This is a genomic window from Pectobacterium parmentieri, assembly GCF_001742145.1.
Taxonomy (GTDB): domain Bacteria; phylum Pseudomonadota; class Gammaproteobacteria; order Enterobacterales; family Enterobacteriaceae; genus Pectobacterium; species Pectobacterium parmentieri.
This window is the reverse complement of the sequence record NZ_CP015749.1, coordinates 2,822,873-2,938,215: the sequence shown is the minus strand read 5'-3', so window position 1 is coordinate 2,938,215 and position 115,343 is coordinate 2,822,873. Positions and strand designations below refer to the sequence as shown.

Annotated in this window: 95 protein-coding genes, 10 tRNA genes, 3 rRNA genes, 1 other RNA gene and 1 other annotated feature (2 of these 110 running past the window's edge); of the genes, 61 read left to right on the top strand and 48 right to left on the bottom strand. The window is 51.3% G+C overall.

Features of this window, described 5'->3' with window-relative positions; genetic code table 11:
- Both gshA and luxS read left to right on the top strand, forming a co-directional pair.
- Nucleotides 1–830 carry the 3' portion of a glutamate--cysteine ligase gene (gene gshA, locus A8F97_RS13335; protein ID WP_012822827.1) on the top strand. 724 nt of this gene lie to the left of the window's left edge, so the window shows 830 of its 1,554 coding nt (coding positions 725–1,554); its start codon lies beyond the left edge, outside the window; the stop codon is at nt 828–830.
- A 153-nt stretch (nt 831–983) separates the two neighbouring features.
- Nucleotides 984–1,499 (top strand): S-ribosylhomocysteine lyase, encoded by a 516-nt coding sequence (luxS, locus tag A8F97_RS13330; RefSeq protein ID WP_012822828.1) that lies wholly within the window; start codon nt 984–986, stop codon nt 1,497–1,499.
- A 70-nt stretch (nt 1,500–1,569) separates the two neighbouring features.
- Here luxS and A8F97_RS13325 read toward each other — a convergent pair whose 3' ends face one another.
- The gene (locus A8F97_RS13325; RefSeq protein WP_012822829.1) at nt 1,570–2,364 is read right to left on the bottom strand and encodes a cytochrome C assembly family protein; all 795 of its coding nucleotides are present in this window, start codon (nt 2,362–2,364) and stop codon (nt 1,570–1,572) included.
- A 168-nt stretch (nt 2,365–2,532) separates the two neighbouring features.
- On the opposite strand from A8F97_RS13325, the gene ffh reads away from it, so the two are divergent.
- From ffh to rplS, 5 genes are all read left to right on the top strand, one after another.
- Nucleotides 2,533–3,894, top strand: a complete 1,362-nt coding sequence (ffh, locus tag A8F97_RS13320) for a signal recognition particle protein (RefSeq protein WP_012822830.1) — start codon at nt 2,533–2,535, stop codon at nt 3,892–3,894.
- A 157-nt stretch (nt 3,895–4,051) separates the two neighbouring features.
- Nucleotides 4,052–4,300 (top strand): 30S ribosomal protein S16, encoded by a 249-nt coding sequence (gene rpsP / locus A8F97_RS13315; protein WP_005970362.1) that lies wholly within the window; start codon nt 4,052–4,054, stop codon nt 4,298–4,300.
- A gap of 18 nt (nt 4,301–4,318) precedes the next feature.
- The gene (gene rimM, locus A8F97_RS13310) at nt 4,319–4,867 is read left to right on the top strand and encodes a ribosome maturation factor RimM (protein ID WP_012822831.1); all 549 of its coding nucleotides are present in this window, start codon (nt 4,319–4,321) and stop codon (nt 4,865–4,867) included.
- A 38-nt stretch (nt 4,868–4,905) separates the two neighbouring features.
- Complete coding sequence (trmD, locus tag A8F97_RS13305; protein WP_012822832.1) at nt 4,906–5,661, top strand: tRNA (guanosine(37)-N1)-methyltransferase TrmD; 756 nt, start codon at nt 4,906–4,908, stop codon at nt 5,659–5,661.
- Between the two features lie 62 nt (nt 5,662–5,723).
- Nucleotides 5,724–6,071 carry a 50S ribosomal protein L19 gene (gene rplS / locus A8F97_RS13300; RefSeq protein ID WP_005970359.1) on the top strand — a complete coding sequence of 116 codons (348 nt, stop codon included), beginning with the start codon at nt 5,724–5,726 and terminating at the stop codon, nt 6,069–6,071.
- 363 nt (nt 6,072–6,434) lie between these two features.
- Here rplS and A8F97_RS13295 read toward each other — a convergent pair whose 3' ends face one another.
- From A8F97_RS13295 to btsR, 3 genes are all read right to left on the bottom strand, one after another.
- Nucleotides 6,435–7,373 (bottom strand): class I SAM-dependent methyltransferase, encoded by a 939-nt coding sequence (locus A8F97_RS13295; protein WP_033071000.1) that lies wholly within the window; start codon nt 7,371–7,373, stop codon nt 6,435–6,437.
- Between the two features lie 259 nt (nt 7,374–7,632).
- Entirely contained in the window at nt 7,633–7,980 is a 348-nt protein-coding gene (locus A8F97_RS13290; protein WP_033071953.1) for a DUF2799 domain-containing protein, read from the bottom strand.
- 47 nt (nt 7,981–8,027) lie between these two features.
- Nucleotides 8,028–8,744, bottom strand: coding sequence for a two-component system response regulator BtsR (btsR, locus tag A8F97_RS13285; RefSeq protein WP_012822835.1), 717 nt, complete (start codon nt 8,742–8,744; stop codon nt 8,028–8,030).
- A gap of 229 nt (nt 8,745–8,973) precedes the next feature.
- On the opposite strand from btsR, the gene A8F97_RS13280 reads away from it, so the two are divergent.
- Together A8F97_RS13280 and tyrA are read left to right on the top strand one after the other, a co-directional pair.
- Complete coding sequence (locus A8F97_RS13280; RefSeq protein WP_033071001.1) at nt 8,974–10,047, top strand: 3-deoxy-7-phosphoheptulonate synthase; 1,074 nt, start codon at nt 8,974–8,976, stop codon at nt 10,045–10,047.
- A 6-nt stretch (nt 10,048–10,053) separates the two neighbouring features.
- Nucleotides 10,054–11,175 carry a bifunctional chorismate mutase/prephenate dehydrogenase gene (tyrA, locus tag A8F97_RS13275; RefSeq protein WP_012822837.1) on the top strand — a complete coding sequence of 374 codons (1,122 nt, stop codon included), beginning with the start codon at nt 10,054–10,056 and terminating at the stop codon, nt 11,173–11,175.
- Nucleotides 11,176–11,260: 85 nt separating this feature from the next.
- On the opposite strand, the gene pheA is transcribed toward tyrA, so the two are convergent.
- From pheA to bamD, 3 genes are all read right to left on the bottom strand, one after another.
- Nucleotides 11,261–12,421 carry a bifunctional chorismate mutase/prephenate dehydratase gene (gene pheA, locus A8F97_RS13270; RefSeq protein WP_012822838.1) on the bottom strand — a complete coding sequence of 387 codons (1,161 nt, stop codon included), beginning with the start codon at nt 12,419–12,421 and terminating at the stop codon, nt 11,261–11,263.
- A gap of 29 nt (nt 12,422–12,450) precedes the next feature.
- Nucleotides 12,451–12,576: a sequence feature (Phe leader region), on the bottom strand.
- A gap of 196 nt (nt 12,577–12,772) precedes the next feature.
- Nucleotides 12,773–13,111 (bottom strand): ribosome-associated translation inhibitor RaiA, encoded by a 339-nt coding sequence (raiA, locus tag A8F97_RS13265; RefSeq protein ID WP_005970349.1) that lies wholly within the window; start codon nt 13,109–13,111, stop codon nt 12,773–12,775.
- Between the two features lie 323 nt (nt 13,112–13,434).
- Nucleotides 13,435–14,169: an outer membrane protein assembly factor BamD gene (gene bamD / locus A8F97_RS13260; protein ID WP_005970348.1), complete on the bottom strand. Its 735-nt coding sequence runs from the start codon at nt 14,167–14,169 to the stop codon at nt 13,435–13,437.
- Between the two features lie 134 nt (nt 14,170–14,303).
- Here bamD and rluD point away from each other — a divergent pair, with 134 nt between their 5' ends.
- The 10 genes from rluD to A8F97_RS13210 all read left to right on the top strand — a co-directional run bounded on the left by rluD (nt 14,304) and on the right by A8F97_RS13210 (nt 25,588).
- The gene (gene rluD, locus A8F97_RS13255; RefSeq protein ID WP_012822839.1) at nt 14,304–15,281 is read left to right on the top strand and encodes a 23S rRNA pseudouridine(1911/1915/1917) synthase RluD; all 978 of its coding nucleotides are present in this window, start codon (nt 14,304–14,306) and stop codon (nt 15,279–15,281) included.
- 43 nt (nt 15,282–15,324) lie between these two features.
- A complete protein-coding gene (gene yfiH, locus A8F97_RS13250) occupies nt 15,325–16,050 on the top strand; it encodes a purine nucleoside phosphorylase YfiH (protein ID WP_033071002.1) in 726 nt (241 codons plus the stop codon).
- A gap of 133 nt (nt 16,051–16,183) precedes the next feature.
- A complete protein-coding gene (gene clpB, locus A8F97_RS13245; protein ID WP_014698889.1) occupies nt 16,184–18,760 on the top strand; it encodes an ATP-dependent chaperone ClpB in 2,577 nt (858 codons plus the stop codon).
- A 486-nt stretch (nt 18,761–19,246) separates the two neighbouring features.
- Nucleotides 19,247–20,789 (top strand): 16S ribosomal RNA (locus A8F97_RS13240).
- A 73-nt stretch (nt 20,790–20,862) separates the two neighbouring features.
- Nucleotides 20,863–20,939, top strand: a tRNA-Ile gene (locus A8F97_RS13235).
- A 42-nt stretch (nt 20,940–20,981) separates the two neighbouring features.
- Nucleotides 20,982–21,057, top strand: a tRNA-Ala gene (locus A8F97_RS13230).
- 222 nt (nt 21,058–21,279) lie between these two features.
- Nucleotides 21,280–24,187 (top strand): 23S ribosomal RNA (locus A8F97_RS13225).
- A 140-nt stretch (nt 24,188–24,327) separates the two neighbouring features.
- Nucleotides 24,328–24,443, top strand: a 5S ribosomal RNA gene (rrf, locus tag A8F97_RS13220).
- The 16S, 23S and 5S rRNA genes sit together here with 3 tRNA genes alongside, the layout of an rRNA operon.
- Before the next feature lie 52 nt (nt 24,444–24,495).
- Nucleotides 24,496–24,572: transfer RNA gene (locus A8F97_RS13215), tRNA-Asp, on the top strand.
- A gap of 230 nt (nt 24,573–24,802) precedes the next feature.
- Nucleotides 24,803–25,588 carry an endonuclease/exonuclease/phosphatase family protein gene (locus tag A8F97_RS13210; protein ID WP_012822842.1) on the top strand — a complete coding sequence of 262 codons (786 nt, stop codon included), beginning with the start codon at nt 24,803–24,805 and terminating at the stop codon, nt 25,586–25,588.
- Between the two features lie 69 nt (nt 25,589–25,657).
- Here A8F97_RS13210 and mltD read toward each other — a convergent pair whose 3' ends face one another.
- The gene (gene mltD, locus A8F97_RS13205) at nt 25,658–27,031 is read right to left on the bottom strand and encodes a murein transglycosylase D (RefSeq protein WP_012822843.1); all 1,374 of its coding nucleotides are present in this window, start codon (nt 27,029–27,031) and stop codon (nt 25,658–25,660) included.
- A 70-nt stretch (nt 27,032–27,101) separates the two neighbouring features.
- On the bottom strand, nt 27,102–27,857 hold the full coding sequence (gene gloB / locus A8F97_RS13200; protein WP_033071004.1) for a hydroxyacylglutathione hydrolase: 756 nt from the start codon (nt 27,855–27,857) through the stop codon (nt 27,102–27,104).
- Nucleotides 27,858–27,899: 42 nt separating this feature from the next.
- Between gloB and A8F97_RS13195 the strand changes: the two genes are divergently transcribed.
- Nucleotides 27,900–28,610, top strand: coding sequence for a class I SAM-dependent methyltransferase (locus A8F97_RS13195; RefSeq protein ID WP_033071005.1), 711 nt, complete (start codon nt 27,900–27,902; stop codon nt 28,608–28,610).
- A gap of 19 nt (nt 28,611–28,629) precedes the next feature.
- Here A8F97_RS13195 and rnhA read toward each other — a convergent pair whose 3' ends face one another.
- Nucleotides 28,630–29,196 carry a ribonuclease HI gene (rnhA, locus tag A8F97_RS13190; RefSeq protein WP_161786650.1) on the bottom strand — a complete coding sequence of 189 codons (567 nt, stop codon included), beginning with the start codon at nt 29,194–29,196 and terminating at the stop codon, nt 28,630–28,632.
- Here rnhA and dnaQ point away from each other — a divergent pair.
- Together dnaQ and A8F97_RS13180 are read left to right on the top strand one after the other, a co-directional pair.
- A complete protein-coding gene (gene dnaQ, locus A8F97_RS13185) occupies nt 29,150–29,887 on the top strand; it encodes a DNA polymerase III subunit epsilon (RefSeq protein ID WP_012822847.1) in 738 nt (245 codons plus the stop codon). The genes rnhA and dnaQ overlap by 47 nt on opposite strands.
- 171 nt (nt 29,888–30,058) lie before the next feature.
- Nucleotides 30,059–30,135: transfer RNA gene (locus A8F97_RS13180), tRNA-Asp, on the top strand.
- Nucleotides 30,136–30,243: 108 nt separating this feature from the next.
- Here A8F97_RS13180 and nrdF read toward each other — a convergent pair.
- The 5 genes from nrdF to A8F97_RS13155 form a co-directional block, all read right to left on the bottom strand.
- Nucleotides 30,244–31,206, bottom strand: coding sequence for a class 1b ribonucleoside-diphosphate reductase subunit beta (nrdF, locus tag A8F97_RS13175; protein ID WP_012822848.1), 963 nt, complete (start codon nt 31,204–31,206; stop codon nt 30,244–30,246).
- A 24-nt stretch (nt 31,207–31,230) separates the two neighbouring features.
- Nucleotides 31,231–33,396 (bottom strand): class 1b ribonucleoside-diphosphate reductase subunit alpha, encoded by a 2,166-nt coding sequence (nrdE, locus tag A8F97_RS13170; protein ID WP_012822849.1) that lies wholly within the window; start codon nt 33,394–33,396, stop codon nt 31,231–31,233.
- Entirely contained in the window at nt 33,375–33,782 is a 408-nt protein-coding gene (gene nrdI, locus A8F97_RS13165; RefSeq protein WP_005968995.1) for a class Ib ribonucleoside-diphosphate reductase assembly flavoprotein NrdI, read from the bottom strand. The genes nrdE and nrdI overlap by 22 nt, the downstream gene beginning before the upstream one ends.
- Nucleotides 33,783–33,792: 10 nt before the next feature.
- Nucleotides 33,793–34,032, bottom strand: a complete 240-nt coding sequence (gene nrdH / locus A8F97_RS13160) for a glutaredoxin-like protein NrdH (protein ID WP_005968997.1) — start codon at nt 34,030–34,032, stop codon at nt 33,793–33,795.
- A gap of 468 nt (nt 34,033–34,500) precedes the next feature.
- Nucleotides 34,501–34,848, bottom strand: coding sequence for a YacC family pilotin-like protein (locus A8F97_RS13155; RefSeq protein ID WP_012822851.1), 348 nt, complete (start codon nt 34,846–34,848; stop codon nt 34,501–34,503).
- 352 nt (nt 34,849–35,200) lie between these two features.
- Here A8F97_RS13155 and A8F97_RS13150 point away from each other — a divergent pair, with 352 nt between their 5' ends.
- Complete coding sequence (locus tag A8F97_RS13150; RefSeq protein WP_050512618.1) at nt 35,201–36,886, top strand: ABC transporter permease; 1,686 nt, start codon at nt 35,201–35,203, stop codon at nt 36,884–36,886.
- Nucleotides 36,887–36,890: 4 nt separating this feature from the next.
- Nucleotides 36,891–37,976, top strand: coding sequence for an ABC transporter ATP-binding protein (locus A8F97_RS13145; protein ID WP_012822853.1), 1,086 nt, complete (start codon nt 36,891–36,893; stop codon nt 37,974–37,976).
- Here the strand turns inward: A8F97_RS13145 and A8F97_RS13140 are convergent, their stop codons facing one another.
- Complete coding sequence (locus A8F97_RS13140) at nt 37,977–38,411, bottom strand: GNAT family N-acetyltransferase (RefSeq protein ID WP_033071955.1); 435 nt, start codon at nt 38,409–38,411, stop codon at nt 37,977–37,979.
- 147 nt (nt 38,412–38,558) lie between these two features.
- On the opposite strand from A8F97_RS13140, the gene hpt reads away from it, so the two are divergent.
- Complete coding sequence (gene hpt, locus A8F97_RS13135) at nt 38,559–39,095, top strand: hypoxanthine phosphoribosyltransferase (RefSeq protein WP_012822855.1); 537 nt, start codon at nt 38,559–38,561, stop codon at nt 39,093–39,095.
- 59 nt (nt 39,096–39,154) lie between these two features.
- Here the strand turns inward: hpt and can are convergent, their stop codons facing one another.
- Nucleotides 39,155–39,796 carry a carbonate dehydratase gene (can, locus tag A8F97_RS13130; RefSeq protein ID WP_005969011.1) on the bottom strand — a complete coding sequence of 214 codons (642 nt, stop codon included), beginning with the start codon at nt 39,794–39,796 and terminating at the stop codon, nt 39,155–39,157.
- Between the two features lie 138 nt (nt 39,797–39,934).
- On the opposite strand from can, the gene A8F97_RS13125 reads away from it, so the two are divergent.
- Both A8F97_RS13125 and A8F97_RS13120 read left to right on the top strand, forming a co-directional pair.
- A complete protein-coding gene (locus A8F97_RS13125; RefSeq protein ID WP_033071006.1) occupies nt 39,935–40,873 on the top strand; it encodes an ABC transporter ATP-binding protein in 939 nt (312 codons plus the stop codon).
- Nucleotides 40,870–41,640, top strand: coding sequence for an ABC transporter permease (locus tag A8F97_RS13120; RefSeq protein ID WP_012822857.1), 771 nt, complete (start codon nt 40,870–40,872; stop codon nt 41,638–41,640). The genes A8F97_RS13125 and A8F97_RS13120 overlap by 4 nt, the downstream gene beginning before the upstream one ends.
- 55 nt (nt 41,641–41,695) lie before the next feature.
- On the opposite strand, the gene panD is transcribed toward A8F97_RS13120, so the two are convergent.
- The 9 genes from panD to thpR form a co-directional block, all read right to left on the bottom strand.
- Complete coding sequence (panD, locus tag A8F97_RS13115) at nt 41,696–42,076, bottom strand: aspartate 1-decarboxylase (protein ID WP_012822858.1); 381 nt, start codon at nt 42,074–42,076, stop codon at nt 41,696–41,698.
- Between the two features lie 17 nt (nt 42,077–42,093).
- Nucleotides 42,094–42,948, bottom strand: coding sequence for a pantoate--beta-alanine ligase (panC, locus tag A8F97_RS13110; protein WP_012822859.1), 855 nt, complete (start codon nt 42,946–42,948; stop codon nt 42,094–42,096).
- Between the two features lie 187 nt (nt 42,949–43,135).
- Nucleotides 43,136–43,930 carry a 3-methyl-2-oxobutanoate hydroxymethyltransferase gene (panB, locus tag A8F97_RS13105; RefSeq protein WP_012822860.1) on the bottom strand — a complete coding sequence of 265 codons (795 nt, stop codon included), beginning with the start codon at nt 43,928–43,930 and terminating at the stop codon, nt 43,136–43,138.
- Nucleotides 43,931–44,046: 116 nt separating this feature from the next.
- Entirely contained in the window at nt 44,047–44,544 is a 498-nt protein-coding gene (folK, locus tag A8F97_RS13100; RefSeq protein WP_012822861.1) for a 2-amino-4-hydroxy-6-hydroxymethyldihydropteridine diphosphokinase, read from the bottom strand.
- Complete coding sequence (pcnB, locus tag A8F97_RS13095) at nt 44,544–45,956, bottom strand: polynucleotide adenylyltransferase PcnB (RefSeq protein ID WP_102990936.1); 1,413 nt, start codon at nt 45,954–45,956, stop codon at nt 44,544–44,546. The genes folK and pcnB overlap by 1 nt, the downstream gene beginning before the upstream one ends.
- Before the next feature lie 106 nt (nt 45,957–46,062).
- Entirely contained in the window at nt 46,063–47,031 is a 969-nt protein-coding gene (gene gluQRS / locus A8F97_RS13090) for a tRNA glutamyl-Q(34) synthetase GluQRS (protein WP_025920212.1), read from the bottom strand.
- 128 nt (nt 47,032–47,159) lie between these two features.
- Nucleotides 47,160–47,615, bottom strand: a complete 456-nt coding sequence (gene dksA / locus A8F97_RS13085; RefSeq protein WP_005969032.1) for an RNA polymerase-binding protein DksA — start codon at nt 47,613–47,615, stop codon at nt 47,160–47,162.
- 392 nt (nt 47,616–48,007) lie between these two features.
- Nucleotides 48,008–48,712 carry a DNA/RNA nuclease SfsA gene (gene sfsA / locus A8F97_RS13080; RefSeq protein ID WP_033071007.1) on the bottom strand — a complete coding sequence of 235 codons (705 nt, stop codon included), beginning with the start codon at nt 48,710–48,712 and terminating at the stop codon, nt 48,008–48,010.
- 170 nt (nt 48,713–48,882) lie between these two features.
- Complete coding sequence (thpR, locus tag A8F97_RS13075; protein WP_033071008.1) at nt 48,883–49,413, bottom strand: RNA 2',3'-cyclic phosphodiesterase; 531 nt, start codon at nt 49,411–49,413, stop codon at nt 48,883–48,885.
- A gap of 93 nt (nt 49,414–49,506) precedes the next feature.
- Here thpR and hrpB point away from each other — a divergent pair, with 93 nt between their 5' ends.
- The 5 genes from hrpB (at nt 49,507) to fhuB (ending at nt 58,821) form a co-directional block, all read left to right on the top strand.
- Nucleotides 49,507–51,951, top strand: a complete 2,445-nt coding sequence (gene hrpB / locus A8F97_RS13070; protein WP_033071958.1) for an ATP-dependent helicase HrpB — start codon at nt 49,507–49,509, stop codon at nt 51,949–51,951.
- 102 nt (nt 51,952–52,053) lie between these two features.
- Nucleotides 52,054–54,534 carry a bifunctional glycosyl transferase/transpeptidase gene (gene mrcB, locus A8F97_RS13065; RefSeq protein ID WP_012822867.1) on the top strand — a complete coding sequence of 827 codons (2,481 nt, stop codon included), beginning with the start codon at nt 52,054–52,056 and terminating at the stop codon, nt 54,532–54,534.
- 535 nt (nt 54,535–55,069) lie between these two features.
- Nucleotides 55,070–55,867 (top strand): Fe3+-hydroxamate ABC transporter ATP-binding protein FhuC, encoded by a 798-nt coding sequence (fhuC, locus tag A8F97_RS13060; protein WP_025920215.1) that lies wholly within the window; start codon nt 55,070–55,072, stop codon nt 55,865–55,867.
- Between the two features lie 16 nt (nt 55,868–55,883).
- Entirely contained in the window at nt 55,884–56,810 is a 927-nt protein-coding gene (fhuD, locus tag A8F97_RS13055; RefSeq protein WP_033071009.1) for a Fe(3+)-hydroxamate ABC transporter substrate-binding protein FhuD, read from the top strand.
- The gene (fhuB, locus tag A8F97_RS13050; protein WP_050512620.1) at nt 56,803–58,821 is read left to right on the top strand and encodes a Fe(3+)-hydroxamate ABC transporter permease FhuB; all 2,019 of its coding nucleotides are present in this window, start codon (nt 56,803–56,805) and stop codon (nt 58,819–58,821) included. The genes fhuD and fhuB overlap by 8 nt, the downstream gene beginning before the upstream one ends.
- Before the next feature lie 42 nt (nt 58,822–58,863).
- On the opposite strand, the gene A8F97_RS13045 is transcribed toward fhuB, so the two are convergent.
- The gene (locus tag A8F97_RS13045; protein ID WP_012822871.1) at nt 58,864–59,454 is read right to left on the bottom strand and encodes a LysE family translocator; all 591 of its coding nucleotides are present in this window, start codon (nt 59,452–59,454) and stop codon (nt 58,864–58,866) included.
- Nucleotides 59,455–59,589: 135 nt separating this feature from the next.
- Between A8F97_RS13045 and A8F97_RS13040 the strand changes: the two genes are divergently transcribed.
- Nucleotides 59,590–61,050 (top strand): aminotransferase-like domain-containing protein, encoded by a 1,461-nt coding sequence (locus A8F97_RS13040; RefSeq protein ID WP_012822872.1) that lies wholly within the window; start codon nt 59,590–59,592, stop codon nt 61,048–61,050.
- A gap of 2 nt (nt 61,051–61,052) precedes the next feature.
- Here the strand turns inward: A8F97_RS13040 and A8F97_RS13035 are convergent, their stop codons facing one another.
- Together A8F97_RS13035 and hemL are read right to left on the bottom strand one after the other, a co-directional pair.
- Nucleotides 61,053–61,676, bottom strand: coding sequence for a glutathione S-transferase family protein (locus A8F97_RS13035; RefSeq protein WP_033071010.1), 624 nt, complete (start codon nt 61,674–61,676; stop codon nt 61,053–61,055).
- A 162-nt stretch (nt 61,677–61,838) separates the two neighbouring features.
- Nucleotides 61,839–63,119 carry a glutamate-1-semialdehyde 2,1-aminomutase gene (hemL, locus tag A8F97_RS13030; RefSeq protein ID WP_025920220.1) on the bottom strand — a complete coding sequence of 427 codons (1,281 nt, stop codon included), beginning with the start codon at nt 63,117–63,119 and terminating at the stop codon, nt 61,839–61,841.
- Between the two features lie 269 nt (nt 63,120–63,388).
- Between hemL and erpA the strand changes: the two genes are divergently transcribed.
- Entirely contained in the window at nt 63,389–63,736 is a 348-nt protein-coding gene (gene erpA / locus A8F97_RS13025; protein WP_005969047.1) for an iron-sulfur cluster insertion protein ErpA, read from the top strand.
- 128 nt (nt 63,737–63,864) lie between these two features.
- Here erpA and A8F97_RS13020 read toward each other — a convergent pair whose 3' ends face one another.
- The 3 genes from A8F97_RS13020 to mtnN form a co-directional block, all read right to left on the bottom strand.
- The gene (locus A8F97_RS13020; RefSeq protein WP_033071011.1) at nt 63,865–64,143 is read right to left on the bottom strand and encodes a hypothetical protein; all 279 of its coding nucleotides are present in this window, start codon (nt 64,141–64,143) and stop codon (nt 63,865–63,867) included.
- A gap of 211 nt (nt 64,144–64,354) precedes the next feature.
- Complete coding sequence (btuF, locus tag A8F97_RS13015) at nt 64,355–65,182, bottom strand: vitamin B12 ABC transporter substrate-binding protein BtuF (protein WP_033071012.1); 828 nt, start codon at nt 65,180–65,182, stop codon at nt 64,355–64,357.
- Nucleotides 65,183–65,185: 3 nt separating this feature from the next.
- Nucleotides 65,186–65,884 (bottom strand): 5'-methylthioadenosine/S-adenosylhomocysteine nucleosidase, encoded by a 699-nt coding sequence (gene mtnN / locus A8F97_RS13010; protein ID WP_014698907.1) that lies wholly within the window; start codon nt 65,882–65,884, stop codon nt 65,186–65,188.
- 190 nt (nt 65,885–66,074) lie between these two features.
- On the opposite strand from mtnN, the gene dgt reads away from it, so the two are divergent.
- The 7 genes from dgt to A8F97_RS12975 all read left to right on the top strand — a co-directional run bounded on the left by dgt (nt 66,075) and on the right by A8F97_RS12975 (nt 74,873).
- Entirely contained in the window at nt 66,075–67,586 is a 1,512-nt protein-coding gene (dgt, locus tag A8F97_RS13005) for a dGTPase (protein ID WP_033071013.1), read from the top strand.
- A gap of 189 nt (nt 67,587–67,775) precedes the next feature.
- Entirely contained in the window at nt 67,776–69,239 is a 1,464-nt protein-coding gene (gene degP, locus A8F97_RS13000; RefSeq protein ID WP_033071014.1) for a serine endoprotease DegP, read from the top strand.
- A 232-nt stretch (nt 69,240–69,471) separates the two neighbouring features.
- The gene (locus A8F97_RS12995; protein WP_010280713.1) at nt 69,472–70,629 is read left to right on the top strand and encodes a CdaR family transcriptional regulator; all 1,158 of its coding nucleotides are present in this window, start codon (nt 69,472–69,474) and stop codon (nt 70,627–70,629) included.
- Nucleotides 70,630–71,024: 395 nt separating this feature from the next.
- A complete protein-coding gene (locus tag A8F97_RS12990) occupies nt 71,025–72,029 on the top strand; it encodes a sulfate ABC transporter substrate-binding protein (protein ID WP_375154064.1) in 1,005 nt (334 codons plus the stop codon).
- A 155-nt stretch (nt 72,030–72,184) separates the two neighbouring features.
- On the top strand, nt 72,185–72,997 hold the full coding sequence (gene cysT, locus A8F97_RS12985) for a sulfate ABC transporter permease subunit CysT (protein WP_033071016.1): 813 nt from the start codon (nt 72,185–72,187) through the stop codon (nt 72,995–72,997).
- 12 nt (nt 72,998–73,009) lie between these two features.
- Nucleotides 73,010–73,891 carry a sulfate ABC transporter permease subunit CysW gene (gene cysW, locus A8F97_RS12980; RefSeq protein WP_010280501.1) on the top strand — a complete coding sequence of 294 codons (882 nt, stop codon included), beginning with the start codon at nt 73,010–73,012 and terminating at the stop codon, nt 73,889–73,891.
- Nucleotides 73,881–74,873 (top strand): sulfate/molybdate ABC transporter ATP-binding protein, encoded by a 993-nt coding sequence (locus A8F97_RS12975; protein ID WP_033071017.1) that lies wholly within the window; start codon nt 73,881–73,883, stop codon nt 74,871–74,873. The genes cysW and A8F97_RS12975 overlap by 11 nt, the downstream gene beginning before the upstream one ends.
- A gap of 84 nt (nt 74,874–74,957) precedes the next feature.
- Here A8F97_RS12975 and A8F97_RS12970 read toward each other — a convergent pair whose 3' ends face one another.
- The 3 genes from A8F97_RS12970 to A8F97_RS12960 form a co-directional block, all read right to left on the bottom strand.
- On the bottom strand, nt 74,958–75,392 hold the full coding sequence (locus A8F97_RS12970) for a DoxX family protein (RefSeq protein WP_012822882.1): 435 nt from the start codon (nt 75,390–75,392) through the stop codon (nt 74,958–74,960).
- 321 nt (nt 75,393–75,713) lie between these two features.
- Nucleotides 75,714–76,295, bottom strand: coding sequence for a TetR/AcrR family transcriptional regulator (locus A8F97_RS12965; RefSeq protein WP_014698909.1), 582 nt, complete (start codon nt 76,293–76,295; stop codon nt 75,714–75,716).
- A gap of 84 nt (nt 76,296–76,379) precedes the next feature.
- Nucleotides 76,380–77,429: an aldo/keto reductase gene (locus A8F97_RS12960; protein WP_033071018.1), complete on the bottom strand. Its 1,050-nt coding sequence runs from the start codon at nt 77,427–77,429 to the stop codon at nt 76,380–76,382.
- A 186-nt stretch (nt 77,430–77,615) separates the two neighbouring features.
- Here A8F97_RS12960 and A8F97_RS12955 point away from each other — a divergent pair, with 186 nt between their 5' ends.
- Nucleotides 77,616–78,722, top strand: coding sequence for an NADH:flavin oxidoreductase (locus tag A8F97_RS12955; RefSeq protein ID WP_033071019.1), 1,107 nt, complete (start codon nt 77,616–77,618; stop codon nt 78,720–78,722).
- A 216-nt stretch (nt 78,723–78,938) separates the two neighbouring features.
- Here A8F97_RS12955 and A8F97_RS12950 read toward each other — a convergent pair.
- The 5 genes from A8F97_RS12950 to A8F97_RS12930 all read right to left on the bottom strand — a co-directional run bounded on the left by A8F97_RS12950 (nt 78,939) and on the right by A8F97_RS12930 (nt 79,546).
- Nucleotides 78,939–79,066: non-coding RNA, RtT sRNA (locus A8F97_RS12950), on the bottom strand.
- Nucleotides 79,067–79,112: 46 nt separating this feature from the next.
- A tRNA-Lys gene (locus A8F97_RS12945) sits at nt 79,113–79,188 on the bottom strand.
- 7 nt (nt 79,189–79,195) lie between these two features.
- A tRNA-Val gene (locus tag A8F97_RS12940) sits at nt 79,196–79,271 on the bottom strand.
- A gap of 66 nt (nt 79,272–79,337) precedes the next feature.
- Nucleotides 79,338–79,413: transfer RNA gene (locus A8F97_RS12935), tRNA-Val, on the bottom strand.
- 57 nt (nt 79,414–79,470) lie between these two features.
- Nucleotides 79,471–79,546, bottom strand: a tRNA-Val gene (locus A8F97_RS12930).
- A 291-nt stretch (nt 79,547–79,837) separates the two neighbouring features.
- Between A8F97_RS12930 and gltX the strand changes: the two genes are divergently transcribed.
- Nucleotides 79,838–81,253: a glutamate--tRNA ligase gene (gltX, locus tag A8F97_RS12925; protein WP_012822886.1), complete on the top strand. Its 1,416-nt coding sequence runs from the start codon at nt 79,838–79,840 to the stop codon at nt 81,251–81,253.
- Between the two features lie 115 nt (nt 81,254–81,368).
- On the opposite strand, the gene A8F97_RS12920 is transcribed toward gltX, so the two are convergent.
- Entirely contained in the window at nt 81,369–82,241 is an 873-nt protein-coding gene (locus A8F97_RS12920) for an alpha/beta hydrolase (RefSeq protein ID WP_227001552.1), read from the bottom strand.
- Between the two features lie 266 nt (nt 82,242–82,507).
- On the opposite strand from A8F97_RS12920, the gene A8F97_RS12915 reads away from it, so the two are divergent.
- Together A8F97_RS12915 and A8F97_RS12910 are read left to right on the top strand one after the other, a co-directional pair.
- Nucleotides 82,508–82,583, top strand: a tRNA-Ala gene (locus A8F97_RS12915).
- Nucleotides 82,584–82,630: 47 nt separating this feature from the next.
- Nucleotides 82,631–82,706, top strand: a tRNA-Ala gene (locus tag A8F97_RS12910).
- Nucleotides 82,707–82,878: 172 nt separating this feature from the next.
- On the opposite strand, the gene ung is transcribed toward A8F97_RS12910, so the two are convergent.
- Nucleotides 82,879–83,565, bottom strand: coding sequence for a uracil-DNA glycosylase (ung, locus tag A8F97_RS12905; RefSeq protein ID WP_012822888.1), 687 nt, complete (start codon nt 83,563–83,565; stop codon nt 82,879–82,881).
- A 407-nt stretch (nt 83,566–83,972) separates the two neighbouring features.
- Between ung and grcA the strand changes: the two genes are divergently transcribed.
- The gene (gene grcA, locus A8F97_RS12900) at nt 83,973–84,356 is read left to right on the top strand and encodes an autonomous glycyl radical cofactor GrcA (RefSeq protein ID WP_005973551.1); all 384 of its coding nucleotides are present in this window, start codon (nt 83,973–83,975) and stop codon (nt 84,354–84,356) included.
- Between the two features lie 72 nt (nt 84,357–84,428).
- Here the strand turns inward: grcA and srmB are convergent, their stop codons facing one another.
- Nucleotides 84,429–85,754 carry an ATP-dependent RNA helicase SrmB gene (gene srmB / locus A8F97_RS12895; protein ID WP_012822889.1) on the bottom strand — a complete coding sequence of 442 codons (1,326 nt, stop codon included), beginning with the start codon at nt 85,752–85,754 and terminating at the stop codon, nt 84,429–84,431.
- A gap of 134 nt (nt 85,755–85,888) precedes the next feature.
- Between srmB and trmN the strand changes: the two genes are divergently transcribed.
- Entirely contained in the window at nt 85,889–86,635 is a 747-nt protein-coding gene (trmN, locus tag A8F97_RS12890; protein ID WP_025920226.1) for a tRNA(1)(Val) (adenine(37)-N(6))-methyltransferase TrmN, read from the top strand.
- A gap of 88 nt (nt 86,636–86,723) precedes the next feature.
- Here trmN and nadB read toward each other — a convergent pair whose 3' ends face one another.
- Complete coding sequence (nadB, locus tag A8F97_RS12885) at nt 86,724–88,325, bottom strand: L-aspartate oxidase (RefSeq protein ID WP_014698913.1); 1,602 nt, start codon at nt 88,323–88,325, stop codon at nt 86,724–86,726.
- Nucleotides 88,326–88,705: 380 nt separating this feature from the next.
- Here nadB and rpoE point away from each other — a divergent pair, with 380 nt between their 5' ends.
- The 11 genes from rpoE (at nt 88,706) to acpS (ending at nt 98,272) form a co-directional block, all read left to right on the top strand.
- Nucleotides 88,706–89,281, top strand: a complete 576-nt coding sequence (rpoE, locus tag A8F97_RS12880; RefSeq protein ID WP_005973561.1) for an RNA polymerase sigma factor RpoE — start codon at nt 88,706–88,708, stop codon at nt 89,279–89,281.
- Nucleotides 89,282–89,340: 59 nt separating this feature from the next.
- The gene (gene rseA, locus A8F97_RS12875; protein ID WP_012822892.1) at nt 89,341–89,988 is read left to right on the top strand and encodes an anti-sigma-E factor RseA; all 648 of its coding nucleotides are present in this window, start codon (nt 89,341–89,343) and stop codon (nt 89,986–89,988) included.
- Nucleotides 89,988–90,950: a sigma-E factor regulatory protein RseB gene (rseB, locus tag A8F97_RS12870; RefSeq protein ID WP_012822893.1), complete on the top strand. Its 963-nt coding sequence runs from the start codon at nt 89,988–89,990 to the stop codon at nt 90,948–90,950. The genes rseA and rseB overlap by 1 nt, the downstream gene beginning before the upstream one ends.
- Nucleotides 90,947–91,399: a SoxR-reducing system protein RseC gene (gene rseC, locus A8F97_RS12865; RefSeq protein ID WP_012822894.1), complete on the top strand. Its 453-nt coding sequence runs from the start codon at nt 90,947–90,949 to the stop codon at nt 91,397–91,399. Before rseB ends, rseC begins: the two co-directional genes overlap by 4 nt.
- A 295-nt stretch (nt 91,400–91,694) precedes the next feature.
- Nucleotides 91,695–93,494: a translation elongation factor 4 gene (gene lepA, locus A8F97_RS12860; RefSeq protein WP_025920228.1), complete on the top strand. Its 1,800-nt coding sequence runs from the start codon at nt 91,695–91,697 to the stop codon at nt 93,492–93,494.
- A 16-nt stretch (nt 93,495–93,510) separates the two neighbouring features.
- The gene (lepB, locus tag A8F97_RS12855) at nt 93,511–94,476 is read left to right on the top strand and encodes a signal peptidase I (protein ID WP_012822896.1); all 966 of its coding nucleotides are present in this window, start codon (nt 93,511–93,513) and stop codon (nt 94,474–94,476) included.
- Between the two features lie 272 nt (nt 94,477–94,748).
- The gene (gene rnc / locus A8F97_RS12850; RefSeq protein WP_012822897.1) at nt 94,749–95,429 is read left to right on the top strand and encodes a ribonuclease III; all 681 of its coding nucleotides are present in this window, start codon (nt 94,749–94,751) and stop codon (nt 95,427–95,429) included.
- The gene (gene era, locus A8F97_RS12845; RefSeq protein ID WP_033071020.1) at nt 95,426–96,331 is read left to right on the top strand and encodes a GTPase Era; all 906 of its coding nucleotides are present in this window, start codon (nt 95,426–95,428) and stop codon (nt 96,329–96,331) included. The genes rnc and era overlap by 4 nt, the downstream gene beginning before the upstream one ends.
- A gap of 11 nt (nt 96,332–96,342) precedes the next feature.
- Nucleotides 96,343–97,080, top strand: a complete 738-nt coding sequence (recO, locus tag A8F97_RS12840; protein ID WP_012822899.1) for a DNA repair protein RecO — start codon at nt 96,343–96,345, stop codon at nt 97,078–97,080.
- 80 nt (nt 97,081–97,160) lie between these two features.
- Nucleotides 97,161–97,892, top strand: a complete 732-nt coding sequence (gene pdxJ, locus A8F97_RS12835; protein WP_012822900.1) for a pyridoxine 5'-phosphate synthase — start codon at nt 97,161–97,163, stop codon at nt 97,890–97,892.
- Nucleotides 97,892–98,272 carry a holo-ACP synthase gene (acpS, locus tag A8F97_RS12830; RefSeq protein WP_014698916.1) on the top strand — a complete coding sequence of 127 codons (381 nt, stop codon included), beginning with the start codon at nt 97,892–97,894 and terminating at the stop codon, nt 98,270–98,272. Before pdxJ ends, acpS begins: the two co-directional genes overlap by 1 nt.
- Nucleotides 98,273–98,289: 17 nt before the next feature.
- Here the strand turns inward: acpS and A8F97_RS12825 are convergent, their stop codons facing one another.
- Nucleotides 98,290–98,550 carry a YfhL family 4Fe-4S dicluster ferredoxin gene (locus A8F97_RS12825; RefSeq protein WP_033071021.1) on the bottom strand — a complete coding sequence of 87 codons (261 nt, stop codon included), beginning with the start codon at nt 98,548–98,550 and terminating at the stop codon, nt 98,290–98,292.
- 471 nt (nt 98,551–99,021) lie between these two features.
- Between A8F97_RS12825 and pdeH the strand changes: the two genes are divergently transcribed.
- A complete protein-coding gene (gene pdeH, locus A8F97_RS12820) occupies nt 99,022–99,813 on the top strand; it encodes a cyclic-guanylate-specific phosphodiesterase (RefSeq protein WP_025920230.1) in 792 nt (263 codons plus the stop codon).
- A gap of 787 nt (nt 99,814–100,600) precedes the next feature.
- The gene (locus A8F97_RS12810) at nt 100,601–102,115 is read left to right on the top strand and encodes a sensor domain-containing protein (RefSeq protein WP_014698918.1); all 1,515 of its coding nucleotides are present in this window, start codon (nt 100,601–100,603) and stop codon (nt 102,113–102,115) included.
- Nucleotides 102,116–102,159: 44 nt separating this feature from the next.
- Here the strand turns inward: A8F97_RS12810 and A8F97_RS12805 are convergent, their stop codons facing one another.
- The 3 genes from A8F97_RS12805 to A8F97_RS12795 all read right to left on the bottom strand — a co-directional run bounded on the left by A8F97_RS12805 (nt 102,160) and on the right by A8F97_RS12795 (nt 107,156).
- Entirely contained in the window at nt 102,160–103,521 is a 1,362-nt protein-coding gene (locus tag A8F97_RS12805) for an HlyD family type I secretion periplasmic adaptor subunit (RefSeq protein ID WP_014698919.1), read from the bottom strand.
- Nucleotides 103,508–105,724, bottom strand: coding sequence for a type I secretion system permease/ATPase (locus A8F97_RS12800; RefSeq protein WP_014698920.1), 2,217 nt, complete (start codon nt 105,722–105,724; stop codon nt 103,508–103,510). Before A8F97_RS12800 ends, A8F97_RS12805 begins: the two co-directional genes overlap by 14 nt.
- A 79-nt stretch (nt 105,725–105,803) precedes the next feature.
- The gene (locus tag A8F97_RS12795) at nt 105,804–107,156 is read right to left on the bottom strand and encodes a TolC family outer membrane protein (RefSeq protein WP_014698921.1); all 1,353 of its coding nucleotides are present in this window, start codon (nt 107,154–107,156) and stop codon (nt 105,804–105,806) included.
- A gap of 384 nt (nt 107,157–107,540) precedes the next feature.
- Here A8F97_RS12795 and A8F97_RS12790 point away from each other — a divergent pair, with 384 nt between their 5' ends.
- On the top strand, nt 107,541–115,343 hold the 5' portion of the coding sequence (locus tag A8F97_RS12790; protein WP_418303278.1) for a retention module-containing protein. Its footprint extends 5,001 nt past the window's final position; only the first 7,803 of its 12,804 coding nucleotides appear in the window; the start codon lies at nt 107,541–107,543; its stop codon lies off the right edge, out of view.

The window sequence follows — 115,343 nt, the reverse complement described above, 5'->3', positions numbered from 1 at the left end:
CCAATAAATCACAGAGCAATCTGGGGATTACGTTTAACGATCTGGATACCTACGTCGCTGCATTAAAACGTGCGATAAAAACGCCGTCTGAGGAATATGCTCAGGTTGGTATGAAGAAGGATGGTCGTTATCTACAATTGAATACGAACGTCTTGCAGATTGAGAACGAACTCTATGCGCCGATTCGTCCGAAGCGTGTGACGCGTGCGGACGAAACGCCATCTGATGCTTTGCTGCGTGGCGGAATTGAATATATCGAAGTGCGCTCGCTAGATATCAATCCGTTCTCTCCTACTGGGGTGAGTGAAAGTCAGGTGCGTTTCCTGGATTTATTCCTGATCTGGTGTGCGTTAGCGGATGCGCCGGAAATGAGCGCAGATGAACTATTGTGTACGCGTAAAAACTGGAACCGAGTGATCCTTGAAGGTCGTAAACCAGGGCAGACGGTGGGAATGCGGTGTGAAACCATCCAGCAGCCGATTGCCGAGGTTGGGAAATCCCTGTTTGCAGATTTACGTCGTGTTGCGGAAGTACTGGATGCTGAAAACGATCGGCCGCATTATCAGCAGGTATGCGATGAGCTGCTTGTTGGTTTTGACGATCCAGAAACGACGTTCTCTGGCAGGCTGTTAACGTTGATGAAGCAAGAAGGCAATGGTAGCGTGGGGCTGAATTTAGCGGAGGAATACCGCAAGATGCTGAGCAATGAGCCGTTGCAGGTGTTGACTGAAGAGCAATTAGCGACTGCAAGCGAACGTTCCTGGCAGCGCCAACGTCAGATTGAGTCTGAAGATACGATGAGTTTTGACGATTATCTGGCGGCGAATTAAAAAGAAAAGGCCACAGAAACTGTGGCCAAATAAACATCTCTAATAGGGATGATGATAATAAATGCGCGTCTTTCAGTAAGTCAGACTCGCATAAAAAGGAAAAGTTTCCCGGAAACGAGAAAAAATAAATTTTTTCTATGAGGAGGTGGCATTATGCCGTTACTAGATAGCTTTACTGTTGACCATACTCGTATGGCCGCACCCGCCGTTCGGGTCGCTAAAACCATGAAAACCCCTCATGGCGACAATATCACTGTATTTGATCTGCGTTTCTGTCGTCCGAACATCGAGGTCATGCCAGAGCGTGGAATTCATACGCTAGAGCACCTATTTGCTGGCTTTATGCGGGATCATTTAAACGGTGATGGCGTTGAAATTATCGATATTTCTCCGATGGGATGCCGTACTGGTTTCTACATGAGCCTGATTGGCACGCCGAATGAGCAACGTGTTGCCGACTCTTGGAAAGCGGCAATGGCGGACGTTCTGAAAGTGACCGATCAGCGTAAAATCCCTGAGCTGAATGAATACCAGTGCGGCACCTATGATATGCATTCACTGGAAGAAGCGCAGGAAATCGCTCAGCATATTTTGGATCACGATATTGGCATTAACCAAAATGACGATCTGGCGTTGCCGAAAGACAAGTTAGCTGAGCTGCATATCTAGTTTGTTGGGTCGGCGCAGATAAAAAAAGAGAGCCGAAAGTGGGCTCTCTTTTTTCTGCGCGTGAACGATGTCAGACCGCGAGAAAGTGCTGTATAACCCGGCTGCCAAAGTAGGAAAGCGTCAGCATCAGTGCACCTAGCAGGCTGAACCAGACGACACGCCGACCCCGCCATCCCTCATGGTAATGTCCCCAGAGCAACAGAATATAGATGAACCAGGCAAACAGTGAGAACACCGCCTTATGCAGGTTCTCTTTATTGTCGATCAGGTCGTCCATATAGAACAAGCCGGTACAAAGCGTCAGCGTGAGCAGGATGACGCCAATCTGCGTGATGTGAAACATCTTCCGTTCAATGCTCATCAACGGCGGCATATCAGCGGCAAACCCTAGCTTCTTGTTCTTGAGCAGATAATCAAGCCAGGCAAGCTGGAGCGCATAAAGTGCCGCAATCAGCAAGGTTGCATAGGAAAAAAGCGCCAGGCCGATATGGATCATCAAGCCCGGTGATGCTTCCAGATGCGTAATAAATTCACTCGGCATGAAGCTGGCAAAGGCCAGATTGATCAGCGCAAAGGTGTAGACGATGGGGAGAATAAACCAGCCGCGATCGCGCGCGGCGACAATCGTCATAACGGTACAGATGATGAGGCTGACCAGCGAACCGATATTCAGCAGGCTAAGATTTTGTCCCACCTGAACATCAAAAATGCGTTGATAGAGCGCCACCGCATGGCAGATTAGCGCAGCGCTGGCCGAGAGCATTGCCAGCCGACGATATGCACTGTTCTTGCGCAGCAGACTGGGGATAATCAGTCCGAGGCTGAGTGTGTAGGCGACAAGCGCCACAATAGCGAAAACAGACATACAAATAGGTTATTAAATATCAACTAGGTAAAATAGAGAATCAGTATAGCGTTAGTCGCCGTGGGCACCAACAGTTCTCCGTCAGCAGCGCTGAGATCGTTCCTACTTTTGTGTATAATCCCTTCTATTCGTGTCGCGCTGCGGCCTGTCTTACGTTGAGCATGAGATATGTTTGAAAATTTAACCGATCGACTCTCGCGCACATTGCGCAATATCAGCGGCCGCGGGCGGTTGACTGAAGAAAACATTAAAGAAACGCTGCGTGAAGTACGTATGGCATTGCTGGAAGCTGACGTAGCGTTACCCGTGGTGCGTGATTTTATCAATCGTGTAAAAGAACGCGCTGTTGGGCATGAGGTCAACAAAAGTCTGACGCCGGGGCAAGAGTTCGTCAAGATTGTTAAAAATGAACTTGTCAGCGCAATGGGCGAAATTAACGCCGAACTAAATCTCGCTGCTCAGCCGCCTGCGGTGGTCCTGATGGCCGGCCTGCAAGGTGCGGGTAAAACGACCAGCGTGGGCAAGTTGGGTAAATTCTTGCGCGAAAAGCAAAAGAAAAAAGTGCTCGTGGTGTCTGCCGACGTTTATCGCCCTGCGGCGATTAAACAGTTGGAAACGCTGGCACAGCAGGTGGGCGTCGATTTCTTCCCGTCTGATGCGCAAGAGAAGCCGCTTGCTATCGTAGAACGTGCGTTACAACACGCTAAGTTGAAATTCTACGATGTCCTGTTGGTCGATACCGCTGGTCGTCTTCACGTCGATGACGCGATGATGGACGAAATCAAACAGGTTCATGCGGCAATTAAGCCGGTTGAAACGCTGTTTGTGGTTGATGCCATGACGGGGCAGGATGCGGCGAATACGGCAAAAGCCTTTAATGAAGCGTTGCCGCTGACTGGGGTTATCCTCACCAAAATTGATGGCGATGCCCGAGGCGGTGCGGCGTTGTCTATCCGCCATATTACTGGCAAGCCTATTAAATTCCTCGGCGTCGGTGAAAAAACCGAAGCGTTGGAACCGTTCTACCCCGATCGCGTTGCATCACGCATTCTCGGTATGGGCGATGTGCTTTCGCTGATTGAAGATATTGAAAGCAAGGTTGACCGTACACAGGCAGAGAAGCTGGCGAAGAAACTGAAGAAGGGCGACGGTTTCGATTTGACCGATTTCCTGGATCAGCTTAAGCAGATGCGCAACATGGGCGGCATGGCGAGCATGATGAGTAAAATGCCTGGCATGGGTCAACTACCTGATAACGTTAAGTCACAAATGGATGACAAGGTGTTGGTGCGTATGGAGGCGATTATTAATTCGATGACGTTTCAAGAGCGTGCCAAGCCAGAGATTATCAAAGGCTCACGTAAGCGCCGTATCGCGCAGGGTTCAGGTATGCAGGTGCAGGACGTTAACCGTCTTCTGAAACAATTCGATGATATGCAACGAATGATGAAGAAAATGAAAAACGGCGGCCTGGCGAAAATGATGCGCGGTATGAAAGGGATGATGCCACCTGGATTTCCGGGGCGTTAACCACAGAAACTGATGGTGTAGATAAACTCTTGGCGAGATTATACGCTTTAGATTGCTTTTTGCGCCAAAATGAGTAAAATTTTCGGGCTTTTTATATGACATACTGGGCTCCGTTCCTCGATGGAGCCCAGTTGTTTTATTCACTAAAGAGGATGTTATGGTAACAATTCGTTTGGCACGTGGCGGCGCGAAAAAACGCCCTTTCTATCAAGTAGTCGTGACCGACAGCCGCAATGCGCGTGATGGTCGTTTCATCGAGCGCGTGGGTTTCTTTAACCCAATCGCGTCTGGTCAAGCAGAAGCCCTGCGTCTGGATCTGGACCGTATCGAGCATTGGGTTGGTCTGGGTGCAACTGTGTCTGATCGCGTATCTTCGCTGATCAAAGACGCTAAAAAAGCAGCATAATCTGTTGCGGTGGTGATAATGAGCAATCAACTTAGCCCAAAACCTCCCGTTAACCCGATTGTGATGGGGAAAATTGGGTCGGCGTATGGCATCCGAGGTTGGCTCAGAGTGTTTTCATCCACCGAAGATGCCGATAGCATTTTTGATTATCAACCTTGGTTTATCCAGAGTAAAAGCGGTTGGCAGCTTGTCGAGATTGAAGGCTGGAAGTATCACAATCAGGATCTGATCATCAAAGTGAAAGGTGCTGATGACCGTGATGCGGCTAATTTACTGACCAATTGTGAAATTGTCGTAGATTCGTCACAACTGCCCGATCTGGGCGAAGGTGATTATTACTGGAAGGATCTTATTGGCTGTCAGGTCGTGACCGTAACGGGTTATGAGTTGGGTAAAATCATCGATATGATGGAAACTGGCTCGAACGATGTGATGGTGATAAAAGCCAACTTGAAAGATGCCTTCGGGGTCAAGGAACGACTGGTTCCGTTCCTCACCGAACAGGTTGTTAAGCGTGTTGACCTTTCTGCTCAAACTATTGAAGTAGATTGGGATCCTGGTTTTTGAACTCTGAATCGACCAGTAGTACCCAGCGGAACGAGACTATGTGGATTGGGGTGATTAGCCTGTTTCCAGAGATGTTCCGGGCAATTACTGATTACGGAGTCACTGGCCGGGCAGTTAAAAATGGCCTGCTGAACGTACAGTATTGGAGTCCTCGCGACTTCACTTACGATCGGCATCGCACCGTGGATGACCGGCCTTATGGCGGTGGTCCCGGAATGCTGATGATGGTGCAACCTTTACGGGATGCGATCCACGCAGCAAAAGCAGCGGCAGGTGAAGGCGTGAGAGTGATTTATCTATCACCTCAGGGCCGTAAATTAGATCAGCAAGGCGTGCGTCAACTTGCTACAAACCAGAAGATGATTCTAGTTTGTGGACGGTACGAAGGGATTGATGAGCGCGTAATTAAAACCGAGATCGATGAAGAATGGTCGATAGGGGATTACGTACTCAGCGGTGGGGAACTGCCAGCGATGACCCTGATTGACTCCGTTGCCCGTTTTATACCGGGCGTTCTGGGGCATCAGGCTTCAGCAGAAGAAGATTCTTTTGCCGATGGATTGCTGGACTGTCCTCATTTCACTCGCCCTGAAATACTGGAAAGCATGGAGGTTCCGGCAGTATTACTGTCTGGTAACCATGCGGAAATACGTCGCTGGCGATTGAAGCAGTCGCTGGGCCGAACCTGGCTTAGAAGACCTGAACTTCTGAAAAGCCTAGCTCTGACTGACGAGCAAATAAGGTTGCTGGCTGAATTTCAACGTGAACATCAGTCTGAGCAACGAGAGTATTAGGTGGTTACGCCGGTTTACCGTGCGAACCCAACTATCAGTTTACCTAGGGTAAGAGACATATTATGAGCAACATTATTAAGCAAATCGAAGACGAACAAATGAAGCAGGACGTACCTGCATTTCGTCCGGGTGATTCCGTAGAAGTGAAGGTATGGGTTGTTGAAGGCAGCAAAAAACGTCTGCAGGCATTCGAGGGCGTGGTTATCGCTATTCGTAACCGCGGTCTGCATTCTGCATTCACTGTTCGCAAAATTTCTAACGGCGAAGGCGTGGAGCGTGTATTCCAGACTCACTCTCCAGTAATTGACAGCATCTCTGTTAAACGTCGTGGTGCCGTGCGTAAAGCCAAACTGTACTACCTGCGTGAGCGTACTGGTAAGTCTGCTCGTATCAAAGAGCGTCTTAACTAAGATAGCGCTTTCGCAACATCCGAAAGTTGTTATTTTTCAAATGCCTAGCGAATTCGCTAGGCTTTTTTTTTGTCTTGATGTCCACAAAGAGGCAGCAGAGAATGGCATAGAAGCATCACTTTCTGCTGAGATATGTACGCTGTGATTTTAAGGTTCATTCTTCAAATATCGACTACCCTGGTAGCAGAAAGCCCACCAAACTTGGTGGGCTTAGTTTTCCCTGGTGCCATCATTATTGTTTGAATTTCAGTACTATGATGACATTAGGCATGGTTATTTTATAAACGTTTATACAGATCAATTTTCTAATATTGATCGGTTATGGCGATCAAATGTCGCATTGGTGCCATTTTCTCACCCTATTCATAACGGTTTGTTAGCGATGACCGTTGGGTACATGTGCATATGGTCGTTAATAAACTGAATATCTGTAAATCCGGCCCGCTCTAATTGTGACTGTGTTTGTTTGTGGGTGCGAAATGCTGTCCATGTTGCGCCAATAATTCGTGAAAAAAGTACATATTGGAGCGCTAGCAATTTCGGATCGGCATTTACCCATGGGGAGTCTTGCGATTGCGTAGGAGGCGGTGTCATAAAGCTGGTTATTAGTGTTCCTCCTGGCTTCAGCCCAGAATAGAACACGCGGTAAAGTTCAGTGACTTTGTCATCATCTGGCTCATAGACATTGAGTCCGTTGCTGGTAATCACATCTGCTTGTTCTGCTAAATCAATAGTCCAGGCATCAGCAAGAACCAACGATATCTGGCTTTCCAGCCCTTGCTGACTGGCAAGTTTGTAAGCCTCTTCCAGCGCCTGTTTATCCAGGTCGATGCCGATTAATTTCACATCTCGATGCCGCGTATAGTCTAGCAGCAATAAATCGGCCATGACGCCACAGGGAACGGATACCATGACGGCGTTGGGGCGCAAGAGTTCTTGAAGCAGGCGTTGGAATATACTGAATCGTTCACGTGTCGCTAAAACGTTGGGTAACCGTGTGTAGATGGTTTCTTCGAGCGGATTGGCATAGTGAGCTGGCTGATGTGTTATCACATTATGCGTCCAGTATGCATTTAACCCATGGTGTTGTAGTAAAAATTGGCCTAACTCAAGATGGGAGAAGTCATCCAGGAGTGCCAGTTGCTCCTCTACGGAAATACCGGGATGATCGCCGGACTCAATAATGTTGTTTTTTACCGCAGCAACCCGTTCATCATGGCTTTTCCTTGATGAGGGATCGTGTGATAAGAGTCTTGGGCTATTATTCGGCGACAGGCTATGAGTCTTGTTTGGACCGGACATGTGAGTACTCCATAATATCAATCGCTATCAGAAATAATGGGATTCACTATCAGTGAGCTATGATTTTTTGTTATCCCAGCATCAGGTGTTTAATAACTTAAAGTGATTATTTTATGGCGATAATAGTGGTGAGATATGTCTGGCGTATTTCTGGGAGAGTAAAAAAGTGAGTGGAATTGTTACCAGATGCGATGAACCCTAGCTTTTTGCCAGCTACGCCGCATATTCGTGTGGGTTATCACCAGTATTCAGGAGGATGTTAAGGCAGGTTTTGTTGCCAGCGAGTTCGCAGTGTCTCTGCTGATTCTACGCCATCGCAACTGGCGGGGAAATTTTTCCCTGCTTTTCCCCATTCTTCCATGTTACCTGCACGGCAAAAAGCTGACTGTCCGGCCTGATAACCGCGTAGGTAGGTTTCACGCTCGATCTGTGGATTACCAAACCATTCTTGTAAGGTACTATCGTCTTTCACAACCACGCCAGAGATTGCATCCTGGTAGCCAGTTTCATACCAGAACCCAGACTCACTTTTAGTCGGTAGCGACGGTACGTTGCTTTGGCACGCTGTCATTAAAAGAATTACAGCCAAGACATAACTGTATTTCATCATCGAACCTTTAATATTTGCGGCCATCGGCCTGAATGAACACTCTATTAGAGAATGCCTAGCTTTTCTTTCAGTAACTTGAGATAGCGGCGACTGACGGGAATGTGTTTTCCCGTATGCGTCAGCACTTCTGCCGCGCCATTCTCCATTAACTGGATTTCTTTCAGTTGCTCTGTGTTAACCATATATTGACGATGGCAGCGGACGAAAGGTGTTTTCTCTTCCAGGGTTTTCAGCGAAAGTTGGGTATAGCCCGATTGGCTGACGCCCACCACATGTACGCCGCTGAGTTCCGAACAAAGATACTCGACTTCCTCAATCTTGAGCAAAAAAATACGATTGTGTCCGTTGCAGGGAATATGGCGCAGCAAAGGTTCTGAAATTATCTGTACACTTTTATTTACGATCGCGCCGCGGCGTAAACGATTTAGCGTTTTACTCAGCCGCTGTGCATCCAGTGGTTTTAGTAAATAGTCAAAAGCATGCTCTTCGAATGCCCTCACCGCGTACTCATCATAGGCTGTCACGAAGACGACGTAAGGCATATTTTCTGGATCCAACATGGCAACCAGCTCTAATCCGCTGACCTTTGGCATCTGTATATCCAGGAAAATCACATCCGGCTGCAGTCGGTGAATGGCCGGTATTGCCTCCAGCGCATTGCTACACTGCGCAATGATGGTGATATCAGATTCATTTTCCAGTAGCAGGCTGAGCTCTTCGCGTGCCAACTGTTCGTCATCGATGATTATGGCTTTCAGCATCCTTCCCCCTTATTGGGGTGATTCTATCATTATTCACGCTGGAGATAGGTATGGTTGCATTGGGAAGTGATAGAGCATGCAGATATCTTTTTTCTGACCATATTTAGGATGGTAATTTTTTATTTACACTAAGTGGATTGAAATCTTTACGGTTCATGTTATGGTGTAAACATCATATGTAGGTTGTCCACACAATCGCGAACAGATCGAACTTTTCAGGAATGAGATCATGCAAAAAGATTCACTTAACAATATTAATATCAGTGCAGAACAGGTTCTGATTACTCCTGATGAATTGAAAGCCAAGTTTCCACTTAACGATGCGGAACAACACGATATTGCGCAAGCGAGATCAACCATTGCGGATATCATTCATGGTCGTGATGATCGGTTGCTGATCGTCTGCGGGCCTTGCTCTATTCATGACACGGATGCTGCGCTGGAATATGCCCGCCGCTTGCAGTCGCTTGCTGCGGAATTAAGCGATCGCCTTTACATCGTGATGCGTGTTTATTTTGAAAAACCCCGCACAACCGTGGGTTGGAAAGGGCTTATTAACGATCCGTTCATGGATGGCTCATTTGATGTGGAAGCTGGGCTGCACATCGCGCGCGGGTTGCTGTTGGAACTGGTGAATATGGGATTGCCGCTGGCGACAGAAGCGCTTGACCCGAACAGCCCGCAGTACTTGGGCGATCTATTTAGCTGGTCAGCGATCGGCGCACGCACGACTGAATCTCAAACGCACCGCGAGATGGCTTCCGGCTTGTCGATGCCTGTCGGGTTCAAAAACGGAACGGATGGCAGTTTGGGAACGGCGATCAACGCGATGAGGGCCGCTGCAATGCCGCATCGTTTTGTCGGTATTAATCAAACTGGGCAAGTTTGTTTGCTGCAGACGCAGGGGAACGTCGATGGTCATGTGATTCTGCGCGGTGGTAAAAAACCAAACTACAGCGCGCAGGATGTTGCCGAATGTGAAAAACAGATGCAGGAAGCAGGACTGAGACCTGCGCTGATGATAGATTGTAGCCACGGCAACTCGAACAAAGACTACCGCCGTCAGCCACTTGTTGTTGAATCTGCGATTGAACAAATCAAGGCAGGAAACCGTTCTATTATAGGATTGATGCTGGAAAGCCACCTTAACGAGGGTAGCCAGTCTTCAGAACAACCGCGTTCAGATATGCGTTACGGTGTATCGGTCACGGATGCCTGCATCAGTTGGGAAAGTACAGAAGCGTTGCTGCGTTCCGTTCATCAAGATCTGAGTGCCGCACGTGTGAAACATTCAGGAGAGTAACAAGATATGGTAGCTGAACTGACCGCATTACGTGATCAGATAGATGAGGTAGATAAGGAGCTTGTCGCGCTGTTATCACGTCGGTTGCGTTTGGTGGCGGAAGTGGGTGAAGTGAAAAGCCGCTATGGTTTGCCTATTTATGCGCCCGATCGTGAGGCGGCCATGCTCAGCTCACGTCGCAAAGAGGCGGCGTCGATGGGGGTTCCGCCGGATCTCATTGAAGATATCCTGCGGCGCACTATGCGCGAATCCTATTCCAGCGAGAACGACAAAGGTTTTAAAACATTGTGTCCACAACTGCGTCCGGTTGTCATCATTGGTGGCCGTGGTCAAATGGGCAATTTATTCGAGAAAATGCTGACGCTGTCGGGATATCAGGTGAGGATTCTGGAGCAAGATGACTGGCCGCGCGCTGATGAGCTGTTGTCTGATGCGGGTATGGTGATTGTCAGCGTGCCGATTCACGTTACTGAACAGGTTATTGCCCGTCTGCCAGCCTTGCCAGATGATTGTATTTTGGTTGATCTGGCGTCGGTAAAAAATGGCCCTCTTCAGGCAATGTTGGCGGCACATAGCGGCCCGGTACTCGGTTTGCACCCGATGTTTGGGCCAGACAGTGGTAGCCTTGCCAAACAGGTTGTCGTTTATTGCGATGGCCGGCAACCGGAAGCCTACCAGTGGTTACTGGAACAGATTCAGGTGTGGGGCGCACGTCTGCATCGTATTAGCGCGGTCGAACACGATCAGAACATGATGTTTATTCAAGCGCTGCGTCACTTCGCGACATTTGCCTATGGGCTGCATTTAGCAGAGGAGAATGTGCAGCTTGAACAGCTATTAGCGCTGTCATCGCCGATCTATCGTCTGGAATTGATTATGGTCGGGCGGCTGTTTGCACAGGATCCGCAACTGTATGCCGACATTATTATGTCTTCAGAGGATAACCTGGCGCTGATTAAGCGTTACTACAAACGTTTTGGCGAAGCGATTGAGTTACTGGAACAGACAGATAAAGCGGAATTTATCAGTAGCTTCAAAAAAGTCGAACACTGGTTTGGCGACTATGCCAAACGTTTTCAGGCTGAGAGCCGGGTGCTTTTGCGCCAGGCAAACGATATTCGCCAATAGCTCGATTTGAATCTTTTGAATGTGTTGGAACGTTGAATTCTGTTTGGAAAGCCATCCGGGCGAATACCCGGATGGCTTTTTTCAATTATTCGTTCACATCGACCGGTACGACGTTTTCACTCGGGTAGCAGCCCAATACTTTTAGTGAGCGGGTAATGGGGGATAATCCTTTTAGCGCTTTCTGCATGGCATCGCTGCGCAAATTAGCCTGCACATCAAGATAGAACATCTCTTCCCACGGGTTGCCGTTGATTGGTCTGGACTCCAGCTTGGTCATCACAATACCGTTATCACGCAGTACTAGCAGTGCTTCTACCAATGCGCCTGACTGTTGACCCGTAGCCATAATCAGTGTGGTTTTCGCAGGCACTTGCTCAGTCACATCAATCGGTTTACGTGCTAATACAATGAAGCGAGTGATGTTTTGCGATTGGTTTGCCAGATTATGTTCCAGTACTTGTAGCTGATATAGCTGACCACCGGCTTCGCTGCCGAGTGCTGCTGCTTTTGGGGAATTAAGCGCCGCGACTTTTTCCATCGCCGCAGCGGTACTCTCACAATATTCAATTTTCCAATGCGGAAAACGATTGATGAAGTGGCTGCACTGCTGGAACGGCTGAGGATGGCTATAAACCGTTTCGATTTGTTCCAGAGACGTATCGGTAGCGACCAAAACGCAGTGATTTATCGGGTTGGTTAATTCGCCGACGATGGATAGCCCCGTATGTTGCAGTAGGTCGTAAACGTCGTTGATCGAACCGGAGCTGGTGTTTTCAATCGGCAGAACAGCATAGTCGGCTTGCCCTGTTTCCACCATGTTGAAGATGTCTTGAAATTTCTGGCAACCACACTCAACCAATTGCTCGAAGTGTCGGGCGGCGTATTGGCGTGCAGCGAGATGAGAATAAGACCCCTTCGGACCGAGAAAGGCGACGCGGGCAGAGTGTGACGTTGTTTGGTTGAGGTGGTGCTGTAAGAGCGCCTGCTGCGTCAGTACCGAATCTTCAATGACGAGTTGGAATAAACGAGTAATATAATGGCCATCAAGATGATGCTTTTTCCCCGCCTCTGTCAGTTTGTCCAGTAAATCGCGTTCACGCTCTTTATCACGGATTGGGCGATGCGAGTGTAACTTGCTGCGGGCAACGTCCAGCGCCAGTTCTCGTCTTTGTGCCAACAATTCAATTAATTGCAAATCCAATGCGCTGATGCGTTCTCGCAGTGCCAGTAATGGGTTGTCTGTCATGATGCCGGTTACCTGTCTTATGTTCTTATATAAAAAAAGCCTCCTGGTCAGGAGGCTTTTTTGTTCGTCTTCGTATTCTTGCTCTTACGACGAATCGCCTCCCAAATCAGGGGAAGGTGAAAAAGAATACGAAGAAGAACAGCTTATTGATCATGTTTTCTCGGTTGGTCAGGAAAATATTCAGTTTCTGAACAGGTAAGGTAACTGTTGGCTTTTCATCCTGTCAATACAAAATCGCCGAGCGCAATTTCAAACCCTGTATGCCATGGGGCTTTAGGCCGCCGCGTTATGGTCCGTAGTATGCAAAAACGCGCCCTTAGGCGCGTTATATTGAGGTAAAGAGAATGGAACTCACTCTTCTTGAGTTGGCTGTAAATTGGCTTCTTTGACGCCTGCTACCGCACGTCTGGCTTCACCTTTATGTTGGAGTTTGTCCAACTGACGTTCAAGCTTGGTAATCAACTCATTGATAGCGGCATACATGTCATCATGTTTGGCGCTGGCAACCAGCGGGCCATTCGGCGTACTGATAGTGGCATCGGCCACAAAACCCTGCGGTTCTTTTGACAGAATAATATGCGGGTTGATCAACTGGGTTTGCCACTTGTCCAGCTTAGAAAGACGGTCTTCGACATGTTGACGAATTGCGGGGGTGATATCCATTTGCTTACTGGTAATATTAATAGTCATATAAACTTACCTCTCTGCCTATGTCCGTCTTGGATAATTTCAGCATACCGCGAGTTGTGGCAAAAAGCGTGATATTGATCAGTTTTTTTCGTCACTTTTTGTCAAGAAAACGCGATTTGTGAAGCACCATTGGGAATAGAAGGGAAGTACTTGAGAGGGCATCTGGCCTATGCCATGATTGATAGGATGTATTGAGGTTACCGCGCTGCTGTTAATTCCCGCCAACCCTGTTTTTTCTGCTCATCGACGTATAACGAACTGATCGAACCCATAAAAAAACGGCAACCGAAGCTGCCGTCTCATCATTGGGGGGCACCGATTGTTTATGCCGGGTTAGCGGCAATCACTTTTGCGACTTTGTCTGCCTGTGCGGCCAGTTGCAGTTCACGGTAGGCGCTTTCCATCAACGGCAGGGCATTTTTTGTCGCCTGGGTATCAGGGTAATCACGCAGCATTTGCTCAACGCGATTAACTACTGCCACATAAGCGCCGCGTTTCGTGTAGTATTGCGCGACAGAAAGTTCATACTTGGCCAGACGCTCTTTGAGGTAAACCAAACGCTTGTTTGCGTCGGTGGCGTATTGGCTGTTCGGGTATCCCTGAATGAGCTTGCTGAAATCCCGGAATGCGGTACGGGCATACTGCGGGTCGCGATCGGAACGATCGACCCCGAAGAAGCCTTGTAACGCACTATCATCCAGCGCCATGTCGGTCAGACCGCGCATGTAAAGGACATAATCCACGTTTGGATGGGTCGGGTTGAGCCGTAGGAAGCGGTCAATAGAAGCTTGGGCCAATGGCAGTTCTGCGGATTTGTAGTAGGCGTAGATCAAATCCAACTGTACTTGCTGTGAATAGGGGCCAAAGGGATATCGGTTATCCAGTGCTTCCAACTGCGTGATGGCTGCTTTAAAGTTGCCGTCCTGCAGTTTTTGTTGAGCATTGGCATAGATTTCAGATGGCGGACTATCAGGAACCGCATCTTTGGAATTGCCGGAGCAACCAGCCAGCGCCAGGCTCAACGTGGCGGCAGCCACCAGATATTTCATACGCGTCATGACGTTTTGATTATCCTCAGAATGTTATTCCGGGAGGCTGTCCGTGAAGCTCCCGATTTAGACCAGCTACAATAGTACATTATTTTAAACGGCGTCGCCGTCAAAACCCAACGTTAACGAAGAAGCTGCATAATATGGCACAACAAGTACAACTCACCGCAACGGTGGCCGAATCTCAACTCGGACAACGTTTAGATCAGGCTTTGGCCGAATTGTTCCCTGATTATTCTCGATCCCGTATAAAAGAGTGGATTCTTGAGAATCGGGTACAGATTAACGGCAATGTCATCAATAAGCCAAAAGAGAAAGTACTTGGCGGCGAATCGGTAGCCATTGATGCATTGATTGAAGAAGAAGCACGCTGGGAAGCACAGGATATCAAGTTGGATATCGTGTACGAAGATCAGGATATTCTGGTTATTAACAAATCCAGAGATCTGGTGGTTCACCCTGGTGCGGGTAATCCAGATGGCACGGTATTGAATGCTTTGTTACATCATTATCCTGAGATTGTCGATGTGCCCCGCGCTGGGATTGTGCATCGGCTTGATAAAGATACGACAGGGCTCATGGTTGTCGCGAAAACCGTGCCGGCACAGACTCGTCTCGTTGAGGCGTTGCAGGCACGCGAAATCACTCGTGAGTATGAGGCTGTCGCGATTGGTTCTATGACGGCAGGCGGTATGGTCGAGCAACCTATCGCCCGTCACGCAACTAAGCGTACTCACATGGCTGTACACCCGATGGGCAAGCCGGCAGTCACGCATTACCGCATCATGGAACATTTCCGTGCGCATACCCGCTTGCGATTGCGGTTGGAAACGGGACGCACCCACCAGATTCGTGTGCATATGTCACACATTAACCATCCACTGGTTGGCGATCAGTTATACGGCGGTCGCCCTCGTCCGCCAAAAGGTGCGTCGGATGATTTCATTGAGACGCTGCGTGGGTTCGATCGTCAGGCTCTGCACGCTACCATGCTACGCTTCTACCATCCTATTACCGGAATCCAAATGGAATGGCATGCGGCATTACCGCAGGATATGGTCGATCTGATTGAGGCGCTGAAAGCCGATACTGAAGCGTTTAAGGATCAACTCGACTGGTAATACATTCAATTTGATCAATGCTGATTTATGGAGGTGACGGACTATGCTGATATACCCCGACTGGCCTTTGCCAGAAAGTGTGAAATCTTGTAGTACGACGCGTGTTGGCGGACGTAGTGCGGCACCTTATGATTCGCTGAATTTGGGGAATCATGTGGGTGATGAACCCGCATACGTCACTGAAAATCGGCAAACGCTGGTGGCGCTGGCAGATCTTCCTGCCATGCCGCATTGGTTGGAACAGGTTCATGGTACTGATGTGATTCGTATTGGTGAGGTTGTACCATCGGCTGTTTGCGGTGATGCTGCTTATACGGATAAGAAAGGTCAAGTTTGTGCAGTGATGACGGCTGACTGTTTACCTGTGCTTTTTTGTGCAGTCAATGGCGACGAAGTGGCTGCTGCACATGCTGGTTGGCGGGGATTGCACGCGGGTGTGCTGGAAGAAACGTTAGCCTGTTTCCGAGCCAAACCCGCGCAAATTATGGCGTGGTTGGGACCCGCTATCGGGCCTAACGCCTTTGAGGTCGGCCCAGAAGTTAGAGACGCGTTTATTCAGCATGATGCGGCAGCGGCCTCTGCATTTAGGCCTGAAGGAAACAAATTTTTTGCCGATATCTATCAACTGGCAAGTTTGCGTTTACGCGCTGCAGGGATAACGCAAGTTTTTGGTGGAAACTCCTGTACTGTGAGCGAGCCTCACAAATTTTTCTCTTATCGGCGCGATGGCGTGACTGGCCGTATGGCAAGTTTAATCTGGCTGATATAACCTATTGAATTAAGGCGATCCAAGACAAGTAACGTTTAAATCCCGTCACGACTGGCAAAATAACCTTGAAATTTTTGAGGGATGACCTCATTTAATCTCCAGTAGCAATTTTGACCAGTGTACGGGAGGTGTTATGCGTCTGGATCGTCTTACCAACAAATTCCAACTTGCTCTTGCCGATGCCCAATCTCTTGCCCTTGGGCGCGATCACCAGTTTATTGAATCACTTCATTTGATGAGCGCTTTGCTTCATCAGGGCGGAGGAACTGTTGGTCCACTTCTGACTGTCGCAGGAGCTAATCTTAATTACCTGAAAGCCGAAATCGACCAGGCAATCGCGCGTTTGCCGCAGGTTGAAGGTACGGATGGTGATGTCCAACCTTCGAACGAATTAGTTCGCGCATTGAATATGTGCGACAAACTCGCGCAAAAGCGTGGCGATACCTTTATTTCCTCGGAACTTTTTGTGCTTGCAGCTTTGGAGTCTCGCGGCACATTGGTGGATATATTGAAAAAGGCGGGTGTCACGCAGCAAAATGTAACAAACGCGATTGATCAAGTGAGAGGAGGGGAGCAAGTGAACGATCAGGGGGCTGAAGATCAGCGCCAGGCATTAAAAAAATTCACGATTGATCTCACGGAACGTGCAGAACAAGGCAAGCTCGATCCGGTTATCGGACGTGATGAAGAGATTCGCCGTACTATTCAGGTTTTACAACGTCGAACCAAAAATAACCCAGTATTAATCGGTGAGCCAGGCGTGGGTAAAACCGCGATAGTCGAAGGGTTAGCTCAGCGTATCGTTAATGGCGAAGTACCTGAAGGCTTGAAAAACAAGCGCGTACTTTCTCTGGATATGGGCGCGCTGGTGGCTGGTGCGAAATATCGCGGTGAGTTTGAAGAACGCTTGAAAGGTGTACTCAACGATCTGTCCAAACAGGAAGGCAATGTCATTCTGTTTATTGATGAGCTGCATACGATGGTGGGTGCAGGTAAAGCCGATGGCGCGATGGATGCCGGCAATATGCTAAAACCCGCGCTGGCTCGCGGTGAACTGCATTGCGTTGGCGCGACGACGCTGGATGAATATCGTCAATATATTGAAAAGGACGCCGCTCTTGAGCGTCGTTTCCAAAAGGTGTTTGTCGCGGAACCTACTGTTGAAGACACCATTGCAATTCTGCGCGGGCTGAAAGAGCGCTATGAATTGCACCATCATGTACAAATCACCGATCCGGCGATTGTTGCGGCGGCAATGCTATCCCATCGCTATATCGCGGATCGTCAGTTGCCGGATAAAGCCATTGACCTGATTGATGAAGCGGCATCCAGCATTCGTATTCAGATTGATTCAAAACCAGAACCCCTTGATCGGCTTGAGCGTCGAATCATCCAGTTAAAGCTGGAGCAACAGGCGCTGAAAAAAGAATCTGATGAAGCTAGTCAGAAGCGGCTTGAATTGCTGAGTGCGGAGCTTGACCAAAAAGAGCGTGAATATTCCCAACAGGATGAAGAGTGGAAAGCAGAAAAAGCGTCACTCACGGGAACGCAGAATGTTAAGGCTTCTTTAGAGCAAGCGAAAATTGCGTTGGAACAGGCTCGACGCCAGGGAGACCTGGGGAGAATGTCTGAACTGCAATACGGCAAAATTCCTGAGCTGGAAAAACAGCTAGCTGCAGCAACGCAGCAAGAAGGAAAAACGGTTCATTTACTGCGTAATCGGGTCACTGATGCTGAAATCGCTGATGTGCTGGCGCGTTGGACTGGAATTCCCGTTTCTCGCATGTTGGAAAGCGAGAAAGAAAAATTATTGCGAATGGAAGATGAACTACACCAGCGAGTGATCGGGCAGAACGAAGCCGTAGAAGCGGTTGCGAATTCTATCCGCCGTAGTCGGGCGGGGTTATCTGACCCTAATCGTCCGATTGGATCGTTCCTATTCCTTGGACCGACAGGCGTTGGGAAAACGGAACTTTGCAAAACGCTGGCGACTTTCCTCTTCGACAGTGATGATGCGATGGTTCGTATCGATATGTCTGAGTTTATGGAGAAACACTCTGTTTCACGTTTGGTCGGTGCGCCTCCTGGATATGTCGGTTACGAAGAAGGAGGATATCTGACGGAAGCGGTACGTCGTCGTCCTTATTCGGTCATCTTGCTCGATGAGATCGAAAAGGCACACCCTGATGTGTTCAATATCTTGCTTCAAGTATTGGATGATGGCCGCCTTACTGATGGTCAGGGTCGAACGGTCGATTTTCGTAATACTGTGGTTATCATGACGTCAAATTTAGGCTCTGACCTTATTCAGGAACGTTTTGGTGAACGCAGCTATACCGAAATGAGAGATATGGTTCTTGACGTCGTTAGCCACAGCTTCCGGCCTGAGTTTATTAACCGTATCGATGAAGTCGTCGTATTCCATCCGCTGGGAAGGGGGCATATTACGTCGATCGCACAAATTCAGCTCCAGAGACTGTACAAGCGCCTCGAGGAGCGGGGATATAGCGTCACGATAACGAATGCTGCTTTAGATATGCTAGGAGAAGTCGGTTTTGACCCTGTCTATGGCGCACGTCCGCTTAAAAGAGCGATACAGCAACTGATAGAGAACCCACTCGCCCAGCAGATACTGGGGGGGAAATTGATACCCGGGAAACCGATCATATTAGATGTTGAAGGCGAACAGATAGTCGCACAACAAGAATAATGTGAAATAGTAAGTCATCAACGGGGGGCATTTGCTAATGAATGTCCCCCATTTTTATATCTCAAGCTCATATTGTATTCATATTCTGTATGGGGAATATGCTAAACGCTCTTTTTTGTCTTGTTTTTGAACGCTTGGGAAAAAATTTGCATTTAGCGCTTGTCAGCCGCCGAGAAGTCCCTATAATGCGCCTCCATCGACACGGCGCTGTGACTCACAACCGGGTCGATAAAGAAAGAGAAAACGCTTTAAAATAAACGTTGACTCTAAAGGTGATAAGCGTAACATACGCCACCTCGCGAAGCGGATAAGACCGCAACGCACTGCTCTTTAACAATATAATCAGACAATCTGTGTGGGCACTCACAAGACCGTATCTTAACGATATAAAAAGTCTTGAAGAGTGAACAACAGTAAATTCATTACGAATAAACAGTTTTAATTCTTTGAGCATCGCTGACGAGTTCAGCAAATCAAACAAATCTTAAATTGAAGAGTTTGATCATGGCTCAGATTGAACGCTGGCGGCAGGCCTAACACATGCAAGTCGAGCGGTAGCACAGAAGAGCTTGCTCTTCGGGTGACGAGCGGCGGACGGGTGAGTAATGTCTGGGAAACTGCCTGATGGAGGGGGATAACTACTGGAAACGGTAGCTAATACCGCATAACGTCTTCGGACCAAAGAGGGGGACCTTCGGGCCTCTTGCCATCGGATGTGCCCAGATGGGATTAGCTAGTAGGTGAGGTAATGGCTCACCTAGGCGACGATCCCTAGCTGGTCTGAGAGGATGACCAGCCACACTGGAACTGAGACACGGTCCAGACTCCTACGGGAGGCAGCAGTGGGGAATATTGCACAATGGGCGCAAGCCTGATGCAGCCATGCCGCGTGTGTGAAGAAGGCCTTCGGGTTGTAAAGCACTTTCAGCGGGGAGGAAGGCGATAAGGTTAATAACCTTGTCGATTGACGTTACCCGCAGAAGAAGCACCGGCTAACTCCGTGCCAGCAGCCGCGGTAATACGGAGGGTGCAAGCGTTAATCGGAATGACTGGGCGTAAAGCGCACGCAGGCGGTCTGTTAAGTTGGATGTGAAATCCCCGGGCTTAACCTGGGAACTGCATTCAAAACTGACAGGCTAGAGTCTTGTAGAGGGGGGTAGAATTCCAGGTGTAGCGGTGAAATGCGTAGAGATCTGGAGGAATACCGGTGGCGAAGGCGGCCCCCTGGACAAAGACTGACGCTCAGGTGCGAAAGCGTGGGGAGCAAACAGGATTAGATACCCTGGTAGTCCACGCTGTAAACGATGTCGACTTGGAGGTTGTGCCCTTGAGGCGTGGCTTCCGGAGCTAACGCGTTAAGTCGACCGCCTGGGGAGTACGGCCGCAAGGTTAAAACTCAAATGAATTGACGGGGGCCCGCACAAGCGGTGGAGCATGTGGTTTAATTCGATGCAACGCGAAGAACCTTACCTACTCTTGACATCCACAGAATTCGGTAGAGATACCTTAGTGCCTTCGGGAACTGTGAGACAGGTGCTGCATGGCTGTCGTCAGCTCGTGTTGTGAAATGTTGGGTTAAGTCCCGCAACGAGCGCAACCCTTATCCTTTGTTGCCAGCACGTAATGGTGGGAACTCAAAGGAGACTGCCGGTGATAAACCGGAGGAAGGTGGGGATGACGTCAAGTCATCATGGCCCTTACGAGTAGGGCTACACACGTGCTACAATGGCGTATACAAAGAGAAGCGACCTCGCGAGAGCAAGCGGACCTCATAAAGTACGTCGTAGTCCGGATTGGAGTCTGCAACTCGACTCCATGAAGTCGGAATCGCTAGTAATCGTAGATCAGAATGCTACGGTGAATACGTTCCCGGGCCTTGTACACACCGCCCGTCACACCATGGGAGTGGGTTGCAAAAGAAGTAGGTAGCTTAACCTTCGGGAGGGCGCTTACCACTTTGTGATTCATGACTGGGGTGAAGTCGTAACAAGGTAACCGTAGGGGAACCTGCGGTTGGATCACCTCCTTACCAAAAAGATGTGTGTTAAGTGAAGTGCTCACACAGATTGTCTGATGAAAATAACGAGCAGAAATACCTTAATAGGCTTGTAGCTCAGGTGGTTAGAGCGCACCCCTGATAAGGGTGAGGTCGGTGGTTCAAGTCCACTCAGGCCTACCAACTCTTCCATGAGTGGTATCTAAGGTAACTGTAAGTAGAGACGGGGTTATAGCTCAGCTGGGAGAGCGCCTGCCTTGCACGCAGGAGGTCTGCGGTTCGATCCCGCATAGCTCCACCATCACTACTCGCTATGATAAAAAACATCAGAGTGTACCTGTTTGGGTGCACTGCGATGTTTTGCTCTTTAACAATCTGGAACAAGCTGAAAATTGAAACATGACGGCTGACAAAACACGATGACCTTCGGGTGCATCGTGATGCATCAGTCTGTCAATGAGTCTCTCAAATAATCGCAGCGCGAACGTGACCTTGATTTATTCAAGACACCTTCGGGTTGTGAGGTTAAGCGACTAAGCGTACACGGTGGATGCCTAGGCAGTCAGAGGCGATGAAGGGCGTGCTAATCTGCGATAAGCGTCGGTAAGCTGATATGAAGCGTTATACCCGACGATACCCGAATGGGGAAACCCAGTGTGTTTCGACACACTATCATTATGTGAATACATAGCGTAATGAGGCGAACCGGGGGAACTGAAACATCTCAGTACCCCGAGGAAAAGAAATCAACCGAGATTCCCCTAGTAGCGGCGAGCGAACGGGGAGGAGCCCAGAGCCTGAATCAGTTTGTGTGTTAGTGGAAGCGTCTGGAAAGTCGCACAGTAAAGGGTGATAGTCCCGTACACAAAAATGCACAAGTTGTGAGTTCGATGAGTAGGGCGGGACACGTGACATCCTGTCTGAATATGGGGGGACCATCCTCCAAGGCTAAATACTCCTGACTGACCGATAGTGAACCAGTACCGTGAGGGAAAGGCGAAAAGAACCCCGGCGAGGGGAGTGAAATAGAACCTGAAACCGTGTACGTACAAGCAGTGGGAGCCTACTTGTTAGGTGACTGCGTACCTTTTGTATAATGGGTCAGCGACTTATATTCTGTAGCAAGGTTAACCGAATAGGGGAGCCGCAGGGAAACCGAGTCTTAACTGGGCGTTAAGTTGCAGGGTATAGACCCGAAACCCGGTGATCTAGCCATGGGCAGGTTGAAGGTTGGGTAACACTAACTGGAGGACCGAACCGACTAATGTTGAAAAATTAGCGGATGACTTGTGGCTGGGGGTGAAAGGCCAATCAAACCGGGAGATAGCTGGTTCTCCCCGAAAGCTATTTAGGTAGCGCCTCGTGAACTCATCTTCGGGGGTAGAGCACTGTTTCGGCTAGGGGGTCATCCCGACTTACCAACCCGATGCAAACTACGAATACCGAAGAATGTTATCACGGGAGACACACGGCGGGTGCTAACGTTCGTCGTGAAGAGGGAAACAACCCAGACCGCCAGCTAAGGTCCCAAAGTCATGGTTAAGTGGGAAACGATGTGGGAAGGCACAGACAGCCAGGATGTTGGCTTAGAAGCAGCCATCATTTAAAGAAAGCGTAATAGCTCACTGGTCGAGTCGGCCTGCGCGGAAGATGTAACGGGGCTAAACCATGCACCGAAGCTGCGGCAGCGACGCTTAGGCGTTGTTGGGTAGGGGAGCGTTCTGTAAGCCGTTGAAGGTGGCCTGTGAGGGTTGCTGGAGGTATCAGAAGTGCGAATGCTGACATAAGTAACGATAATGCGGGTGAAAAACCCGCACGCCGGAAGACCAAGGGTTCCTGTCCAACGTTAATCGGGGCAGGGTGAGTCGACCCCTAAGGCGAGGCTGAAAAGCGTAGTCGATGGGAAACAGGTTAATATTCCTGTACTCGGTGTTACTGCGAAGGGGGGACGGAGAAAGCTAGGTTATCCGGGCGACGGTTGTCCCGGTTTAAGCGTGAAGGTGGATGACTTAGGTAAATCCGGGTCATCGTTAACACTGAGGCGTGATGACGAGTCACTACGGTGATGAAGTAACCAATGCTACGCTTCCAGGAAAAGCCTCTAAGCTCCAGGTAACATCAAATCGTACCCCAAACCGACACAGGTGGTCAGGTAGAGAATACTCAGGCGCTTGAGAGAACTCGGGTGAAGGAACTAGGCAAAATGGTGCCGTAACTTCGGGAGAAGGCACGCTGGCGCGTAGGTGAAGTCCCTTGCGGATGGAGCTGAAGCCAGTCGCAGATACCAGCTGGCTGCAACTGTTTAATAAAAACACAGCACTGTGCAAACACGAAAGTGGACGTATACGGTGTGACGCCTGCCCGGTGCCGGAAGGTTAATTGATGGGGTCAGCCGCAAGGCGAAGCTCTTGATCGAAGCCCCGGTAAACGGCGGCCGTAACTATAACGGTCCTAAGGTAGCGAAATTCCTTGTCGGGTAAGTTCCGACCTGCACGAATGGCGTAATGATGGCCAGGCTGTCTCCACCCGAGACTCAGTGAAATTGAACTCGCTGTGAAGATGCAGTGTACCCGCGGCAAGACGGAAAGACCCCGTGAACCTTTACTATAGCTTGACACTGAACCTTGAGCCTTGATGTGTAGGATAGGTGGGAGGCTTTGAAGTGTGGACGCCAGTCTGCATGGAGCCAACCTTGAAATACCACCCTTTAATGTTTGATGTTCTAACGTAGGCCCGTAATCCGGGTTGCGGACAGTGTCTGGTGGGTAGTTTGACTGGGGCGGTCTCCTCCCAAAGCGTAACGGAGGAGCACGAAGGTTAGCTAATCCTGGTCGGACATCAGGAGGTTAGTGCAAAGGCATAAGCTAGCTTGACTGCGAGAGTGACAGCTCGAGCAGGTGCGAAAGCAGGTCTTAGTGATCCGGTGGTTCTGAATGGAAGGGCCATCGCTCAACGGATAAAAGGTACTCCGGGGATAACAGGCTGATACCGCCCAAGAGTTCATATCGACGGCGGTGTTTGGCACCTCGATGTCGGCTCATCACATCCTGGGGCTGAAGTAGGTCCCAAGGGTATGGCTGTTCGCCATTTAAAGTGGTACGCGAGCTGGGTTTAGAACGTCGTGAGACAGTTCGGTCCCTATCTGCCGTGGGCGTTGGAAGATTGAGAGGGGTTGCTCCTAGTACGAGAGGACCGGAGTGAACGCACCACTGGTGTACGGGTTGTGATGCCAATTGCATTGCCCGGTAGCTAAGTGCGGAAGAGATAACCGCTGAAAGCATCTAAGCGGGAAACTTGCCTCGAGATGAGTCTTCCCTGGGCACTAGATGCCCCTGAAGGGCCGTTGAAGACGACGACGTAGATAGGCTGGGTGTGTAAGCGTAGCGATACGTTGAGCTAACCAGTACTAATGACCCGAGAGGCTTAACCTTACAACACCGAAGGTGTTTTGTGGGTGATGAAAGACTCATAGATTTTGATGTTCAGCTTGTTCAAAGATTGGTTCTGATGGTTACGGAGATGACAAAGAAAAAAGTCATGTTAAGTAACGGTTGGAATGAAACAGAATTTGCCTGGCGGCGATAGCGCGGTGGTCCCACCTGACCCCATGCCGAACTCAGAAGTGAAACGCCGTAGCGCCGATGGTAGTGTGGGGCTTCCCCATGTGAGAGTAGGGAACTGCCAGGCATCAAATTAAGCAGTAAGCCGGAGCAATCTGGTGGTTGTAGAGAAATTCGGTGGAGCGGTAGTTCAGTTGGTTAGAATACCTGCCTGTCACGCAGGGGGTCGCGGGTTCGAGCCCCGTCCGTTCCGCCACTTATTATGAAAAAGCCCTAAGTTAACGCTTAGGGCTTTTTCATTCTAAAAAATTAGAATGTTTAGATAATTCCCTCTTTTTCTCTTACGCCTTCTTTTTACCAAATATGTCATCTTTTCCTCTCCTATCGCACGGCATACATTACAAGTCTGCGATAAAATTCTTATAACAGAAGGGGGCTCTTTTTTGATAGGGTATTTGGTGTATTGAAACTGATAGTGGATTAGGCGTGCGGAAAAAAACCTATGCAATGAGGTATGTTGCTGGCCAACCAGTTGAACGTATCTTCCCTCCCGGGGAAATGCATTATCCGGGGCAAGCGCTACCGACAGGCCCATTGTTGCTGGAGGGCGATGTTTTACGCGTAATGGTGTGGAACATTTTTAAGCAACAAAGAATGAACTGGCTTTCTGTATTACAGAATTTCGGTAAAGATACCCAGTTAGTTCTATTACAGGAAGCACAAAGTACGCCGGACCTTATCCGTTTTGCAACCACTCACTACCTTTCTGCCGATCAGGTTCCTGCCATTATCCTCCCACACCCGTCCGGTGTGATGACGCTATCAGCAGCCCAGCCAGTATATTGTTGTCCTTTACGTGAACGGGAGCCTTTACTGCGTTTGGCTAAGTCCTCTTTGGTGACGGTTTATGCGCTTCAGAATGGGCAGAGGCTGATGGTTATCAATATCCATGCGGTTAATTTTAGTTTTGGTGTAGAAGTCTATACCAAACAACTGGCAGCAATTGGGGAGCAACTCGTACATCATCAAGGGCCGGCTATTATGGCCGGAGATTTCAATGCATGGAGCCAGCAACGTATCAGTGCGCTTAATCGGTTTGCGGCGGGGATGCGGTTGCAGGAAGTCTGTTTTGTTGATGACCAGCGACGTAAGGCGTTTGGCCGGCCGTTGGATTTTGTTTTTTACCGTGAGCTGATCGTCAACCAGTCGTCTGTATTGGTGACTACGGCTTCAGATCATAATCCACTACTCGTTGAGTTTAGCCTGATTTAATGCCATAAAAAAACAGCCCTCTACATTTCTATAGGAGGGCTGAATCTCGTTGCTGATTCTGATATGACGTTAAGAATCAGGTTTTATGTTGCTGCTAACATAAAGCGTCAGACGATCGCCTGGCTGGATGTTGGCATTCTTATTGATAACCGTATTCCAGCGCATCACATCAGCGATATTTACGCCGTGGCGTTTAGCAATGCTTGCCAGTGAATCACCCTTCCTAACTTGGTAGGTGATAGAACTGCTATTACCTGATGCTTTGGCAACTTGCAATGTTTGACCAATCTTGAGCGCACCAGCACTACGTAGATTGTTCCAGCTCTGCAAATCTTTCGTGCTGACATTAAGCCGCGCTGCGATTGCCGATAAGGTATCACCTGAGCGCACCTTATACTGCTGTGATGCTGGCGTTGACTGTGTTTGTGCTAAGCGTGTTGGTTGAATCGCCGCGATGTCACCATCAGCGAGTGAGTCTTTCAACTGCTCAACATGAGCTTTAGGAACCATAATGTAATGTGGCCCATTGGGTGCGGTTACATTACGCTTATAGCCCGAGTTATAGCTCTTTAGCTTATTCAACGACAGGCCAGCCATCTCGGCGGCTTGAGTCAATTCTATCTGCTGCCCCAGTTCAACTTTGGCTAATGCCCTGCTTTCGTTGGGCTGTGGCAAACTCACGCCATACTTCTTGCTGTTTTTAAGAATATCGCTCAAGGCCAACATCTTAGGAACGTAAATGGACGTTTCACGCGGTAACGCCAATGCCCAAAAGCTGGTTGATTTCCCTTTTGCTTTATTTGCTTTCATCGCCTGCATGATTCGGCCTTCACCACTGTTGTATGCAGCAACCGTCAATAACCAGTCACCATCAAACATCGTGTTGAGCCGTTGCATCATATCCAGTGCAGCAGTCGTTGACGCAATTACGTCGCGACGCCCATCGTACCACTGGTTTTGTTTCAAGCCATAATTACGTCCTGTACCAGGGATAATCTGCCATAGCCCAGCGGCATTGGCGGATGATGTGGCACTTGGATCAAAAGCGCTCTCCACTATGGGTAGCAGTACCAGTTCCATCGGCATCTTACGTTGCTTAATCTGCTCGACTATCCAGTACATGTACGGCTCTGCCCGTAATGTTACATCGTGGAGATAGCTCTTATTTTTCAAATAACGCATTTTTTGCTCGCGGACCCGGGCGTTATCCGGAACCTCCATCTTCAGCTCGTCGCCAATGAAGTTCCACAGATCTCGTTGCGCGAGGCTATCGTCATCTAACCATCGCGCGGAGGCCTCTCGGCTATCTGTGTACTTTCCTGCTTCACTTTGACTTGCCGAAGACAAACTCTGTGCATGCTGTTTCGGTTGCGAGGTGTCATGTGGCGATACCTGACAACCGACTAGCAAGACTGAGGCGATGATTATCGCTTTAGCCTTCATATGTTGGTCAATAGTTGCTTAAAAGACGAGCAAGGATACGTTGATTAGAGGAATAGCACAACCTAAACCTTCAGAAGCTGTCTTTCTTGCTGCGTAGCAGTTCAAAAACTTGCCAATTCTCTATATTTTCAGGTTCTATTGATAATTTTCTTTTTAAATCAATTTCATGACAACGTAGAAAAAGATTAATTCTTCTCTCCAGCCCTAATGTTGTTGGCAAGCTAGACTGCGATTTTTCACGTATCTGGCTGATTTTATGGAGATAAGCTTCAATATTTGGATCTTCAGGCCACATAGTATTAGAAAACGTTAAGTTTGATAACGTATATTCATGAGCACAGCACACCACGGTATCATCAGGGAAATTCGATATTTTTTTAATTGATTCATACATTTGCATGGGATTTCCTTCAAGAATCCGGCCGCATCCTGCTGAAAATAGGGTATCACCGCAGAACAAAAATGGCGCATTATAGTAGGCAATATGACCTAATGTATGTCCTGGCACTTCAATTACAGAAAATTCCGAATTTAACAATGAGACGGTATTTCCCTCCTCGACGAGGTAGGTTGCGCCACATTTAGCGGTTTCTTTTGGCCCAAAAACGGGCAGATTAGGGTAATGTTTGAGGAGTTCGCTAACGCCTCCAACATGGTCGTTATGGTGGTGAGTGAGCAAGATTGCTTCGGGAAAAAGTGAGTGTTGATCGAGAGTATTAAGCACTGGGGTCGCTTCACCTGGATCGACGATCACACAGCGGTTTTCTTTATTACTCAATAACCAAATGTAGTTGTCCTTAAGTGCGGGGATACTGATAAGATTCATTCATCACCTCTTTTTCTAGTAGCCTGGGGACGAGAACAGAAGATGAAATCGGCACGAATTCCTCAGACCATTGTTGCTCCTGATTCATGGGATGATATCACCTGCGGGCAGTTTTATCGCGAGTCACTTGAGCTGGCTTTGTTGCCATGGTGGCCAAAACTCTTTGGTTTTCACCTTATCAAGATAGGGGCGCTGAGTGCAGAAATCCATGTAACAGAGTGCGCAATCGCGCATCAGGTTAACGTTGCCCCACACGGTGATAACCTTCACGTTGCGGCTGATGCCCATCAACTGCCTTTCTCTGAAAAGTCGATCGATGCCTGCTTACTTGCTCAAACGCTCTCTTATTCGTCAGACCCGCATCGTATTCTGCGGGAGGTTGATCGCGTCTTGGTCGATGACGGCTGGTTAATCCTGAGCACATTTAATCCCATCAGCTTGGTTGGCCTTGGCAAACTGATCCCTAGGCTCAATAAAAAGCATCCCTATTGCAGTCGCATGTTTACTCAAATGCGTATCACTGACTGGCTGGGGTTATTGAACTATGAGGTTATCCATCAGACTCATTTCCAGGTTACGCCATGGCGAAAAAATGAAGGGAAGTTGAATAAACATATTCCGATGCTGGGATGCCTGACGCTAATTATTGCCCGAAAGCGAACTATTCCACTAATGCTTACGCCGATGAGAGCGCGGTTGCGGAAAGCATCTGTGCGCCGCACTGTGGGCGCAACAAAGATATGTCGGAGATGAGGCAGACGCCTACGACGATTTACTCAGCCTGATAACCCGTGTCATCAAGCGTTGGTGCACTGGCGGCGGCGCGTGCGAGTTCGTCACAGCGCTCGTTTTCTGGGTGCCCTGCGTGCCCTTTTACCCATTCCCAACGCACGGAATGACGTTGAATCGCGGTATCCAACCTTTTCCAGAGATCGACATTTTTGACGGGCTTTTTGTCGGCGGTTTTCCAACCACGCTTTTTCCAGTTATGAATCCAACTGGTGATCCCTTGACGAACATATTGGCTATCTGTGCTGAGTACGACATCACAGTCAGTGGTCAGTGTTTCAAGTGCGGCAATCGCGGCCATTAACTCCATTCTGTTATTCGTCGTAAGACGATAGCCAGCACTTAACGCCTTTTCGTGCTGCTTGTAGCGCAAGAGGGCGCCATAACCGCCAGGGCCGGGATTACCGAGGCAAGATCCGTCGGTGAAAATTTCTACCTGTTTACGCATCTCTGGTAGACTCTCCCTTATGATAAAAACGGCAAGTCTGACATAAACGAAAACGATGAGCACTGAAATTACGCGACAAATCGTCCTGGATACAGAAACCACTGGTATGAATAAGCTGGGGGTTCACTACGAAGGACATAAAATTATCGAGATCGGTGCGGTCGAAGTGATTAACCGCCGACTGACTGGCCGTCATTTTCACGTCTACATCAAACCCGATCGTCTAGTGGATCCAGAGGCCTATAACATCCATGGTATCAGCGATGAGTTCCTTGCTGATAAACCGACGTATGCTGATATTGCAGATGATTTTCTCGATTTTATCCGTGGTGCGGAGTTGGTCATTCATAACGCGACGTTTGATATCGGCTTTATGGATTATGAGTTTCGATTGCTGAATCGGGATCTTCCCAAGACGGAGACGTTCTGTAAGATCACCGATAGCCTGTTTATGGCTCGAAAGATCTTCCCTGGTAAACGTAACAGCTTGGATGCGCTCTGCGATCGCTATTTGATAGACAACAGCAAGCGTACGTTGCACGGCGCATTGCTCGATGCCGAGATTCTGGCAGAAGTTTATCTGGCGATGACCGGCGGTCAAACGTCTCTGACTTTTTCGATGGACGGTGAAACACAGCAGCAGAATGAGAATAGTGAAACGATCCAAAGAATTGTCCGCCCACAATCGGCGCTAACGGTGCTTTATGCAGACGAGGTCGAGCTGCTAGCGCATGAACAACGCTTGGATCTGATTGCTAAAAAAGGGGGCAGTTGTCTGTGGCGGGCAGAATAACATTGCTGAAGTATCGCCCCTTGCATAGCAAAATAAGTAGGCTGGTGACGTCATGGGTGAGAGAATCGTCACTAAGCTGAAATTATAAGCAAACAGAAGCAGTTAGTTATAAAAAACATTGACGTAATAGTGTCATCATCTTAGTATTCATCCCGCTCAGTGAGCATGAGTGGAGCGGTAGTTCAGTTGGTTAGAATACCTGCCTGTCACGCAGGGGGTCGCGGGTTCGAGCCCCGTCCGTTCCGCCACTTATATGAAGGCCCTGAATCAGCAATGATTCAGGGTTTTTTCATTTCTGGCTCTTATAGAAAAAGAGCTGTAGAAAAATGGCCACCCAAAATGCGATGGCCGTTTTTTTAAAAATCCCAATCTTCGTCTTCGGTGTTGACGGCTTTACCGATCACGTAAGATGAACCAGAGCCAGAAAAGAAGTCGTGGTTCTCATCGGCATTTGGCGAGAGCGCCGAGAGGATTGCGGGATTTACATCCGTCATACTCGCGGGGAACAACGCTTCATAGCCTAGATTCATCAGCGCTTTGTTCGCGTTGTAATGAAGGAATTTCTTCACATCTTCCGTCCAACCTACGCCGTCATAGAGTTCTTGCGTATACAGTACTTCGTTATCGTATAAATCTTGTAGCAGGTCGTAAGCGAAGTTTTTCACCTGCTGCTGACGAGCGGGATCGGCCTTCGCGAGTCCTCTCTGGAATTTGTAGCCAATATAGTAGCCGTGTACCGCTTCGTCGCGGATGATGAGCCGGATCAAATCCGCCGTGTTGGTCAGCTTGGCGCGACTTGACCAGTACATCGGCAGGTAGAATCCAGAGTAAAACAGGAACGACTCCAGAAACACGCTGGCGACTTTTTTCATCAGCGGATCGTCACTACGGTAGTGCGACAGAATAATGTCGGACTTTTTCTGTAGTGCCGGGTTCTCTTCACTCCAGCGATAAGCATCATCCACTTCGCTAGTCAGACACAGCGTCGAAAAAATAGAGCTGTACGAGCGAGCGTGCACAGCTTCCATAAAGCTGATGTTAGACAGCACGGCTTCTTCATGCGGCGTCACCGCATCGGGCATTAACGTCGGCGCGCCCAGCGTATTTTGGATAGTATCCAGCAGCGTCAGACCGGTGAAAACACGGATCGTCAACTGACGCTCGCGGGGATTTAGCGTGCCCCACGATGGGATATCGTTAGAAAGCGGCACTTTTTCCGGTAGCCAGAAGTTAGACGTTAGCCGGTTCCAAACTTCCAGATCCTTGTCGTCTTCAATTTTGTTCCAGTTAATCGCCTGGACGCGAGTGAGTGCGGTCATGTTTCGATTTCCTTCCGCGATGGCTTATAGCGCACAGGACACACAGCCCTGAACTTCGGTGCCTTCCAGCGCCATCTGCCGTATGCGAATGTAATAAATAGTTTTAATGCCCTTGGTCCAGGCGTAGATCTGCGCTTTATTGATGTCACGCGTGGTGGCGGTATCGCGGAAAAACAGCGTCAGCGACAGCCCCTGATCGACGTGTTGCGTGGCAGCGGCGTAGGTATCGATGATCTTCTGTGGCCCGATCTCATAGGCATCCTGGTAATACTCCAGGTTGTCGTTATTCATGTAAGGAGCAGGGTAGTAGACGCGGCCAATCTTGCCCTCTTTACGAATTTCGATGCGTGACACAATCGGGTGGATGCTGGATGTCGAGTGATTGATATATGAAATCGAACCAGTCGGCGGAACGGCCTGCAAGTTCTGGTTATAAATACCGTGTGCAATGACGGATTCGCGTAGCGCCGCCCAGTCCTGCTGAGTAGGAATGTGGATGCCTGCCTGTTCAAACAGTTCACGTGCGCGAGTTGTTGTCGGTTCCCACTGCTGTTCGATGTATTTATCAAAATACTCGCCAGTGGCATATTTTGAGAGTTCAAAACCGGAGAAGCGCTGGTTACGCTCTATCGCTAGCGCATTCGATGCCCGAATCGCGTGGAAAGCAACGGTGTAGAAATAGATATTGGTGAAATCGACAGCTTCTTCTGTGCCGTAAAAGATACGCTCCTTCGCCAGGTAGCCATGCAGATTCATCTGGCCTAAACCAATGGCGTGCGATTCGTCGTTGCCTTTTTCGATAGATGGTACAGAACTGATGTGGCTCATATCGGAAACGGCGGTCAATGCCCGGATCGCCATTTCAACCGTCTGGCCGAAATCGGGTGAGGCCATCGCGTTGGCGATATTCATTGAACCGAGATTACAGGAGATGTCTTTGCCAATATGACGATAGCCGAGATCGTCGTCGTACAGGCTGGCGTCATTGACCTGCAAAATCTCAGAGCACAGGTTACTCATATTAATACGACCGTGAATCGGATTCGCGCGATTCACCGTATCCTCAAACATCATATAGGGATAACCCGATTCGAATTGGATCTCGGCGAGGATCTGGAAGAATTCGCGCGCCTTGATTTGGGATTTACGAATGCGCTTGTCGTTGACCATCTCGTGGTATTTTTCGGTCACGCTAATTTCCGAAAGCGGCATGCCATAAACCTGTTCGACATCATAGGGCGAGAACAGGTACATCACCTGGTTATTCTTCGCTAACTGGAACGTAATATCGGGAATGACCACGCCCAAAGACAGCGTTTTGATGCGGATTTTTTCATCGGCATTTTCCCGCTTAGTATCCAGAAAACGCAGAATATCTGGGTGGTGTGCATTGAGGTACACCGCGCCAGCGCCCTGACGTGCGCCTAGCTGGTTGGCATAGGAGAAAGCATCCTCCAACATTTTCATGATAGGAATAATGCCAGATGACTGATTCTCGATACGCTTGATTGGCGCACCGGTTTCACGGATGTTGCTGAGCATGAAGGCCACGCCACCGCCGCGTTTTGAAAGCTGAAGCGCGGAGTTAATCGCTCGACCAATTGACTCCATATTGTCTTCGATACGCAGCAGAAAACAGGAGACCAGTTCGCCGCGCTGTTTTTTACCACAGTTGAGGAACGTGGGCGTGGCGGGCTGGAAACGTCCGCTGATAATCTCGTCAACCAGCGCGCTAGCCAGCGCAGTGTCCCCTTTGGCGAGCGCTAGCGCCACGAGGCAGACGCGATCTTCGTAGCGCTCCAGATAGCGTTTGCCATCAAAGGTTTTCAGCGTATAGCCGGTGTAGTATTTGAACGCACCCAGAAAGGTTTGAAAGCGGAATTTGTGAGCGTAGGCCTGCTGGAAAAGGCTCTTGATGAAATCGAAGCTGTATTGATCCAACACGTCCGCTTCGTAGTAACCTTCTTCGACCAAATAACGCAGCTTTTCTTCCAGGTTGTGGAAGAACACGGTGTTCTGGTTCACATGCTGTAGGAAATAACGGCGCGCCGCGAGTTTATCCATCTCGAACTGGATATTTCCCTCGGCGTCGTAGAGGTTCAGCATGGCGTTCAGCGCATGGTAATCGAGCGAGTGGGCATCTGCGTCGGTCTTGGTTGCCTTTGCACTCACGTGGTCTGTTGTTGCCAAAATTCAGTTACTCCCTTACGCACATTTGCAACGTCTTCTGGCGTGCCGAGTAATTCAAAGCGATACAGGTAGGGCACCTGACATTTCTGCGCAATGATGTCACCGGCGATACAGTACGCTGCACCGAAATTGGTATTGCCTGCGGCAATCACGCCGCGCAGATAAGCGCGATTGTGCGGATCGTTGAGAAAGATGATGACCTGACGCGGCACAGCCCCTTTCGTGCTGCCTCCGCCGTAGCTAGGGACAACCAGAATATAGGGGCGATCAACTTTCAATGCAGGCTGTTCTGTCGCTATCGGAATTCTCAGGGCTGGTAAACCAACCCTGGAAATGAAGCGATGCGTGTTTTCCGACTGGCTGGAGAAATAGACCAGCGGGTTCATATTGCCTCCCTTACTGCAATGGCAGGGCGGCGTTCAGAGTACTGATCTTATCTGGGCGGAAGCCGCTCCAATGGTCATTGGCCGTCATCACGACAGGCACCTGCTGATAGCCCAACGCTCTTACCTGCTGTAACGCCTGTTCATCTTCAGTTAAGTCCACCAGTTGATAGTTAATTCCTTGCTTATCCAGCGCGCGGCATGTGGCGTTGCATTGAACACAATCTGGCTTAGTGAAAATAGTAATACGCATGATTCGTATTTACCCTTTGGCGTGAAAGAAGTATGTCGGAGCGGCTATCTTCAGGGTATGTGCACCCTAACCGATCCACTGGGTAGCAACCTGTTATGCGATAGCTACAGAAAGAATACTAGATGTAGGTATTTAAAATTTCAACCACACAAGATATATGATTTTTTGTTAGCCTTATACAAATTGCAGCCAACCCAGATGTGGCAAGGCTGTTGGAGAATGCAAGTAAAAAATGCAGAAAGAAATAAATGTGATGCGCATCATTTTTGACGAAATAGTGTGCGAAAAAAATGAAAAAAGCAGCGCCGCTACCTATGACTGTCGATTACAGGACGGGGAAATGTCTTTCTGGGACATGTTAGGGCCTCCTTCACGATAACCGCCATGAAAATTGGCACGCTACCATAGCCGACCCTTTTGTTGCTTGCGTGGTCAAATTTCAGTCAGTGCGGTAGCGGCGGAGGAGAATTACTGCGCGTAGGAGAGCAAACCGAGCGAGTTACGTGCCAGAGACTGACATTTTTTCGGGGTCGGGATTGCGATTTTACTGAGGTCGCGATAGCTGTCTTCACCCATCGCTGTCATGTCATAGGCGTTATAATTGCTGAGATCCCAGCGATTCTGCTGAGCAAATGCGACCAACGTTCGACGAACCTGTTCATTTGGCAGGTCTTGGTAGCCACAGTGGTTTTTCAGATAAACAAAGATCGCAGTCAGATCGGCCAGATCTTCCGCTTCAAATTCATTCAGCGCCTTGCTGGCGGAAGAGAAGCTCATCAGGCTTAGCAGGAGCAGAGCCAGCGCAGAGTTTTTCATGGTTGAACCTGTTCCAAATGTTGTCGGGTGACGTTATCACAGATATTACAGGGTTTTCCAAGCTTTCTTACGGGAAACATCTGATAGCCCCGTCATCCTTCAAGCTGCATGTAGGCTGGTTTTTCTTAAGTACGCATTCGCGGGTCAACGCGTTGTGTTGTTCAAAACGGTAACCTCTTGTCTTGCAACTCGAATTATTTCGGGGGGTGCAATAAAAAAGAGATCCGCGATGAGGGAAGTGTGGTTTTAATAACTAACTGAAACATATCATTTTTATTCAATTTTATTTCGATGGAAAAAGCCGTATCAGGTTAATCGCAGGATTAGAGCCTATTTATCGCTGTTTGATACGATGACGCCGCTGTCAGGCTCTGTTATTAATAACAGCGATCTTATCCAATACAGTTTTTATTCTATGATCTCCGGTGTCTGGCGCGTCAGTAGTTGGTTGTTGGCGGGACTGTTGCTGCTTCCTTTAGCGACGGTTTTTTATCAGGTTTTTTTTGCCGGCGGGATGGGGTTTGCTCAACTGTGGCAAATCGGGTTACCTACCTACCTGATGCATTCTGCGGTCATCGTGATTGGCACGCTTTTTTTCAGCTTGCTGTTTGGGTTGCCTTCAGCCTGGTTCATCGCCATGTACCGCTTTCCTGGCCACCGGGTGTTGCAATGGGCGCTTTGCCTGCCGCTCGCGATGCCTGCGTTCCTGCTTGCTTACCTTTATACCGATGCGTTACGGCATCTTTCCTCGCTGTTGCGGGAGGGTGGGCTACAGATAGCATCGTTGTGGGGAGAATCACACGCCGTTGAGCTATCTATTTCACTGGGCTGCGTGAGTCTGACGCTGGCGCTGGTGTTATACCCCTACATTTACCTGTTGGTGCGCGAAGCGCTGGTGAAACAGCCCGCCAGCCTTATCCATTCGGCTCGTTTACTGAACCAAACGCGTTCGCAGGTATTCCGCCGCTTATGTTTGCCGATTGCGCTACCCGCGATTGCCTGCGGTGGCGCGTTAGTGTTGGTCGAGACACTGGGCGATTATGGCGCGGCGTCTTATCTTGGTATTCCAACCATAACAACACAGGTGCTGGATATTTGGCAGGGGCAGGGAGATTTGGGGGCGGCCGCGCGTTTTGGTGTGTTGCTTCTGCCCGTGATCTTTCTCTTGATGTTTCTGATTAATCTCTGGCGTCGGAAGCAGAAAATTTATCAAGCTCAAGCAAATTCTTCTCTGATGGTTCCACCGGTGCTGGGTGGGTGGCGCAGCAAGGTAGCTCGCGGCTACTGCTGGGGAATTGTCTGTTTGTCATTCTTGTTTCCGCTGTTGTACCTCCTCTTTTTAGCTCTCCGACATATGATGTCGGTATGGGATATGGCATTTCTTCACGCGGCGACGAATAGCCTATTGGCGTCTTCCTCCGCGACCGTCATCATTACGCTAATGGCGCTGTCGTTTATCTTCTACACTCGCACGGCTGGCGTGTTTGCCAATCAGACGCCGGTGCGGCTGGTGAGCCTGAGTTTTGCCTTACCTGGCGCGGTACTGGCCGTCGGGTTGTTTACCTTGCTGTCGTTGGTGGATAGCGGGATTAATCGATTTGCCAGCGCTGTCGGGCTACTCACGGCAGATACCTGGCTGGCTGGCTCGTTGTTTAGCCTCGTTCTTGCGTATAGCGTTAAATTTGGGCGTTTGATGTTAGACAGTCTTGAGCGCAGCATGGACGCTATTCCGCGGTCACTGGACAGCGCGAGCCTCGTGCTGGGCGCTTCCCCTCTCAGCCGTTGGTCACGTGTTCATATACCGTTATTGCGCCGCAGCATGTTCATCGGTGCCTTGCTGATCTTCACGGAAAGTATGAAAGAGTTGAATGTTTCGCTGCTGCTGCGTCCTTTCGGGATTGATACGCTGGCAACCTATGTTTTTCGCTTTACGGCGAGTGAGCAGGTAGCGTCATTTGCCTTTCCTGCGCTGGTGTTGGTGGCGGTAGGGCTGATACCGGTTTTCTGGCTGAATCGCGCACTGAATATAAAAGGATAATCATATGGCCGCGTCGATAGATATTCTGAGCGTTCAGTCGGTAAGTTGTTCGTTGCAGCAGTCTCCTGTTTTGGAGAACATCTCATTTGCCGTGCGCGACGATGAAACGATCTGTCTGCTAGGCAGGAATAACTGCGGTAAAACGGCGCTATTACAGGTGATTGCGGGCCTGCTGCCGATTACTCAGGGCAAAATATTTTTGGAGGGAGAGCCTGTCAGTTCACCGCAGGAATACGTCTTGCCTGAACAGCGTCAGGTTGGGCTGATTTTTCAGGACTATGCACTTTTCCCGCATCTGACCGTTGAAGGCAACATTGCGTTTGGTTTATATGGCCGCCCGGAAAGTGAGGTGAAGCCAATTTGTGCGGAGATGCTGGCGCTTTTCCAACTGGATGAGGTCGCTGCGCGTTATCCACACGAGCTATCAAATGAACAGCAACAGCGTTTGGCCATAGCTCGCGCGCTGGCCTGTGAACCAAAATTATTGCTGCTGGACGAACCATTTCCCGGTTTGGACAGCCAGACCCGCTATCGTCTGATTACTGAGTTACGGCAGGTTCTCAAACAGCGTCATGTCGCGGCGGTGTTTGCTACGCACAGTCGGGAAGAAGCTTTTGCCTGCGCCGACCATCTGATTCTGCTGGATGAAGGGAAAATTATGCAGCAGGGCTATCCATCCGAGCTGTACCACCGCCCCAACAGCCGCTTTGTGGCTGATTTTATGGGGAATACGAACTATTTGCCTGTAAAGATGATGAGCGACCATCAATGGCAGAGTCCCTTGGGCGATCATCACGCAACACATCCACTCAATCAGCCGATCGACTCGCAGTGTGACTGGATGGTGCGTCCGGCTGATGTGGCGCTGGCGCTCGATCCTGATGGCCCGGCATTTATCGAAGATCGGCTGTTTATGGGCACATCAAACTTGTATCGGGTGAAATTGGGAGAACTGATGCTGTTGGTGCAGACCGGCAACTGGTTTGAGCCAGGACAGCAGGTACGTTTGAGCATTAAAACGGACCCTCCTGTTCTGTATCCTGCTTTGCCGGCCGTCAGCAATACGGCTGACGGCTCTGAAACGAAATGACTACGCGTCTGCGTGTAAATCTGATGCAGGCATGATCCAGGCGCTGTTGTGCTTTTCAAACCCGAGTTTCGGGTAGTAATCCACCGCCAGCGGTGCGGCCAGCAAAATGATTTTGCAGCCTTTTTCCAACTGCTGAGCGGTTTCCTGAATCAGCTTCTTTCCTATCCCGGCATGCTGACAGTCGTCTGACACTGCCAGATCGGATAGATAACAGCAAAAATGAAAATCTGTTACGCTGCGTGCAATCCCCACTAGTGTCTCCCCTCGCCATGCGGAAACCAGCAGATTGGCGTGCTTAAGCATACCTGCAATCGCTGTCTCATCATCCAGCGGGCGACGCGGCCCTAATGAGGTTTTCACTAATAACTCAACGAACTGCTGGCGGGAAAGTGGGGCGTTCACTTTGTAGCAAACATCCACAGGGGGTGTGCTCATGATGTCTCCTTCACGGTGTGGTTTCTGATATACTTCGCGCGCCTGGGCATGACCCAGGCTGATTGACATCAGCATTGGCGCATCATCGATAATGAGTCTGTCATTTTTCTGATGGTGCTGAATACCTTACTTCAAAGAGTTATCAGTATGATGAAACATACCGTGGAAGTCATGATTTCTGAGCAGGAAGTGATGGCGCGGGTTACCGAACTGGGGCAACAGATCAGCGAACACTACCGTGATAGCGGCAGCGATATGGTGCTGGTGGGGTTATTGCGCGGCTCGTTTATCTTTATGGCCGATTTATGCCGGACGATCGATGTTCCTCACGAAGTGGATTTCATGACGGCATCCAGCTATGGCAGCGGTATGAACAGTACGCGCGATGTTAAAATTCTGAAAGATCTGGATGAAGATATTCGCGGCAAAGATGTATTGATCGTTGAAGATATCATCGACTCAGGCAATACCCTGAGCAAAGTGCGGGAAATTCTACAACTGCGTGAGCCGAAATCGTTGGCTATCTGTACGCTGCTGGACAAACCAGAGCGCCGTGAAGTGGCAGTAAAAGTAGAGTGGGTTGGGTTCTCGATCCCTGATGAGTTCGTCGTGGGTTACGGCATCGACTATGCTCAGCACTATCGCCATTTACCTTACGTTGGTAAGGTTGTTCCGCAAGAATAGCAACCAAGATAAGGCCGATGCCGTGAGCGACGCCCAGCGAGTGGGCGTCAGGCTGCGAATCAAGACAGCGTGGAAATCGCGCGACGATAACGCTGTTCCAGCGTCTCTCGGTTGGTTGCAGTCACTTCCAGATCGCGCAGACGGCCATCCTGAATACCGTACACCCAACCGTGGATCGTGACTTTCTGTCCACGTTTCCATGCGGACTGCATGATGGTGGAGTGGCCGAGGTTATAAACCTGCTCGACAACATTGATTTCACATAGCGTATTCAGGCGCTGTTCGGGAGGCAATTCCCCCAGCAGCGAACTATGCTTGTACCACAAATCACGGATATGCAGCAGCCAGTTGTTAATCAAACCTAATTCCGGGTTTTCCACCGCCGCCTGAACACCGCCACAGCCGTAGTGGCCGCAGATGATGATGTGTTCGACTTCGAGAACTTCGACGGCATATTGCACGACAGACAGGCAGTTGAGGTCGGTGTGAATAACCAGATTTGCGACGTTGCGGTGAACAAACAGTTCACCTGGCTCAAGGCTGGTCAGACTTTCCGCAGGTACGCGACTGTCCGAGCATCCAATCCATAGAAAACGGGGACGTTGCGCCTGCGCCAGACGTTCAAAATAGCCAGGATCCTCTTCCACCATCGTTTTAGACCAAAGCTGGTTATTGGCGATGAGCGTTTCAATTTCTTTCATGAAAGTAAATGACCTGTGACAAACAAGGGGCAGTGGGGAGTAATATAAGGCAACATGCGTCGTTTGAAAAACGATAGTTTATCTCCATCATAACTTCGAATCTGTAGAACTCACTGATAATAAGGCAATCCATTTCTTATGACATATGCACTGGAACTGGCGCAACTAACCAAAACTTATTCGGGAGGCGTCAAGGCGTTACGGGGGATCGACCTGAACGTGGAAGCGGGGGATTTCTATGCACTGCTGGGGCCGAATGGCGCAGGAAAATCCACTACGATTGGGATTATCAGTTCGTTGGTGAACAAAACTGCCGGTAAAGTCCGCGTCTTTGGTTACGATCTTGAGCTGGATAAAGTGAATGCGAAACGCCAGTTAGGGCTGGTTCCGCAGGAATTTAACTTCAATCAGTTCGAGACGGTATTACAGATTGTGGTTAATCAGGCCGGCTACTACGGAGTGAAACGTCAGGATGCATTGCTACGTGCGGAAAAATACCTGAAACAGCTAGATCTGTGGGAGAAACGCAGCGAAAAAGCAATGATGTTGTCGGGGGGGATGAAACGCCGCCTGATGATTGCGCGTGCGCTAATGCACGAACCTAAGTTGCTGATTCTTGATGAACCGACCGCGGGCGTGGATATCGAACTACGTCGCTCCATGTGGGGCTTTTTAAAGGAGCTGAACGCGCAGGGCACCACGATTATCCTGACGACGCACTATCTGGAAGAAGCGGAAATGCTGTGCCGCAACATCGGGATCATTCAGCGGGGTGAGCTGGTGGAGAATACCTCGATGAAGCAGCTTCTTGCTCAACTGAAGTCTGAAACGTTTATTTTCGACCTGGCGGCAAGAAGCCCGCTACCACAGCTTGAAGGTTATGCGTTCCGCCTGATGGATACATCAACGCTGGAAGTGGATGTGATGCGCGAGCAAGGTTTGAACGCGTTATTCAGCCAGCTAAGCGCGCAGGGGATAACAATATTAAGTATGCGTAATAAAGCTAACCGGTTGGAAGAGCTGTTTGTCACGTTGGTTAATGGGGACGGCGTGAACGGTAAGGGAGAAAAAGCATGATGCGTTTGTATTGGGTGGCGCTACAGAGTATCTGGGTTAAAGAAGTGACCCGATTTGGCCGTATATGGATTCAGACGCTGGTGCCGCCAGTGATTACCATGACGTTGTACTTTATTATTTTCGGTAACCTGATTGGCTCACGAATTGGCGAAATGCACGGTTTTACCTACATGCAGTTTATCGTACCGGGTCTGATCATGATGGCGGTGATTACCAACGCCTATGCCAACGTCGCTTCTTCCTTTTTTAGCGCCAAGTTTCAACGCAATATTGAAGAGTTGCTGGTTGCGCCGGTGCCAACACACGTGATCATTGCGGGTTATATTGGCGGTGGGATCGCGCGCGGTGTGTGCGTAGGGGTTCTGGTCACTGCGGTGTCGTTGTTCTTCGTTCCGCTGCATGTACATGCCTGGTGGGTTATTGTTCTGACACTATTACTGACAGCAACGCTGTTCTCGCTGGCGGGATTACTGAATGCGGTGTTTGCGAAAACCTTTGATGATATCAGTCTGATTCCAACGTTTGTGTTGACGCCTCTGACCTATCTGGGCGGTGTGTTCTACTCATTGACGCTGTTGCCGCCTGTCTGGCAGGCCATTTCCAAACTGAACCCTGTGGTGTACATGATTAGCGGCTTTCGCTACGGCTTCCTCGGAATTCAGGATGTGCCGCTGCTGTTCACCATGTCGGTACTGATTGCCTTTATCGTGGTGTTTTATCTGCTGGTCTGGTGGCTGATTGAACGCGGACGTGGGCTGCGGACGTAGTGTATGAATGATAAGGCGGTGGTAACACCGCCTTTTGCTTATCGATAACGCGCGATCAGGCAACCTGAACAGGAATCGCTTTGGCCTGACGTTGCAGCTCATTCTCGCCAGAGAAATAGGCAACCTTAGGGTTGTGGCTCCTGGCTTGCTCGTCCGACATCTGCACGTAGGAACAGATAATCAACTTGTCGCCCACGCAGGCGCAGCGAGCGGCGGCGCCGTTCACAGAGATAATGCGTGAGCCTCTTTCGCCTGCAATGGCGTAGGTCGAGAAACGTTGGCCGTTATCAACGTTGTAGATATCAATCGCTTCGTATTCCAGAATGCCTGCGGCATCCATAAAATCCTGATCGATGGCGCAAGAGCCTTCATAATGCAAGTCAGCCTGAGTCACTTTGACCCGGTGCAGCTTGCCTTGCAGCATGGTACGTATCATCGCTTTGTTACCTCGGTTCATACAGTCAAATCGACCTGGTGGTTATCAATCAATCTGGCCTTGCCTAACCAGGCAGCCATCAAAATCACTGCACGCGTGCTGGCAGTGCTCAGCGGTTGTAGCGTATCAGCATCGCGGATAAACAGTTCATCAGGCGTAAAGCCTGCTTCGCGCAATTTTTCTGCCGTTTGTTCCAGCAAGGTATCGATCTGGCGATCGCCATTGTCCAACTGCGCTGAAAGCGTCATCATCAACTGATACAGTGTCGGTGCCAACTGGCGTTCTTCCGCACTAAGGTAGCCATTACGCGAACTCAATGCTAAACCGTCTTTTGCGCGCACGATAGGTACACCGACGATATCAATGTCATAGCCCATATCGCGAGCAAGCTGCCGAATCAGCGCTAACTGCTGGTAATCCTTCTCACCGAAGCAGGCTATATCCGGCTGTACCAGATTAAACAGCTTGCTAACGATGGTGGCTACGCCCCGGAAGTGACCAGGACGGCTGGCCCCTTCCAACATGGAGGACAGGCCGGGCACATCGACAAACGTTTGCGATTCCAGCCCATTTGGGTATATCACATCCGGGCTTGGTGCGAAAACCAGATCGGCACCACGGCGGTTCAATTTCTCGCAGTCTTCCTGCAACGTCCGTGGGTAGCGGGCTAAATCATCTGGCCGCTCAAACTGCATGGGATTGACAAAAACGCTGACAATAACGATATCGGCGCGTGCTTTGGCTTCATCGACCAGCGTCATGTGCCCGTCGTGCAAATTGCCCATAGTGGGCACCAAAGCAATGCGTTTCCCTTCCTGATGCCAGCGACGAACTTCGCGGCGCAGCAGCAGAGGGGTTTCGATTATTAACACACTCGTACTCCTAAAAAATATACCCGTCATACTTCAAGCTGCATGTGCGTTGGCTACGTTCAAATACTCGGCCCGTCGTGAGCCACGTCCTAAAGGGCCAACGCTTTGCGTTGTTCAAAACGCTAACGTTTTGTCCTGCAACTCGAATTATTTAGGGCATGAGTCCGATTAACGGAATGCTCTTTTTTTAATGAAATGAATGTTCTTCGGCTGGGTAGAGACCCTGTTCGACTTCCTGTGCATACAGGCGTGCCGCTGCGCGAATATCACCGCTTTGCGCCAGAAAGTTCTTGGCGAACTTAGGCGTGTTGTCGCCGGTTATGCCGAAGGCATCATGCATGACGAGAATCTGCCCGTCGGTAACGTTGCCTGCGCCAATGCCGATTACCGGAATTGACAGCGCGTCTGTTACGCGTTGAGCCAGCGCGACAGGCACGCATTCCAGCACAAGTAGTTGCGCGCCAGCGCCTTCTAGCGCGAGGGCATCAGCCAGCAACTGGTTGGCATCGGTTTCGCTGCGACCTTGAATTTTATAACCACCGAAGATATTAACGGACTGCGGCGTCAGGCCCAGATGACCGCAAACTGGCACCGCACGTTCAGTCAGCATTTTTACCGTTGGGGCAAGCCAGCTTCCACCTTCCAACTTGACCATATTCGCACCGGCACGCATCAGTTCTGCCGCCTGGCTAAATGTTTGTTCTGGCGTGGCATAGGTCATAAACGGCATATCGGAGAGAACCAGCGCGAGTGGTGCACCGCGTCGAACGCACTGCGTATGGTAGACGATATCGCGTGTGGTCACGGGCAAAGTGGAATCGTGCCCCTGCACGGTCATCCCCAGAGAGTCACCCACCAGCATCACACGAATGCCTTGTTCAAAAAATAAACGAGAAAAGCTGGCGTCGTAAGCCGTTATCGTAGCGAATTTTCGCTGCTCTTGTTTCCATTGGCGCAAGTGGGAGATAGTCGTCGGTTTCATGACGGTCTTCCTATGTCAATAGGACGAAGAATTGAGGGGAACATTCTAATGTAAGCCGACGTGTAGCGATATACCCGCCATGCTTCAATCTGCTTGTCTGTTGGCGTTATTGTAGCTCAGATGGGATTGTTGTCGTTCCACAATGTCAGACCGTTGCGATCGACATGGGTTAGCCGTTGCACGAGCGTTTCGCCGTCAGGGAATGTCAGCTCAGGGGCAATTTCCGCGAGCGGGTAGAGCATGAATTCACGATTCTTCATATCGTAATGCGGCACTGTCAGACGTTCCGTCTGGATTGTGGCATCAGCGAACAGCAGGATGTCCAGATCCAACGTGCGCGGGCCCCAGCGGTGCGCTTTACGTTCGCGGCCTTGTTCCAGCTCAATAGCCTGTGTGCAATCAAGCAATGACTCGGCGGCTAATGCAGTTTCCAGTTCAACGACGGCATTAAGATAATCCGGCTGATCCTGTGGGCCGAGCGGGCGGCTACGATAAAACGAGGAGCAGCGAATGACGCGAGTCTGTGGGATCGCATCCAGCGCAGCCAGTGCGGCGCGTACCTGTTGCAAAGGCTGGGCAAGATTGCTGCCCAGCGCCAGATACACGCGTGCCATCAGGCTTGATCCCTGCGTGCTGTTGTAGGTTTACGTGGACGACGAGGGCGGGAGCGACGATGTGGTGTTGGGCCGTCATCCAGCGATCTCAGCATGGTTTGTTGGCGTGGCGGTGTTGCAACCTGGAATTCTCCCCACCACTGAGCCAGACGCAGCAGCTCCTGATGATTTTCAATTTCGGCACGCAGGCAAAGCAGATCATACGCAGCGCGGAATTTAGGATGTTCCATTAGCTTATAAGCACGCTTACCCTGACGACGAGACAGGCGCGTTTGCAGTTGCCAGATATCGCGGACTAACGAGGTAATACGCTTAGGGATCGCCAGAGAACGGCACTGTTCGTCCAGTACATCGTTCATTGCCAGCGCAAATGCATCGAAGTAGGCCAGACCGCTTTCCTGAGCCAGCTTTTGCGCATGTTCAATCAGCGGATACCACAGCATGGCAGAGAACAAAAATGCCGGATTTACCCGCATGTCGTTCTGCAAACGTTGATCGGTGTTTTTCAACACTTGAGCAACCATGCGTTCCAATGTGGAATCGCCGTTTGGTGTGAAATGACGGCTCAGCAGCGGAAAAAGCGGCTGGAACAGTTGGTATTCACACAGCATTTTATAGGTTGGATAGCCATAGCCTGACTGAAGCAGCTTCAGCGATTCTTCAAACATCCGCGCGGCGGGAATATCGTGCAGCAATGAGGCCAGACGAGGAATCGGTTCGGCGGTTTCCGGGCTGACGGTCATGTTCAACTTGGCGGCGAAACGAACGGCACGCAGCATGCGCACGGGATCTTCTCGGTAGCGCGTTTCAGGATCGCCGATCATGCGAATGACACCCTGACGCAGATCGTTCAGGCCATTGGTATAATCGCGAACACTGAAATCAGAAATGCTGTAGTAGAGGCTATTGATCGAGAAATCACGGCGTTGGGCGTCTTCTTCTACCGAACCAAAAATGTTATCGCGCAACAGCATGCCGCTTTGAGCCTGCTGAGAAGAGTTTTTGACTTCTTGCTGCTCCTGATGCTGATCGTGGTGACCACGGAACGTGGCAACTTCAATCACCTCTGGCCCGAACATGATATGTGCGAGACGGAAACGACGCCCAACTAAACGACAGTTGCGGAACAACTTGCGCACCTGATCGGGCGTGGCGTTAGTGGTGATATCAAAATCCTTCGGCTTTTTGCCCAGCAGCAGATCGCGTACTCCGCCGCCAACCAGATAAGCTTCGTAGCCCGCTTTATTCAGGCGATAAAGTACTTTCAGCGCATTATCGCTGATGTCACTGCGTGAAATAGTATGTTGGTCACGCGGGATCACCGTCAGATGCTGACGTGGTTCCTCTGATTCGACCATTTCGTTCTCACGATTCAGTACTTTACGACAAAAATTAGCAACTCGGGAAAAGATAATACACCTCGATAGTGATGGATAAATCAACAGCACAGCATTGGCGTCGCCCCCCAAAGGGGCGGCTAAGGATGGCGCGCCACGAAAAATAGCGGCTAATCATAGCTCACCAATGCCCCTTTGAGAATGCTGATGTGATCGCGGACGCGTTTATTGCCGCCTGTAACGGGACGGTATCCAAGGACCAGTGCGCGACAGACCATGCCAGAAGCGCGGAAAGCGTCATATCCTGGCCGTTTTCTGGCAGCGGTTGATGCAAAAATTGCAGTGCGGCAAGCAGCACTGGACGCGGATCGCCGTTCGGTAGTGAGGGGGCGTGATTTTGTTTGGAAAGCTTATTTCCCTCGGTATTCAGCACCAGCGGCAGATGAACATAGGTGGGGAGCGTGTAACCCAACTGGTGATAGAGTGAGATCTGCCGAACGGTAGGCTCAATAAGATCGGCACCGCGCACGATCTCGGTAATACCCTGATCGTGATCGTCGATCACCACGGCCAGATTATAGGCAAATAGCCCGTCGCGGCGGTGGATAATAAAATCTTCCTGAGCGAGCGCGTGATCGGCATACAGATCGCCACGCAATCTATCGTAAAAGTGCAATACCGGTGTCGTCTGGCGTAGGCGTAATGCGGCGTTGTCGGCGGGCAGGTTGCGCGTTCGGCAATACCCATCATAGTGCCCACCTAGCTGCTGAATACGGCTACGCGTACAGGTGCAGTAATAGCTCATTCCCTGCTGTTGTAGCTGCTGAAGAATTTCACGGTAACGTGTATGCCGCTGTGACTGGTAAACCACATCACCGTCCCAGTGCAAACCGTAGTGTTCTAACTGCGCGAGTATGCGAGAGGCTGCACCGGGAATTTCCCGTGGGGGATCGATGTCTTCAATGCGTACCAACCACTGCCCTTGTTGAGAACGGGCCTGAAGATAACTACCCAGCGCGGCGATCAGTGAGCCAAAATGCAGGTCACCAGAGGGGGAAGGGGCAAAACGCCCGATATAACGATGAGTTTCGGTAAAATGATTAATTTGGGTAAAACTATTAGTTTGGGTAAAACAATCGGTTCCAGACATAATAGGTTGGTGCTATCTCGTCAGCATTTTATTCAGACAGAAGATAGAGTGATGAATATCATTCATCAGCGGTAAATTATCCGAAGACGGCCCCTGCGAGTGGCAGGAGCCGATTTTGGACAGGATAATTATCCTGCCATTTGCTTTTCGCGTATTTCTGCCAGCGTTTTGCAGTCGATACACAGATCGGCAGTCGGACGAGCTTCCAGACGGCGGATGCCAATCTCGACGCCACAGGATTCACAGAATCCGAAATCCTCATCTTCGATTTTCACCAGGGTTTTGGCGATTTTCTTGATCAGCTTACGCTCACGGTCACGGTTACGCAGTTCGAGACTGAACTCTTCTTCCTGCGCCGCGCGATCCACGGGATCGGGAAAATTGGCGGCTTCATCGCGCATGTGCGATACAGTCCGATCTACCTCATCCATGAGTTGGTTGCGCCATGCTTCAAGAATACGCTTGAAATGAGCCAACTGAGCGTCGTTCATATACTCTTCGCCCGGCTTCTCTTGGTACGGCTCTACTCCGGCAATTGCGAGAATGCTCAGAGAAGATGTCTTACGATTTTGCCCTTCTTGCATGTTGCTTCTCCTACATAACACGACACGCATAATACCCTTTTATGCAGTGAAGTTGCGGCGTTGTTGACCAGAACTTCAGCTATCTGGGTATATCGGCCCCCAAAGGGGGAAAAAACAGGCCGCTATAAATAGCAGATGAAGATGGGGTTGGCAATGCTTCCTGACACCGGCCTGATAAAGTGTGAGGAACAACCTGCTTGTACCCGTCATACTTCAAGTTGCATGTTCGTTGGCTTCGTTCACTCACCCGAATCACTTACCTCTGTAAGCTCATCGGGACTCCTTCCCTTGCCGCCTTCCTGAAACTCGAATTATTTAGGGTATACATTAAATAATAAACAATGTGTTACGCCTTTGGTGGTACGTTCGGCGTGTTATGCAATGCTTGTGTTTTATCCCAACAACGGTAGCTTGTGCGTCAATTTAATACCGTCAGGGCATAATGTGGAGCCGTAACATAAAATTTCAACCCCTGCCTGCTGTGCTTCGATAAATAATTCTGCATAGCGTGAATCAATATGCCGGGCAGGAGAAACCTGCTGGATCCCTGAATGAAGAACGGCGAAAAAAAGGACGGCACGTTTTCCATTGGAAACCATCTGTTGCAGTTCACGCAGATGCTTTTGCCCTCTGAGTGTAACCGCATCGGGAAAGTAACCACATTCATGTTGCAATAATGTGACGGATTTCACCTCAATATAGCAGTCAATCTTATCTGTCGCCTGTAAAAGCAGGTCGATTCGGCTGTTTTCCGTACCGTATTTTACTTCCGTTTTTATGTCCGAGTAGCCCGCCAGCTCTTCTATGCGATTTTCTAATAAGGCTTCGTACAATAATGTGTTGGCACGCAGAGTATTGACACAAATCCAGTGATTTTGTTGCGTTTCAGTCAGTTCCCAACTTTGCGGATACTTACGTTTAGGGTTATCGGACGTTGAATACCAGACGGTATCACCGGGGGTCGCACAGCCTGTCATTGCACCAGTGTTGGCGCAGTGCAGCGTGAGCGTTTCGCCCTCTGGCGTCACGACATCGGCCAAAAAGCGTTTGTACCGTTTAATCAACCGGGCGGGCTGTAAACGTGGGGTATAGTCCATAGGTATCCTGTTTTATTCGTTTATACCCGTCATACTTCAAGCTGCTTGTGCGTTGGCAATACTCGGCTCAGTTCTGAGCCTTGCCCTAAAGGGTCAACGCAGGGCGCTGTTCAAAACGCTAACGTTTTGTCATGCAACTCGAATTATTTAGGGTATATCTAACTATTCTCTTATTTAATAAATGGCCAACTTTCCAGCTTTTGATAGCGTGTTTTACCGTTATCGAAAAGAGACTGATAAAGGGAAAAGTGCGTCATGTCGTCCTGCCAACTGAACGTCGCGGGGGGAATCGCCACGGGACGAGTGGCACCGCGCAATAGCGTTATGTGTGGATGAAAAGGCAATGCCGTTTGATAGCAGCCGTTGCGTGCAGCCTGAGAGCGTAACAGTTCCGCGAGCTGTAGCAATCCGCGCGGCGCGCGGCGGCAGCCCAGCCAGACAACGCCAGGACGTGGCCAGTGTCCAGCATCATTCAGTGTGAGGGTAAACGCGGGCTGGCGGATACGGCCTGCTAAGGTCTGTAAGACCTGCGCCTTTTGCTCACTCACATCGCCTAAAAACGCCAGCGTCAGATGAAGATTGGCTGCGGCGATTGGACGGCCAGCATCCAGAGGAAAGTGTTCGGCACGCCAGCGGATAATCTCTTGCTGTGTGGATTCCGGCAGTGATAAGGCAAAAAACAGGCGGCGGGTGGGTGGCATGGTGCTCTCTCTTGTTCTGATTCCATCCGATGCTACATTCATCCAGATGCTACAATGCTCGCCGCTGAAAGTTAACCTTATACGGAGATGTCTGTGATTTTACCGCCCGTCAGCGCCGTGCTGGATGATGTGATAACGGCGCTACATACTGCGCCTCAGGTGCTGCTCAATGCCCCAACGGGGGCGGGGAAATCAACCTGGCTGCCGTTGCAATTACTGCAACAGGGCAATTTGAATGGGCGCATCATCATGCTGGAGCCGCGCCGACTGGCGGCGAAGAGTGTTGCCTGGCGGTTGGCACAGCAGCTAGGTGAAGAACCGGGGCAAACGATAGGCTATCGGATGCGCTCGGAATCCTGCGTGAGCAATGCAACGACGCTGGAAGTTGTCACTGAAGGTATGCTAACCCGCTTGCTGCAACAGGATGCGGAATTGCAAGGCGTAGCGCTGATTATCCTTGACGAATTCCATGAGCGTAGCGTGCAGGCCGATTTGGCATTGGCGTTGCTGCTTGATGTGCAACAAGGGCTGCGTGACGATTTAAAACTGCTGATTATGTCGGCCACACTCGACAATGCACGGCTGGCGATGCTGCTGCCGGAGGCTGTCTGCGTGGTTTCCGAAGGTCGCAGCTATCCGGTAGAACGGTGTTATGCACCGCTAAATAGTCAGGAACGTTTAGAAGAGGGCGTTGCACGACAGGTACGGCGTTTGCTCAGTGAGGAAGACGGCTCTCTGTTGCTGTTTCTGCCCGGCGTCGCAGAAATTCGCCGCGTGCAGGCGCTGCTGGAGAATAGCGTGTCGAATGAGACGGATCTCTGTCCTTTATATGGCGCATTGACGCTGGCGGAACAGCAAAAGGCCATTCTTCCAGCGGAGCCGGGTCGTCGTAAGGTGGTGCTAGCCACTAATATTGCGGAAACCAGTCTGACAATTGAAGGTATCCGGCTGGTGGTGGACAGCGGCCTTGAACGCGTAGCCAGCTTTGATGTGAAAAGCGGCGTCACCCGGCTGGTGACACAGCGCATCAGTCAGGCATCTATGGTCCAGCGCGCGGGGCGTGCGGGACGTTTAAGCCCCGGTATTTGCTGGCATCTGTGCTCTCGTGAACAGGCAGAACGTGCGGCAGTACAAAGCGAAGCCGAGATCCTGAATAGTGATTTAAGCAGCGTCTGGCTGGATTTACTACAGTGGGGCTGTACCGATGTGGCGCAGTTAACCTGGCTGGATACGCCGCCAGCACCTGCGCTTTATGCCGCTCGTCAACTGCTGCGCCAGCTTGGCATCACTGATGAACATGAGCGGTTGACCGCCGAGGGGCGCAAGATTGCGACACTCGGCAGCGATGCTCGATTGGCAACGATGCTGTATGCCGCGTCACAGCAAAGTTCGGGTGCGTTGGCGACCGCAGGGTGTCTGGCGGCGATACTTGAAGAGCCGCCGCGTAGCGGATCGATCAATCTGGCTGACTGGCTGCATCGTCCATTACCGCACTGGCTGCGGCGAGCAAAACAGTTGACGCGCCGTTTATCGATGACCTCGGGGAATATTGACGACGGCGAAGCTGACTGGCTGCTGGCTCAGGCTTTCCCTGACCGTATCGCCCGGCGGCGCAGTCAGGATGGGCGTTACCAACTCGCTAACGGTAGCGGCGCGATGATGTCGGCGGATGACGCGTTGTCAGGTAACGAATGGCTGCTGGCACCGGCGCTATTGCAGAATAGTCAGAGTGCAGACGCGCGGATCCTACTGGCGTTGCCGTTGGATATTGAACGGCTGGAACGGCGGTTACCTGGATTAATAAATGAACGTAACGTGGTGCACTGGGATGAAGAAAAGGGTACTCTGCGCGCCAGCCAGCGCGACCAGATAGGCTGCCTGATTCTGCGAACGTGCCCGTTGAATAAGCCTTCCGATGAGGCATTACAGCAGGCGATGCTATTCTGGATTCGGGAGCAGGGGCTTAAAGCATTAAATTGGGATGCAGCAGCGTTGCAGCTACGCGCGCGCCTACAGTGCGCTTGTCAGTGGTTACCTGAGGTTGACTGGCCGCAAGTGGATGACGACACGCTACTGGCAACGCTGGAGATCTGGTTGCAGCCGTCACTGTCTGGCGTGCGCGATTTACGTGCGCTGCACCAGATTAATTTGAGCGATGCCCTGTTGCGGCTGTTGGACTGGTCGCTGCGCCAGCGGTTGGATAGCGCGCTACCCACGCACTACACCGCGCCCGGCGGGAGTCGTTTGCCCATTGCCTATTATGACGATAAGCCACCAGTGCTGTCGGTACGGATGCAGGAAATGTTCGGCGAGCAGCAGAGTCCGCTGCTGGCGGAAGGTCGTGTGGCGCTGGTGCTGGAACTTTTATCACCAGCACAGCGTCCATTACAGATTACGCGGGATTTAGCCGCATTTTGGCAAGGCACTTACCGCGAGGTGCAAAAAGAGATGAAGGGGCGTTACCCCAAACATATCTGGCCGGACGATCCGGCGAATACGGCGCCGACGAGGCGTACCAAGAAATATCAGAATCACTAATTTCAGACGTTTCCGCTTTCCCAAAAAGGGAGCTGGAAACAGAGTAGGCGGCTTGAGCGCAGAGCTGATAGCCGTGAACAACCTGATGGAGAAGTTATTGTAATGTCTCGGGATGACCGCGAACCTATCGGACGTAAAGGGAAAGCGCCAAAACGTAAGCCTGAACGCAAGCAGGCCATACGACGTCGCAGGGATGACGACTATGATGATGATGACTATGACGATTATCAGGACGACTATGACGACGATGATGATTACGACGGCGATGACGCCATGACGCGGAAATCGCAGAGAAGACGGCGCTGGCTGGGGCTGGCGATCAAACTGTTCCTGATCTTTGCCGTGGCGATGGCGATCTACGGTGTATACCTCGACAGCCAGATCCGCAGCCGTATTGAAGGCAAAGTCTGGCAATTACCTGCTGCCGTCTATGGCCGTATGGTCAATCTTGAACCCGGCATGGCCTATAGCCAGAAAGAGATGATTAGCCTGCTGGAAGGTATGCAATACCGTCAGGTGAGTCGCATTACCCGTCCGGGTGAATTCAGCGTGCGTGGCAACAGCATCGATATGCTACGCCGCCCGTTTGATTTCCCTGATGGAAAAGAAGGGCAGATTCAGGCGCGCCTGACGTTTGCCAACGATCGTTTGTCACAGATCCAGAATCTGGACAACCAGCGTAACTTCGGCTTCTTCCGTCTCGATCCGAAACTGATCACTATGATGCAGTCGCCGAACGGCGAACAGCGCCTGTTTGTGCCGCGTGCTGGTTTCCCCGATCTGTTAGTGGATACGCTGGTCGCGACCGAAGACCGCCATTTTTATGAACACGATGGCATCAGCCTGTACTCGATTGGTCGTGCGTTTTTAGCGAACATCACCGCAGGACGCGCAGTGCAGGGCGGGAGTACGCTGACGCAGCAGTTAGTGAAGAACCTGTTCCTGACCAACGAACGTTCGCTGTGGCGTAAAGCTAACGAAGCCTATATGGCGCTGATCATGGATTATCGCTACAGCAAGGATCGTATCCTTGAACTGTATCTTAACGAGGTGTACCTCGGTCAGAGCGGTAATGATCAGATCCGTGGTTTCCCGCTTGCCAGCCTGTATTACTTTGGTCGTCCGGTGAATGAGCTGAGTCTCGATCAGCAGGCGCTGCTGGTGGGGATGGTGAAAGGGGCATCGCTGTACAACCCATGGCGTAACCCAGATATTACGTTAGAACGACGCAATTTGGTGCTGCGATTGTTGCAGAATCAGCAGGTGATTGATGCCGATCTGTACAACATGCTGAGTGCTCGCCCGCTGGGCGTACAGCCGAAAGGCGGCGTAATCAGTCCTCAGCCCGCGTTTATGCAGATGGTACGTCAGGAGCTACAACAGCGGCTTGGCGACAAGGTTAACGATCTTTCCGGCGTGAAGGTTTTTACCACGCTTGATCCGGTCTCGCAGGATGCGGCGGAAAAAGCGGTAGAAGTGGGCGTTCCGGCACTGCGTGCAGGCCGTAACGTCAGCGATCTGGAAGCGGCAATGGTGATTGTCGATCGTTTCAGTGGCGAAGTCCGCGCGATGGTTGGCGGTGCTCAAACGCAGTATGCCGGGTTTAACCGTGCGCTACAGGCGCGTCGTCCTGTCGGATCGCTGGCGAAGCCGCCAACCTACCTGGCGGCGTTGAGCCAGCCGGACACCTATCGTCTGAATACCTTGCTGGCAGATGAACCACTGTCGCTCAAGCAGCCTAATGGACAACTGTGGCAGCCGAAGAACTACGATCGTGAATTCCGTGGCCGCGTCATGTTAGTCGATGCGCTGGCAAATTCGCTGAACGTTCCGACCGTCAATCTGGGGATGGCCGTAGGGCTGGATCAGGTCACGGCAACGTTGAAGCGTTTAGGCATCCCCGAAAACGTGATTCAGCCTGTACCGGCGATGCTGTTGGGGGCGATCAGCCTAACACCGATGGAAGTGGCGCAGGAATACCAGACGATCGCCAGTGGCGGTAATCGTGCTCCGCTTTCCTCACTGCGTTCGGTGATTGCGGAAGATGGCACGGTGCTGTACCAGAGCTTCCCACAGGCGGAACGCGCGGTTCCGGCACAGGCCGCCTATTTGACGCTGTATGGCATGCAACAGGTAGTCGAACGCGGTACGTCGCGTTCGCTGGCAGTGAAATTCCCGAATTATCATCTGGCGGCAAAAACCGGTACTACTAATGACCTGCGCGACAGTTGGTTTGCCGGGATTGACGGTAAAGAAGTGGCGATTAGCTGGGTGGGGCGTGATAACAACGGCCCGGCCAAGCTGACTGGAGCGAATGGAGCGCTGACGATCTATCGTCGCTATCTGGAAAACCAAACGCCGCTGCCGTTGATGCTGACGCCGCCGGAAGGCATTACGACGATGACGGTGGATGCCAGCGGTAACTTTATCTGTAACGGCAGCAGCGCTGGACGCGTCTTGCCAGTCTGGACGGATAATCCGCAGGCACTGTGTCAGGCGAGCCAGCCGCAGCCTTCCGCGCAGCCGGACCAGCAAAACGGCGAAGGCGTCGCTGATTGGATTAAAGAAATGTTTGGTCAATAATCTATCGATGCTTCAACTGGTTGCCGTCTCTTAGCCATATTTTTATGCAGCCTGAGAGACGGTTTCGTGCGCTTACAATACGGTTATTTTATGCTACCGCGTAGCACGCGCCCGACACGAGGCGACTCAAACGCCGTCGCCCCGTGACCCCAAGCTTTCGCCGCGTCCTGCGGCTCATCCGAAGCCAGCTACCTCCTCAGCATAATTTTTTACGCCTGACCACGGCAAAAACCGCGATACTTCTAGACTTGTGTATAAGGAACAGGATTAATTTGGTGGTATTTTTTGTGCCTGCCGTTTTTCGAGAAGGGTCACGTCCTGCCTGATATCGTTTTTCCTGTCATGTCACTCTGGCGCTGACGGGTAAAAGTCTTGCGATTGGCATTCCGTTGCGCCTATCATGCTGCCTTTATCTATCGTAATCATTATCGTTCTCTTTTGGCTTGGTCGTTATTGGATCTGGTTCGATAGTTACGGGAATAGCGATCGCTGCTTATGCCCCTTTCCGTCTGTGACATTAAAAATCAAAAGCACTATGCAAAATCAAACTGTACTGCCTGATACCACCTTCAGACTGGACGACGTGAGCTTTTCCGTCGCTGGGCGCACGCTGCTACACCCGTTATCGATCATGTTTCCCGTAGGGAAAGTGTGCGGTCTGATCGGACACAATGGGTCAGGTAAATCGACATTGTTGAAAATTTTGGGTCGCCATCAGCCCGCCAGCAGCGGTAGCGCGCTGTTGGGCGAACAGGCGATCGGAAGTTGGGACAGCAAATTGTTTGCCCGTCAGGTTGCTTATTTACCGCAGCAGCTTCCCGCTGCTGAAGGGATGACCGTGCGGGAGCTGGTTGCCGTGGGGCGCTACCCGTGGCATGGCGCATTAGGTCGTTTCGGCAGCGCCGATCGGGAAAAGGTCGAAGAAGCCATCACACTCGTGGGATTAAAGCCGTTTGCTAACCGTCTGGTAGATAGCCTATCCGGCGGTGAACGGCAGCGAGCCTGGTTAGCGATGACGGTGGCACAAGACAGCAACTGCCTGCTGTTGGATGAACCAACTTCCGCACTGGATATTGCGCATCAGGTTGAGGTTCTGGCGCTGATCCAGCGTATGAGCCGCGAACGTGGCATTACCGTCATTGCGGTGTTGCACGATATCAACATGGCTGCCCGTTACTGCGATCATTTGGTGGCACTACGCGGCGGAAAAATGATTGCACAGGGTGAACCTATCGCACTAATGCAAGGGGATGTGCTGGAAAATATCTACGGCATTCCCATGGGCATTCTGCCTCATCCGGCTGGTGGTGCACCGGTCAGCTTCGTTTGTTAACTCGGTTTACCTGCTAATGATGCCTGAATTTTTTTCTTCCCCACATTATCCTGACCCGCTGCGCCGTCGTTTACTGACGGCGCTACTGCTGTCGCCGCTGGTTTATTCGGCGGCGAGTAGAGGTGCTATTGCCACGCCTCCTGATGTAAACCGCATTGTGGCATTGGAGTGGTTACCTGTTGAACTGCTTCTGGCGTTGGGCCTCACCCCCCTCGCGATTGCTGATAAGCGTAATTACAATCTGTGGGTGAAAGAGCCGGAACTGCCAGAGTCGGTGATCGATATCGGATTACGTACCGAACCTAATCTGGAGTTGCTGGCACAGATTCGCCCGTCCATGATTATTTATTCAGAAGGTTACGGTCCCTCGGTAGCGAAAATGTCCCGTATTTCTCCGATGCTGGGCTTTAGCTTTAGCAGCGAACAGGGAAAGCCGCTGACGTCGGCACTGGCCTCGTTAATGAAATTGGCCGATGCGCTAAATATGAAAGCCGTTGGGGAACGGCATTTGGCGGAACTGGCGCAGTTTCTCCAGCAGGAAAAAATCACGCTTCAACCGTATACCCAGCGGCCTCTGCTGCTCATTACGCTGATCGATAGCCGCCATGCGCTGGTGATCGGCAAGAATAGCCTGTTTCAGGAAGTGATGGACCATATCGGGATAGAGAATGCCTGGCATGGTGAAACCAGCTTCTGGGGCAGCACGATTGTGGGCATTGAAAGTCTGGCAAACATTGGTGATGCCAACGTGCTCTGTTTCGAGCACGGCGATAGCGCGATCAGCGCACAGCTTGATAGTAATCCGCTCTGGCAGGCTATGCCATTTGTGCGTCAACAGCGTTTACAACGCGTACCAGCCGTCTGGTTGTATGGTGGAACGCTCTCGGCAATGCGCTTCTGCCGCGTATTGAATCAGGCATTGGAGGCGAAAAAACATGCCTAACTCTCTGTCTGTCGCGCATAATCGTGCCGTGCACCCGCTAGTACTTCCCATTGTTTTAATTGGTTTTCTGCTGTTCGTGACTGTGGGGATGGGTAGTTATAATTTGCAGCAGCAATTACCAGTATCTCTGTGGTTTCAGGCACTGACACAGCCTGCGTTAGAAGATATGCAGCAACTGCTGTTTCACTACAGTTTACTGCCGCGCATGGTATTAGCCCCGCTGATTGGCGCGGGGCTGGGGCTGTGTGGCGTACTGTTCCAACAGGTTTTGCGCAATCCGCTGGCCGAACCATCAACCTTGGGGATTGCCACAGGCGCACACTTAGGGATCACCATCGTGACGCTATGGGCGCTGCCCGGTGGCGCATGGATTCAACAAGCTGCGGCTATGATTGGTGCGCTGGTGGTTGGCGCGCTGGTGTTTGGTGTCGCCTGGGGCAAGCGATTATCGCCAGTGACGCTGATACTGGCAGGGCTGGTGCTGAGTTTCTATTGTAGTGCGGTCAACCAGTTGCTGGTGCTTTTCCACCATGAGCGGCTCCAGGGGTTGTTCCTGTGGAGCAGTGGCGTGCTGAACCAGCAGGACTGGAGTAATGTGCAATTTGTTTTCCCGCGTCTCGTGGTGTGTTTCTGTCTGGCGCTGCTTCTGATTCGCCCGCTAACGCTGCTGGGGTTGGATGACGGCGTTGCGCGTAATCTGGGGCTTGGGCTGTCGCTGGCGCGTTTTAGTGCGCTTGGGCTGGGGATTTTTCTGTGCGCCCAATTAGTGAATGCGGCGGGCATTATCGGGTTTATCGGCCTGTTTGCGCCGCTGCTGGCGAAAATGTTGGGTGCACGGCGCTTGCTTCACCGCCTCTTATTCGCACCGCTGCTCGGTGCGCTGCTGCTGAGTGTTGCCGATCAGGGGGTTATCTGGCTAAGCCGTATCTGGTTTGAAGTTCCTACGGGGGCGGCGACGGCGTTGATTGGTGCGCCTCTGCTACTGTGGCTGCTGCCTCGTCTGCGTAATAGCACCCAACCCGCGATGGCCGACAGTAATAGCACGCCGACGGCTGAACGCAGCCTATGGGGAACGTGGCTGGTGCTTGGTATTGTACTGCTGGGAATGGTGGTTATTACGGCGCTGATGTTGGGGAAAGATGCAGAAGGCTGGCAATGGGGCGGTGGTGATGTACTCGCGCAATTGCTTTCATGGCGTTGGCCTCGGGTTCTGGCGGCGCTAACCGCCGGAGTCATGCTGGCGGTGGCGGGAACGCTAATCCAAAAACTGACGGGCAACCCGATGGGAAGCCCGGAAGTGCTGGGAATTAGCTCTGGCGCATCGTTTGGCGTCATTATTTTACTATTCTTCATTCCCGGCAATGCGTTCGTGTGGTTGCTTCCCGCCGGTAGTGCGGGTGCGGCGTTGTCGCTGTTGGTTATGGTGATTATCGCCGGACGCGGTGGTTTCTCTACGCAGCGAATGCTGCTGACGGGGATCGCGTTGAGTATGGTGTTTTCCACCGTGATTGCGCTGCTGTTGGCTAGTGGCGATCCGCGTATGGGAACGGTGTTGACCTGGCTGTCAGGTTCAACCTATGCGGTCGAACCTGTAGACGCGATACGCACGGCGGTGATTGCCGTCTTGCTGCTGTTGATCGTCCCGCTGTGCCAGCGTTGGCTGCGTATCCTGCCGCTGGGTACGACAACGGCCAGAGCGCTCGGTGTGGCCGTCACACCAGTCCGCCTGCTGGTCTTGTTGCTGGCATCGGTGCTGACCGCGATGGCAACCCTGATGGTCGGGCCGATGAGCTTTGTTGGCCTCATGGCACCGCATATGGCGCGGATGCTAGGCTTTAGCCGTGTGTTGCCGCAAATCGCCAGCTCTGCGCTGATCGGTGGTGCGCTAATGGTTATGGCTGACTGGTTGGGTCGGATGATCCTCTTTCCGGCACAGATCCCGGCAGGGTTGCTCGCAACATTTATTGGCGCACCTTACTTTGTGTATCTGCTACGCAAACAGGTGAAATAATGCGAGCATCGGCGGGAAGGGAAATCCGCCGATACTGTGCGATTAGCTGGAGAAGTTGATGGCTTCGACCAACATCCAGAACGTAGTGAGCACCAGAGAAAGTGCCATGACGCCGTTGAAGGCTTTCAGTTTCCACGGTTCCTGAAGATGTTTACCGATGCGATCGCCGAGTAGTGCCCAGACTAAAATACAGGGCAGATTGAGTACCATAAAGGCGGCTACCGTGGTGAAAAGGCCGCCGCTGGCGGCATAAAGCAGCGCAATGTTGCTGGACATCAGCCAGGCTTTTGGATTCACCGCTTGGAATAGCGTCCCTTGTAGTACGGTCATCGGCTGTACTCGCCCTTGTAATTCAGGTGCCGATGAGCGCACGATTTTCCACGATAGCCACAGTAGATAGATGCAGCCCAGCACGGTGAGCGGGAGGCGAATCATACTCATCCAGCTCAGCAGAAGCTCCAATGCCACCCCCATCAGCGCCGTTTGTATCCCACATCCAACGGAAATGCCCATCATCATCGGCAAAGTTCGACGCAGGCCAAAATTGACGCCTGATGTTGCCAGCAGCAGATTATTTGGCCCCGGCGTGATCGACATCACGGTGACGTAGCTGAAAAAAGAAGGATCGAGCATGGTGTTATCCTGATGATGGGAAAGAACAGTATGGTAGGCAGAAAAAAGAAATGGTTACAGATACACAAAATGGTTATTGTAATGGGTACAAATTGCATTAATCGTTAACTGTACCCATTGGCTGGCGAGGGAACTGTGTCCATCATCGACTCACAAGAAAGTACGCTCTATCAACAACTCGCGGAAACCTTCGCTACGGCCATTCATCAAGGGACGTTAGCATCGGGAAGCCGTTTGCCTTCTATTCGTCGAGTGGCTGGTTCACATCAGGTGAGTGTCAACACCGTGTTGAATGCCTGGCGTATTCTCGAAGATCGCGGGCTGATCGAAGCTCGACCGCAGTCTGGTTACTTTGTTCGCGGGCGTCTGCCGTCGCTAACGGAAAGCAAACCTCATCGTGCGCAGGTGATTGTGCCGGGCAGTGAAAAGCTGGATCTGATTGATACCGTGTTCGCGGCCCAGACGCACCCCGACTACACCAATATTTCTCTGGCGTGCCCGCAGCATGCCGATTTCTATCCTACCGAGAAGATCAGCCGTATTGCCGCGTCCTTGCTGCGGCGACAGCCTGAATTGATTGGTCGTTATGCGCTACCGCCGGGCAGTGAGCGGTTGCGGCGCGAGGTCGCGAGGCGAGCGATGGATTTGGGGATGACATTGACCCGCGAGGACATCACGATCACCCACGGTTGCATGGAAGCGCTCCAGTTGGCGCTGCGCACGGTAACGCAGCCGGGCGACTGTGTAGGATTGGAAACGCCAACCTATTTTTATCTCTTTCCCCTTCTCGCCAGTTTGGGATTGAAAACGGTAGAGATTCCGACCGATCCGCAACGCGGACTCGCGCTGGATGCGTTGGAGCTGGTGTTATCAGAAAATCGCTTACAGGCGATTATCGCCATGCCGAACGCGCAGAATCCGCTAGGGTGCAGCATGACGCTGGCGGATAAAAAGCGGCTGGCAAAGTTAGTGAACGATTATCAGGTACCGCTCATTGAGGATGGGCTATACAGTGAACTTCAGTTTAGCTGGCCGCTGTCGCCGACGGTGAAAGCTTTCGACCGCGAGGGCTGGGTGATTTATTGCTCCAGCTTCACGAAAACGTTAGCGCCCGATTTTCGTATCGGCTGGATGGCGTCGGGGCGTTTCCGGGCAAAAGTGGCGCGACTGAAAGCGGTATCGTCGATGGCGGAATCGGCGCTGCTATCAGAAACGCTGGCGCAGTTTCTGGAGTCCGGCGGTTACGATCATCATCTGCGCACGTTGCGTCGCCGCTATGCCGCACAGATGGATGAGGCGCGTGGGCTGATCGCTCGACATTTCCCGCAGGGTACACGGGCAACGCAGCCGCAGGGCGGGTTTGTCTTCTGGCTGGAATTACCAGGCGGAGTGGATGGGGTTGAGTTATTCCATCGCCTGCTGCAAGAGAAGATTTGCGTCACGCCTGGTGAGCTCTACACGTTGAGTGGCCGCTGTAAGCACGCGCTTCGGTTGTCTTGCTGCTACCCGTTTGATGAACGCTACACGTATGCGCTTAAGCGTGCTGGTGCGCTGGCATGTGAAATGAGCGGTATCGGGCCGGGTAGCGCAGAATAGCGTTATGGCGTGCCGTTTCGTCCCCAGGCCAGGTAGCCTGCACGTTCGCTTAAGCGCTCATAGTAGGCGCGGACGGCAGGATAGTCTGTGTGTTCCAACGGTGTTTCATACCAGCGATTGACCGATAGCCCGATGGGAATATCGGCCAGCGTAAACGCTTGCCCTGCAACGTAGTGACCAGTCCGCTCCAATTGTTGGTTCAAAATGCCCATGGTGCGTGACCAAAGCGCGCAGGATTCTGCCAATAGCTGCGGCTCCTGATGTGCGGGAGACTGGCGCACCAGCGACATAAAAGCGTAACGCCATGAGGGATTGAGTTCGGTGGCCTGCCAGTCGATCCATTGATCGACTGGAGCGCGGCTACGCGGATCTTGCGGGTAGAGCCAGGCTCCGTCCTTCGCGTTGGCGAGGTAGCGTAAGATCGCATTCGATTCCCACATGACGAAATCGTCGTCCTGAATAACCGGTATCATAGCATTGGGATTGAGCGCCAAAAATGCGGGTGATTGCGGTGACTGGTAACCATCTCCCCAGTCTTCTCGCTGAAAGGGAATTACCAATTCGTCACACAGCCACAGCACTTTCCGAACGTTGATCGACGACGTGCGTCCTAGAACCTTTAACATGACTTCTCCGCTATTTTCAGGCAAGTAGACTTACTCATAACCAATTTGAGAGGGCTTGTCATTCTCAATCGAGAACCCTGATGAAAAAAATGGCAGGTAGCGGAGGCGCTGTTATTGAGCAGCAATGGCGTCACTCAGTGACGCCATTGTGTACGAGTAAGCTTACAGACGTGAGAAGCAGAGCTGTGCGGCTTCGATGGTACGTTCGATGTCCTGTGGCGTATGCGCCAGCGACATAAAGCCCGCTTCAAAAGCGGAAGGCGCGAGATAAATCCCTTCTTCCAGCATCATGTGGAAAAAACGCTTAAAACGTTCGACGTCGCACTTCATCACATCCTGATAGCTGGTAACGCTGTCGGCATCGGTAAAGAACAAGCCGAACATGCCGCCAGCCTGATTAACCACCAGCGGAATGTTTTCAGCTTTCGCGGCAGCCAACAGGCCGTCAGCCAGTTGATGGGTCAACGCGGTGAGCTTTTCATGTACACCGGGTTTCGCCACTTCCGTCAAACAGGCAAAACCTGCCGCCATGGCGATGGGGTTGCCAGACAGCGTACCCGCCTGATAAACCGGACCGGTTGGGGCCAGCGCTTGCATAACGTCACGCTTACCGCCGAATGCGCCGACTGGCATCCCACCGCCGATGATTTTCCCCAGACAGGTCAGATCCGGTACTACGCCGTAGTGCGATTGTGCGCCTGCCAGTGCAACACGGAAGCCGGTCATCACCTCATCGATGATGAACAGAGCACCAAACTCGTCACACAGGGTGCGCAGGCCGGGAAGGAAATCTGGCAGCGGTGGAACGCAGTTCATGTTACCCGCGACGGGTTCGACGATAATTGCGGCGATCTCATCAGGGTATTGTTCAAACGCGGCGCGAACGGATGACAGATCGTTATAGACGCAGGTCAGCGTGTGGCGGGCGAAATCGGCCGGAACGCCGGGGGAGTTCGGTTGACCTAGCGTCAGTGCGCCAGAACCAGCTTTTACCAGCAGGCAGTCGGCGTGGCCGTGGTAGCAGCCTTCAAATTTGATGATTTTATCGCGGCCCGTGTAACCACGCGCCAGACGGATTGCGCTCATGGTGGCTTCTGTGCCGGAGTTGACCATCCGTACCATATCCATGCTAGGCACCAGCGAGGTGACCAGACGCGCCATCTGCACTTCCATCTCGGTAGGGGCACCAAAACTCAGACCGCGTTCTGCGGCAGCAATCACGGCATCGCGAATTGCCGGATGGTTGTGACCCAGTACCATCGGACCCCACGATCCCACGTAATCAATGTACGCTTGCTCGTCGGCGTCGTAGAGATAAGCGCCATCAGCCCGTTCGATGAACAGCGGTGTGCCGCCGACGCCGTTAAAGGCGCGAACCGGTGAGTTCACACCGCCGGGAATAAGTTGCTGCGCCGCAGCATACAGGCTTTCAGATTTGTTCATTACGCGGTCCTGACTGATCTTGATCGTAAAATGTAGGGAGGTATTCTAATGAACTGACCGCCGTTATGAAATCGCTGTACGGGTTTTCGCTTGAAAACGCATGGCATCATACCCACAGAGAGTACTGGCTAGGGGGAATATGAAACGGCATAATGCGGCGATTATTTCAACAATCTCTGTCAAATCTTGAACGTTTTCGCTTACTGCCGGATAATAAGCGTATGAATATGGGTCTATCACCTGATAAGCCCTGAGTTGGGAGTAAAAATATGAGCGATGATATAGCAGCACTGCCTCTGCAATTTACCGATGCGGCGGCAAGCAAGGTGAAAAACCTGATTGCTGATGAAGAAAACCCAGAGCTGAAACTGCGCGTGTATATCACGGGCGGCGGCTGTAGCGGTTTCCAGTATGGTTTTACCTTTGATGATCAAATCAACGATGGCGACATGACTATTGAGAAACAAGGCGTAGCGCTGGTTGTTGATCCGATGAGCCTGCAATATCTGGTTGGCGGTGCGGTAGATTATACCGAAGGGCTGGAAGGTTCTCGCTTCATCGTGACGAATCCGAATGCGAAATCTACCTGCGGCTGTGGTTCCTCTTTCAGCGTCTGATCCTGCATTGCGGTTATTCACCGACTAAAAAATAAAAGCCGTGTCTTATCACCAAGACACGGCTTTTTTACAACAATTAACCTATCACCGAGGCGTTAAAAAAACGTAGAGAACGTTTTTTACTGTGATTACCATTCGACCGTAATCAGGCGTGTTTCCGTACCCTGCGTCGTTTTTGCCGCTGATGTCGAAAGTTTTGCCTGATCGACCTGAATACGTGACTCAGTAATTTTAGGTTGAGGTACAGACGCTACGTTACAGTCCATTCGATATTGACCGGATTGTGGCGTGACGCCACACGACGGTAATATCGTCAGTTGAGCATTAATTTGCCCGCCGCTACTTCCTGCATAAGCAGTGCCACAAGCCGCGATCAGCAGACTTGCGTAAAGCAACGCACTTTTCATGTTTATTTTACCTGGTGTTAAAGGAACCGATATCGGTTCAAAATTTTCTAATTTCGTATTGCTTTGGCTTTATCGCCGAGTAGTAATCAACACCTTAGTTGGTGTCTATGACTCCACTCTTACGCTCAGATTATCGACAAATAGTGGCGAAATAAAAGCCTGCTAGTGTTACAACTTGTATACTAATGAAGCTATTGTTATCGAGATGATTTCATTGTGTTAATCTTAATTCAGCTAATTGAGAACAAATTTGCTGTGCTGCCAATAGCAACCGAGGGCCGCTGCGGCTAAACCAGTCTTCATTGACGGTAATCACCGGGACTGCGAGCTGTGGCTGCCAAAATGCCTGCACGTTAGCAATTTTATCTGGTGTACCACTGACAATAATGGCCTGTGGTTGCCGTCTTAATACCTGTTCACGACTGACCTGTGGCCACGGCACGGGGCTGTCGGCAAAGCTATTTTCTGCACCACATAGCGAAACGATCTGGCTTTGCAGCGTCGCTTTCGAAGAGGTAAACAGCGGTTGAGTGCCGAATTGAATAAATACCCGTAACGGAGCGGTGTGTACCGCCTTATGTTGCTCATTCGCGTGCTGTAGCTTGCCTATTTGCTGCTGAAAATCTGTCGCGGCGCGTTCGGCTTGTTCAGGATGGCGGCTATAGGTTGCCAACTGTCGCAATGACGCCGGAATATCGTCTAACGTTTTCGCATCCAGATAAACAATGGGAATCGAGAAGTTAGCGAGCTGTTCCAGCGGACGCTGCGGGTTACCCTCGCGCCAGGCCAGAATCAGATCGGGCTTAAGTGCCAGGATCCGCTCTAGATTGATACCCTGCCAGGAGGCAACCTGTTCCAGTTTTTTCGCTTCCGGCGGGTAATCTGACCAGGCGCTGACCGCAACCAATTGTTCGCCCATGCCTGCCGCGTAGGCCATCTCGGTCGCGTGTGGTGCAAGACTGATGACACGCTGCGGAATAGCATAAGCGGCAGAGTAAAGCAGCAGCCCGCTCAGCCAGCAGAGGAGCCTGACGGTCATTGATTAGCGAGCCGCTAACTTGGCCAGAATCACGTCTACCATCCGCGTTGATTGCTGTGCGGCAACGCTCAGGAACTCATCAAAACTCAGGTGTGAGGCTTTATCGGCCACATCAGAAATCGCGCGAACCACCACGAACGGTACGGCAAACTGATGGCAGACATGGGCGATCGCGGTGGCTTCCATTTCCACGGCAATTGCCTTTGGGAAGGTGGTGCGGATACGGGCTAACGGCTCTGCGCCGTTAATGAAGGCGTCGCCGCTGACAACCAGACCGCGCACGGCATTCAGTTGTAAATCGGTAATCGCTTCCTGCGCCAGTGCGATGAGTTTTTCATCGGCAGGGAAAGCGGCAGGGCAGCCTGCCATCTGGCCAGGTTCATAGCCAAAGGCCGTGACGTCGGCATCGTGGTAACGCACTTCATCAGAAACGACGATATCGCCGACATTCAGCGTGGGGGCCAGTCCGCCAGCGGAACCGGTGTTAATCACCACGTCTGGCTTGCTGTATTCCAGCAGCAGCGTGGTGCCGAGTGCGGCGGAGACTTTACCGATACCGGATTTCAGCAGGGCGACGTCGACACCGTTGATTTGCCCGGTGTAGATTTCGCAACCCGCACGCTGGAAGGTTTGACGGTTTTCAATCCGATCGCGCAGCAGTGTTACTTCTTGTTCCATCGCACCGATAATACCGACTTTCATAAGGTTCCCCGTAAATTCTGTTATAAATGGAAGGTGTATACCTAATGCTGGTCACTGAAGCCCCATCCCTGTATCTCGATCGTTAAATGACCAGCATTAGGTATATATCGCGGACGTTAGTCTATCATGGCTAGCAGGGGGAGATGGAGTGTCCATCATTGTGCTGTAGCGTAATGACAGGGAGAACCGTATGTCTGATATCGATTTTGCCAAAAAAATGAGTTTTCAACGGCATTTCAGTCGACCTAAAACGGCTGATAATGGCTACGCGATTGTGCGCCAGTTTGAAAGCGATCGCGGTCGGATTATTAACTCCGCCGCCATTCGCCGCTTACAGCAAAAAACCCAGGTCTTTCCGCTGGAACGTAATGCGGCGGTTCGTTCCCGTCTCACCCATTCGATGGAAGTTCAGCAGGTTGGCCGTTATATCGCCAAAGAAATTTTGCACCGCCTGCAAACTGACGACCGGCTGGCATCGCTTGGGCTAGCTGATAGACAAACGCCGTTTGAAAGCCTGGTTGAAATGGCCTGTCTGATGCACGACATCGGCAATCCGCCGTTTGGCCATTTTGGCGAATCGGCGATTAATCAATGGTTCAGGAAATTGCTGGATAGCCACTATCTGGACAGTGAATCCCCGGAACGCGTCGATGACTGTAATGTTCCTGTGCTGCGGATGCGGCAGGATGGACTGGACGATCTACGTGGGCAGATCCGACAAGATCTCAGCCATTTTGAAGGTAACGCGCAGGCGATCCGTTTGGTGCATACCTTGCTGAAGCTTAATCTCACCTACGGGCAAGTGGCTTGCATTCTGAAATATACCCGCCCTGCGTATTGGCGCGGTGAGCTTCCCGCTGATTACGATTATTTGATGAAGAAGCCGGGCTACTATCTGTCAGAGGAGGCCTTTGTCGTCAGGCTGCGTGAAGAGCTGGAGATGGGGGAGTTTCATCGCCACCCGCTGAGCTATATTATGGAAGCGGCCGATGATGTTTCCTACTGTATCGCGGATTTAGAAGATGCTGTTGAGAAAGATATCCTCACGATCGAAGAACTTTACGATCGTCTGCGCGAGAATTGGGGCGCAGGCGCAGAGAAAGACATCTTCGCCAAAACGATTGAACGCGCTTACAAAGAGCGAGAACGCTTTCAGTGGCGCAGCCACGATGACCAGTTCTTCATGAATCTCCGTGTTTACACCGTGGGGCAGATGGTGCCGCATGCCGCGCTGCGTTTTATCGACAACCTACCGGCGGTCTATGCTGGATCGTTCAATCAGGCCTTGCTTGAGGACGACAGCCCGCAGAATCGCCTGTTAGGCATCTTTAAACACGTTGCCCTAAAGCATGTTTTTAACCATCATGAAGTTGAGCAACTGGAGCTACAGGGCGACCGTGTGATTCGCGGCCTGCTGGATATTTATAGCCCGCTGCTTGAGATGCCCTATCTGGATTTCAGCCAGCTTGTCCGCGAGGATACCCACAGGCGTTATCCGATCGAAACGCGGCTTTATCACAAGCTATCCAGCAAGCATTGTCTGGCCTATCGTGAAGCGGTCACTGAATTGGAAGGGTTACCTGAAAGTGAGCGAATCGTCCGTGAATATTATTATCGAGCACGCCTGATTCAGGATTACATCAGCGGTATGACGGATTTATACGCCTACGACGAATACCGCAAGCTGATGGCAGCAGATTAGCGATGAACACGCTGCAACGGAAATCGCGAGTTTTGTAAAGCCGTTCAATATTTCCTTACGCTTCACGATCTTCCCCTCGGGAACCTTGTTGGTTCATATTTATCTCATACAGCACGACCACTGAGTGTACCCGGTGTCGGGTACACGGGCCGTAAGACTCGCGTGTTGATTACTATGAGATAGATTCCTATGAAAAGAAAATCATTGGTCCTGAGTGCGCTGGCATTAAGTCTGGCGATGGCGATGGGTTCCACTGCGGCGAATGCGGCTGAGTCAGCGGCATCTGCTGCAGCATCGGGTCAATTACCCAGTCTGGCCCCTATGTTGGAAAAGGTTATGCCTTCTGTCGTGAGCATCTACGTGGAAGGGCATACCACCAATCAGGGTAAAGAAAATAATGTAGGCAAAGAAAATATTCCGCCGCAGCTCCAGCCATTTTTTGGTGAAAATTCGCCTTTCTGTCAGGAGGGATCGCCGTTCCAGTCGTCGCCAATGTGTCAGGGAGACAGTGACGATGACGATGGTCAACCGCAATCGAAGCAGGAAAACTTCCAGGCGCTGGGCGCGGGCGTCGTGATTAATGCGGAAAAAGGCTACGTGGTGACCAACAGCCATGTGGTGGATAATGCCGATAAGATTCAGATTCGGCTCAGCGACGGCCGCAAGTATGACGGCAAAGTGCTAGGCAAAGACCCGCGTTCAGATATCGCACTGGTACAGTTGAAAGACTTTAAAAACCTGACGGCGATTAAGGTTGCGGATTCCGATCAGTTACGGGTCGGTGATTATACGGTAGCGATTGGTAACCCGTATGGTCTGGGAGAAACGGCGACATCGGGCATTGTGTCTGCGCTGGGGCGTAGCGGCTTGAATATTGAAAACTACGAGAACTTTATTCAGACCGATGCGGCGATCAACCGCGGAAATTCCGGCGGTGCGCTGGTGAACCTGAATGGTGAACTGATTGGGCTGAATACCGCGATTCTTGCCCCAGGTGGCGGTAATATCGGGATTGGCTTCGCTATTCCTGGCAATATGGTGAAAAGCGTTGTCGCACAGATTATCGAATTTGGTGAAGTGAAACGCGGTGAGTTGGGTATTACCGGAACAGAACTGAACTCCGAACTGGCACAGGCGATGAAGGTTGATGCGCAGCGCGGTGCGTTTGTGAGTCAAGTGCGGCCGAAATCGGCGGCAGATGCGGCAGGCATCAAGGCTGGCGATGTGATCGTCACGCTGAATGGTAAAGCGGTTAGCAGCTTCTCCGCGTTGCGTGCTCAGGTCGGTTCGTTGCCAGTGGGCAGCAAAGTGGCACTGGGTCTGCTGCGTGAGGGTAAACCGCTGACCGTCGAGGTGACGCTGCAACAAAGCAATCAGGCTCAGGTGGCTTCCGGTAATCTCTATTCCGGCATTGAGGGTGCAGAATTGAGCAATACTCAGGTGGACGACAAAAAAGGCGTCAAGGTGGATAACGTTAAACCCGGTTCCGCGGCGGCTAAAATTGGCCTGAAGAAGGACGACATTATTCTGGGGGTTAACCAACAGCCGGTACAGAATATTGGTGAGTTGCGTAAAATTCTGGACAGCAAACCGGCCGTATTGGCCTTGAACGTGCGTCGTGGCGAGAACACGATTTATCTGCTGGCTCAGTAATCGAACGGTTCAGCGTGTAAGTTAATAATTACCTTTTAAGACAATTTGTTACGTTGCTTATCTGGCCGGGTACTCAGGTACTCGGCCACTTCTCGCTTCTCTATGAAAGTGCTTTTGTGAGTTCTTCCACAGATTTAATCTAATTCCCGTTTCTTTGTTAATTTGCACAATGTGTGGCGCACCGAGTGGCGGTATGCTGGTGCAATTGTCAATGTTCCTCTCAGAGGTAAAAATGGCGTCGTATCATCTCAATGCCAAGATGGCACAGGATATTGTCGCGCGGACCATGCAGATCATTGATAGCAATATCAACGTGATGGATGCTCGCGGTAAGATTATCGGCAGTGGCGATCAGGAACGATTGGGGGAACTGCACGAAGGCGCATTGCTGGCGCTTTCGCAGGGGCGAGTTGTCGATATTGATGATGCCGTGGCGCGTCACCTGCACGGCGTGCGTCCGGGCATCAATTTACCTTTGCGCATCGACGGTGAAATCGTTGGCGTCATCGGCCTGACCGGGAATCCCAGCCAGCTACGGCAATACGGCGAGCTTGTCTGCATGACGGCGGAAATGATGCTGGAGCAGGCGAGGCTGTTGCATATGCTGGCGCAGGATAGCCGTCTGCGTGAAGAACTGGTACTGAACCTGATTCGTACCGACGATCTGTCTCCCGCTCTCATGGAGTGGGCGCAGCGTTTAGGTATCGATCTGAATAAACCCCGCGTCGCTGCGGTGATCGAAGTGGACAGCGGGCAGCTCGGTGTTGATTCCGCTATGGCAGAGCTACAGCAGTTGCAGACGTTGCTGACCACGCCGGAACGCGACAACCTGATTGCTATCGTTTCTCTGACGGAAATGGTGGTACTAAAACCGGCGCTGAACAGCCACGGGCGCTGGGATGCAGAGGAACACCGGCGTCGCGTGGATACGCTGATGTCTCGTATGGCGGAAAGCAGTCGACTACGGGTACGGCTGGCGCTGGGGAACTATTTTTCTGGCCCCGGCAGTATCGCGCGTTCCTACCGAACGGCACGAACGACCATGAGCGTAGGTAAGCAGCGCATGCCCGCCCAGCGCTGTTATTACTATCAGGATTTGATGTTACCCGTGCTGCTGGACAGCCTGCGCGGCGGCTGGCAGGCAAACGAGCTGGTGCGTCCTCTCTCGAAGCTTAAAGCAATGGACGGCAATGGTCTGCTGCGTCGGACGTTGGGTGCCTGGTTTCGTAACAACGTCCAGCCCGGCGCGACGGCGAAAGCGCTGTTTATCCACCGCAATACGCTGGAATATCGCCTTAACCGCATCTCTGAACTGACGGGGTTAGATCTGGGGAATTTCGACGACCGTCTGCTGCTGTACGTGGCTTTGCAACTGGATGAAGAAGAGTAGGGCAGAAAGGCACCTCGTTTTACGTCCACCGTGATTCAAGCTTAGCTTGCTCCGTATTCACCTGATGCCGCACGGCATCAGGGTTATTCCATATCCCGCCGTAAAATATTACCGCTGCAACAAAATTGCTTAGACTGAAAACTATTACATAATCATTAACAATATAACGCGATAGCATAAATTATCGCGAAACAATATTTTTGCCCCTTCCTTATATCCACTATTGTCACTTCCATGTTGTCAGCCTGATAGACCCGTCCTATTTCAAGCGGCATGTACGCGGTTTAAACGATAACGTTTTTTCCTGCAAGTCGAATTATTTAAGTTATTAATCAGTCACATCCGTCATGATTTTATCTGATACTTTCGAGCATTAGGGAGTGATAAGAATGTCAATACGTCGTCTGGGGTTATCTGTTGCTACGGCAGCACTGTTGTTTTCCGGTGTGGCCTCAGCGGCTACCGAATTATTAAACGTGTCTTACGATCCGACGCGCGAACTCTATCAGCAATACAATGCGGCGTTTATTAAGCATTGGAAAGCGACCACCGGTGAAGATATCACTATCAAAAACTCGCACGGCGGCTCTGGAAAGCAGGCGCGTTCGGTGATTGACGGCTTGCAGGCTGATGTGGTGACGCTGGCGCTGGCGGGTGACATTGATGCATTAAACCTGAATCAACCGTTGATCGACCCTAAATGGCAGGCGCGTTTGCCTGACAACAGCACGCCTTACACCTCCACCATCGTTTTTCTGGTGCGCAAAGGTAATCCGAAGCAAATCAAAGACTGGAACGATCTGGTGAAGCCGGGCGTTGAGGTGATCACGCCAAACCCGAAAACCTCTGGCGGTGCGCGTTGGAACTTCCTGGCGGCGTGGGCCTATGCCAAAGCGCAACCGGGCGGCAATGATGAAACTGCACTGAAATTTGTCACTGAGCTGTATCGCCATGCACCCGTACTGGATACCGGTGCGCGTGGGGCAACGATCAGCTTTGTGCAACGTCAGCTAGGCGATGTGCTGCTGGCATGGGAAAACGAAGCCTACCTGTCTCTGCAAGAACAGGGTGGCGATCAGCTTGAGATCGTGACGCCGTCTCTGTCGATTCTGGCTGAACCGCCGGTTGCCGTTGTCGACAAAGTCGTTGAGCGTAAGGGAACGCAGAAGCAGGCTGAAGCCTATCTGCAATACCTCTACAGCGATGAAGCGCAGCGCATCATCGGTAAAAATTTCTATCGTCCACGTAATGCCAAGATCGCTGAAGAGTTTAAAGATCAGTTTGCACCGGTAAATCTGGTGACGATTGATAAGGATTTCGGCGGCTGGAAAGCGGCACAGGACAAATTCTTTAACGACGGCGGTGTGTTCGACGCCATCTTTAAAGAGATTAATAAGTAAGTTTTTAATGTCTGACGGAGTAAGGCCGCTATCACCCTAGCGGCTTTTTTCAGGTTAAGAAGCAGAGGACCTGCCGCCTTAACCTTTCTGTCAGGTAGCGCGCGTCGGCAAGCAGTTGTTGGCTGGGTAGTGAGTATGAAAATTAAAGGCACGGTATGTCACAACGTTCTTCCTCAGTGATTCCCGGTTTCGGGCTAACGTTAGGGTTTAGCCTGAGCTATTTAGGATTAATTGTCCTCATTCCGTTGGCGGGGATGTTTTTGTATGCCAGCCAACTAACGTTTGGTCAGTTTTGGGATCTGATCACCAGCCGTCAGGTGCTTTTCTCCCTGCGGCTTTCGTTTGGTACGGCGCTGGCTGCGGCGTTTATTAACGGTATTCTTGGGACGCTGCTGGCCTGGGTGCTCGTGCGTTATACCTTTCCCGGTCGTAAAGTGATCGATGCCATGATCGATATGCCCTTTGCGCTGCCAACCGCCGTGGCGGGGATTGCGCTGACGGCGTTGTATGCGCCGAATGGCCTGATTGGCTCGCTGTTTCCATTCAAAATAGCCTATAGCAGCATTGGTATCACGCTGGCGCTCATTTTCGTCACGCTGCCTTTCGTGGTCAGAACGCTGCAACCGGTGCTGGCTGATATTCCGAAAGAAGTGGAAGAAGCTGCCGCCTGCCTTGGCGCGCGTCCGCTTCAGGTTTTCCGCCATGTCTTGCTTCCTGCGCTGTTACCCGCGTGGCTGACGGGCTTTGCGCTGGCCTTTGCCCGTGGCGTTGGCGAATACGGTTCCGTGGTGTTTATCGCGGGGAATATTCCGTTTAAAACCGAAATTCTGCCGCTGCTGATCGTCTCCAAACTCGATCAGTATGACTACAAGGGAGCAACCGGAATCGGTGTATTCATGCTGCTGGTTTCTTTCATTATGCTGCTGCTGATTAACGTGTTGCAGCGCCGCATTCAACCGAAACTGTAAGGGCCGGTCTTCATGGAACAGGTTATTTCCACTCAGGCCAACGCGGCTAAAAGAAAAAAACAGCCCGCCGCCTATTACATTCTGGTTTCACTCGCGTGGGTCGTCTTTTTCCTGATTCTGGTGCTGCCGCTGATGATGGTAGTCACTCAGGGACTGGATAAAGGCGTCGGCGCATTTTGGGACGCGATTACCGAACCTGATGCGATTTCTGCACTTAAGCTGACGCTGCTTGCGACCGTCATTTCCGTACCGCTAAATGTGGTGTTCGGTCTGGCGACAGCATGGTGCGTGACGAAATTCGAATTTCGTGGCAAGAGCTTTCTACTGGCGCTGATCGATTTGCCATTTTCCGTTTCCCCTGTGGTTGCGGGGCTGGTGTATGTGCTGCTGTTTGGGGCGCAAAGCAAGATCTATCCCTTCCTGCTCGAACACGATCTGCAAATTGTTTACGCCGTGCCGGGCATCGTACTAGCGACAATTTTCGTCACGCTGCCTTATGTTGCCCGTGAGCTGATTCCGCTGATGGAAGAGCAGGGTTCGCAGGAGGAAGAAGCGGCACGGCTGCTGGGGGCGAATGGCTGGCAAATGTTCTGGCACATCACGCTGCCGAATGTGAAGTGGGCGCTGATCTACGGCGTGGTGCTGTGTACTGCGCGTGCAATGGGGGAGTTTGGTGCGGTTTCCGTCATTTCCGGCCATATTCGCGGTCTGACGAACACGCTGCCGTTGCATATTGAAATTCTTTATAACGAGTACAACATCGTTGCGGCTTTCAGCGTGGCGATCCTTCTGTTAATTATGTCACTGGTCGTGCTGCTGCTGCGCCAGTGGAGTGAAAGCCGATTGACGAAGCAAATAGAGAAACAACAGGAGTTGGCCAAAAATGAGCATTGAGATTCGCAATATTAATAAACAATTTGGTCAGTTCCGGGCGCTGAACGAGATTAATTTGTCTATCCACAGCGGCGAGCTGGTGGCGCTGCTGGGGCCATCGGGCTGCGGTAAAACAACACTGCTGCGTATTATCGCCGGGCTGGAACAGCCGGATAGCGGCAGCATTATTTTCCACGGTCAGGATGTGTCCGTTCACGATGTGCGTAAACGTAACGTGGGGTTTGTATTCCAGCACTACGCGCTGTTCCGTCACATGACGGTGTTCGATAATGTGGCGTTTGGGCTGCGAATGAAGCCGAAAAATATTCGGCCATCGAAGAGTGACATCGAAAAGAAAGTGCATGAATTGCTGAATCTGGTGCAGTTGGACTGGCTGGGGGATCGCTACCCTGAACAGCTTTCTGGCGGCCAGCGCCAGCGTATTGCGCTGGCACGTGCACTGATCGTCGAGCCTAGCATCCTGCTGCTGGATGAACCCTTTGGCGCACTGGATGCCAAGGTACGTAAAGAGCTGCGCCGCTGGCTGTCTCAGTTGCATGAAGATATCGATCTGACATCGGTATTTGTAACACACGATCAGGAAGAGGCGATGGAAGTCGCTGACCGTATCGTACTGATGAACAAAGGCGTGATTGAACAAATCGGTACGCCGGCAGAGGTGTATAACAATCCAGCCAGCGAGTTTGTTTACCATTTCCTTGGCGACAGCAACCGGTTGAAAGTAGCGCAAACGGAAGAAACCATTCTGTTCCGTCCGCATGAAGTATCGTTGTCTGTTCAGGCCCAGGATGGCTATCAGGCGGTGACCGTGCGTGATATTCGCCCGCTTGGTGCGTTAACGCGTCTGTCGTTGAAACTGGGTGAGCAGTCTGAGCTGATTGAAGCGGAAGTTGCGAAAGACGATGTGAGCCTGGAAGGGTTGCAGAAAGGTGACGTGATTCAGTTCAAGCCCAAGCGCTATAACCACGACTGGGAAATCTGATCGGCAGGCCGACGATAGCAATAAAAAAACCCGCGAAATTCGCGGGTTTTTTGCGTTTACGGCTAATGCTCTTGGCTGAAAGGATTAACGATAAGCGGGGTTAGAAGCAACAGAGTAACGACCGCTGCCAACCAGCATGATGATAATGCCAGCGAAGAAATAGAGCGCTTCAACTTCCAGCGCCCATGCGCCGACGTTGGTCAGGGTGAAGAATTTACCCGTGCCCACCATCAGAGTAGCCACAACCAGCGTCAACGCGGCAATCAGGCCGGAAATACGGGTAAACACGCCCAAAATAATCAGGATCGGCGCAACGATTTCACCCACATAAACGCCATAAGCGATGAAACCTGGCAGACCTGTGCCTTGCAGCATTTGTACGATCCAGCCTACGCCGTGCTCAACTTTTGCTACGCCGTGAAACAGCAGCAAAATACCCACGGTTAAACGCAGTAAAAGTTTACCTGCATCGGGATGATCGGTTAAACGCGTGAACCACTGATTCAACTGAGAAATCATACTAGACAACCTCATGAGTAAGCGAAAAGTGCTATTGGAGATAAGGCGGCAGTGTCGTCGATTTAGCGCCTGAATAGAAAACAAATAAATTTGATATTTTCTGTCAAAAAATTAGGTGAAGCGTGTCAACGCAGAAAGCATAGCACTGCAATTGTGGCGGTCTAATGATGGATGAGAATAACGCAATAACAATATGTTATGAGAAGAGTCAGTGACCTGAACGGCTGACGGTCAGGAAATGAATTGTATAAAGGAATATTTTTAACAAAGAATGCGGTTGGGGCTTATCACTGATGCGGTAGGCCCCTTTTCATAACATGTCTATGCTTCGCCAAGCAGCGCTTTTTTGGCGGCGATAAGGAAGTCGTCCGACAAGGCATCGCCAGCCGTTGCGCGGGCTAACGTTAGCGCGCCAGACAGCAGCGCGAATTGCGCCATAGCATGCAGCCTACGCTGTTCTTTATCTTCTATCGTAGAGAGGGATTCCAGCCTGCCCAGCATGGCCCTGACACCCTTGAGATAAACCTCGCGTACCGGCTTATCCTCACTTTCTCTGGCGATGTCGCTAGCTAACGCGGTGATCGCACAGCCATCTTTGGCGCAGTCACGGTGGTCGGGGGAAAGATAGTGCTCCACCATCGTTTGTAGATCATGTTGATCGGCGTGCTGGCTTATTTCCTGCCAGCGCGAATGAGAATCCTCAAGCGCTTTTCGGCTGGCGATGGCAGCGAGTTCATCTTTGGAGGCAAAATGACCATAAAAGCCACCGTGGGTTAACCCGGCCGCAGCCATCAAATCGTTCACGCTGACGCCGTTCAGGCCCCGTTCACGAAAGAGCTGTGAAGAAACCTGGATGATTTCCTCTCGGTTACGCTCCATCTGCTGCTTTGATACACGGGCCATTTTGTTCTCCTTTCTTTGTCAGGCACCATCTTAGAGTATGAAAAAATCAGACTCAATAGATGATGCCTTTCATCAATAGCCAGATCAGGCTCGTGGTGGCCACGGCGTAATAATATTAGCGCTGTCACCTCCCTGAGCCCGTGGCAATGTCCCTGCAATCTGATCGTGCGGTGTTCCCAGAGAAATTGCACTGATTTCATCCAGTCGCGCGACCTGATCTTCGCTTAGCGTTACATCTAATGCGAGCAGCGTGTCGTCCAACTGTGCCAGCGTGCGGGAACCCAGAATGGGGATCAGACTGGTGCTGGAGCGGGCGGATTTATATCGTAACCAGGCGATGGCAACCTGTATTGGCATGACGTTCACCTCGTTTGCCACGCGAAATACCTCATCCAACAAGGTCGTGTCTTGCTCGGTGTGCACTAACCTTCCGCCAAAACCGATCAGGCGGCCTTCTTTACTTTGACGGTATTTTCCCGTCAGCAGGCCGCCACCCAGTGGAGACCAAAGCGTGGCTGCCAGCCCCATCGCTTCAGCCATCGGCAGCAGTTCTCGCTCTGCTGTACGCTGTACCAGACTATATTCCACCTGAATGCCGGCAATTCGCGACCAGCCGCGCAGTTCTGCCATGGTGTCCGCTCGGGCAATACGCCAGGCTGGGAAATTAGAGAAGCCGGCGTATTGAATTTTCCCTGATCGAATGAGATCGTCGAAAGCTCGAATAATCTCTTCCAACGGAGTTAATTGGTCATCAAAGTGCGCCCACAGCACATCGATACGATCGGTTTTCAGTCGCTTAAGGCTGTTTTCTACCGATGAGATCATATTCTTACGGCTATTGCCGGTTTGGGAAATTCCAGCATCCGGCATGGCACTTAAGGTGTATTTCGTCGCTACCACAAAATGATCGCGATCTGCGGCAATGAATTCTCCGACCATCTGCTCAGATTGGCCCAACTGGTAAGCATCCGCCGTATCGATGAGGTTGCCGCCAGCGTTGGCATAACGATCAAATACCTGTTTAGCCTGTTCTTTTTCAGAACCATAGCCCCAACCAGTGCCAAAATTTCCTGTTCCGAGAGCCAGCTCAGAAACGCGTAAACCCGTATTCCGTCCAAACGTCGTGTATTTCATACTACTCACCTTACATTTAAATGTTGATTGACATTTATTATATATGTCATACATCATTTATAAGTGCAAGCAGGATGGCATCATCTTTACAAGGGGGTGATGCTAATAGAGTTGCTTAACTGTATGAATTGCGTTTTTAATCCATGTTCAACGCCGTATAGCGTTAAACCTTAAAAGGAAATATCCATGTCTGACGATATTCTGTTTAGTCCCTTCACGGTGAAGGGGTTGACCCTTCCCAATCGCATCGTTATGGCACCCATGACGCGGAGTATGGCGGAAGAGGGGGTTCCCGGCTCGGCGAATGCGGAATATTACCGACGCCGTGCCGAAGGGGGCGTAGGACTGATTCTAACGGAGGGGACGGTGGTCGATCGTCCTGCTTCGCGCAATATGTCAGGGATTCCATTTTTCCATGGTGAGGCGGCGCTGGCGGGCTGGGATGCGGTGGCTAAAGCGGTTCATGCCGCTGGTGGTCGTATTGGTCCACAAATTTGGCATACGGGGTCAACGCACGGCCGCGGCTGGGAACCTGATGCCCCTGTTGAAAGCCCTTCTGGGCTGGTTGGGCCCGATGAGCCTCGTGGTGTGGTGATGACGGAAGAAGATATCGCCGATACCGTGGCGGCTTTCGCCCGTGCGGCAGCCGATGCCAAACGTCTGGGGTTTGACACGGTGGAGTTGCATGGGGCGCATGGCTACCTGATCGATCAATTCTTCTGGCCAGGCACGAATAAGCGTACAGATGTCTTCGGTGGCGCAACGATCCGTGAGCGTTCCTACTTTGCCGCAGAGGTTATTCGCGCGGTCCGAGCCGCTATTGGTGACGATTTCCCTCTAATCCTGCGCGTGAGTCAGTGGAAACAGCAGGATTACAGCGCACGGCTTGCCACCTCCCCACAGGAGATGACGGACTGGCTGGCACCGCTGGTTGAGGCGGGTGTGGATGTTCTCCACTGTTCTCAGCGCCGTTTCTGGGAGCCGGAGTTCCCTGAGATTGACGGGGCTAAAGGGCTGAACTTCGCCGGCTGGGCGAAGAAGCTGACAGGTGCGGCGACAATCAGCGTTGGCTCGGTAGGGTTAAGCTCAGATTTCTTTGCTGCGTTTGGTGGCGAGGGTTCCGGTACGGCAGCACTGGACAATTTGTATGCACGCATGGAGCGGGAAGAATTTGATTTGATCGCGGTTGGGCGGGTACTGCTCTCTGATGCGCAATGGGTGCAAAAAGTGCGTACTGGACAGACTGATAAATTACGCGGTTTTGATGCAGCGGACTTAGCCGTGCTGGCATGACGTTTGGGTGCCGTGGCTGATAGGTCGCGGTACTTCAATTGCGTATTGGGAAGGTTAATACAGAAAGATTAGCGCAGGTTATTCGCCTTATTCTAAGGCTCACCCTTACAGGGCCAACGCAAGCGTTGTTCAAAACCATTTTCAATGATTTTGTCTCACCTACACGACACGTGCAATAGATAGCATTTGGTGGAGAGAGGAATCACTTTGCGGAAGTGGTGGGTCGTGCAGGATGACTCGGCCTTTGGCCTCGCCCCTTCGGGGTCAACGCTGGCGCGTTGTTGTCTCGCTTCGCTCGGCTCGAACCTGAACGCAGGCTCTCACCTACACGACACGTGCAATAGATAACATTGGGTGGATTTACTTCAGAGAGGAATCACTTTGCGGAAGTGGTGGGTCGTGCAGGATTCGAACCTGCGACCAATTGATTAAAAGTCAACTGCTCTACCGACTGAGCTAACGACCCGCAGAAGTGGTGGGTGATGACGGGATCGAACCGCCGACCCCCTCCTTGTAAGGGAGGTGCTCTCCCAGCTGAGCTAATCACCCACTTCTGTACTACGTTTACTTCTATACCTATTTCAACTTCTAATAAGAAGACCAGCTGGTAGAGATTGGTGGGTGATGACGGGATCGAACCGCCGACCCCCTCCTTGTAAGGGAGGTGCTCTCCCAGCTGAGCTAATCACCCAATCTCAAATCTTCTTACTCTACACAGCGAGCTACTCTTGCTTAAAAGCATTAAGAGTGGTGGGTGATGACGGGATCGAACCGCCGACCCCCTCCTTGTAAGGGAGGTGCTCTCCCAGCTGAGCTAATCACCCCCGCTGTGTGGAGTCGCATTATAGGGATCCTTGAATGTGAGTCAACGCTTTTTAAAACTAAAATGATTGTTCGTTGCAAAATTAGGCAAGGCGTCGTATTTATCGCCGTTAGCGCTGTATCCTTGTGCAATTTAGTCAACTATCTTGCTTCTTCCTCCAGAATAAAAGCGCGTGCGGCATGTTACGGCGTTGAGGAATCGAAGCAGAGTGATAGAATGTTGCCCACTTTTGTTCTCTGAGCTTATGTCGGTCTATGCCGACAGCCGTTGCGTAATAAGGCTGTAATCCCAAATGAAAATCAAAACCCGTTTCGCCCCTAGCCCTACTGGCTATCTTCACGTTGGCGGCGCTCGTACCGCTCTTTACTCTTGGCTGTTTGCCCGTCATCAGGACGGTGAGTTCGTGCTGCGTATTGAAGATACCGATCTGGAGCGTTCAACTCAGGACGCAATTGATGCCATTATGGATGGTATGAACTGGCTGAGCCTAAACTGGGATGAAGGCCCGTACTACCAGACTAAACGTTTTGACCGTTACAACGCCGTTATTGACCAGATGCTGGAAAACGGTACGGCGTATAAATGCTACTGCTCGAAAGAGCGTCTGGAAGCGCTGCGTGAGCAGCAGATGGAAAAGGGTGATAAGCCACGTTACGACGGCTGCTGCCGTGGTTCTCACGAGCATCATGCTGACAGTGAGCCGCACGTTGTCCGTTTCCTTAACCCGCAGGAAGGCTCAGTCATCTTTAATGACCGTATTCGCGGGCCTATCGAATTCAGCAATCAGGAACTCGACGATCTGATCATCCGCCGTACTGACGGTTCACCGACCTACAACTTCTGTGTTGTTATCGATGACTGGGATATGGAAATTACGCACGTTATTCGTGGCGAAGACCATATCAACAACACGCCGCGTCAGATCAACATCCTGAAAGCGCTGGGCGCACCAGTACCGGAATATGCACATGTGTCGATGATTCTGGGTGATGACGGTAAGAAGTTGTCCAAGCGTCACGGCGCTGTCGGTGTGATGCAATACCGCGATGATGGCTATCTGCCAGAAGCACTGCTGAATTATCTGGTGCGTTTAGGTTGGTCATCTGGCGATCAGGAAATCTTCTCTATTGATGAGATGAAGTCTCTGTTCTCACTGGATGCCGTCAACAAATCGGCAAGCGCCTTCAATACTGAAAAACTGCAATGGCTGAATCATCACTATATTAACCATCTGCCAGCAGAATACGTGGCGACGCATTTGTCATGGCATATTGAGCAAGCGGGAATTGATACGCGCACCGGACCACAGTTGAGCGAACTGGTCGGTTTGCTGGGCGAGCGTTGTAAGACGCTGAAAGAAATGGCGGACTCTTGCCGCTATTTCTATGAAGATTTTGCTGAGTTTGATGCCGATGCCGCGAAGAAACATCTGCGTCCGGTTGCGCGTCAACCGCTAGAACTGGTACGTGAAAAACTGGCAGCGATGACTAGCTGGACGGCGGAGAACATCCATCACGCCATTCAGGGCACGGCGGACGAACTGGGTCAGGGCATGGGCAAAGTCGGTATGCCGCTGCGCGTTGCGGTAACGGGCGCAGGCCAGTCTCCGGGCGTTGATGTTACCGTACACGCGGTTGGTCAGCAGCGTTCGTTGGCACGTATTGATAAAGCACTGGCGTTTATCACTGAACGTGAAGCCCAGCAGTAATCGCTATTGGTGAATAGTGTCAGACCCCGGCAAAATGTCGGGGTTAATGAGATGGTCACCCCCACCCTGTGAGCGGTAAGCTGACAGGGTGTTTTTTTATGGCGTGAACAGCGGATTATTGACCAGCGATGGCAACGGCTTTACCGATGGCATCGGGGATCACGTCGCCATGTCCTTTTCCTGGGAACAGAATAAAGTCGGCTTTTGTGCCTTGTTCATTGAGCCGGTTAGCTAGCGTTTTTGCTCTTTCCACCATTTTTCTCTGGCTGAGCCGTTCTGCCCGTTTTTCATCAACGGGTTGACCCGCTCGCGTTTTGACAGGTTCATCTTCATTTTCCCCTGCTGTGACGCTAATTGACTGCGGCGGTGTAGCGAGCAGCGGTGTTCTTGCTGGAATCACAACGCCATTTCCCCACCAGATCGATGGGCTTGCAGCAACATAGCGCTGGAAAGACTCGGTGTGGTTAAAAAGCGTATAGAGCGTAAACAGACCGCCGAAAGAGTGCCCGGCAAGCGTTTGTTTTTGTTTATTGACGTCATAGTTTGCTTCAACCCAAGGTTTTACCGTGGATTGCAGGAATTGGTAAAACGCCTCGGCTTCGCCGCCTGCGGCAAAATCTGGATCGGTGAGTGGTGTTGGCGGCGTGTAGTCGCGTGTTCTGGCGGGAACATCGTAGGGCTTATCGATCGCATAACCGACGGCGATAATTAGCGGTGCCGCGCCATTTTTCGCGTTATAGCTGTTTACCGCAACAGGAAACTGAGCATTACCGTCCAGCATGTATAGCACCGGATAGCCGCCTTCTGGCGCGGGCTGATGATGAGGAAGTGCGATGAAAATCCGATAGGTATGCTGTGTATCGCTTTGCATCTCAACGTGCTTGATCTCAAATTGAGCTTTTGCTTGTTCAGTAATATCAGGAATGGTTGGCTCAGCCCTAACAGGCAACATGCCAGATGTAGACACCATCAGAGAAAATACAATCATAGGAAAATAGCGCATGTGCTGGGTGCTTAATGGAAGACAGAAGCGTAACGTGAAACCGATGATAATAAATCGCGTTATCGTTGGCAGCTTTTTATTGTGCTTATGATGAGATGACACCGAAATTGCCACCTGTTTTTTCTTACCTTTGGCGTCTTTTTCAGCGGTTGATCGGATAACCGGATTTAGCCGTTGACACTGCTAATCGGGTTTCATATTATGCGACGCGTTCGCACAGTACTTGTCTTTACGGTAGTGCTGTAAGATACGGGGCTATAGCTCAGCTGGGAGAGCGCTTGCATGGCATGCAAGAGGTCAGCGGTTCGATCCCGCTTAGCTCCACCAAACATTCCCTCTGTTTGGTTGGTTATCACGAACATTCCACACGTTGTGGGGCTATAGCTCAGCTGGGAGAGCGCTTGCATGGCATGCAAGAGGTCAGCGGTTCGATCCCGCTTAGCTCCACCAAATCATCGCATTGCTTCCTATTTATCTCTCTCGGTTTATTCATATTCAATCAGCACTTTTCATCGGCTTAATACTCTTGTCAGCAGCTTCTGATTACGATTTTTTATAAACGGTTCTTTATAAAGGATAGTCGGCTGCTCCCATTTTTTGAAAGCAACCAAACCGTTACCGCTTAGGCCTCTTCCGGAAGCCTTGGCGTCCAGTCTATTGGCGATAATCCTTGCTGTTCCAGAAGCTGATTGGCCTGCGAAAAATGCTTACAACCCAGAAATCCACGGTGTGCAGATAGTGGGGAAGGGTGCGGCGATTTCAGAATATGGTGGCGCTGCTGGTCAATGATGTTGCCTTTTTTCTGTGCATGCGAGCCCCATAAAAGAAAGACCAAACCTTCCCGCTGTTCATTCAATGCTGCAATGACGCGGTCAGTAAAGGTTTCCCAGCCCAGATTGGCATGCGAATGCGCTTGCCCAGCTTCAACCGTTAATACCGTGTTTAGCAGTAAAACACCTTGCTCCGCCCAGCTTTGCAGAAAACCGTGCCGTGGAATTTCAAATCCAGGGATGTCACTCGCCAGCTCTTTATAAATATTACCTAGAGAAGGCGGGGCGGGGACGCCCGGACGTACAGAAAATGACAGCCCGTGAGCTTGATTCGGGCCGTGATAGGGATCTTGCCCCAGAATGACGACTTTGACTTGATGCAGTTCGGTAAAACGGAACGCGTTGAAAACATCCTTCTGTGGGGGATAGATAGTCTTACCCGCTGCTCGTTCTTTCCCCACGAATTCAAGGGTATTAATGAAGTAAGGCTGCTGCTTTTCTTGTGCCAGCACGTCATGCCAGGTGAGAGAGGTCGCCATCATGCACTCTTTTTTTACAGGTTGAATGGTGTTGTGGGTAGCTTACCGATCTATCGTGCCGAGGTAAAACCGTAACCGCTGTTGTCGGGACGAAAGCGATTTTTTTGAAAAAAAATTGAAAATTTACAAAAATATTTGCAATTTATTGCGTTGGTAAAATTGATATAAAACAATATATTGCTGGCTGGGTGCCAAATCGCAAGGTTTTAAAATTGATTTAAGTCAAAGATGTCTGGTTATCAGGCTGGTATATAAGAGGGCAGAGAGACAGCGTTTTATACGATCGTTACGAAGTTTGGCAGTTTTTTGCTGATAGCGATTTTAACTAAGTCAATTTTAACTACGTCAATTAGTTAACCACGTCAGTTTTTAATTAAGACGATAACACACCGTTTACGGAGGCAATTATGGTTACTGGTATTCAAATCACCAAGGCTAACGACAGCGCTCTGATCAATTCCTTCTGGTTGCTGGATGAAGAAAAATCACAGGCGCGTTGCGTGTGCGCTAAATCGGGTTATAGCGAAGATCAAATCGTTCCAGTGAGCGATCTGGGTCAGATCGAGTACCGTGAAATTCCACTGGAAATCAAACCTGAAGTGCGTGTGGAAGGTGGTCAACATTTGAACGTAAACGTTCTGCGCCGTGAGACGCTGGAAGATGCCGTTAAGCATCCGGAAAACTATCCGCAACTGACCATTCGTGTGTCTGGCTACGCTGTTCGTTTCAACTCACTGACGCCGGAACAACAGCGCGACGTTATCGCTCGTACTTTTACCGCAAGCCTGTAAGTTGTTACTCAAGCCTTAACAAAAAGGGAGCAGAAGCTCCCTTTTTTACATCTATATAAAACATCGACTGTTTTATTCAGCAGACGGTTCGTCAGTTTTCTTTGTTGGTTGACGACGCTTACCAACATTTTTACTGTCGCGATCGCGAACCTTCACTTTAACTTTTTCTTTTTCCTTCTCTTTTTTCTCTTTCCGCTTAGCGAGCACTTTTTTCGACGGTTTGCCCGTCGTTTTGGCGCTTGGCGCTTTGGTCTCTGGACGGAGTTCCTCTACAACGCGCGGTTTTAGTGGCTCATTCAGGTAGCGGCTGATTTTTCCCAGCAGCAGGTGATCGTGCGCTTCAACGAAAGAGATAGCACAGCCTTTGCGACCCGCGCGGCCGGTGCGGCCGATACGATGAAGGTAAGTATCGGCTGTGCGCGGCAAGTCGAAGTTAAATACGTGGCTGACATCGTCAATATCGATGCCACGCGCTGCGATATCTGTTGCCACCAGCACGTTAACCCGACCATCGCTCATACGTTTGATCGCCTCGTTGCGCTTGGCTTGCACCATTTCGCCTTCGAGATAGCATGAGTTAATGCCAGCTTCATGCAGCCAGGATACCAGTTCATGCACTCGCTCACGCTTGCGTACAAAGATGATAGAGCGCGTAACATCTGGCTGTTTTAACTGATGGCAGAGCAGGGCTGTTTTGTGTTTGAGATCGTCGGCGCGGTAATACCATTGCAGAATTTTTTTACGCTCCCGACGCGATGGGTCGGATTCGATTTCAATCGGTTCGTTGAGCAGACGCTCGGCGAAATCCTTGATCGCGTCCCCTTCCAACGTCGCAGAAAACAGCATCGTTTGCTTGCGCCAGCGAGTTTCCCCTGCGATGTGTTCAATATCCTGGGCGAAGCCCATATCCAGCATTCTGTCCGCTTCGTCCAGGATCAGTGTTTCTACCGCACGGCAATCGAAGTTTTCTTCTTTGATGTATTGCAGCAGACGGCCAGTCGTCGCGACGACAACGTCTTGATTTTCGCTGAACACTTCTGCGTGGTTCATATAGGCCACGCCACCAGTGATCGTGGCGATATCCAGATGCGTATGCGCCGCAAATGCACGCGCCTGATCGGCAACCTGCATAGCGAGCTCACGAGTTGGCGTGAGGATCAGAATACGAGGTGGACCTGATTTTTTACGAGGAAAATCGATAAGATGCTGCAAAACCGGCAGCAGATAGGCGGCGGTTTTACCTGTACCTGTTGGCGCAGAGCCCAGTACGTCACGGCCTTCCATCGCCGGAGGGATTGCCTCGGCTTGAATCGCAGTTGGACGTTCATAACCCATATCGCGCAGGGCGTCTAACAGGCTTTCATCAAGATCGAGCTCGGAAAAATTGGTTACAGTCATGGTCTACCTCTATTTGGGGCGCCGATTATAGACGGATTGGCCGATTTCTTCACCTGTTTAAGCAGACATCGGCACTTTTCCTGCGCGGATGTTTCACCTATGCTACTGCGGTTTGCGTTTGGAATCTTATTTTCATGAGTCATCTGGCTGATAATAAACTGACATTGCGTCGGGATGGATTTACCTTCAAGCAATTTTTTGTGGCGCACGACCGCTGCGCAATGAAGGTTGGAACTGATGGTATTTTGCTGGGGGCCTGGGCACCCGTGTCCTCAACCTCGCGAATTTTAGACATTGGCAGCGGTTCCGGTCTCCTCGCGCTGATGCTGGCGCAGCGTTCTGAGCCGCATGTTCGGGTTGATGCCGTCGAGCTGGATAGCGCTGCTAGCCAGCAGGCGAAAGAAAACATGGCTGCCTCGCCATGGGCTGACAGAGTCACGGTTTATGCTGAGGATATCGTGGATTTCGCCGCGATGCGAAGCACCGATTATTCGTTGATTGTCAGTAATCCGCCTTATTTCCCGCCGGGGATTGCGTGTGGCTCGGCTGAGCGTGAGCAGGCTCGTTATACCACCTCGTTAACTCATGAAGCGCTGTTGCACTGTGCGCATCAACTGCTGATGTCTGAAGGGCTTTTTTGCGTGGTGTTGCCCGTTCAGGTGGCGGAGCACTTTATCCCGCTGGCGCAGCAACACAATTGGTACGTCCGGCAGCAGCTTTGCGTATCTGAACAGGAAGGTAGGTCCGCGCATCGCGTTTTGCTGGCGTTGTCCCGCCAGGAAAAGGTGTGTGTGCATGCTTCATTGGCAATACGTGATGCAGCAAAGCGTTATTCGAGCGATTTTCAGCAGCTAACAAAAGATTTCTATCTTTTCATGTAGCAGGCAGACGCCGTTTAGCCGCGTCTGCCTTTTCTGTCTGAACTGTTGTTTGCGGATTATGATTCTTGTGAACCGCGATTTTTATGCATTATGGCACCAGAATCGTTGGTGTCGGTGCCTCGAACTGTTCTGGATAGTCCAGTGTATAATGCAGCCCGCGACTTTCTTTCCTTTCCAACGCACAGCGGACGATGAGTTCGGCGACTTGCACCAGATTACGTAGCTCCAGCAAATTGTTGGAAATGCGGAAGTGGGCGTAGTACTCATTGATTTCCTGCTGAAGCAGATGGATACGGCGTTGCGCCCGCTCCAGTCGCTTAGTGGTTCGCACGATACCAACGTAATCCCACATAAACAGACGCAGTTCGTGCCAGTTATGCTGGATCACCACCTGTTCGTCTGAATTGTCGACCTGACTTTCATCCCAATCCGGCAATTTTTTCACCGCTTTGATTTGCGGTAAGCGTTGCAAAATATCCTCCGCGGCTGACCAGCCATAAACCAGACATTCCAGCAGCGAATTGGACGCCATGCGGTTTGCGCCGTGCAATCCGGTATAGCTGACTTCGCCAATTGCATACAGACCGTCAAGGTCGGTGCGACCGTGCTGATCGACCATCACGCCACCACAGGTATAGTGCGCTGCTGGGACGATCGGTATCGCTTCACGGGTCAGGTCGATGCCAAGAGACTGTAATTTTTCATCGATGGTGGGGAAGTGTTGTTTGATGAACGCTTCGGGTTTGTGGCTAATGTCCAGATACATGCAGTCTGCACCAAGCCGTTTCATCTCATGGTCAATGGCTCTGGCGACCACATCGCGCGGAGCCAACTCGCCTCTTTCATCGAAGTCGGGCATAAAACGCGTGCCGTCGGGACGTTTAAGGTACGCACCTTCACCGCGTAACGCCTCCGTCAGCAGGAAGTTTCTCGCCTGTGGATGGAATAGGCAAGTTGGGTGAAACTGATTGAATTCCAGGTTTGCTACGCGACAACCCGCACGCCACGCCATAGCGATACCGTCGCCGGAGGAAATATCGGGATTCGTGGTGTATTGATAAACTTTGGATGCGCCACCGGTCGCTAAAACTACTGTTTTCGCCCGGCAGGATTCGACGCGTTCTTGTTCACGGTTCCATATATAAGCACCAATAATACGGCGAGTACCGGGCAAGCCCAGCTTATTGGAGGTAATTAAGTCGACGGCGTTGCAGCGTTCCATAATCCGAATATTCGGATGGGATAACGCTTTCTGTACCAGCGTATTTTCTACTTCTTTTCCGGTTGCATCCGCGGCGTGTAGAATTCGGCGGTGGCTATGACCACCTTCGCGCGTGAGATGATAACGTTCTTCGCCGCTGGTGCTGGTTTCGGTATCAAATAGCACGCCTTGCTCGATCAGCCATTGCACGCAGTGTTTGGCATTGCTGGCGATGAATTCAACGGCTTCCCGTTCACACAGGCCATCGCCAGCGATCAGGGTATCCTCGATATGAGAATCAATGGTGTCGGCTTCATCGAAAACAGCAGCGATGCCGCCCTGAGCATAAAACGTCGCGCCTTCGTTAAGCGGGCCCTTGCTTAATACCGTCACGTTGGCCTGCGAAGCCAGACGCAGCGCCAGTGAAAGCCCGGCAGCGCCGCTGCCAATGATTAAAACATCACAGACGTATTCAGTGGTCGTTTGCATGGTTGTGTCGTGGGTGCAAAAAGAAGAGGAAATCTGATGTTAGCACCCAATGGTCGATTGCCGTATTGGTTTTTAGCCCCCTCTCTACGCTATAAATAATAAGCGAATGACGCAACATGGTGAATCGTGCGAATACCCCGGATTTATCGTATCATCCCCGGAAGAGCGTAGATGCCTCAGATAAAGACAATGTGTGATGAAGAGAATGCGTCATGATTTGCATCGCAAAGACGGGTAACGGCGCTAAGTAAAAGAAAAATGATGACCCGGAACTTTATTGAATGTCTTGGTTCTAATGAGGAGCTTGCTCTAAATATGACTTATATCGCTGGCAGTACTATTTTATGTGTGGAGAACGGTTTGAGTAGAGATTACCTCGGATGAGCGAGCAACTGGCAGATCAGGTTCTGGTCGAGCGAGTCCAAAAAGGCGATCAAAAATCGTTTAACTTGTTGGTCGTTCGTTATCAGCATAAGGTAGCGAGCCTGGTATCGCGGTATGTTCCACAAGGGGACGTGCCGGACGTGGTACAGGAATCGTTTATTAAAGCGTATCGCGCGTTAGAATCATTCCGTGGCGATAGTGCGTTTTACACATGGTTGTATCGTATTGCCGTGAATACAGCCAAGAATTATCTGGTAGCTCAGGGACGCCGCCCGCCTTCCAGCGACATTGATGCCAATGACGCGGAAAACTATGAAAATGCGGGTGCGCTGAAAGAAATATCGAACCCTGAGAATTTAATGTTGTCAGAAGAACTGCGAAGCATAGTTTTCCGAACTATCGAGTCTTTACCGGAAGATTTACGTTTAGCGATTACGCTGCGTGAGTTGGACGGTTTAAGCTACGAAGAGATTGCCGTGATTATGGATTGTCCCGTCGGCACGGTTCGTTCTCGTATTTTCCGAGCGCGGGAAGCTATTGATAATAAAGTACAACCGCTTATTCAGCGCTAGCGAGCGTTTCCAGCTATCCGCATGACTAATGATGGATTTGACAAGGTAAGGGTGTCGGTATGCAGAAAGAGAAACTTTCCGCTTTAATGGATGGCGAAGCAGTAGATTCCGAACTGTTAGGTGCATTGTCACGGGATGACGCGTTGCAGCAAAGTTGGCAAAGTTATCATCTAATTCGTGATGCGTTACGTGGTGATGTGAGTGAAAACGTGATTCACATAGACATCGCATCTCGTGTTGCCGCTGCAATCGAAAAAGAACCTGTTCGCCTGGTTCCACAAGCGCAGCCTGAATCTCAGCCACAACCTGTCGAGTGGGTGAAGATGCCGTTCTGGCATAAAATCCGCCCGTGGGGCAGCCAACTGACGCAAGTCGGTGTTGCTGCCTGCGTATCTTTAGCCGTGATTGTTGGTGTACAAAATTATCAGCAGGGCAATGCGCCCGAACATGTTGTGGAATCCGGCGTGTTCAGCACCTTACCTGCTATGGGCACGGCTTCCCCTGTGAGCTTGGGCGTGCCGTCAGAAAATATTGCCCCTCACAGTGGCCAACAAAAATCTGATATGCAGCGTAATCGCCTTAACGCCATTTTGCAGGACTACGAATTACAGCGCCGATTGCATGCCGAGCATGCTTTGCCGCAGGACGATCAGCAAGCGGCTATTCAGGTTCCCGGCACTCAATCATTAGGAACACAGCCCCGGTAATGAAGCACGTTTGGTCCGCCGCCTGTTTTCTGATTGGCAGCCTGTTTTATTCTACTTTCGCCCCGGCTCAAAATGTTGAGCCGGGCGCGTTGCTGCAGCAGATGAATGGCGCAGTTCGTTCTCTGAATTACGAAATTTCATTTATCAACATCACCCCGCAAGGATTCGAATCGGTACGGTATCGTCATGCCGTGGTCAATAACCATTCCTTGGCGCAACTGCTGTTTATGGATGGTCCGCGGCGCGAAATTGTGCAGCGCGGCAATGAGGTCAGCTACTTCGATCCCGGTTTTGAGCCATTTACGCTCACCAGCGATCATATCGTCGACTCTCTTCCTTCCCTCGTCTTTGCCGATTTCCAGAAGTTATCGCCCTATTATGATTTTGTTCCCGCAGATGGGCGGGTGCGTATTGCCGATCGTCTGGCTCTGGGAGTTCGCGTTATTTCACGCGATGGCACACGCTACAGCTATACTGTGTGGATTGATGCGGAATCTAAACTTCCACTGCGTATCGATTTACAGGATCGTAATGGTGACAAGCGGTTGGAACAATTCTTAACAACATCGCTGATTGTTGACGATGATGTGGTTAGCGTAATGCGTCCGCTAGAAGGGATCACACTGCCTTCTGTTCTACCTGCGCCTGCCGCAGAAAAAGGCAATTTTTCTTGGGAGCCAGAATGGTTGCCTACAGGAATGAAAGCGCTTTCGCACAGCAAAAAAATCTTGCCCGGTTCATCTATTCCGATCGAAACACGCCTGTACAGCGATGGTTTGTTTAGTTTTTCGATTAATATTAGCCCGTCTTCTGACGTGAGTGAGGAGCAGTCACTGCTCACTGGTCGACGCTCTATTCACACTGTTATGCGGGGAAATCGTGAGATTACCGTTGTCGGTGATATTCCACCTTCTACGGCTAAACGAATCGCTGACAGCATCCTTTTGACGGCTCAGCCATGATTAAAGAATGGGCAACGGTTGTGTCATGGCAGAATGGCATTGCGGAACTGCGGTGTGAACCCAGTGCGGGGTGTGGCAGTTGTAAATCCCGCTCGTCGTGTGGAACCGGCTTATTAAGTCAGCTTGGGCTTTCTGCTGAAAATACGCTCCATGTCCCTTACGATAGGCCTTTGGAAGTGGGGCAAAAAGTGGAATTAGGTATTTCTGAGGGGCGATTGTTGCTTTCTGCTGCTCTGGTTTACTTCGTTCCGCTCGTTGGATTGCTGTTCGGGGCGGCGATATTCCAAACGCTATTCAGTACCGATCTAGCTGCCGTTAGCGGTGCATTGCTGGGGGGCGGGCTGGCGTTTATCTGCGTGAAGCGATGGGCAAAGCGGTTAGGTAAAAATAAGCGTTATGAGCCTATTATCCTGCAAATTGCGTTGCCTGGCACGCTGTTACAAAATTGACCTGTACGTCTGAGCATAAAGACGTGTGTTGCGGAAATCCTGTTCACTATTTTGTTATCGTTCGACACGATATTTACCACGTGATGGCACTTTACTTCCTGCTTTCCTCTCGTTGTTCTGTTATTCCAAATAAAACCGTCATAATCAAGGGGAATGCACTGGACATGACTAGGTTTTCACGCTTCTCGCATGTAGAATGCTGCGATTCAGGTGGAATAACATCGCTGCTGTTTTCACCTATGCGCATGCCGATCGGCAAGAATTTCAGGAATATCAAGGTAGAAAAATTTTTATAATGAAGCATATACGAAATTTCTCCATTATTGCCCATATCGACCACGGTAAATCGACGTTATCTGACCGTATTATCCAGATCTGTGGCGGTTTAACCGAGCGTGAAATGGCTGCGCAGGTTCTGGATTCCATGGATCTGGAACGTGAACGCGGAATAACGATTAAAGCGCAAAGTGTGACGCTGGATTATAAAGCGCAGGATGGTCAAACCTACCAGTTAAACTTCATTGATACGCCTGGGCACGTTGACTTCTCTTATGAGGTTTCTCGTTCGCTTGCTGCCTGTGAAGGTGCACTGCTTGTCGTCGATGCAGGACAGGGTGTTGAAGCCCAAACGCTGGCTAACTGCTATACGGCGTTGGATATGAATCTGGAAGTGGTGCCGGTTCTGAACAAGATCGACCTGCCTGCCGCTGACCCTGATCGCGTTGCTCAAGAAATTGAAGACATTGTTGGCATTGATGCCACTGATGCTGTGCGCTGCTCCGCGAAAACAGGCGTTGGCGTGCCGGATATTCTGGATCGTCTGGTGCGTGATATTCCGCCGCCGGAAGGCAGTGTGGATGCCCCGTTGCAGGCGCTGATTATCGACTCCTGGTTTGATAACTACCTTGGCGTTGTGTCGCTGGTTCGTATCAAAAACGGCACGATGCGTAAAGGCGACAAAATTAAGGTAATGAGTACGGGTCAGGTGTATAACGCCGACCGTCTCGGCATTTTTACACCGAAGCAGATCGACCGTGATGTATTGAACTGCGGCGAAGTAGGCTGGTTGGTGTGTGCCATCAAGGATATTTTGGGTGCGCCTGTCGGGGATACCCTGACGCTGGCACGTCAGCCGGCTGAAAAAGCGTTGCCAGGCTTCAAGAAAGTCAAACCGCAGGTCTATGCTGGTCTGTTCCCGATCAGTTCCGACGATTATGAAGCATTCCGTGATGCATTAGGTAAGCTGAGCCTCAATGATGCCTCTCTGTTCTATGAGCCGGAAAGCTCTACTGCGCTTGGCTTTGGTTTCCGTTGTGGCTTCCTGGGGCTGCTGCATATGGAGATCATTCAGGAACGTCTGGAACGTGAGTACGATCTGGAACTGATTACCACGGCACCGACGGTAGTGTATGAAGTAGAAACGACGGCGAAAGAAACCATTTATGTCGATAGCCCGTCTAAACTGCCGCCGTTGAACAATATTCAGGAACTGCGCGAGCCGATTGCCGAGTGCCACATGCTGATGCCACAGGAATATTTGGGCAATGTGATTACGCTTTGTATTGAGAAGCGTGGTGTGCAGACGAACATGGTGTATCACGGCAATCAGGTTGCGTTGACCTATGAAATCCCGATGGCTGAAGTCGTCCTCGATTTCTTTGATCGCCTGAAATCAACCTCGCGTGGCTATGCATCGTTGGATTACAGCTTCAAACGTTTCCAGACATCAGACATGGTGCGTGTTGATGTCTTAATCAACAACGAACGTGTCGATGCATTGGCCCTGATTACTCACCGTGATAATTCACAATATCGTGGCCGTGAGTTCGTCGAAAAGATGAAAGAATTGATTCCGCGTCAGCAGTTTGATATTGCGATTCAGGCCGCGATTGGTAACCACATTATTGCGCGCTCTACGGTTAAGCAATTGCGTAAAAACGTACTGGCCAAATGTTATGGTGGCGACGTCAGCCGTAAGAAGAAATTGTTGCAGAAACAGAAAGACGGTAAGAAACGTATGAAGCAGGTCGGTAACGTCGAGCTGCCGCAAGAAGCGTTTCTGGCAATTCTGCACGTCGGCAAAGACAGTAAATAAATTCTGAGGAGTTGGCATGGCCAATATGTTTGCCGTAATTTTGGCATTGGTGACGCTGGTCACGGGGATCGTCTGGTGTTTGGAGCGCTTCGTCTGGGCACCTGCTCGCCGGAAAAAATTTGCTGCGATGAGCGGTGCCGCTTTGGCTGATAGTGCGATTTCATCGAAAGCCATTCAACAACCTGGGTGGATTGAGACGATAGCGTCCGTTTTCCCGGTAGTGGCTTTGGTACTGGTCGTGCGCTCCTTCATTTATGAGCCGTTTCAAATTCCATCCGGTTCAATGATGCCAACGCTGTTGATCGGCGATTTTATTCTGGTGGAGAAATTTGCCTATGGCATTAAAGAACCCTTCACGCAGAAAACGCTGATCGAAACGGGGCATCCGAAGCGTGGCGACGTGGTGGTATTTAAATATCCGTCCGATCCCAGAGTGGATTTCATCAAGCGCGTGGTTGGTGTGCCGGGCGATCGCGTCAGCTATAACCCGATAACCAAGCAGGTAACGATTCGTCCATCCTGCCAAGGGCAGCAGGCGTGTGATACTGCACTGGCAGTTACATACAGTAATGTGCAGCCTAGCGATTTTGTTCAGACTTTCAACCAGCCTGGGGGGGAATCGCGTGGCGGTTTTTACTCGGTGCCGGCTAATGACAACAGCGTGGAGGGGGTCCGCATGGGCGCGCGCAAAGAGTCATTAGGCAATGTCACGCATAATATTCTGTTAGTACCGGGCCAGCAGGATCAACTTGGTGGTTATTACCAGCAATCGCAGCAGCAGCTTGCGACATGGGTTGTCCCTACTGGGCATTACTTCATGATGGGTGATAACCGAGACAACAGTCTGGATAGTCGCTATTGGGGCTTTGTGCCGGAGAGAAATCTGGTCGGTAAAGCCACCGCTATCTGGATGAGCTTTGAGAAGCAGGAAGGTGAATGGCCTACCGGTGTACGTTTGAGTCGCATCGGCGGTATTCATTAAGCAAAATAAGATACAGGCAGCATTCTGATGCTGTCCGTTGTAGAATATTTTCCGAAACGTTTTTTTGAAAGAACGGGCCCTAAATAATGCGGATTGCAGGACAAAACGTTACCATTTACACCGCTAACGTACATGCAATGCGAAGTATGATGGGCTGAAAGGCAGGCTCCCTTATGGGAGCCAATGCAAACGAAACAGTTTTGACCGAATTGGTAAGCAGGGTTGTTCCGTATGCTGCTGTTTTTGACGCATCGTTGATCTATTGGTAACACATGAATCCCATCCTGATAAATCGTTTACAAAGAAAGCTGGGCTATACTTTTCAGCAGTACGAGCTTTTATTACAGGCGTTGACACATCGCAGCGCCAGCAGCAAACATAATGAAAGGCTCGAATTCCTGGGTGACTCTATCCTGAGTTTTGTGATCGCTAATGCGCTGTATCATCGTTTTCCCAAGGTTGATGAGGGAGACATGAGTCGGATGCGAGCCACTCTGGTGCGGGGAAATACTCTGGCAGAAATCGCGCGTGAATTCGAACTGGGAGAGTGCTTACGCCTCGGCCCCGGTGAGTTAAAAAGCGGTGGTTTCCGTCGCGAATCGATATTGGCTGATACAGTCGAAGCGCTGATCGGTGGCATTTTCCTCGACAGTGACATTCTGAACATCGAACGTTTGATCTTGAATTGGTATCAAACGCGCTTGGATGAAATCAGTCCCGGCGATAAGCAAAAAGATCCGAAAACGCGGCTGCAGGAATTTCTGCAAGGGCGTCACTTACCTTTGCCAACCTATCTGGTGGTACAGGTTCGTGGGGAAGCACACGATCAGGAATTTACTATCCACTGTCAGGTGAGCGGCTTTAGTGAGTCGGTCATTGGTACAGGATCGAGCCGTCGTAAAGCCGAACAGGCTGCGGCTGAACAAGCGTTGAAAAAACTGGAGCTTGAATGAGCGAAGTACAGACACACTGCGGTTTTGTCGCGATTGTTGGTCGACCAAACGTCGGGAAATCGACGTTATTGAATCAATTACTGGGGCAGAAGATCTCGATCACATCACGTAAGCCCCAGACGACGCGACACCGTATTATGGGTATTCACACTGAAGGGCCTTATCAGGCGATTTATGTGGATACACCGGGGCTGCATATTGAAGAAAAACGGGCGATTAACCGCCTGATGAACCGTGCTGCCAGCAGTTCAATTGGTGATGTTGAGCTGATCATTTTCGTTGTTGAAGGTACGCACTGGAACGACGATGATGACATGGTATTGAATAAGCTGCGCGATCAGAAACTTCCCGTGCTGCTGGCGATCAATAAAGTCGATAATGTCACGGATAAGACTAAGCTGCTGCCGCATATCCAGTTCCTCAGCCAGCAGATGGATTTCCTTGACGTTGTCCCGATCTCTGCAGAGAAGGGCTCGAATGTTGATACGATTGCCAGTATTGTGCGCAAGCACTTACCGCAGGCAACACACCACTTCCCTGAAGATTACATCACCGATCGTTCACAGCGTTTCATGGCATCGGAAATTATCCGTGAGAAACTGATGCGTTTCCTGGGTGAAGAACTGCCGTATTCCGTGACGGTCGAAATCGAGCGTTTTGTGACTAACGAGCGCGGTGGCTACGACATCAACGGCCTGATTCTGGTTGAGCGTGAAGGCCAGAAGAAGATGGTTATTGGCAACAAAGGTGCCAAAATTAAAACCATTGGTATCGAGTCTCGTCAGGATATGGAAGAGATGTTCGAGGCTAAAGTACACCTTGAGCTGTGGGTTAAAGTGAAATCCGGCTGGGCAGATGACGAACGTGCCCTGCGTAGCCTGGGTTATAGCGAAGACTTGTAAGGTTCACGCCGATGGAAGGCTGGCAGCGCGCATTTGTCTTGCATGGGCGACCTTATAGTGAAACCAGCTTATTGCTGGATCTGTTCAGCGAAAGCGATGGTCGAGTTCGCGTGCTTGCCAAAGGCGCGCGAGCCCGCCGCTCTAGCCTGAAAGGTTGTTTACAGCCTTTCACTCCGCTGCTGGTGCGTTGGAGTGGGCGGGGAGAAGTTAAAACATTACGCAGCGCGGAACCCGTTTCGCTGGCGTTACCACTGACTGGCTCCATGCTTTATAGCGGTTTATATGTTAATGAGCTGCTGTCTCGTGTGCTGGAGCATGAAACCAATTACTCCGCCCTTTTCTTTGACTATCTCCATTGTTTACAACACCTTGCTGCACAAGATGCTTCTCCGGAACCGGCACTAAGGCGTTTTGAATTAGCGTTATTGAGCTATTTGGGATACGGCGTCGATTTCCTGCATTGTGCCGGCAGCGGTGAATCTGTGGCAGATACCATGACCTATCAGTATCGAGAGGAAAGGGGATTTATTGCCAGTCTGGTTGTTGATAATAAAAGCTTTACCGGACATGAGTTACGCTCGCTGGCATCACGTGAATTTCCTGATACTGGAACACTAAAGGCAGCAAAGCGTTTCACCCGCATCGCGTTAAAGCCGTATTTGGGAGGGAAACCGCTGAAAAGTCGTGAGCTGTTTCGACAGTTTGTTCCTGCTGCTAATTTGTCCAAACCCACCTCTTCTGATAAATAATCCCCTTTCGTCAGTACCCCGGCGCTGTGACATCGGTGTAAACTCCCACGTACCGTGCATGACTTTATCGAGGATTTATCATGGCTGAACTGTTGCTTGGCATTAACATTGACCACATCGCGACACTGCGTAATGCGCGTGGAACGGCGTATCCCGACCCCGTTCAGGCGGCTTTTGTTGCTGAACAGGCCGGAGCGGATGGCATTACGGTACATTTGCGCGAAGATCGTCGCCATATTACGGATCGTGATGTGCGGATACTGAGAGAGACGCTCCAAACTCGAATGAATCTGGAAATGGCTGTCACGGAAGAAATGCTGAATATCGCTTGTGAAGTGAAGCCGCATTTTTGCTGTCTGGTACCGGAAAAACGCCAGGAAGTGACGACCGAAGGCGGATTGGATGTCGCAGGGCAACAGGAAAAAATTGATAACGCGGTAGCCAGACTTAGTCAGGCTAATATATTGGTTTCGCTATTTATCGATGCGGATAAACGGCAAATTGATGCCGCCGTTGCCAGCGGTGCACCCTATATTGAAATCCATACGGGAGCCTATGCCGATGCACCTGATGATGAAACTCGTCAGCATGAGTTCGAGCGTATTCGCGATGCTGCAACTTATGCCGCTGCGCAAGGGCTTAAAGTCAATGCAGGTCATGGTTTGACGTACCATAACGTTCTGCCTATCGCCGCGCTGCCGGAAATGCACGAATTAAATATCGGGCATGCCATTATCGGGCGTGCAGTAATGAGCGGCCTGAAGGATGCGGTTGCCGAAATGAAGAGTTTGATGCGGGAAGCACGCCGCTGATGGCGATCCTTGGGCTCGGAACCGATATTGTCGAAATCGCCCGTATTGATGCTGTTATTGAACGTTCAGGCGAGCGATTGGCTCGCCGTGTTCTGACGGATGCTGAATGGGCACATTATCAGCAGCATCAGCAGCCAGTTCGTTTCCTTGCCAAACGTTTTGCCGTGAAAGAAGCGGCTGCAAAAGCTTTTGGTACGGGAATTCGCAACGGGCTCGCGTTCAACCAGTTTGAGGTTTTTAATGACGAGCTGGGCAAACCTTGTTTGCGTTTTTTTGCTAAGGCGGCGGAGTTGGCGGAACAGATGGGCGTTAAACACGTACATGTGACGTTGGCTGACGAAAGACGCTATGCCTGTGCGACGGTGATTATCGAAAGCTGAACCCAGTCACCGGATGCTCAAATCCTGTCGGCGTGGTGCATGAGCACATATTTTTCCCACAACGCCTCATTGCCCTCAATATGATTTGGATCTTTGACGATCGTATTGTCGATTGGACAAACTTTCTGACACGTAGGTGTGTCGTAGTGACCAACGCACTCTGTGCAGAGCGTGGTATCAATTTCATAGATGTCCATGCCCATGGAGATGGCCTGATTAGGACACTCGGGCTCACACATGTCACAGTTGATGCATTTATGGGTGATGAGTAACGCCATGATGTTCTTCTACCTTACAAACAGGGCGCAGATTATACCCGTTGAAGCCTGTTTAGACACGCGTAACTGTGATTGATGGATAATATACTGACGAATCTGCCTCTGCTGCCTTTGACACACTTTCCCTGCCGAGGCTATTTTCTGCGGCCTTCATGTGTTCTCGAAGACCTTCAGCATGCGACTGAGTGGCTGTATAAATAGTGAGGTTACAGGGTAAAATTACCATCTGTTCGTTAAATTGGTTTTATGTATATGCTTTAGACTGCGTAAATCAGCCGGTGCGACTGTGTTTATTGGGTTTTAATTTATTAATTTACAATTTAAATAAATTTAGTTGTGATATTGAACCACTTATTTTTGTAATATCATGGACATTGATTTAATCGGTATTGCCGATTAAGTTTGCATCTGGAGAGTCGATGACGGTGCATGCCCATATGATATAATTTTATAACTAATAGTGTCAGTTTAATGGCGGAACTCATCGTGCAGCAGGAAGGTCACCTTAATCAGTTTGAAGCTGGATTTTTCCAACAGGAAAACGCGGAGCCGTTAGGCGCTGATTACTGGCACCAATGTCAACGGCGGTATACTTTTCAGCCCATTTACCGAACATCTGGTAAATTAATGGCTATTGAGTTACTGACCTCCGTTTTTTCTCCGACCCTGCCGCAAAAATTTATCTCTCCTGAAAAATACTTCGCCAATATTGATGTTGAAACCCGCCTGTTAATTATTGTAGAACAACTGCAACTTTTGTCTCAATGGAGTTTTCGGTTTATTCGTGACGATCTTTTTGCTTCCGTCAACATAGATGGCATGACGTTATTGGCATTGCAAAATAATCTGGAAGCTAAACGCCTGATCGCGCAAATGCCTTGGATTCGTTTTGAAATGGTCGAAAATCAAGGGGGACTGCCGAAAGAAGTGCTAACCAGACTCCCAGAGGCACAAACATTGTGGTTGGATGATTTTGGCTGTGGCATGGCGAATTTTTCATCACTAATGCTGGCTCAGTATGACTGCATCAAAGTCGCGCGTGAGCTCTTTATTCTCTTGCAACAAAGTAGTGAAGGACGAACGGTTTTTCCTGCGTTGATCGCCTTGCTATCACGTTTTTGCAATTATGTGGTGATTGAGGGGATCGAAACACAGGAAGAATGGGCGATAGTTCAGGCATCACATGCTTATGCTGCCCAAGGCTACTATCTCTCGCGCCCCCAGCCGTTTGAGAATTTTGAGGCGTTGAAGCTCGAACTATAGGCGATAACCTGTTGTTTGGGATATCACTTTGCTCAGTAGAGTGCCACTAGACATCCTTTCTTTTTTCTTCTTTTATATCAATTCATTATATTTTCTAATGTTTTATAATCGTATAAAAAATCGCCTCTCCAGTAACATCATCTTCCATTTTTTATGTTGAAGCAAAATGCTGTTTTTGTTTTATTTTTGTTATTTAACTCTTGTTTTATTTGTTATAACAGTGTTTGATTTCAATAAAATGGGAAAAGGAGGTGTTGAAAATTTTGCATCAAATTATGACATATATCATCAGGCGTTTGAGTTAATGATTTTATTTTTTTATTTTAATTATTTGATTTTTAATGGTAAAAAAATATAATGTTCACTCTTAACGATCAAAAATCATTTTGTGATAGATTTTATTGATTAAAACAATGATACTTATTGGTATAATTGATTTGCTTACAAAAAATTGACGTTCAGAATATATCTCCATATACCTCTAGGAATATTCTTTTATTCCATTAGAAAAGCTTATAACCCGAACAATTACTACTATTAAATTAAGATACTCTTTTGAATTTGCTGTTTTTATCTGCGCACAATCATATGCGGGGGCTTTATGCTGACGTTGCTATGTTTCTAAACACTCCTGCTTCATGGAGCGTTTTTTCTTTTATCCTTTCTGCTCTCTGGAAATGCACCGATCCCGAAAATCGGCGGGATCGGAGTTTGTTACCGGGATTTTTCGTCATCTGCGTTGTGATTTGTACGATCAGGACCGCTCGGGCCTGAGGAGAGTGTTATTGTGTATGAAATTATAATAACCTTACTGTTATTGTTGCTATTGTTTTCTTCTGTGAAGAATAGAAAAATTAAACAAAAGTTTAAAACTGAGCAGAAAAAACAAGATTTTCTCAACATGACTTTTTTTGCAATGGAATATAGCCCTGCCTCAATTATGATCGCAGATGAAAATTGTGAAATTATTTACGTAAATCGTCAGTTTATTACCATGTCTGGCTATATGCCGGATGAAGTGATTGGAAAAAAAACGAATATATTAAACTCAGGCATGACCAATGCCAGCGTTTATGAAGACCTGTGGGCTACCATAAATAAAGGTAATGTTTGGAGTGGTGAGTTCGTTAACCGGCGTAAAGATGGGCAACTGTATTGGGAAAAGGCCAATATTGTTAAAATATATAATAAGGCGAGTAACACGACTCAATATGTTGGCATTAAGTTAGATATCACGGAGCGGAAATCGCAGGAACATCATGATAATTCATACAATCGCGCGCTAGAACTGCTATCAAGCGGTGCGCCGCTAAAAGATATTCTGGATGCGATCATTTTCAGCGTTGAAGAAAAAAATCCTGGCCGCATTGTCTGTTCTGTTCTGCTAGTCGATAAAGATAAGAAATGTCTGACGCTTGGATCCGCGCCAAGCCTGCCGGGTTTTTATAAAAATGCTATTCATAATGTAAAAATTGCCGATGGTGTGGCCTCTTTTGGTACCGCCGCTTATACCGGAAAGCGCGTAGTTGCTGAAGATATCTCAGTCCATCCGCACTGGTCCTTATATAAAGGGCTTGCATTATATGCCGGGCTGCGTTCCTGTTGGTCTGAACCTATCATCGGCCAGAATAAAGAAATATTAGGCGTTTTAAGTGTTTATCATCGTAAAGTCTATGCGCCGACCGAAGAAGAAATTTTCTCTATAGAGAAATCAGCACAACTGATTTCGATCGCTATCGAGCGATATCATGCCATTGATATGCTGCGGCGGAGCGAGGAGCACTATCGGCAGTTGGCACACTATGATTCATTAACGTCACTGGCTAATGGCCTGACATTCGCTGAACAAATGGAACAAGCGATCCTGTTATCTAAACAAACGGGCAGAAAAATCGCACTGATGTTCCTCGATCTCGATAAATTTAAACAGATAAACGATTCGTTCGGACATGCTGTTGGTGACTTGTTATTAAAAGAAGCGGCGGCGCGTATGCGGGGGGCGGTTCGGGATTCGGATACCGTATATCGCCGTAGCGGTGATGAATTTATTATTCTGCTTCAGGGCATTAAAGAAATTGATAATACACTTTATGTCGCCGATAAAATCCATAATGCATTGAATAAACCTTTTGAAATCAATGGTAAAACGCTGGATATATCATGCAGTATCGGTATTGCGTTGTACCCAGAGCACGGTTCTGACTCTCTGACACTGGCAATTAACGCCGACTCTGCCATGTACCAAGCTAAAGCCATGGGACGTAGTCAAACACAGATTTATCACAGCATGAATGATCACTGATTTAGTGAAATAGATAAAAGGCGCATGGTGAGAGCGCCTTTTTATTATCTTTCTCGTAGTGCTTCTGCTTTTGCCCGAATGATTGGTTTTAACAAATAACTGAGGATAGTTTTCTTTCCCGTTATTATATCTACAGAGGCCACCATGCCGGGAATGATAAGAAGAGGTTTATCGGCTGAGCCCAAATAATTTTTATCAGTCCGCAAACGAATAATATAAAAGCTGTTCCCTTCTTTATCCGTTACCGTATCTGGGCTGATTTGCTCCAACTGACCTGTTAAACCGCCATAGATAGTATAGTCATAGGCCGTCAATTTTATTATGGCACCCTGACCAGGATGTAAAAAGGCAATATCCTGAGGGCGGATTTTAGCTTCTACCAGCAATTTGTCATCCAGTGGCACAATTTCCACCAGATCGCTACCTGGTTGAATCACACCCCCGATGGTATTCACCAGAACCTGCTGCACAATACCGCGAACAGGGGAGACAACCAGCGTTCGGTTTACCCGGTCTTCGAGTGCTTTACCCGTGGCTTCAATTTTATTCAGATTAGTTTGTGCTTCACTGAGTTGGGATAACGCTTCGCTTTTATAGCGGCTGCGTGTCTCCTCTATTTTATTTTCACTCTCTTTAACTGCAGATTCCGCTCGGGGAATAGAGAGTTTGATGGAATCAAGTTGGCCACGGGTTTCGACCTCAGCACGGCGTAGGCGCAAAACTTCTACTTTAGAAATCGCACCTTCTGCAATCAACGGCTCCGACATTTTAATTTCTTGCTGAAGCAGGCCTAGGCTATTGCGGAATTGAATCTCCTTGGCGGAAAAATCCCGCAGTTCCTGGCGACGTTGGATCAACTGCTCTTCCAGACCAGATACCTCATTATAAAGTTGCTGGCGGCGGCTGTTATAAAGCTCTTTTTCTCCTGCTGCGACTTTAGGCGCTTGCGTCGTAATCTCTTCGGAAAGCACCAATGTCTGACCGCTGATTTCGGCGTTTAGGCGTTCAATTCGCGACAGGAGGGCAAGCCTATCGGCTTCGGTTTCACCCACGTTAGAAGCAAAACGCGTATCATCAAGGCGCAACAAAGGATCGCCTGCATTGACGATCTGACCTTCACGAATGAACACTTCCGTGATAATGCCACCTTCCAGGTTTTGGATTTTTTGCAGCCGGGAAGAAGGGATCGCTTTCCCATCGCCCCGTGTGACTTCATCAATATTTGCCAGCCCGGCCCACAGAATGAAAAACAGGAAAAAAGCACCAATAGCCCACAGCGTGAAGCGAATAGAGCGTGGCGAATCCTCCATCATTGCTCGGCTAACTTCTGGCATGGTTTGCAGGTTTTCTTCATCTCCACCTACAAAATACTGTTTGATTCGTTTGATATATTTACCGAGACGCATTGATCTGCCCCTTCTTCAACGCATCCATCACGATCGCTTTCGGCCCATCTGCAATAATTTTGCCTTTATCGACAATCACTAAACGATCGACCAGTGCCAACATGGAAACCCGATGGGTAACCAGCAACAGCGTTTTCTCTGCAATTATAGGGGTGAGAGCTTGTTTTAGCCGATCTTCGCTGGTGTTATCCATCGAACTGGTGGGTTCATCCAGTACCAGAATCGGAGGGTCAAGCAATAGTGCTCTTGCTATCGCGACAGCCTGACGCTGCCCGCCAGAAAGTTGTTGCCCGCGTTCACCGACCTGAAGGTTGTAGCCATCGGGGTGCAGGCGTGCAAACTCGTTTACCCCTGAAATTTCAGCCGCTCTTAGCATGGCTTCATCTTCGACATAGCGTGCGCCGCTAATAAGGTTATTGCGCAGCGACCCACTGAATAACTGAATATCCTGAGGAACATAACCGATATTGTGGCGTAAATCACTGACGTCCAACTGACGGGCATCAACCCCGTCGATCAGAATATTACCCGTGTTGGGCTGATAGAGGTTCACGATCAGCTTTTGCAATGAGCTTTTTCCTGAACCGCTGCGACCAATGACGCCCACTTTCTCGCCGGGAGCGATGGTCAGACTGATACTTTGCAGCGAACTGGTTTTCTGTTCCGGGTAGTTGAACGTCACATCGCGAAATTCGATCCCACCTCGGATGCTTTCGCGCTTCAGCGGGTGTTCGTTATCGCTACGCTCTTGCGGTAGTTGCATCATCTGTTCGGTGGTTTGCATCGTCAAACGCGCCTGCTGATAACGACTAACCAGACCAGACAGTTGACCTAACGGCATAAGCGCTCTGCCGTTCAGCATGTAACAGGCAATCAGCCCACCCATGCTGAGTTTGCCGTTAATCAGCAGATAGACGCCGACGACAATCATAGCCACGCCAGCAAATTGCTGGAACCATTGCGTCAGGTTTACCGCCAGTGAAGACAACGCCTTCACCCGCATTTCCAGCTTGCTCAGGCTGCCAATCGTCTGTTCCCACTGGTGCTGCCGCTCGCTTTCTGCATTATTAACTTTGATTGCATCCAGACAGCTCAACGTTTCGATCAGCGTAGCCTGCCGTTCACTGGCAAGGTGCATTGTTTTTTCAATCGTGGCAGACAGCGGTTTTTGCATTGCCCAACTCGCCAGCAGGGCGATAGGGTAGGCCAGAATGGAAACCCAGACCAGCGGGCCGCCGATGATACCGATAACTAACAGCAGAAGCAGCGTAAAGGGAAAATCGATCAGCGTCGTCAGCGTTAGTGAGGACAAAAAATCTCTGAGTGACTGAAATTCATGAATATTTTGCGCAAAACTACCGACTCGCGGTGGCCGAGCCTTCATCGACATACCGGTAATACGTTCAAATAACGTGGCAGAAATAATCAGATCGGTTTTTTTCCCCGCCATATCAAGGCAAATGCCACGCAGCGTTTTGAGTATCAAATCGAAAACAAAAGCGCCAGTAACGCCGATAGCCAGCACCCACAATGTCGCTGTTGCTTGATTAGGCACAACCCTGTCATAGACATTCATCACGAAGAGCGGCGTGGCCAGTGCGATAATGTTCACCAGCAAACTGGCGAGGATGGCATCGAGATAGAGCGAACGTGAGAGCTTAAGCGTATCTCTAAACCAGGATTTGGTATGGGGGATCAGCGACGGATTTTGCAGATCGAACTGATGGCGAGGCTGGGCGAACATCACTAAGCCAAGGTAATTCTGTTGCAGCGTATTATGCTCAACGGAAATTTCCCCGCCTTCTGTTTCACTGGGCATCAATCGTGCACTGCCATCGACGTTCCAGCCTAACAGAATTGCTGCTCCACCTTCCCGTAACAGCAACATCGCAGGGAGTGACATCTCAGAAATTTTATTCAGGGAGCGTTTGAGAACACGTCCCTGTAATCCTGCGCGAGCAGCGGCTCTTGGAAGCAATTTTACGGACAATCGCTGGTTAGCTAAGGGCAAACCAGCGGTGAGTGTGGTACGGCTGACAGATTTCCCCTGCAAGGCACAGAGGATCAGCAAACCATCCAATAAAGGATCATCATGGCGGCTGCGAGGGTCACTATTTTCATGGACGATGGGTTCATGAATGGTAGGCTCATGGGTGACCAATTCATCAGAACCCTTCGTCTCTTGTACTGAGTGCAACTTCATTTAACTGAACGTTCCCTTACGCAACGTAATTCCCTCGCATATAAACCATAATTTATTGCTGGCTGACTAATGAAATATATTAATTAAGGCTTGGTAACTCTGCGTGGGTTGTCACGTTTGTTAAGCTGGTACCCGCATCAGGTGCTGGGATCGCTAAACGATTCAATAACTCTCCCATACGTGATGTGATCCGGTATTCGGTATAAAGGGCGATAAAGCGAACCTCGACCAAACGCCTCTGGGCGGTGAACAGTTCGTTTTCACTATCCAGCAAGTCCAATAGCGTCCTTTCTCCCAGACCAAATTGCTTCTGATAGGCAGTACGTACTTTCATACTACGGTCAGCGTATTCGGCGGCAATCGGAACCTGCTGACGTGCGTTGTTTAGCGCTGACCAAGCTAGCTTCAGCTCTTCATTCAGCAGGCGCAGGGCATTATTTCGGACATCCTGTGCTTCTTTTATCTGATAGGCTTTAGATTCCATATTGGCCTTGCTGCTACCGCCCTCATACAGGTTATAACGCATCCGCAGCATCGCTTGCCACTCATTGTTTTGGCCGCGCGTCCCATCAATGTTGTTATTCATTGTGCGAGAGAGTTCAACGTTGAGGCGTGGATAAAAGGTTGATTTTGATGTTTCATATTGCTGCTGAGTGGCTTCAATATCCGATTCTGCGGATTTTAGTGCCGGGCTATTTGCCAGCATGATGCGCTGTGCTTCTTCCAACGAGGAGGGGATTTTTATCGCGGACGTATCGGGTATCACCAAATTCTCAGGCACTTTCCCCACAACGCTCATGTAGTTGATTTTGGCATCATCCAGATTGGTTTTTTCTGTCAATGTATTGTTGCGTGCTTGTGCCAGACGCGCTTCCGCCTGATCCAGATCGGCCAGTCTTCCTACGCCTTGCTCACTACGCAGCCTTATTTGATCGTAAATGCGCTCATGGCTTGCGAGGTTAGCTTCTGCTAAACGGACGAATTCCTGACGTTGCAGCACATTAATATACACCTGAACGGTATTTAACGCCGTTGCCTCACTGGTGTTTAATACTTTATAGGCGCGTGAATTGACCGTGGCACGCTGTCTGCCAACTTCACTAGAAGTGGCGAAACCATCAAATACCGTCTGATTCAGAGCGATACTTGATTCCTGGCGGCTGAGCTCCGTGCGTTTATTGGCGCTTGCACGTGTTGATGGGCTATCGGTTTCTTCGCGGCCAACGCCTGCATTCAGCGTGATGGAAGGAAGATACCCGCCTTTTGCCGCACGCAAATCATGTTCGGCAGAAAAACGGCTATTAATGGATGCGTTTACTTCAGGGTGTGTATAGAGCGTATTTTTTATTGCTTCCTGGAGCGTCTCTGCATATGTCGCTGTGGAAAAAAAGGTAATAAAAGGTAATAAAGCAAAACGGTATCTACGTATCATCAGCAGTTTCCTTCACAAAAACTTTATTTGTGATTATTCCTATTAAAGTGTTTGAGTGTTATATGAACATTTAACAAAATTATTATTTTTATTCCTTTAATATCATTGTGTTAAAGTCATTTCCGAAAGGCTCAGTAAAAGGTGAAATAATAGTTACCCTAAATGAGTAAAGTTCTGGAAAGAATATTCTGAATTTTTTATTATATCGTTCATTGAGTCAAGTGTTTGACGCATAACGGCAGCACTATCGTAGCATTTTTTTTAAATGTCAGGACGACACACAGCAAATCAACCTTATCAGGATGATAGCCAAGATCTATAGCTGCAATATCGCAATATCAAAAAAATAATTATAGATATCAAGGAGAAAATATTTTGAACGGTGTGATTGGTGTTATTAAATTCGTTATTGGGCAAGTTTTTATCGTTGCGCTTGATGGGAGCCAGAGGCTGCTCGTTGCTGGCGATCGGGTTTACAGCGGTGAAGAAGTGGTGACCGGTGCTAACGGCGCGGTTTCGATCACATTGCCTGATGGCAAGACACTGGATCTGGGGCGTGATAGCCGCTGGAGCGATGTAAGTAGTGCGTCCTCTCAGATAAATGCGGATACCGCTAATGATATCGCAGCTATACAAGATGCCATCGCTCAGGGCGCTGACCCAACGCAAGTACTAGAGGCCGCTGCTGCGGGTAATGATAGCACAGGCGAAGCGGGTGACGGCGGTGGGAATCACACTGCGGTCGTACTGGATTTGACCGGACAAATAGTGGATCCAATAATCGGCTACCCAACCGAAGGGATCAATTTCGCAATAAATAATGTCAATCAGACAGACGGTTTTAATACTCAAGCATTATTGGTTACGCCATCCTCTCTGGAAAATAACGACACTATTACATTGAGTTCGGACGGACGGGTTGTTGAGGGCGGAAAAATTATCGTTACGGCAACGGTAAATAACCCAGTCACTGGTAGCGATCTTGTCATAACGTTAACAAATGGGTCAACGATTACGATTCCAGTTGGGGAAACGGGCACGTCCGTGACGATAGATACGCGTGGTGATGATGCTTATCGTCAAGGGGATGAATTTGTCAATATTGGTATCGATTCTACCTCAGGCGGAAGTTATACCAGCCTAGATACCACTAGTACGACGACGACGGTCGTTGGGGATAACAATGACTCGACCACCATCACCCTGAGTTCGGCCAATGAGGTGACGGAAGGGGGGATTATCACGGTGACGGCCAGGGTGGACAACCCTGTGACGGGGAGTCCGTTGGTGATTGACATGGGGAATAACGTCAGCATTACCATTCCGGTTGGTCAGAGCAGCGGCACCGTTGATGTGGCTACGCGCCCGGACGATGCTTATCAGCAGGGGAGTGTACCTGTCGAGTTCTCGATTGTGGGCACCTCTGGAGGCAACTACGAAGCGCTGGATACGACCAGCACCACCCGCACCACCGTTGTGGACAACAATGACGGGACCAAGATTACATTGGAAGGCCCTGACACAGTTACTGAAGGTGAAGAGATCACGATTATTGCCAGGGTCGAATTACCGCCTCAAGGTAGCGATCTGGTCATTCGGTTGACTAATGGGGAAATTGTCACGATTCCTGTTGGTAAGACCGAAGGCTCTGTTACCTATGCTGCACGCGGCGATGACAATCTGGTACAGGGGGATATTCCGCAAACCGTAGGGATTGAAACAGCAACCGGCGGCAATTACGAAAATCTTGTCAATGGCGATCCTATTGTTACCACGGTGCAAGACAACGATATACCGGTGCTGACGGTGGGGGATGCGGGAACCGTGGCAGAAGGCCAGCCGGCGCGCTTTGAGATTGCGCTGAGCAAGCCGGTGGATGCGGCGACCACGCTGACCTTCACGCTGCGCCACGGCTCTACCGACGCGGACGACATCGGCACGCCGACGGTCACGATAGCCGGGCAGCCGGTGGCGGTGACGGCGAACGCGGACGGCAGTTACAGCGTGCCGGTGGCGGCCGGCACCACCGACGGGATTGTGGTGTCGGTGCCGACCGTGGACGATGGGGTATTTGAAGGCAACGAGATCTTTGAACTGGTGGGCACGCTGACCGGGACCACGGCATCGGGCACCCCGCTGCCGGCCGGGATCGGTGATACCGGGCAGGCGACGATCAGCGATTTGAATAGCACCGATCCGCAAACCCCGAACCCGGGCGCGGATGTACCGGTGCTGACGGTGGGGGATGCGGGAACCGTGGCAGAAGGCCAGCCGGCGCGCTTTGAGATTGCGCTGAGCAAGCCGGTGGATGCGGCGACCACGCTGACCTTCACGGTGCGCCACGGCTCTACCGACGCGGACGACATCGGCACGCCGACGGTCACGATAGCCGGGCAGCCGGTGGCGGTGACGGCGAACGCGGACGGCAGTTACAGCGTGCCGGTGGCGGCCGGCACCACCGACGGGATTGTGGTGTCGGTGCCGACCGTGGACGATGGGGTATTTGAAGGCAACGAGACCTTTGAACTGGTGGGCACGCTGACCGGGACCACGGCATCGGGCACGCCGCTGCCGGCCGGGATCGGTGATACCGGGCAGGCGACCATCAGCGATTTGAATAGCACCGATCCGCAAACCCCGAACCCGGGCGCGGATGTACCGGTGCTGACGGTGGGGGATGCGGGAACCGTGGCAGAAGGCCAGCCGGCGCGCTTTGAGATTGCGCTGAGCAAGCCGGTGGATGCGGCGACCACGCTGACCTTCACGGTGCGCCACGGCTCTACCGACGCGGACGACATCGGCACGCCGACGGTCACGATAGCCGGGCAGCCGGTGGCGGTGACGGCGAACGCGGACGGCAGTTACAGCGTGCCGGTGGCGGCCGGTACTACCGACGGCATTGTGGTGTCAGTGCCGACCGTGGACGATGGGGTATTTGAAGGCAACGAGACCTTTGAACTGGTGGGCACGCTGACCGGGACCACGGCATCGGGCACGCCGCTGCCGGCCGGGATCGGCGACACCGGGCAGGCGACGATCAGCGATTTGAACCGTGGCACGCCGGACAACCCGAGTGCCGGCGCGGATGTACCGGTGCTGACGGTCGGGGATGCGGGAACCGTGGCGGAAGGCCAGCCGGCGCGCTTTGAGATTGCGCTGAGCAAGCCGGTGGATGCGGCGACCACGCTGACCTTCACGGTGCGCCACGGCTCTACCGATGCGAACGATATCGGCACGCCGACGGTCACGATAGCCGGGCAGCCGGTGGCGGTGACGGCGAACGCGGACGGCAGTTACAGCGTGCCGGTGGCGGCCGGCACCACCGACGGGATTGTGGTGTCGGTGCCGACCGTGGACGATGGGGTATTTGAAGGCAACGAGACCTTTGAACTGGTGGGCACGCTGACCGGGACCACGGCATCGGGCACCCCGCTGCCGGCCGGGATCGGTGATACCGGGCAGGCGACCATCAGCGATTTGAATAGCACCGATCCGCAAACCCCGAACCCGGGCGCGGATGTACCGGTGCTGACGGTGGGGGATGCGGGAACCGTGGCAGAAGGCCAGCCGGCGCGCTTTGAGATTGCGCTGAGCAAGCCGGTGGATGCGGCGACCACGCTGACCTTCACGGTGCGCCACGGCTCTACCGACGCGGACGACATCGGCACGCCGACGGTCACGATAGCCGGGCAGCCGGTGGCGGTGACGGCGAACGCGGACGGCAGTTACAGCGTGCCGGTGGCGGCCGGTACTACCGACGGCATTGTGGTGTCAGTGCCGACCGTGGACGATGGGGTATTTGAAGGCAACGAGACCTTTGAACTGGTGGGCACGCTGACCGGGACCACGGCATCGGGCACCCCGCTGCCGGCCGGGATCGGCGACACCGGGCAGGCGACCATCAGCGATTTGAACCGTGGCACGCCGGACAACCCGAGTGCCGGCGCGGACGTACCGGTGTTGACGGTGGGGGATGCAGGAACCGTGGCGGAAGGCCAGCCGGCGCGCTTTGAGATTGCGCTGAGCAAGCCGGTGGATGCGGCGACCACGCTGACCTTCACGGTGCGCCACGGCTCTACCGACGCGGACGACATCGGCACGCCGACGGTCACGATAGCCGGGCAGCCGGTGGCGGTGACGGCGAACGCGGACGGCAGTTACAGCGTACCGGTGGCGGCCGGCACCACCGACGGCATTGTGGTGTCAGTGCCGACCGTGGACGATGGGGTATTTGAAGGCAACGAGACCTTTGAACTGGTGGGCACGCTGACCGGGACCACGGCATCGGGCACCCCGCTGCCGGCCGGGATCGGCGATACCGGGCAGGCGACCATCAGCGATTTGAATAGCACCGATCCGCAAACCCCGAACCCGGGCGCGGACGTACCGGTGCTGACGGTGGGGGATGCAGGAACCGTGGCGGAAGGCCAGCCGGCGCGCTTTGAGATTGCGCTGAGCAAGCCGGTGGATGCGGCGACCACGCTGACCTTCACGGTACGCCACGGCTCTACCGACGCGAACGACATCGGCACGCCGACGGTCACGATAGCCGGGCAGCCGGTGGCGGTGACGGTGAACGCGGACGGCAGTTACAGCGTACCGGTGGCGGCCGGTACTACCGACGGGATTGTGGTGTCGGTGCCGACCGTGGACGATGGGGTATTTGAAGGCAACGAGACCTTTGAACTGGTGGGCACGCTGACCGGCGCCACGGCATCGGGCACCCCGCTGCCGGCCGGGATCGGTGATACCGGGCAGGCGACCATCAGCGATTTGAATAGCACCGATCCGCAAACCCCGAACCCGGGCGCGGACGTACCGGTGCTGACGGTGGGGGATGCGGGAACCGTGGCAGAAGGCCAGCCGGCGCGCTTTGAGATTGCGCTGAGCAAGCCGGTGGATGCGGCGACCACGCTGACCTTCACGGTACGCCACGGCAGTACCGACGCGGACGACATCGGCACGCCGACGGTCACGATAGCCGGGCAGCCGGTGGCGGTGACGGTCAACGCGGACGGCAGTTACAGCGTACCGGTGGCGGCCGGCACCACCGACGGGATTGTGGTGTCGGTGCCGACCGTGGACGATGGGGTATTTGAAGGCAACGAGACCTTTGAACTGGTGGGCACGCTGACCGGCGCCACGGCATCGGGCACCCCGCTGCCGGCCGGGATCGGCGATACCGGGCAGGCGACCATCAGCGATTTGAACCGTGGCACGCCGGACAACCCGAGTGCCGGCGCGGATGTACCGGTGCTGACGGTCGGGGATGCGGGAACCGTGGCGGAAGGCCAGCCAGCCCGCTTTGAGATTGCGCTGAGCAAGCCGGTGGATGCGGCGACCACGCTGACCTTCACGCTGCGCCACGGCAGTACCGACGCGAACGATATCGGTACGCCGACGGTCACGATAGCCGGGCAGCCGGTGGCGGTGACGGTGAACGCGGACGGCAGTTACAGCGTACCGGTGGCGGCCGGCACCACCGACGGCATTGTGGTGTCGGTGCCGACCGTGGACGATGGGGTATTTGAAGGCAACGAGACCTTTGAACTGGTGGGCACGCTGACCGGGACCACGGCGTCGGGCACGCCGCTGCCGGCCGGGATCGGCGACACCGGGCAGGCGACCATCAGCGATTTGAATAGCACCGATCCGCAAACCCCGAACCCGGGCGCGGACGTACCGGTGCTGACGGTCGGGGATGCAGGAACCGTGGCGGAAGGCCAGCCGGCGCGCTTTGAGATTGCGCTGAGCAAGCCGGTGGATGCAGCGACCACGCTGACCTTCACGCTGCGCCACGGCAGTACCGACGCGGACGACATCGGCACGCCGACGGTCACGATAGCCGGGCAGCCGGTGGCGGTGACGGCGAACGCGGACGGCAGTTACAGCGTACCGGTGGCGGCCGGCACCACTGACGGGATTGTGGTGTCGGTGCCGACCGTGGACGATGGGGTATTTGAAGGCAACGAGACCTTTGAACTGGTGGGCACGCTGACCGGCGCCACGGCGTCGGGCACCCCGCTGCCGGCCGGGATCGGTGATACCGGGCAGGCGACCATCAGCGATTTGAATAGCACCGATCCGCAAACCCCGAACCCGGGCGCGGACGTACCGGTGTTGACGGTGGGGGATGCAGGAACCGTGGCGGAAGGCCAGCCGGCGCGCTTTGAGATTGCGCTGAGCAAGCCGGTGGATGCGGCAACCACGCTGACCTTCACGCTGCGCCACGGCTCTACCGATGCGGACGACATCGGCACGCCGACGGTCACGATAGCCGGGCAGCCGGTGGCGGTGACGGTGAACGCGGACGGCAGTTACAGCGTACCGGTGGCGGCCGGCACCACCGACGGCATTGTGGTGTCGGTGCCGACCGTGGACGATGGGGTATTTGAAGGCAACGAGACCTTTGAACTGGTGGGCACGCTGACCGGGACCACGGCATCGGGCACCCCGCTGCCGGCCGGGATCGGTGACACCGGGCAGGCGACCATCAGCGATTTGAACCGTGGCACGCCGGACAACCCGAGTGCCGGCGCGGACGTACCGGTGTTGACGGTGGGGGATGCAGGAACCGTGGCGGAAGGCCAGCCGGCGCGCTTTGAGATTGCGCTGAGCAAGCCGGTGGATGCGGCGACCACGCTGACCTTCACGGTGCGCCACGGCTCTACCGACGCGGACGATATCGGCACGCCGACGGTCACGATAGCCGGGCAGCCGGTGGCGGTGACGGCGAACGCGGACGGCAGTTACAGCGTACCGGTGGCGGCCGGCACCACCGACGGCATTGTGGTGTCAGTGCCGACCGTGGACGATGGGGTATTTGAAGGCAACGAGACCTTTGAACTGGTGGGCACGCTGACCGGGACCACGGCATCGGGCACCCCGCTGCCGGCCGGGATCGGCGATACCGGGCAGGCGACCATCAGCGATTTGAATAGCACCGATCCGCAAACCCCGAACCCGGGCGCGGACGTACCGGTGCTGACGGTGGGGGATGCAGGAACCGTGGCGGAAGGCCAGCCGGCGCGCTTTGAGATTGCGCTGAGCAAGCCGGTGGATGCGGCGACCACGCTGACCTTCACGGTACGCCACGGCTCTACCGACGCGAACGACATCGGCACGCCGACGGTCACGATAGCCGGGCAGCCGGTGGCGGTGACGGTGAACGCGGACGGCAGTTACAGCGTACCGGTGGCGGCCGGTACTACCGACGGGATTGTGGTGTCGGTGCCGACCGTGGACGATGGGGTATTTGAAGGCAACGAGACCTTTGAACTGGTGGGCACGCTGACCGGCGCCACGGCATCGGGCACCCCGCTGCCGGCCGGGATCGGTGATACCGGGCAGGCGACCATCAGCGATTTGAATAGCACCGATCCGCAAACCCCGAACCCGGGCGCGGACGTACCGGTGCTGACGGTGGGGGATGCGGGAACCGTGGCAGAAGGCCAGCCGGCGCGCTTTGAGATTGCGCTGAGCAAGCCGGTGGATGCGGCGACCACGCTGACCTTCACGGTACGCCACGGCTCTACCGACGCGAACGACATCGGCACGCCGACGGTCACGATAGCCGGGCAGCCGGTGGCGGTGACGGTGAACACGGACGGCAGTTACAGCGTACCGGTGGCGGCCGGCACCACCGACGGCATTGTGGTGTCGGTGCCGACCGTGGACGATGGGGTATTTGAAGGCAACGAAACCTTTGAACTGGTGGGCACGCTGACCGGGACCACGGCATCGGGCACGCCGCTGCCGGCCGGGATCGGTGATACCGGGCAGGCGACCATCAGCGATTTGAATAGCACCGATCCGCAAACCCCGAACCCGGGCGCGGACGTACCGGTGCTGACGGTCGGGGATGCGGGAACGGTGGCGGAAGGCCAGCCGGCGCGCTTTGAGATTGCGCTGAGTAAGCCGGTGGATGCGGCAACCACGCTGACCTTCACGGTGCGCCACGGCTCTACCGACGCGGACGACATCGGCACGCCGACGGTCACGATAGCCGGGCAGCCGGTGGCGGTGACGGCGAACGCGGACGGCAGTTACAGCGTGCCGGTGGCGGCCGGCACCACCGACGGGATCATGGTGTCGGTGCCGACCGTGGACGATGGGGTATTTGAAGGCAACGAGACGTTTGAACTGGTGGGCACGCTGACCGGCACCACGGCGTCGGGCACCCCGCTG

Coding starts and splice junctions, on each gene's coding strand:
- dgt (WP_033071013.1), top strand. CDS start 66,075: ATGTCTGATATCGATTTTGCCAAAAAAATGAGTTTTCAACGGCATTTC.
- A8F97_RS13045 (WP_012822871.1), bottom strand. CDS start 59,454: ATGCTCGATCCTTCTTTTTTCAGCTACGTCACCGTGATGTCGATCACG.
- nrdI (WP_005968995.1), bottom strand. CDS start 33,782: ATGAACCCGCTGGTCTATTTCTCCAGCCAGTCGGAAAACACGCATCGC.
- bamD (WP_005970348.1), bottom strand. CDS start 14,169: ATGACGCGTATGAAATATCTGGTGGCTGCCGCCACGTTGAGCCTGGCG.
- A8F97_RS12805 (WP_014698919.1), bottom strand. CDS start 103,521: ATGCGTCTCGGTAAATATATCAAACGAATCAAACAGTATTTTGTAGGT.
- mltD (WP_012822843.1), bottom strand. CDS start 27,031: ATGAAGGCTAAAGCGATAATCATCGCCTCAGTCTTGCTAGTCGGTTGT.
- A8F97_RS13325 (WP_012822829.1), bottom strand. CDS start 2,364: ATGTCTGTTTTCGCTATTGTGGCGCTTGTCGCCTACACACTCAGCCTC.
- era (WP_033071020.1), top strand. CDS start 95,426: ATGAGCGAAGTACAGACACACTGCGGTTTTGTCGCGATTGTTGGTCGA.
- trmD (WP_012822832.1), top strand. CDS start 4,906: ATGTGGATTGGGGTGATTAGCCTGTTTCCAGAGATGTTCCGGGCAATT.
- mrcB (WP_012822867.1), top strand. CDS start 52,054: ATGTCTCGGGATGACCGCGAACCTATCGGACGTAAAGGGAAAGCGCCA.
- A8F97_RS13125 (WP_033071006.1), top strand. CDS start 39,935: ATGACATATGCACTGGAACTGGCGCAACTAACCAAAACTTATTCGGGA.
- lepB (WP_012822896.1), top strand. CDS start 93,511: ATGGCCAATATGTTTGCCGTAATTTTGGCATTGGTGACGCTGGTCACG.
- rseA (WP_012822892.1), top strand. CDS start 89,341: ATGCAGAAAGAGAAACTTTCCGCTTTAATGGATGGCGAAGCAGTAGAT.
- A8F97_RS13145 (WP_012822853.1), top strand. CDS start 36,891: ATGGCCGCGTCGATAGATATTCTGAGCGTTCAGTCGGTAAGTTGTTCG.
- A8F97_RS13280 (WP_033071001.1), top strand. CDS start 8,974: ATGCAAAAAGATTCACTTAACAATATTAATATCAGTGCAGAACAGGTT.
- luxS (WP_012822828.1), top strand. CDS start 984: ATGCCGTTACTAGATAGCTTTACTGTTGACCATACTCGTATGGCCGCA.
- sfsA (WP_033071007.1), bottom strand. CDS start 48,712: ATGGACTATACCCCACGTTTACAGCCCGCCCGGTTGATTAAACGGTAC.
- dnaQ (WP_012822847.1), top strand. CDS start 29,150: ATGAGCACTGAAATTACGCGACAAATCGTCCTGGATACAGAAACCACT.
- rimM (WP_012822831.1), top strand. CDS start 4,319: ATGAGCAATCAACTTAGCCCAAAACCTCCCGTTAACCCGATTGTGATG.
- gltX (WP_012822886.1), top strand. CDS start 79,838: ATGAAAATCAAAACCCGTTTCGCCCCTAGCCCTACTGGCTATCTTCAC.
- gloB (WP_033071004.1), bottom strand. CDS start 27,857: ATGAATCTTATCAGTATCCCCGCACTTAAGGACAACTACATTTGGTTA.
- panB (WP_012822860.1), bottom strand. CDS start 43,930: ATGAAACCGACGACTATCTCCCACTTGCGCCAATGGAAACAAGAGCAG.
- mtnN (WP_014698907.1), bottom strand. CDS start 65,884: ATGAAAGTCGGTATTATCGGTGCGATGGAACAAGAAGTAACACTGCTG.
- raiA (WP_005970349.1), bottom strand. CDS start 13,111: ATGACTATTAATATTACCAGTAAGCAAATGGATATCACCCCCGCAATT.
- rpsP (WP_005970362.1), top strand. CDS start 4,052: ATGGTAACAATTCGTTTGGCACGTGGCGGCGCGAAAAAACGCCCTTTC.
- fhuD (WP_033071009.1), top strand. CDS start 55,884: ATGATGCCTGAATTTTTTTCTTCCCCACATTATCCTGACCCGCTGCGC.
- ffh (WP_012822830.1), top strand. CDS start 2,533: ATGTTTGAAAATTTAACCGATCGACTCTCGCGCACATTGCGCAATATC.
- folK (WP_012822861.1), bottom strand. CDS start 44,544: ATGGCACGCGTGTATCTGGCGCTGGGCAGCAATCTTGCCCAGCCTTTG.
- hemL (WP_025920220.1), bottom strand. CDS start 63,119: ATGAACAAATCTGAAAGCCTGTATGCTGCGGCGCAGCAACTTATTCCC.
- erpA (WP_005969047.1), top strand. CDS start 63,389: ATGAGCGATGATATAGCAGCACTGCCTCTGCAATTTACCGATGCGGCG.
- pdeH (WP_025920230.1), top strand. CDS start 99,022: ATGGCGGAACTCATCGTGCAGCAGGAAGGTCACCTTAATCAGTTTGAA.
- tyrA (WP_012822837.1), top strand. CDS start 10,054: ATGGTAGCTGAACTGACCGCATTACGTGATCAGATAGATGAGGTAGAT.
- degP (WP_033071014.1), top strand. CDS start 67,776: ATGAAAAGAAAATCATTGGTCCTGAGTGCGCTGGCATTAAGTCTGGCG.
- A8F97_RS12955 (WP_033071019.1), top strand. CDS start 77,616: ATGTCTGACGATATTCTGTTTAGTCCCTTCACGGTGAAGGGGTTGACC.
- btsR (WP_012822835.1), bottom strand. CDS start 8,744: ATGCTGAAAGCCATAATCATCGATGACGAACAGTTGGCACGCGAAGAG.
- can (WP_005969011.1), bottom strand. CDS start 39,796: ATGAAAGAAATTGAAACGCTCATCGCCAATAACCAGCTTTGGTCTAAA.
- thpR (WP_033071008.1), bottom strand. CDS start 49,413: ATGCCACCCACCCGCCGCCTGTTTTTTGCCTTATCACTGCCGGAATCC.
- A8F97_RS13195 (WP_033071005.1), top strand. CDS start 27,900: ATGAAATCGGCACGAATTCCTCAGACCATTGTTGCTCCTGATTCATGG.
- dksA (WP_005969032.1), bottom strand. CDS start 47,615: ATGCAAGAAGGGCAAAATCGTAAGACATCTTCTCTGAGCATTCTCGCA.
- A8F97_RS13035 (WP_033071010.1), bottom strand. CDS start 61,676: ATGTTAAAGGTTCTAGGACGCACGTCGTCGATCAACGTTCGGAAAGTG.
- A8F97_RS13140 (WP_033071955.1), bottom strand. CDS start 38,411: ATGAGCACACCCCCTGTGGATGTTTGCTACAAAGTGAACGCCCCACTT.
- rnc (WP_012822897.1), top strand. CDS start 94,749: ATGAATCCCATCCTGATAAATCGTTTACAAAGAAAGCTGGGCTATACT.
- gluQRS (WP_025920212.1), bottom strand. CDS start 47,031: ATGTCTGGAACCGATTGTTTTACCCAAACTAATAGTTTTACCCAAATT.
- lepA (WP_025920228.1), top strand. CDS start 91,695: ATGAAGCATATACGAAATTTCTCCATTATTGCCCATATCGACCACGGT.
- cysW (WP_010280501.1), top strand. CDS start 73,010: ATGGAACAGGTTATTTCCACTCAGGCCAACGCGGCTAAAAGAAAAAAA.
- fhuB (WP_050512620.1), top strand. CDS start 56,803: ATGCCTAACTCTCTGTCTGTCGCGCATAATCGTGCCGTGCACCCGCTA.
- btuF (WP_033071012.1), bottom strand. CDS start 65,182: ATGACCGTCAGGCTCCTCTGCTGGCTGAGCGGGCTGCTGCTTTACTCT.
- ung (WP_012822888.1), bottom strand. CDS start 83,565: ATGGCGACCTCTCTCACCTGGCATGACGTGCTGGCACAAGAAAAGCAG.
- A8F97_RS12920 (WP_227001552.1), bottom strand. CDS start 82,241: ATGATTGTATTTTCTCTGATGGTGTCTACATCTGGCATGTTGCCTGTT.
- recO (WP_012822899.1), top strand. CDS start 96,343: ATGGAAGGCTGGCAGCGCGCATTTGTCTTGCATGGGCGACCTTATAGT.
- panD (WP_012822858.1), bottom strand. CDS start 42,076: ATGATACGTACCATGCTGCAAGGCAAGCTGCACCGGGTCAAAGTGACT.
- cysT (WP_033071016.1), top strand. CDS start 72,185: ATGTCACAACGTTCTTCCTCAGTGATTCCCGGTTTCGGGCTAACGTTA.
- A8F97_RS13295 (WP_033071000.1), bottom strand. CDS start 7,373: ATGTCCGGTCCAAACAAGACTCATAGCCTGTCGCCGAATAATAGCCCA.
- nrdH (WP_005968997.1), bottom strand. CDS start 34,032: ATGCGTATTACTATTTTCACTAAGCCAGATTGTGTTCAATGCAACGCC.
- trmN (WP_025920226.1), top strand. CDS start 85,889: ATGAGTCATCTGGCTGATAATAAACTGACATTGCGTCGGGATGGATTT.
- pheA (WP_012822838.1), bottom strand. CDS start 12,421: ATGACAGACAACCCATTACTGGCACTGCGAGAACGCATCAGCGCATTG.
- A8F97_RS13150 (WP_050512618.1), top strand. CDS start 35,201: ATGACGCCGCTGTCAGGCTCTGTTATTAATAACAGCGATCTTATCCAA.
- A8F97_RS12800 (WP_014698920.1), bottom strand. CDS start 105,724: ATGAAGTTGCACTCAGTACAAGAGACGAAGGGTTCTGATGAATTGGTC.
- A8F97_RS12970 (WP_012822882.1), bottom strand. CDS start 75,392: ATGATTTCTCAGTTGAATCAGTGGTTCACGCGTTTAACCGATCATCCC.
- A8F97_RS12795 (WP_014698921.1), bottom strand. CDS start 107,156: ATGATACGTAGATACCGTTTTGCTTTATTACCTTTTATTACCTTTTTT.
- A8F97_RS12960 (WP_033071018.1), bottom strand. CDS start 77,429: ATGAAATACACGACGTTTGGACGGAATACGGGTTTACGCGTTTCTGAG.
- srmB (WP_012822889.1), bottom strand. CDS start 85,754: ATGACTGTAACCAATTTTTCCGAGCTCGATCTTGATGAAAGCCTGTTA.
- pdxJ (WP_012822900.1), top strand. CDS start 97,161: ATGGCTGAACTGTTGCTTGGCATTAACATTGACCACATCGCGACACTG.
- rpoE (WP_005973561.1), top strand. CDS start 88,706: ATGAGCGAGCAACTGGCAGATCAGGTTCTGGTCGAGCGAGTCCAAAAA.
- rseB (WP_012822893.1), top strand. CDS start 89,988: ATGAAGCACGTTTGGTCCGCCGCCTGTTTTCTGATTGGCAGCCTGTTT.
- rluD (WP_012822839.1), top strand. CDS start 14,304: ATGGCACAACAAGTACAACTCACCGCAACGGTGGCCGAATCTCAACTC.
- rplS (WP_005970359.1), top strand. CDS start 5,724: ATGAGCAACATTATTAAGCAAATCGAAGACGAACAAATGAAGCAGGAC.
- grcA (WP_005973551.1), top strand. CDS start 83,973: ATGGTTACTGGTATTCAAATCACCAAGGCTAACGACAGCGCTCTGATC.
- A8F97_RS13290 (WP_033071953.1), bottom strand. CDS start 7,980: ATGAAATACAGTTATGTCTTGGCTGTAATTCTTTTAATGACAGCGTGC.
- clpB (WP_014698889.1), top strand. CDS start 16,184: ATGCGTCTGGATCGTCTTACCAACAAATTCCAACTTGCTCTTGCCGAT.
- A8F97_RS13020 (WP_033071011.1), bottom strand. CDS start 64,143: ATGAAAAGTGCGTTGCTTTACGCAAGTCTGCTGATCGCGGCTTGTGGC.
- A8F97_RS13155 (WP_012822851.1), bottom strand. CDS start 34,848: ATGAAAAACTCTGCGCTGGCTCTGCTCCTGCTAAGCCTGATGAGCTTC.
- nrdF (WP_012822848.1), bottom strand. CDS start 31,206: ATGACCGCACTCACTCGCGTCCAGGCGATTAACTGGAACAAAATTGAA.
- yfiH (WP_033071002.1), top strand. CDS start 15,325: ATGCTGATATACCCCGACTGGCCTTTGCCAGAAAGTGTGAAATCTTGT.
- A8F97_RS12825 (WP_033071021.1), bottom strand. CDS start 98,550: ATGGCGTTACTCATCACCCATAAATGCATCAACTGTGACATGTGTGAG.
- rseC (WP_012822894.1), top strand. CDS start 90,947: ATGATTAAAGAATGGGCAACGGTTGTGTCATGGCAGAATGGCATTGCG.
- A8F97_RS13120 (WP_012822857.1), top strand. CDS start 40,870: ATGATGCGTTTGTATTGGGTGGCGCTACAGAGTATCTGGGTTAAAGAA.
- A8F97_RS12965 (WP_014698909.1), bottom strand. CDS start 76,295: ATGGCCCGTGTATCAAAGCAGCAGATGGAGCGTAACCGAGAGGAAATC.
- A8F97_RS12975 (WP_033071017.1), top strand. CDS start 73,881: ATGAGCATTGAGATTCGCAATATTAATAAACAATTTGGTCAGTTCCGG.
- nadB (WP_014698913.1), bottom strand. CDS start 88,325: ATGCAAACGACCACTGAATACGTCTGTGATGTTTTAATCATTGGCAGC.
- hpt (WP_012822855.1), top strand. CDS start 38,559: ATGATGAAACATACCGTGGAAGTCATGATTTCTGAGCAGGAAGTGATG.
- acpS (WP_014698916.1), top strand. CDS start 97,892: ATGGCGATCCTTGGGCTCGGAACCGATATTGTCGAAATCGCCCGTATT.
- fhuC (WP_025920215.1), top strand. CDS start 55,070: ATGCAAAATCAAACTGTACTGCCTGATACCACCTTCAGACTGGACGAC.
- A8F97_RS12995 (WP_010280713.1), top strand. CDS start 69,472: ATGGCGTCGTATCATCTCAATGCCAAGATGGCACAGGATATTGTCGCG.